Annotated in this window: 111 protein-coding genes and 1 tRNA gene (2 of these 112 only partly in view); 73 read left to right on the forward strand and 39 right to left on the reverse strand. The window is 63.4% G+C overall.

What is annotated here, in order from left to right:
- The 4 genes from MesoLj_RS08440 to MesoLj_RS08455 form a co-directional block, all read left to right on the forward strand.
- Nucleotides 1–392, forward strand: the 3' end of a protein-coding gene (locus tag MesoLj_RS08440) for an MBL fold metallo-hydrolase (protein ID WP_202327213.1). 775 nt of this gene lie to the left of the window's left edge; only the last 392 of its 1167 coding nucleotides appear in the window; its start codon lies beyond the left edge, outside the window; the stop codon is at nucleotides 390–392.
- Nucleotides 389–1132, forward strand: coding sequence for a 5'/3'-nucleotidase SurE (locus tag MesoLj_RS08445; RefSeq protein WP_202325709.1), 744 nt, complete (start codon nucleotides 389–391; stop codon nucleotides 1130–1132). Before MesoLj_RS08440 ends, MesoLj_RS08445 begins: the two co-directional genes overlap by 4 nt.
- A gap of 105 nt (nucleotides 1133–1237) precedes the next feature.
- Nucleotides 1238–2419, forward strand: a complete 1182-nt coding sequence (locus MesoLj_RS08450; protein WP_202327214.1) for a DUF930 domain-containing protein — start codon at nucleotides 1238–1240, stop codon at nucleotides 2417–2419.
- A gap of 267 nt (nucleotides 2420–2686) precedes the next feature.
- Nucleotides 2687–3691, forward strand: coding sequence for a DUF930 domain-containing protein (locus tag MesoLj_RS08455; RefSeq protein WP_202325710.1), 1005 nt, complete (start codon nucleotides 2687–2689; stop codon nucleotides 3689–3691).
- A gap of 11 nt (nucleotides 3692–3702) precedes the next feature.
- Here the strand turns inward: MesoLj_RS08455 and MesoLj_RS08460 are convergent, their stop codons facing one another.
- Both MesoLj_RS08460 and MesoLj_RS08465 read right to left on the reverse strand, forming a co-directional pair.
- Nucleotides 3703–4377 (reverse strand): HAD family hydrolase, encoded by a 675-nt coding sequence (locus tag MesoLj_RS08460; protein WP_202325711.1) that lies wholly within the window; start codon nucleotides 4375–4377, stop codon nucleotides 3703–3705.
- Nucleotides 4378–4482: 105 nt separating this feature from the next.
- The gene (locus MesoLj_RS08465; protein ID WP_140772549.1) at nucleotides 4483–5124 is read right to left on the reverse strand and encodes a hypothetical protein; all 642 of its coding nucleotides are present in this window, start codon (nucleotides 5122–5124) and stop codon (nucleotides 4483–4485) included.
- Between the two features lie 192 nt (nucleotides 5125–5316).
- Here MesoLj_RS08465 and MesoLj_RS08470 point away from each other — a divergent pair, with 192 nt between their 5' ends.
- The 5 genes from MesoLj_RS08470 to ptsP all read left to right on the forward strand — a co-directional run bounded on the left by MesoLj_RS08470 (nucleotide 5317) and on the right by ptsP (nucleotide 10255).
- Nucleotides 5317–5754, forward strand: coding sequence for a transcriptional regulator GutM (locus tag MesoLj_RS08470; RefSeq protein ID WP_115140659.1), 438 nt, complete (start codon nucleotides 5317–5319; stop codon nucleotides 5752–5754).
- Nucleotides 5755–5918: 164 nt separating this feature from the next.
- Nucleotides 5919–6680, forward strand: a complete 762-nt coding sequence (srlA, locus tag MesoLj_RS08475; protein WP_027054143.1) for a PTS glucitol/sorbitol transporter subunit IIC — start codon at nucleotides 5919–5921, stop codon at nucleotides 6678–6680.
- A gap of 17 nt (nucleotides 6681–6697) precedes the next feature.
- Nucleotides 6698–7702, forward strand: a complete 1005-nt coding sequence (srlE, locus tag MesoLj_RS08480) for a PTS glucitol/sorbitol transporter subunit IIB (RefSeq protein WP_202325712.1) — start codon at nucleotides 6698–6700, stop codon at nucleotides 7700–7702.
- A 27-nt stretch (nucleotides 7703–7729) separates the two neighbouring features.
- Nucleotides 7730–8110 (forward strand): PTS glucitol/sorbitol transporter subunit IIA, encoded by a 381-nt coding sequence (locus MesoLj_RS08485; RefSeq protein WP_202325713.1) that lies wholly within the window; start codon nucleotides 7730–7732, stop codon nucleotides 8108–8110.
- Between the two features lie 159 nt (nucleotides 8111–8269).
- Entirely contained in the window at nucleotides 8270–10255 is a 1986-nt protein-coding gene (ptsP, locus tag MesoLj_RS08490; RefSeq protein ID WP_202325714.1) for a phosphoenolpyruvate--protein phosphotransferase, read from the forward strand.
- 23 nt (nucleotides 10256–10278) lie between these two features.
- Here the strand turns inward: ptsP and MesoLj_RS08495 are convergent, their stop codons facing one another.
- Nucleotides 10279–11073 carry a hypothetical protein gene (locus tag MesoLj_RS08495; RefSeq protein ID WP_202325715.1) on the reverse strand — a complete coding sequence of 265 codons (795 nt, stop codon included), beginning with the start codon at nucleotides 11071–11073 and terminating at the stop codon, nucleotides 10279–10281.
- A gap of 156 nt (nucleotides 11074–11229) precedes the next feature.
- Here MesoLj_RS08495 and MesoLj_RS08500 point away from each other — a divergent pair, with 156 nt between their 5' ends.
- Nucleotides 11230–12240 carry a sugar-binding transcriptional regulator gene (locus tag MesoLj_RS08500; protein ID WP_140772536.1) on the forward strand — a complete coding sequence of 337 codons (1011 nt, stop codon included), beginning with the start codon at nucleotides 11230–11232 and terminating at the stop codon, nucleotides 12238–12240.
- On the opposite strand, the gene MesoLj_RS08505 is transcribed toward MesoLj_RS08500, so the two are convergent.
- From MesoLj_RS08505 to MesoLj_RS08515, 3 genes are read right to left on the reverse strand one after another with little or no spacing between them, the layout of a single operon-like run.
- Complete coding sequence (locus MesoLj_RS08505; protein ID WP_202325716.1) at nucleotides 12227–13078, reverse strand: TIGR01459 family HAD-type hydrolase; 852 nt, start codon at nucleotides 13076–13078, stop codon at nucleotides 12227–12229. The two genes, MesoLj_RS08500 and MesoLj_RS08505, sit on opposite strands and share 14 nt — an antisense overlap.
- Nucleotides 13075–14349 carry an FGGY-family carbohydrate kinase gene (locus MesoLj_RS08510; protein WP_202325717.1) on the reverse strand — a complete coding sequence of 425 codons (1275 nt, stop codon included), beginning with the start codon at nucleotides 14347–14349 and terminating at the stop codon, nucleotides 13075–13077. The genes MesoLj_RS08505 and MesoLj_RS08510 overlap by 4 nt, the downstream gene beginning before the upstream one ends.
- Before the next feature lie 15 nt (nucleotides 14350–14364).
- Nucleotides 14365–15405 carry a class II aldolase/adducin family protein gene (locus MesoLj_RS08515; protein WP_202325718.1) on the reverse strand — a complete coding sequence of 347 codons (1041 nt, stop codon included), beginning with the start codon at nucleotides 15403–15405 and terminating at the stop codon, nucleotides 14365–14367.
- Between the two features lie 181 nt (nucleotides 15406–15586).
- Between MesoLj_RS08515 and MesoLj_RS08520 the strand changes: the two genes are divergently transcribed.
- The 12 genes from MesoLj_RS08520 (at nucleotide 15587) to ssuD (ending at nucleotide 28391) form a co-directional block, all read left to right on the forward strand.
- Complete coding sequence (locus MesoLj_RS08520; protein WP_202325719.1) at nucleotides 15587–16369, forward strand: DeoR/GlpR family DNA-binding transcription regulator; 783 nt, start codon at nucleotides 15587–15589, stop codon at nucleotides 16367–16369.
- A complete protein-coding gene (locus MesoLj_RS08525; protein ID WP_202325720.1) occupies nucleotides 16366–17745 on the forward strand; it encodes an FGGY-family carbohydrate kinase in 1380 nt (459 codons plus the stop codon). The genes MesoLj_RS08520 and MesoLj_RS08525 overlap by 4 nt, the downstream gene beginning before the upstream one ends.
- Complete coding sequence (locus MesoLj_RS08530) at nucleotides 17742–19286, forward strand: sugar ABC transporter ATP-binding protein (RefSeq protein WP_202325721.1); 1545 nt, start codon at nucleotides 17742–17744, stop codon at nucleotides 19284–19286. Before MesoLj_RS08525 ends, MesoLj_RS08530 begins: the two co-directional genes overlap by 4 nt.
- Complete coding sequence (locus MesoLj_RS08535) at nucleotides 19283–20275, forward strand: ABC transporter permease subunit (protein ID WP_140772523.1); 993 nt, start codon at nucleotides 19283–19285, stop codon at nucleotides 20273–20275. The genes MesoLj_RS08530 and MesoLj_RS08535 overlap by 4 nt, the downstream gene beginning before the upstream one ends.
- Nucleotides 20276–20355: 80 nt before the next feature.
- Nucleotides 20356–21294 carry an ABC transporter substrate-binding protein gene (locus tag MesoLj_RS08540; RefSeq protein WP_140772521.1) on the forward strand — a complete coding sequence of 313 codons (939 nt, stop codon included), beginning with the start codon at nucleotides 20356–20358 and terminating at the stop codon, nucleotides 21292–21294.
- 172 nt (nucleotides 21295–21466) lie between these two features.
- Entirely contained in the window at nucleotides 21467–22360 is an 894-nt protein-coding gene (locus tag MesoLj_RS08545) for a sugar phosphate isomerase/epimerase family protein (protein WP_202325722.1), read from the forward strand.
- Nucleotides 22361–22499: 139 nt separating this feature from the next.
- A complete protein-coding gene (locus MesoLj_RS08550) occupies nucleotides 22500–22853 on the forward strand; it encodes a cupin domain-containing protein (protein ID WP_027041788.1) in 354 nt (117 codons plus the stop codon).
- Nucleotides 22854–23218: 365 nt separating this feature from the next.
- Complete coding sequence (locus MesoLj_RS08555; protein WP_202325723.1) at nucleotides 23219–24106, forward strand: MBL fold metallo-hydrolase; 888 nt, start codon at nucleotides 23219–23221, stop codon at nucleotides 24104–24106.
- 372 nt (nucleotides 24107–24478) lie between these two features.
- Nucleotides 24479–25486 (forward strand): taurine ABC transporter substrate-binding protein, encoded by a 1008-nt coding sequence (gene tauA, locus MesoLj_RS08560; protein ID WP_202325724.1) that lies wholly within the window; start codon nucleotides 24479–24481, stop codon nucleotides 25484–25486.
- Between the two features lie 67 nt (nucleotides 25487–25553).
- Entirely contained in the window at nucleotides 25554–26348 is a 795-nt protein-coding gene (locus MesoLj_RS08565) for a taurine ABC transporter ATP-binding protein (RefSeq protein ID WP_140772513.1), read from the forward strand.
- Entirely contained in the window at nucleotides 26345–27193 is an 849-nt protein-coding gene (locus tag MesoLj_RS08570; RefSeq protein ID WP_140772511.1) for an ABC transporter permease subunit, read from the forward strand. The genes MesoLj_RS08565 and MesoLj_RS08570 overlap by 4 nt, the downstream gene beginning before the upstream one ends.
- A gap of 40 nt (nucleotides 27194–27233) precedes the next feature.
- A complete protein-coding gene (ssuD, locus tag MesoLj_RS08575) occupies nucleotides 27234–28391 on the forward strand; it encodes an FMNH2-dependent alkanesulfonate monooxygenase (protein ID WP_202325725.1) in 1158 nt (385 codons plus the stop codon).
- Between the two features lie 160 nt (nucleotides 28392–28551).
- On the opposite strand, the gene MesoLj_RS08580 is transcribed toward ssuD, so the two are convergent.
- The gene (locus MesoLj_RS08580) at nucleotides 28552–29781 is read right to left on the reverse strand and encodes an acetyl-CoA C-acetyltransferase (protein WP_274609149.1); all 1230 of its coding nucleotides are present in this window, start codon (nucleotides 29779–29781) and stop codon (nucleotides 28552–28554) included.
- Nucleotides 29782–29862: 81 nt separating this feature from the next.
- Here MesoLj_RS08580 and MesoLj_RS08585 point away from each other — a divergent pair, with 81 nt between their 5' ends.
- From MesoLj_RS08585 to MesoLj_RS08650, 14 genes are all read left to right on the forward strand, one after another.
- Nucleotides 29863–31809, forward strand: a complete 1947-nt coding sequence (locus tag MesoLj_RS08585; RefSeq protein WP_202325726.1) for an acetoacetate--CoA ligase — start codon at nucleotides 29863–29865, stop codon at nucleotides 31807–31809.
- Nucleotides 31806–32957 carry a thiolase family protein gene (locus MesoLj_RS08590; RefSeq protein ID WP_202325727.1) on the forward strand — a complete coding sequence of 384 codons (1152 nt, stop codon included), beginning with the start codon at nucleotides 31806–31808 and terminating at the stop codon, nucleotides 32955–32957. Before MesoLj_RS08585 ends, MesoLj_RS08590 begins: the two co-directional genes overlap by 4 nt.
- Complete coding sequence (locus tag MesoLj_RS08595; RefSeq protein WP_202325728.1) at nucleotides 32957–33397, forward strand: Zn-ribbon domain-containing OB-fold protein; 441 nt, start codon at nucleotides 32957–32959, stop codon at nucleotides 33395–33397. The genes MesoLj_RS08590 and MesoLj_RS08595 overlap by 1 nt, the downstream gene beginning before the upstream one ends.
- Complete coding sequence (locus MesoLj_RS08600) at nucleotides 33394–33846, forward strand: MaoC family dehydratase (protein WP_056577114.1); 453 nt, start codon at nucleotides 33394–33396, stop codon at nucleotides 33844–33846. The genes MesoLj_RS08595 and MesoLj_RS08600 overlap by 4 nt, the downstream gene beginning before the upstream one ends.
- Nucleotides 33843–35087, forward strand: coding sequence for an MFS transporter (locus tag MesoLj_RS08605; protein ID WP_202325729.1), 1245 nt, complete (start codon nucleotides 33843–33845; stop codon nucleotides 35085–35087). Before MesoLj_RS08600 ends, MesoLj_RS08605 begins: the two co-directional genes overlap by 4 nt.
- 71 nt (nucleotides 35088–35158) lie before the next feature.
- On the forward strand, nucleotides 35159–35995 hold the full coding sequence (locus MesoLj_RS08610; RefSeq protein ID WP_056577120.1) for a GntR family transcriptional regulator: 837 nt from the start codon (nucleotides 35159–35161) through the stop codon (nucleotides 35993–35995).
- A 199-nt stretch (nucleotides 35996–36194) separates the two neighbouring features.
- A complete protein-coding gene (locus tag MesoLj_RS08615) occupies nucleotides 36195–36971 on the forward strand; it encodes an SDR family NAD(P)-dependent oxidoreductase (RefSeq protein ID WP_140772497.1) in 777 nt (258 codons plus the stop codon).
- A 27-nt stretch (nucleotides 36972–36998) separates the two neighbouring features.
- Nucleotides 36999–37658, forward strand: coding sequence for an L-fuculose-phosphate aldolase (locus MesoLj_RS08620; protein WP_202325730.1), 660 nt, complete (start codon nucleotides 36999–37001; stop codon nucleotides 37656–37658).
- A 63-nt stretch (nucleotides 37659–37721) separates the two neighbouring features.
- Nucleotides 37722–38723, forward strand: a complete 1002-nt coding sequence (locus MesoLj_RS08625; protein WP_202325731.1) for a sugar ABC transporter substrate-binding protein — start codon at nucleotides 37722–37724, stop codon at nucleotides 38721–38723.
- Between the two features lie 71 nt (nucleotides 38724–38794).
- Nucleotides 38795–40321 carry a sugar ABC transporter ATP-binding protein gene (locus tag MesoLj_RS08630; RefSeq protein ID WP_244735324.1) on the forward strand — a complete coding sequence of 509 codons (1527 nt, stop codon included), beginning with the start codon at nucleotides 38795–38797 and terminating at the stop codon, nucleotides 40319–40321.
- The gene (locus tag MesoLj_RS08635) at nucleotides 40318–41349 is read left to right on the forward strand and encodes an ABC transporter permease (protein ID WP_202325732.1); all 1032 of its coding nucleotides are present in this window, start codon (nucleotides 40318–40320) and stop codon (nucleotides 41347–41349) included. The genes MesoLj_RS08630 and MesoLj_RS08635 overlap by 4 nt, the downstream gene beginning before the upstream one ends.
- Nucleotides 41346–42329 (forward strand): ABC transporter permease, encoded by a 984-nt coding sequence (locus MesoLj_RS08640; protein ID WP_202325733.1) that lies wholly within the window; start codon nucleotides 41346–41348, stop codon nucleotides 42327–42329. Before MesoLj_RS08635 ends, MesoLj_RS08640 begins: the two co-directional genes overlap by 4 nt.
- A gap of 37 nt (nucleotides 42330–42366) precedes the next feature.
- Nucleotides 42367–43332 (forward strand): carbohydrate kinase family protein, encoded by a 966-nt coding sequence (locus MesoLj_RS08645; protein ID WP_202325734.1) that lies wholly within the window; start codon nucleotides 42367–42369, stop codon nucleotides 43330–43332.
- Nucleotides 43329–44096: an SDR family NAD(P)-dependent oxidoreductase gene (locus tag MesoLj_RS08650; protein ID WP_202325735.1), complete on the forward strand. Its 768-nt coding sequence runs from the start codon at nucleotides 43329–43331 to the stop codon at nucleotides 44094–44096. The genes MesoLj_RS08645 and MesoLj_RS08650 overlap by 4 nt, the downstream gene beginning before the upstream one ends.
- A gap of 320 nt (nucleotides 44097–44416) precedes the next feature.
- Here MesoLj_RS08650 and MesoLj_RS08655 read toward each other — a convergent pair whose 3' ends face one another.
- The 3 genes from MesoLj_RS08655 to MesoLj_RS08665 are packed head-to-tail and all read right to left on the reverse strand — an operon-like array spanning nucleotide 44417 to nucleotide 46924.
- Nucleotides 44417–45106 carry an N-acyl homoserine lactonase family protein gene (locus MesoLj_RS08655; RefSeq protein WP_140772486.1) on the reverse strand — a complete coding sequence of 230 codons (690 nt, stop codon included), beginning with the start codon at nucleotides 45104–45106 and terminating at the stop codon, nucleotides 44417–44419.
- Nucleotides 45103–45804, reverse strand: coding sequence for a GntR family transcriptional regulator (locus tag MesoLj_RS08660; RefSeq protein WP_202325736.1), 702 nt, complete (start codon nucleotides 45802–45804; stop codon nucleotides 45103–45105). The genes MesoLj_RS08655 and MesoLj_RS08660 overlap by 4 nt, the downstream gene beginning before the upstream one ends.
- 4 nt (nucleotides 45805–45808) lie before the next feature.
- Complete coding sequence (locus MesoLj_RS08665) at nucleotides 45809–46924, reverse strand: NAD(P)/FAD-dependent oxidoreductase (RefSeq protein ID WP_202325737.1); 1116 nt, start codon at nucleotides 46922–46924, stop codon at nucleotides 45809–45811.
- Between the two features lie 96 nt (nucleotides 46925–47020).
- Between MesoLj_RS08665 and pcaD the strand changes: the two genes are divergently transcribed.
- The 7 genes from pcaD to MesoLj_RS08700 all read left to right on the forward strand — a co-directional run bounded on the left by pcaD (nucleotide 47021) and on the right by MesoLj_RS08700 (nucleotide 53026).
- Nucleotides 47021–47896, forward strand: coding sequence for a 3-oxoadipate enol-lactonase (pcaD, locus tag MesoLj_RS08670; RefSeq protein ID WP_202325738.1), 876 nt, complete (start codon nucleotides 47021–47023; stop codon nucleotides 47894–47896).
- A gap of 18 nt (nucleotides 47897–47914) precedes the next feature.
- Nucleotides 47915–48973: a sugar ABC transporter substrate-binding protein gene (locus MesoLj_RS08675; RefSeq protein ID WP_172348338.1), complete on the forward strand. Its 1059-nt coding sequence runs from the start codon at nucleotides 47915–47917 to the stop codon at nucleotides 48971–48973.
- Nucleotides 48974–49046: 73 nt separating this feature from the next.
- Nucleotides 49047–49265: a 2-hydroxymuconate tautomerase gene (locus MesoLj_RS08680; RefSeq protein WP_172348339.1), complete on the forward strand. Its 219-nt coding sequence runs from the start codon at nucleotides 49047–49049 to the stop codon at nucleotides 49263–49265.
- Nucleotides 49262–50017, forward strand: coding sequence for an SDR family NAD(P)-dependent oxidoreductase (locus MesoLj_RS08685; protein ID WP_202325739.1), 756 nt, complete (start codon nucleotides 49262–49264; stop codon nucleotides 50015–50017). The genes MesoLj_RS08680 and MesoLj_RS08685 overlap by 4 nt, the downstream gene beginning before the upstream one ends.
- Before the next feature lie 44 nt (nucleotides 50018–50061).
- Entirely contained in the window at nucleotides 50062–51087 is a 1026-nt protein-coding gene (locus MesoLj_RS08690) for an ABC transporter permease (RefSeq protein WP_244735325.1), read from the forward strand.
- 16 nt (nucleotides 51088–51103) lie between these two features.
- Nucleotides 51104–52603, forward strand: a complete 1500-nt coding sequence (locus tag MesoLj_RS08695) for a sugar ABC transporter ATP-binding protein (RefSeq protein WP_202325740.1) — start codon at nucleotides 51104–51106, stop codon at nucleotides 52601–52603.
- Nucleotides 52604–52621: 18 nt separating this feature from the next.
- A complete protein-coding gene (locus tag MesoLj_RS08700) occupies nucleotides 52622–53026 on the forward strand; it encodes a GlcG/HbpS family heme-binding protein (protein WP_202325741.1) in 405 nt (134 codons plus the stop codon).
- Nucleotides 53027–53109: 83 nt separating this feature from the next.
- On the opposite strand, the gene MesoLj_RS08705 is transcribed toward MesoLj_RS08700, so the two are convergent.
- From MesoLj_RS08705 to MesoLj_RS08730, 6 genes are read right to left on the reverse strand one after another with little or no spacing between them, the layout of a single operon-like run.
- On the reverse strand, nucleotides 53110–53550 hold the full coding sequence (locus MesoLj_RS08705; RefSeq protein WP_202325742.1) for a DMT family transporter: 441 nt from the start codon (nucleotides 53548–53550) through the stop codon (nucleotides 53110–53112).
- A complete protein-coding gene (locus MesoLj_RS08710) occupies nucleotides 53544–54446 on the reverse strand; it encodes an amidohydrolase family protein (protein WP_202325743.1) in 903 nt (300 codons plus the stop codon). The genes MesoLj_RS08705 and MesoLj_RS08710 overlap by 7 nt, the downstream gene beginning before the upstream one ends.
- A 21-nt stretch (nucleotides 54447–54467) precedes the next feature.
- The gene (locus MesoLj_RS08715) at nucleotides 54468–54902 is read right to left on the reverse strand and encodes a hypothetical protein (protein ID WP_202325744.1); all 435 of its coding nucleotides are present in this window, start codon (nucleotides 54900–54902) and stop codon (nucleotides 54468–54470) included.
- The gene (locus tag MesoLj_RS08720) at nucleotides 54902–56569 is read right to left on the reverse strand and encodes a GMC family oxidoreductase (protein ID WP_202325745.1); all 1668 of its coding nucleotides are present in this window, start codon (nucleotides 56567–56569) and stop codon (nucleotides 54902–54904) included. Before MesoLj_RS08720 ends, MesoLj_RS08715 begins: the two co-directional genes overlap by 1 nt.
- 25 nt (nucleotides 56570–56594) lie before the next feature.
- Nucleotides 56595–57020 carry a gluconate 2-dehydrogenase subunit 3 family protein gene (locus tag MesoLj_RS08725; RefSeq protein ID WP_140772466.1) on the reverse strand — a complete coding sequence of 142 codons (426 nt, stop codon included), beginning with the start codon at nucleotides 57018–57020 and terminating at the stop codon, nucleotides 56595–56597.
- Complete coding sequence (locus MesoLj_RS08730) at nucleotides 57017–58648, reverse strand: GMC family oxidoreductase (protein WP_202325746.1); 1632 nt, start codon at nucleotides 58646–58648, stop codon at nucleotides 57017–57019. Before MesoLj_RS08730 ends, MesoLj_RS08725 begins: the two co-directional genes overlap by 4 nt.
- 222 nt (nucleotides 58649–58870) lie before the next feature.
- Between MesoLj_RS08730 and MesoLj_RS08735 the strand changes: the two genes are divergently transcribed.
- The 14 genes from MesoLj_RS08735 (at nucleotide 58871) to MesoLj_RS08800 (ending at nucleotide 76078) form a co-directional block, all read left to right on the forward strand.
- A complete protein-coding gene (locus MesoLj_RS08735; protein WP_181179837.1) occupies nucleotides 58871–59638 on the forward strand; it encodes an electron transfer flavoprotein subunit beta/FixA family protein in 768 nt (255 codons plus the stop codon).
- A 3-nt stretch (nucleotides 59639–59641) separates the two neighbouring features.
- Nucleotides 59642–60583, forward strand: coding sequence for an electron transfer flavoprotein subunit alpha/FixB family protein (locus MesoLj_RS08740; protein ID WP_202325747.1), 942 nt, complete (start codon nucleotides 59642–59644; stop codon nucleotides 60581–60583).
- A 1-nt stretch (nucleotide 60584) separates the two neighbouring features.
- A complete protein-coding gene (locus tag MesoLj_RS08745) occupies nucleotides 60585–62522 on the forward strand; it encodes a (Fe-S)-binding protein (RefSeq protein WP_202325748.1) in 1938 nt (645 codons plus the stop codon).
- A 590-nt stretch (nucleotides 62523–63112) separates the two neighbouring features.
- Complete coding sequence (locus MesoLj_RS08750; RefSeq protein WP_244735327.1) at nucleotides 63113–64180, forward strand: ABC transporter ATP-binding protein; 1068 nt, start codon at nucleotides 63113–63115, stop codon at nucleotides 64178–64180.
- Nucleotides 64181–64209: 29 nt separating this feature from the next.
- The gene (locus MesoLj_RS08755; protein ID WP_202325750.1) at nucleotides 64210–65259 is read left to right on the forward strand and encodes an ABC transporter substrate-binding protein; all 1050 of its coding nucleotides are present in this window, start codon (nucleotides 64210–64212) and stop codon (nucleotides 65257–65259) included.
- A gap of 19 nt (nucleotides 65260–65278) precedes the next feature.
- Nucleotides 65279–66583: an ABC transporter permease gene (locus MesoLj_RS08760; protein ID WP_202325751.1), complete on the forward strand. Its 1305-nt coding sequence runs from the start codon at nucleotides 65279–65281 to the stop codon at nucleotides 66581–66583.
- A gap of 2 nt (nucleotides 66584–66585) precedes the next feature.
- Nucleotides 66586–67386: an ABC transporter permease gene (locus MesoLj_RS08765; RefSeq protein WP_202325752.1), complete on the forward strand. Its 801-nt coding sequence runs from the start codon at nucleotides 66586–66588 to the stop codon at nucleotides 67384–67386.
- Between the two features lie 4 nt (nucleotides 67387–67390).
- Complete coding sequence (locus tag MesoLj_RS08770; protein WP_202327219.1) at nucleotides 67391–68746, forward strand: NAD(P)/FAD-dependent oxidoreductase; 1356 nt, start codon at nucleotides 67391–67393, stop codon at nucleotides 68744–68746.
- Between the two features lie 12 nt (nucleotides 68747–68758).
- Nucleotides 68759–69565 carry an IclR family transcriptional regulator gene (locus MesoLj_RS08775; RefSeq protein WP_202325753.1) on the forward strand — a complete coding sequence of 269 codons (807 nt, stop codon included), beginning with the start codon at nucleotides 68759–68761 and terminating at the stop codon, nucleotides 69563–69565.
- Between the two features lie 258 nt (nucleotides 69566–69823).
- A complete protein-coding gene (locus MesoLj_RS08780) occupies nucleotides 69824–71314 on the forward strand; it encodes an aldehyde dehydrogenase (protein ID WP_202325754.1) in 1491 nt (496 codons plus the stop codon).
- A 70-nt stretch (nucleotides 71315–71384) separates the two neighbouring features.
- Nucleotides 71385–73430 carry an oxidoreductase gene (locus MesoLj_RS08785; protein ID WP_202325755.1) on the forward strand — a complete coding sequence of 682 codons (2046 nt, stop codon included), beginning with the start codon at nucleotides 71385–71387 and terminating at the stop codon, nucleotides 73428–73430.
- Between the two features lie 21 nt (nucleotides 73431–73451).
- Nucleotides 73452–74762, forward strand: coding sequence for an aspartate aminotransferase family protein (locus MesoLj_RS08790; RefSeq protein WP_202325756.1), 1311 nt, complete (start codon nucleotides 73452–73454; stop codon nucleotides 74760–74762).
- Nucleotides 74763–74805: 43 nt separating this feature from the next.
- The gene (locus MesoLj_RS08795) at nucleotides 74806–75192 is read left to right on the forward strand and encodes a RidA family protein (RefSeq protein WP_202325757.1); all 387 of its coding nucleotides are present in this window, start codon (nucleotides 74806–74808) and stop codon (nucleotides 75190–75192) included.
- Nucleotides 75193–75202: 10 nt separating this feature from the next.
- Nucleotides 75203–76078: a 3-keto-5-aminohexanoate cleavage protein gene (locus tag MesoLj_RS08800; protein WP_202325758.1), complete on the forward strand. Its 876-nt coding sequence runs from the start codon at nucleotides 75203–75205 to the stop codon at nucleotides 76076–76078.
- A gap of 175 nt (nucleotides 76079–76253) precedes the next feature.
- Here MesoLj_RS08800 and MesoLj_RS08805 read toward each other — a convergent pair whose 3' ends face one another.
- The 11 genes from MesoLj_RS08805 to MesoLj_RS08855 all read right to left on the reverse strand — a co-directional run bounded on the left by MesoLj_RS08805 (nucleotide 76254) and on the right by MesoLj_RS08855 (nucleotide 87630).
- Nucleotides 76254–77162 (reverse strand): SMP-30/gluconolactonase/LRE family protein, encoded by a 909-nt coding sequence (locus MesoLj_RS08805; protein WP_140772437.1) that lies wholly within the window; start codon nucleotides 77160–77162, stop codon nucleotides 76254–76256.
- 237 nt (nucleotides 77163–77399) lie between these two features.
- A complete protein-coding gene (locus tag MesoLj_RS08810; RefSeq protein ID WP_244735329.1) occupies nucleotides 77400–78329 on the reverse strand; it encodes an ABC transporter permease in 930 nt (309 codons plus the stop codon).
- A gap of 65 nt (nucleotides 78330–78394) precedes the next feature.
- A complete protein-coding gene (locus MesoLj_RS08815; protein ID WP_140772433.1) occupies nucleotides 78395–79357 on the reverse strand; it encodes an ABC transporter permease in 963 nt (320 codons plus the stop codon).
- A complete protein-coding gene (locus MesoLj_RS08820) occupies nucleotides 79354–80877 on the reverse strand; it encodes a sugar ABC transporter ATP-binding protein (protein ID WP_140772432.1) in 1524 nt (507 codons plus the stop codon). The genes MesoLj_RS08815 and MesoLj_RS08820 overlap by 4 nt, the downstream gene beginning before the upstream one ends.
- Nucleotides 80878–80937: 60 nt before the next feature.
- On the reverse strand, nucleotides 80938–82053 hold the full coding sequence (locus tag MesoLj_RS08825) for a sugar ABC transporter substrate-binding protein (protein WP_202325759.1): 1116 nt from the start codon (nucleotides 82051–82053) through the stop codon (nucleotides 80938–80940).
- A gap of 146 nt (nucleotides 82054–82199) precedes the next feature.
- Nucleotides 82200–82658 (reverse strand): aldehyde dehydrogenase family protein, encoded by a 459-nt coding sequence (locus MesoLj_RS08830; protein WP_244735330.1) that lies wholly within the window; start codon nucleotides 82656–82658, stop codon nucleotides 82200–82202.
- Between the two features lie 41 nt (nucleotides 82659–82699).
- Complete coding sequence (gene pdxA, locus MesoLj_RS08835; RefSeq protein WP_202325760.1) at nucleotides 82700–83731, reverse strand: 4-hydroxythreonine-4-phosphate dehydrogenase PdxA; 1032 nt, start codon at nucleotides 83729–83731, stop codon at nucleotides 82700–82702.
- A gap of 226 nt (nucleotides 83732–83957) precedes the next feature.
- Complete coding sequence (locus MesoLj_RS08840) at nucleotides 83958–85007, reverse strand: four-carbon acid sugar kinase family protein (protein WP_202325761.1); 1050 nt, start codon at nucleotides 85005–85007, stop codon at nucleotides 83958–83960.
- Nucleotides 85008–85053: 46 nt separating this feature from the next.
- Nucleotides 85054–85980, reverse strand: a complete 927-nt coding sequence (locus MesoLj_RS08845) for a DeoR/GlpR family DNA-binding transcription regulator (RefSeq protein WP_244735331.1) — start codon at nucleotides 85978–85980, stop codon at nucleotides 85054–85056.
- Between the two features lie 324 nt (nucleotides 85981–86304).
- Nucleotides 86305–86381, reverse strand: a tRNA-Arg gene (locus MesoLj_RS08850).
- Between the two features lie 85 nt (nucleotides 86382–86466).
- On the reverse strand, nucleotides 86467–87630 hold the full coding sequence (locus MesoLj_RS08855; RefSeq protein ID WP_140772426.1) for a M20 aminoacylase family protein: 1164 nt from the start codon (nucleotides 87628–87630) through the stop codon (nucleotides 86467–86469).
- A gap of 272 nt (nucleotides 87631–87902) precedes the next feature.
- On the opposite strand from MesoLj_RS08855, the gene MesoLj_RS08860 reads away from it, so the two are divergent.
- Together MesoLj_RS08860 and MesoLj_RS08865 are read left to right on the forward strand one after the other, a co-directional pair.
- Entirely contained in the window at nucleotides 87903–89069 is a 1167-nt protein-coding gene (locus tag MesoLj_RS08860) for a D-alanyl-D-alanine carboxypeptidase family protein (RefSeq protein WP_202325762.1), read from the forward strand.
- Between the two features lie 4 nt (nucleotides 89070–89073).
- The gene (locus tag MesoLj_RS08865; RefSeq protein WP_202325763.1) at nucleotides 89074–90177 is read left to right on the forward strand and encodes a CobW family GTP-binding protein; all 1104 of its coding nucleotides are present in this window, start codon (nucleotides 89074–89076) and stop codon (nucleotides 90175–90177) included.
- Nucleotides 90178–90193: 16 nt separating this feature from the next.
- Here MesoLj_RS08865 and MesoLj_RS08870 read toward each other — a convergent pair whose 3' ends face one another.
- From MesoLj_RS08870 to MesoLj_RS08895, 6 genes are all read right to left on the reverse strand, one after another.
- On the reverse strand, nucleotides 90194–90433 hold the full coding sequence (locus tag MesoLj_RS08870) for a sulfurtransferase TusA family protein (RefSeq protein WP_202325764.1): 240 nt from the start codon (nucleotides 90431–90433) through the stop codon (nucleotides 90194–90196).
- Between the two features lie 2 nt (nucleotides 90434–90435).
- Entirely contained in the window at nucleotides 90436–91767 is a 1332-nt protein-coding gene (locus MesoLj_RS08875; protein WP_202325765.1) for a L,D-transpeptidase family protein, read from the reverse strand.
- A 257-nt stretch (nucleotides 91768–92024) separates the two neighbouring features.
- Nucleotides 92025–92162 (reverse strand): hypothetical protein, encoded by a 138-nt coding sequence (locus MesoLj_RS08880; RefSeq protein WP_202325766.1) that lies wholly within the window; start codon nucleotides 92160–92162, stop codon nucleotides 92025–92027.
- A 173-nt stretch (nucleotides 92163–92335) separates the two neighbouring features.
- Complete coding sequence (locus tag MesoLj_RS08885) at nucleotides 92336–93286, reverse strand: acetyl-CoA carboxylase carboxyltransferase subunit alpha (RefSeq protein WP_202325767.1); 951 nt, start codon at nucleotides 93284–93286, stop codon at nucleotides 92336–92338.
- Nucleotides 93287–93384: 98 nt separating this feature from the next.
- A complete protein-coding gene (locus MesoLj_RS08890; protein WP_202325768.1) occupies nucleotides 93385–94302 on the reverse strand; it encodes a site-specific tyrosine recombinase XerD in 918 nt (305 codons plus the stop codon).
- Between the two features lie 22 nt (nucleotides 94303–94324).
- A complete protein-coding gene (locus tag MesoLj_RS08895) occupies nucleotides 94325–94477 on the reverse strand; it encodes a histidine kinase (protein ID WP_202327223.1) in 153 nt (50 codons plus the stop codon).
- A 211-nt stretch (nucleotides 94478–94688) separates the two neighbouring features.
- On the opposite strand from MesoLj_RS08895, the gene MesoLj_RS08900 reads away from it, so the two are divergent.
- From MesoLj_RS08900 to MesoLj_RS08920, 5 genes are all read left to right on the forward strand, one after another.
- Nucleotides 94689–95300 (forward strand): shikimate kinase, encoded by a 612-nt coding sequence (locus MesoLj_RS08900; RefSeq protein ID WP_140772415.1) that lies wholly within the window; start codon nucleotides 94689–94691, stop codon nucleotides 95298–95300.
- Entirely contained in the window at nucleotides 95297–96433 is a 1137-nt protein-coding gene (gene aroB, locus MesoLj_RS08905) for a 3-dehydroquinate synthase (protein ID WP_202325769.1), read from the forward strand. The genes MesoLj_RS08900 and aroB overlap by 4 nt, the downstream gene beginning before the upstream one ends.
- Before the next feature lies 1 nt (nucleotide 96434).
- A complete protein-coding gene (locus MesoLj_RS08910) occupies nucleotides 96435–97325 on the forward strand; it encodes an HlyC/CorC family transporter (RefSeq protein ID WP_140772411.1) in 891 nt (296 codons plus the stop codon).
- 85 nt (nucleotides 97326–97410) lie between these two features.
- Nucleotides 97411–98211, forward strand: a complete 801-nt coding sequence (locus tag MesoLj_RS08915) for an alpha/beta hydrolase (protein WP_202325770.1) — start codon at nucleotides 97411–97413, stop codon at nucleotides 98209–98211.
- A 181-nt stretch (nucleotides 98212–98392) separates the two neighbouring features.
- Nucleotides 98393–99946, forward strand: a complete 1554-nt coding sequence (locus MesoLj_RS08920) for an acetolactate synthase large subunit (protein ID WP_202325771.1) — start codon at nucleotides 98393–98395, stop codon at nucleotides 99944–99946.
- Nucleotides 99947–99976: 30 nt separating this feature from the next.
- Here MesoLj_RS08920 and MesoLj_RS08925 read toward each other — a convergent pair whose 3' ends face one another.
- Nucleotides 99977–100279: a BolA family protein gene (locus tag MesoLj_RS08925; protein ID WP_202325772.1), complete on the reverse strand. Its 303-nt coding sequence runs from the start codon at nucleotides 100277–100279 to the stop codon at nucleotides 99977–99979.
- A 159-nt stretch (nucleotides 100280–100438) separates the two neighbouring features.
- Between MesoLj_RS08925 and MesoLj_RS08930 the strand changes: the two genes are divergently transcribed.
- The 6 genes from MesoLj_RS08930 to MesoLj_RS08955 all read left to right on the forward strand — a co-directional run bounded on the left by MesoLj_RS08930 (nucleotide 100439) and on the right by MesoLj_RS08955 (nucleotide 106128).
- Nucleotides 100439–101068: a J domain-containing protein gene (locus MesoLj_RS08930; RefSeq protein ID WP_115140634.1), complete on the forward strand. Its 630-nt coding sequence runs from the start codon at nucleotides 100439–100441 to the stop codon at nucleotides 101066–101068.
- Nucleotides 101069–101191: 123 nt separating this feature from the next.
- On the forward strand, nucleotides 101192–102178 hold the full coding sequence (cobS, locus tag MesoLj_RS08935) for a cobaltochelatase subunit CobS (protein ID WP_056576002.1): 987 nt from the start codon (nucleotides 101192–101194) through the stop codon (nucleotides 102176–102178).
- Between the two features lie 11 nt (nucleotides 102179–102189).
- The gene (cobT, locus tag MesoLj_RS08940) at nucleotides 102190–104088 is read left to right on the forward strand and encodes a cobaltochelatase subunit CobT (protein ID WP_202325773.1); all 1899 of its coding nucleotides are present in this window, start codon (nucleotides 102190–102192) and stop codon (nucleotides 104086–104088) included.
- Complete coding sequence (locus tag MesoLj_RS08945) at nucleotides 104085–105110, forward strand: esterase-like activity of phytase family protein (protein WP_202325774.1); 1026 nt, start codon at nucleotides 104085–104087, stop codon at nucleotides 105108–105110. The genes cobT and MesoLj_RS08945 overlap by 4 nt, the downstream gene beginning before the upstream one ends.
- Nucleotides 105111–105268: 158 nt before the next feature.
- Entirely contained in the window at nucleotides 105269–105646 is a 378-nt protein-coding gene (locus tag MesoLj_RS08950; protein WP_202327225.1) for an ArsR/SmtB family transcription factor, read from the forward strand.
- The gene (locus MesoLj_RS08955) at nucleotides 105643–106128 is read left to right on the forward strand and encodes an SRPBCC family protein (RefSeq protein WP_202325775.1); all 486 of its coding nucleotides are present in this window, start codon (nucleotides 105643–105645) and stop codon (nucleotides 106126–106128) included. Before MesoLj_RS08950 ends, MesoLj_RS08955 begins: the two co-directional genes overlap by 4 nt.
- Nucleotides 106129–106154: 26 nt before the next feature.
- Here the strand turns inward: MesoLj_RS08955 and MesoLj_RS08960 are convergent, their stop codons facing one another.
- From MesoLj_RS08960 to rpmB, 3 genes are all read right to left on the reverse strand, one after another.
- Nucleotides 106155–106865 carry a spermidine synthase gene (locus tag MesoLj_RS08960; protein ID WP_202325776.1) on the reverse strand — a complete coding sequence of 237 codons (711 nt, stop codon included), beginning with the start codon at nucleotides 106863–106865 and terminating at the stop codon, nucleotides 106155–106157.
- Between the two features lie 59 nt (nucleotides 106866–106924).
- Nucleotides 106925–107605, reverse strand: a complete 681-nt coding sequence (locus MesoLj_RS08965) for a queuosine precursor transporter (RefSeq protein WP_056576011.1) — start codon at nucleotides 107603–107605, stop codon at nucleotides 106925–106927.
- A gap of 154 nt (nucleotides 107606–107759) precedes the next feature.
- A complete protein-coding gene (gene rpmB, locus MesoLj_RS08970) occupies nucleotides 107760–108056 on the reverse strand; it encodes a 50S ribosomal protein L28 (protein ID WP_010911765.1) in 297 nt (98 codons plus the stop codon).
- 259 nt (nucleotides 108057–108315) lie between these two features.
- Between rpmB and MesoLj_RS08975 the strand changes: the two genes are divergently transcribed.
- From MesoLj_RS08975 to MesoLj_RS08985, 3 genes are read left to right on the forward strand one after another with little or no spacing between them, the layout of a single operon-like run.
- Nucleotides 108316–109104 carry a DUF3108 domain-containing protein gene (locus tag MesoLj_RS08975; RefSeq protein ID WP_202325777.1) on the forward strand — a complete coding sequence of 263 codons (789 nt, stop codon included), beginning with the start codon at nucleotides 108316–108318 and terminating at the stop codon, nucleotides 109102–109104.
- A gap of 43 nt (nucleotides 109105–109147) precedes the next feature.
- A complete protein-coding gene (gene yddG, locus MesoLj_RS08980; protein ID WP_202325778.1) occupies nucleotides 109148–110062 on the forward strand; it encodes an aromatic amino acid exporter YddG in 915 nt (304 codons plus the stop codon).
- Nucleotides 110059–110733 carry a lysoplasmalogenase gene (locus tag MesoLj_RS08985; RefSeq protein ID WP_202325779.1) on the forward strand — a complete coding sequence of 225 codons (675 nt, stop codon included), beginning with the start codon at nucleotides 110059–110061 and terminating at the stop codon, nucleotides 110731–110733. The genes yddG and MesoLj_RS08985 overlap by 4 nt, the downstream gene beginning before the upstream one ends.
- Here MesoLj_RS08985 and MesoLj_RS08990 read toward each other — a convergent pair.
- Together MesoLj_RS08990 and gloB are read right to left on the reverse strand one after the other, a co-directional pair.
- Nucleotides 110708–111148 (reverse strand): cupin domain-containing protein, encoded by a 441-nt coding sequence (locus tag MesoLj_RS08990; protein ID WP_202325780.1) that lies wholly within the window; start codon nucleotides 111146–111148, stop codon nucleotides 110708–110710. The two genes, MesoLj_RS08985 and MesoLj_RS08990, sit on opposite strands and share 26 nt — an antisense overlap.
- A 22-nt stretch (nucleotides 111149–111170) precedes the next feature.
- Nucleotides 111171–111514, reverse strand: partial view of a hydroxyacylglutathione hydrolase gene (gene gloB, locus MesoLj_RS08995; RefSeq protein ID WP_202325781.1) — the end only. Its footprint extends 424 nt past the window's final position; only the last 344 of its 768 coding nucleotides appear in the window; the start codon falls outside the window, past its right edge; its stop codon occupies nucleotides 111171–111173.

Consider the following 111514-nt stretch of genomic DNA (forward strand, 5'->3'; position numbering starts at 1 on the left):
GCTTGGCGAGCGCGGCCGACTGGACCGATGCCGATCCGTTGCCGCCACTGCCGTTGCTGGCCGATGACGGCATGGGCGAGGCCGGGCCGTCGTCACGCCTGTTGCCGCGCGCCGATCAGGCCGGGTTCCCTGTGCTGCTCACCGGGCATCTGCCGGCCGGTTCTCCAGGCGATCTCCTGCACAGGGCTGGCAGGGCGGACTGGGTGCGCATGCCGACCCATCCGACGCTGTCGGGCAATGTCGCGATCTGGGAGAAGGCAGGACGGCCTGAAGCGCTCGGTCATTCCTGCGCCACCGATCTTCTCTCTGATCTGAAGAGCCACATCCCGTCACTGCGCGCGCAATGCCGCACAGGCCAGCGCATCATGGTGCCGCAAGGAAGCAAACAATGAGAATCCTGATCTGCAACGACGACGGCATCGAGGCGCCGGGCCTTGCCCGCCTCGCCAACGCCGCCGGCGGGTTGAGCGACGATGTGTGGGTGGTCGCGCCCGACGGCAAGCGCACCGCCGCCGGTTCGTCGCTGACGATCGCGAGGCCGTTGACGATGCGGCACGTCAAGCCGAACTGGTACTCCTGCTCCGGCACGCCGGCAGACTGCGTGGTGAGCGCGATGACGTGGCTGTTCGCGGACGCCAGGAAGCCGGATCTGGTGCTGTCGGGCGTCAATGACGGCCGCAACGTCGCCGAGGACCTCGCCTATTCCGGCACGCTTGGCATTGCCCGGGAGGCAACCTTCTGGGGTGTGCCGGCGATCGGCTTCTCGCGGGTGAAAAATCCCGATTTCATTGACGGCGACGACCGGTGGCTTGGCGCGCTGATCGCCTCATTGTGGCGGTCGCGTGCCGATTGGGCGACAGAGGGCCATTGGCTCAGCGTCAACCTGCCGACCGCCTTGCCGGCTGAAATCCGCCAGCCGCGCATTGGTCGCGACAAGATCGGCCGCACCGCCGAGATCGTGGAAAGCGACGGCGACCGCACGGTCATCACGGTTCCGCGCGGGCGTGCCTATGCCAGTGAGCCGGGCGACGAGAACGAGGCGATCGATGCCGGCTTCGTCAGCATCAACCGGCTGAACTGGTTTGGCGAAACGCGGCTGGACGAGGGGTTTCTGGATGGGATTCCGGGCTGATCTTCTGCGTGTGATCATCCAGATCACCAAGCTGTCAGCGGCCAAATTGCGCTAATCCGATGCTAACGCTTGAAGCCGCCGCTATTTCATTCCAAATCGATCAGCGTGAAGGATGAGGCAAGAGAACGGCGTCGGAATCTGTTGTGGGGCATCCCCGCATCGCTGATCCTGCATGCGCTTTTCGTGGTGGCCCTGGTATACGGCGTACGCACGCCCTCCCAACAGCCACAGGAGGAGCGGCCGATCAATGTCGCGCTGGTGCCTCCGCCGCCCGAGCAGCCAAAGCCGAAACCTGTTCCGCCGCCGCCAAAGGAAGCCAAAGCGGAACCCAAAGTCGAAAAGCCGCCGGAACCCAAGGTTGAAAAACCGCCCGAGCAGCCGCCCAAGCCGGTGGACATTCCGGTTCTGAAGCGCGTTTTTCAATATGGCAAAAAGGATACCGGGCCTGAGAAATCCCTGGACGGAGGCAGCGCTCAAGCCCATACGCCGTCGCCAGCCAAGGATGAGGCCGCGAAGCCGCCAGTCGAACCGAATCCCGCGCCGACCCAGGCCGCTCCGGCTGCAACGCAACAGCAGCAGACAGAGCCCGTCAAAACTGACGAAAAGCCGGCAACCGCCGCACAGGACGAAAAACCCGCGCAAAGTGAGGAAAAGCGGGTGACTGAGGATGCTGACAAACAGCAGCCTGACAAACAGGAGGCGACGCCGCAAATCACTGAGAAACCAGCGGTCGCGGAGCCAAAGCCATTGGCTGCCGAGGCTGGCGGCAAGCCTGCGCCGCCACCCTCTGCCGAAAAGGCAAAGACTAAACCCGCAAAGCCGATGAGGTTCAAACCCGCAACAGCCTTCAAAGCTCCAAGCGGAAAGCCGGGAAGGTCAAATCCTGCCAATACCGAGGCTGCGGGATCGCCTATCTATTCCGGCCTTCCGGGCGTCCGAAAGCTTTACTCGCAGGGCGCAACCGGCGATGCGTTGGCCACAAGCTCCATGGACAACGTTCCGCGCGATCAGCGCGTTGCCAACCTTTGCGGCAACGTTCTGGACCAGGAATTGCAGAGCGCCGATTATACGCCCAAATGGGTGCCTACCATTCCGCTGAAAACAGGCAATGTCCTTAATCCTCCGCAGGCCGCCTTCAGCACGAGAAACACGTGGTACAATCTGAGCTTCCGGTGCGAAGTCGACGCCGATGCGACGAGGGTCCTGTCCTTCAACTTCCGTGTCGGGTCATTGATCCCGCCCGGCGAATGGGCCAGTCGCGGATTCACGAAGTATCCGCTGAATTAGATTTGGCATGCCGAGCCGGACAATTGCTGGCTATTTTCTTGCCAGTCGGCGCAGACGAATCGGCACCAGTCTCCGTCATTTGGGCGGCATGGCGGCAGCGAACTGGCCGGTCCCTTGTCTTGATGGGTCGGATCGTGTGGCAGCCGCTCGTTGAGCCGCCGCTGCGCCTTGGCCGGGCTGGCCCGGGTGTGGTGAATCGACAAGCTACACGCGCAAATCCAATGCCTATGCTTGAAGCCGCCGCCGTTTCATTCCACATCGGTCAGGATGAAGGACGAGGCACTGGAACGGCGTCGGTATCTGTTGTGGGGCATCCCCGCATCGCTGATCCTGCACGTGCTCGTCGCGGCGCTCCTGATATATGGCCTGCCAATTCCTCCCCAAAAGCCGCAGGAGGAGCAGCCGGTCAGTGTCGCGCTCGTGCCTCCGCCCGATCAGCCGAAACCGAAACCTGCTCCCGTGCCGCCGCCCAAGCCACCGGAACCGAAAGTAGAAAAACCGCCTGAGCAGAAGGTTGAAAAGCCACCTCCGCCGGAAAAGCAGCCTAATAAGCCACCGCCAGTCGATGTCCTGAAGCCCGTTTTTCAGTTCGGCGACAAGGATACCGGTCCGAGGAAATCCCTGGATGGGGCCAGTGCTCAGGACAGTTCGCCGGTGCCGGCCAAGGATGATGCTTCGAAGCCGCCGGTCGAGCCGAAGCCCGCAGACAGCCAACCTGTCACGCCGACAGACTCCGAGGCAGCCAAACAGGAGGCAGACAAGCAGGCGGCGCTCGACCCCGCCAAGCAAGAGGGCCCGGCACCAGCGCCTTTGGCTGCCGACGGCGAGATCGAGCTTCCCGCATCAGCCGAAGCGCCGAAGCCCAAACCCGCGAATGCGAAGCCCAGCCCCTCAAAGGCCTCGAAATCCGCATCTCGGAACGATTCTGGCCTTCCGGGTGTTCGTAAGCTCTACTCGCAAGGCGCTACCAGAGATGCACTTGCCACGACCGCGATGGACGGGGTGCGTCGCGGTCAGCGTGCTGCCATACTTTGCGCCAACGCGTTACAGCAGCAGTTGCTGGATGCCTCTTATTTTCCTAAATGGGTGCCATCTGTTCCGCTGAAAGCGGGCAATATTGTTGACGGCTCGGATGTCGCTTTCAGCACCACAACCACATGGTACCATCTGAGCTTCCGGTGCGAGGTTGATACCGATGCGACGAGGGTCTTGTCGTTCGACTTCCGTGTCGGCGCTGAGATTCCACGCAACGAATGGCCGCGGCCTCTCTAGTCTCTGGCAACCTAGGCCGGCACTCCGAACTTGGACAATTGCCGGCTAACTTCATGCCAGTCGGCACAGACGAAATCGGCACCAGCCGCCGTCAGCCGCGCGGCATGCTCGGCATAGGTGTGGCCGCCGCCAGTGTAGCCGATCGCCGTCATGCCGGCGGCGACCGCGCCCTGGATGCCGAAGGGCGAATCCTCGATGACGATGCAGTCGGCCGGATTGGCGCCCAACCTGGCGGCGGCGAACAGGAAGATGTCCGGCGCCGGCTTGCCGTTCTTGACCATCGAGGAGCTGTAGATCGCATCGCCGAAGAAATGCGCCAGCCCGGTGACGGCAAGGCTGTGGTTTATCCGCTCGACCGAGGATGACGAGGCAACGCAGCGGTCGCCCTCGAGCGTTTCCAGAAACGCGGCTATGCCAGGGGTCGGCTTCAATTCCTCGGTGAACAGGACCTTGGTCTCGGCCCAGATGTCGCCGTCGGCCGAAGCCGGAAACTGGTGGCCGGTCAATTCCCTGATCCGCACGATGATGTCGGACTGCTTCATGCCGACGCACTGGGCGATGATGCCGCCATGGACGCCTGGCATGCCGTGCTTTTCATAGACGCGTTCATAGGCCCTGGCTGCCAGCGGCTCGCTGTCGACGAGCACGCCGTCGCAATCGAAAATGATAGGCCTTGGTCGCGCCACGCACTTGTCTCCTGAAGTCAATTTCCGCACATCGCTATCGGCAAAAAGTCAAATGTTCAATAGCGCGATGGATTGAAGACGCTTGGGCTCGAAACCGGGTAGCAGTCAAAGCTGGCGCAGCGCGTCGCTTGCGCGGGAGGATCCGAGCGCCCGCTGCATGGCTTGCCGCGACTGTGCGCGGTCGGGCGTGATCCAGTTCGGCTCGGCACCGAGGAAGCGGTCGAGGAAAGCCACCGCGTAGGCCGGCATCTCGGTGACATTCTCGCGATAGGACCACCAGGTGCGCAGGTCGTCGGCGCATTTGTCGATACTGGGCGCCTTGCCGAACTCCTGTTCGTAGATGGCCGAGATTACCGAGACGCAGTAGTTGGTATAGAGGAAGCCTTCCGGCCAGAAGCGGATGATTTCAAGCGTGCCGGCATTCTGATCCGTCTCGATGAGTTGCGCGAGGCCGGAGATCTCCCTGGCCGGCGCCTGTTTGATCAGTTCGCGCAGCACGAGGCCCGCGGCAAAGACGATGAAGTCGGCGCGGTCTATCGCGGCAAAGCGCTTCTGCGCCTCCATGATCTCGACCCAGTCGAGAAAAGCTCGGGTGAGCTTCGCCTCGTCGATCTCGTAGCGCACGCCGAACGTGTCCGAAACCACCTTGGCGCTGCCGCGGAAGGTGGCGCGGAACCAGCGCAGCTGCCGCAACCGGTGGCGCAGGTCGGGCATAAGGGCCAGTTCATCCCTGAAGGGCAGTTCCATTGCATGCATCCCGTTTGGTGGCAGGTTAGCACAGCCGTGCCGCCGCCGAAATCGGCCGACGGTCCTGTGGATGACCGAGACCAAGGCTAATATCATACATATTGACATTCACGGAAACAAATGTTCTCACTTTGCTGTTGTCGCGCGCCGGTCCAAGGTGCGGTTCAACTGAGGCTTCGGGAGGAGAACCGAATGGCGATTTGGCAGTGGGGACTGCTTCTGCTGGTTATTGTCTGGGCGCTGCAGTCGCTCGGCGTCTGGCTGCAGATGCGGCACTATTCGGATGTCTTCCGGGGCGTCACCGACCAGTACAAGGATGGCTTCGTCGGAGCCGGCAATTTTCGCGGCCGGTTGGCCAAGGGCACCATCGCGCTTGTCGTGGTGACGCCCGACCTGATCGTGCGCCGCATGATGGTGATGAGCGGCCGTTCCGTTTTCACCAAGTTCAAAAGACATGAAGAATTCGAGGGTGTTCCCCTCGATCGACTCCGGTCCAACCCTGCGATCATGGGGGAGGGGGAACCCGGTGTGGCCGAGGCCGTGAAGCGGGCGATCGAACAGATCGACAAAGCACGGTCGGAGCCGGGGAAGAAGCCGGGCCTGGCCGGCTTGAATGTAGCAAGGGCCTAGAGTCGGATGATTCCAGGTCTGTTCGACCTGAAATCTGAATCCGCCTCTAAATCAAAGGGATAGAGCATGATGTCGTCCGAAAACCGTTTCACGCTTTTCGGCATCATGTTCTGAGGACGCCGCGCACCGACTGGGATAACCGGCGGGCGGCATAAGGAGGAGAAATGTCTGTATTTTCGTTGTTGGCGCAGCATGCCGACATGGCCGTGCACAATCTGCATGTCGCAGGTGCGATGGTCTCGGATGCTGCATTGCATGGCAAGCTCGCCGTCGAGCATGCTTCCGATCATCTCGTTGTCCTTGCGCAAGCAGACAGCGGGCCGATTACCGTCGACCAGTTCAAGGAGAAGCTGAAGGACGTCCAGCAGGAAGAGCAGCTCGGCTGGCTGACCGCTATCGGCAAGTACTTCATCGGCATCTTCCAGAAGGGCGGCGAAGTGTTCGCCGGCTTCGTCACCGGTATCATCCCGACGCTGGTGGTGCTGATGACTGCTTTCTACGCCGTCACCGAACTGGTCGGCGAGGAGCGCGTGCATGGCCTGGCGCGCGGCGCCGGCAGGATTGCCTTGACCCGCTATACGCTGCTGCCGCTGCTGGCGGTGTTCTTCCTCACCAATCCGATGGCCTATACGTTCGGATCGTTCCTGGAAGAAAAGCACAAGCCGGCCTTCTATGACGCGGCCGTGTCCTACGTGCATCCGCCGCTTGGCCTGTTCCCGCACATCAATCCCGGCGAATATTTCGTCTGGGGCGGTATTCTCGTGGCTCTGCTCGAGCTTGAGAAGAAGGGCGTCGTCGTCGCCGGTTACCACGTCAAGGTGGCGATCTGGTACGCCATTGTCGGCCTCGTCGTCATCCTGCTCAAGGGCATGCTGACCGAGCGCATCACCACCATCATGGCACGCCGCCAGGGCGTCGAGCTGTAAGGGCGGGGAGGACAATCATGGTCAAGACATACAAAGCCGTAAAGATCTCCCGGGGCAACACCGGCTGGGGCGGCCCGCTCGTCATCGAGCCGACCGCACAGCGCGACAAGGTCGTCTCCGTCACCGGCGGCGGCATCCATCCCGTGGCCCAGCTTATCGCCGACATGACCGGTGCCACGGCCGTCGACGGCTTCAAGGCGCCGCCGGTTGAAGGCGAGATGGCGGTTGTCGTCGTCGATTGCGGCGGCACCGCACGCTGCGGCGTCTATCCGCGCAAGCGCATCCCGACCGTCAATCTGACGCCGGTCGGCCAGGCTGGGCCGCTCGCCCAGTTCATCACGGAGGACATCTACGTTTCGGGCGTGAAGCCGGCCAACGTCACAATGGCGGACGGGTCCGAGGCGGTCACCACTGCGGGGGGAGCAGCATCGATGAGTTCAGGCAACAACACTGCAGCCGCGGCTCCACAGCCGCTGCCGAGCGAAGGCGGGCTGATCGGCCTGATCAGCTCGATCGGCCGCGTCATGGGCCGAGTGGTCGGCATTTTCTTTAATGCCGGCCGCCGTACCATCGACCAGGTGGTGCGCAACGTGCTGCCGTTCATGGCCTTCGTGACCATGCTTATCGGCCTGATCCTCTACACCGGCATAGGCGATGTGCTCGCCCAGCCGATGGGTCCGCTGGCCAACAACATCGTCGGCCTGCTGATCATCTCGGCCATTTGCGGCCTGCCGTTCCTGTCGCCCATCCTGGGGCCAGGCGCTGTTATCGCGCAGGTCATCGGCGTCGCCATCATCGGCCCGCAGATCGCCAACGGCACGATTTCGCCGGCGATGGCCCTGCCGGCGTTGTTTGCCTACAACACCCAGGTTGGCTGCGACTTCGTGCCTGTCGGCCTGGCGCTTGGTGAAGCCAAGCCGAAAACCATCGAAATCGGCGTGCCGGCGGTGCTCATCAGCCGCCAGATCATGGGTCCGGTCTCGGTGTTGATCGCCTGGGTCGTCTCACTGATCGTGTTTTAAAGAGAGTAAGGAAATGAGGTTCGCCATATGACGGTTCTGTTGAGAACACGGGTCACTGCCATCGGACCCGAAGTGGCGGATCTTGCCGAAGGGGGCGTGCTCATCCTGTTCGCGGATGGCTCGCCGCCGGAGCTTGCCGAAGTCTCCGTCCTGCACAAGACGGAGCAGGGACCAAGTGACGGAGCGCCCGCCAAGGGCGCTTCGATCACCGTCGGTTCGGTTTCAGCCGTCATAACGGCGGTTGGCTCCAGCGCATGGAGCAAGGTGCTCGAGATGGGCCATGTCGTCATCTCGTTCAACGGCGCCACCGAGGCCGAGAGGCCGGGCGAGATCTGCGCATCGCAGGTCGATACCCAGGCGCTCGTGGCCGCCCTGGAGACAGGCGCGATCATCACCATCGCCGCCTGAACACACTCGCGCCGGGACCGTCCGGTCTTGGCGCCAAGAGCAATTCCAGGAAAAATGTGAAACGGTTTCCGTCCGGAATTGCGTAAAAACAAGGAGTTAGAGCGACTTCGCCGTTTCGATGAAATGGCGAAATAGCTCTAGGAAAGCAGAGTATTTGCCATGGAACGCTCGACCATCGTCAGAGTGCACGAAGGTTTGCACGCCCGTCCCGCCACGCGGTTCGTCAAACTCGCCAAGGGTTTCGAATCCGATGTCGAACTGGTCAAGGACGGCAAGGCGGTCAGCGCCAAGAGCTCGGTCAAACTGATGCTGCTGGCGGTCAAGGAAAACCAGGAAGTCACCGTTCGGGCGAACGGCGCGGATGCCATCGAGGCCATCGAAGCGCTGATCGGCTATCTCGAAAACCCCAAGGCTGGTCTCGACGATGAAGCGGGGCCGCAGAGCCCGGCCAATGATGCCGGGCCGGAAGCGGCAGTCGCACCAGCGGCCGAATCTGCGCCCGCTGCATCCGGCGAAGCGAATGGATTGCGCGGTGTCGCGGCAAGCGAGGGTGTCGCGATCGGGCCGGCTTTCGCGCATTTCCCGCCTGATATCACCGGGCAGGGCCGCACGCTGCAGGCTGAAGAGATCGCCGGCGAGATCGACAGGTTCCGCGCTGCTGTCGCCGCCGTCCAGGCGCGCATGGACCGGGCCTTGGCGCAGGACAGCCTGTCGGCCGGAGACCGAGGCATCGTCGCGGCACTCAGGGATATCGCCGCCGATGACAGCCTGACCGGGGAGGCCGAGAAGGCGATCAAGGGCGGCAACGACGCGGTCTCGGCCGTCATCACCGCCGCGTCCGCCATCGCCGCCGATTTCAGTGCAGTCGACGATCACTATCTGAATGCGCGCGCTGACGACGTCCATGCCGTAGGGCGGCAGATCTGCCTCGTCCTGCTTGGGCAGGATGACGTCAGCCTCGAAAACATTCCCCAAGGCGCCATCCTGATCGCCGACGACATCGGCGCCTGGGACCTGGCGCGCGCGCCGCTGAAACGCATAGGCGGGGTGATTTGCGGCCATGGCGGCGCCACCTCGCACATCGCCATCATTGCCCGCTCGCACGGCATTCCGGCGGTGCTGGGTCTCGGCGACCAGATCAATGCCTTGCGCACGGCGCACGACGTGGCGCTCGACGGCAACACCGGCCATGTGATCATCGACCCCGACGAGGCGACGCGTGCCGATTTCGCCGGCCGTGTCGAAGCGGCGGCGAACGAGCGTGCCGGCCTGACCGCCTTCAAGACGGTGACGCCGAAGCGCGCCGACGGCAGGGTCATCGAGGTCGCGGCCAATATCGGTTCGCTCGAGGAAATCGAAGCAGCGCAGGAGGCCGGAGCCATGGGCGTCGGCCTGTTCCGCACCGAGCTTCTGTTCATGCGCCACATGCACCTGCCCTCCGAGGACATGCAGGCCGAGACCTATACGGCGCTGGCCAAGGCCTTCGAGCCCTATCCGGTCATCGTGCGCACGCTCGACATCGGCGGCGACAAGCCGATCGCCGGCATCGAGTTTCCCGACGAGGAAAATCCCTTTCTCGGCTGGCGCGGCATCCGCATGTGCCTCGACCGGCCCGACATCTTCAAGCGTCAGCTCAGGGCGCTGCTCAGAGCGGCCGTGCATGGCAACATCAAGGTGATGTTGCCGATGGTGTCCGATATTTCCGAAGTCACTCGCACCCGCGCACTGGTCGATGAATGCGCCGCCGAACTCAAGGCCGAAGGCGTGCCGCATGCGACGTTCGATCTCGGCGTGATGATCGAGACCCCGGCCGCCGTGCTGATCGCCCCGGCTCTGGCCAAGGAAGTGGCCTTCTTCTCGATCGGCACCAACGACCTGACCCAGTACATCATGGCCGCCGACCGGCTGAACCCGACCGTGGCCAAGCTCAACGACGTCACCAATCCGGCGGTCATGTCGGCGATCGAGCTGACGGCAAAAGCCGGCGTCGCCGCCGGCATCATGGTCGGCATGTGCGGCGAGGCGGCCGGGCGACCGGACCTGATCCCGGCCTTCGTGAAGATGGGGCTGACCGAGCTTTCGATGAGCCCGGCCTCGATCCAGCGCGCCAAGAAAACGATCACGGCGATGATAGCCGGGGAATAGGTTTCCTAAAGCGCTGCTGGGGCCTACGGCAAATGCGCAAGCAAGGTGGCGAAGACAGGCGTCAGCTCATCGACCGGGCTTGCCTTGGCGCAGGCCTGCAGGATGCGGTCATGACGGATATCGACCGCCAGGATCGCTATCTCCAGCATGTCCGGCTCCGGCGCGCCGTCGCGGCCGGTGGTCGCCAGGCCGCAGGCCAGAACGACCGGCGCCAGGCAGCTTATGTCGAGGGCCCGCTCCCCCGCCATTTCCGGTGCGGCGTCGCCAAAGCGGACCGGACGCTGGCCGAGCAACTCGACCAGCAACGCCGCGCAGGTGGCCGCGATTGCGGGCAGCCCGGCACCCGGCGCGGCCAAGGCCGCCAACAGATCAGCGTGGCGCTTGCGCATGGCGGCGTGGGCGGCTGCGAAATCGGCTTCGTGGATGCGGGCGTTTTCGACCTTGAGCCCGGCAAGCACCGCCTTGGCCAGATAGTACATGTCGCGCCGGAACAGGCGCTCGGCACTCAACTGCCGCTCTTCGTTTCCGGCCGGGAAATAGGTGCCGAGGCCCTTTACGGTCGTGCCGTCCACCTTGATCGGACGCTCATGCGGGACAAAGGATTCGGCGATCGACAGCGCTTCGTCGACGGCGCTGGCGGCGTGGCTGAGCAGGCCTTCGATGCCCTTGCCCGGAAATGGCGGCAGATGACTGGTCGCCTCGCGCAGGACGCTGGCGTCGCCGCTGCCATCATGGCGGCTCTGCCTGATGATGTCTCGGACTTCCCGCAACCGGTCCTTCAGGTTGACGCGGACGTCTTCGGAGATTTGTCGGAGCATCGCGGTTCGCCTCGAAAGTGCCGTGGATTGCCGCCAGCAAGGGGCGGCCATCAACTCTACATTGTTCCTATCGATTGGTAGATCAATAGGCGATACTAGACCAGCATGCAGAATCGGTGACGGCGCGCGCATCCGTCACCGCGGGGGAGGGATGATTTGGCCAGGCGACGACAAATCGACGAAGGTCGGGCGGGAGCCGAAGCGACCGAACAGGTCGTCAGCGAAAGCCGGACGGATCGTCTGAGGATTCGGGCCGCCTGGATGTATTTCGTCGAGCAGATGACGCAGAACGAGATCGCCGACGTGCTTGGCGTCGGCCGCGTCACCATCGTGCGCATGCTGGCGGAGGCGCGTTCGCGCAACGAGGTCAAGATCACCATCGAGAGCGAATTGTCGGAGATCGTGCGGCTGGAGCGCGCGCTGGAGCGGACGTTCGGCCTGCAGCAGGCGCTGGTGGCGCCGCTCACCGCGCCCAATGCCGACCCGATCCCCGCGATCAGCGCCAAGACCGGGATCTTCCTGTCCGATACGATGAAATCCGGCATGCGCGTCGGCGTCGGCTGGGGCCGGACGTTGTTCTCGAGCCTGCCGTTCATCAGCGCCAGGTCGCTCTCGGACTTCAAGGTGATCTCGCTGCTGGGCGGCGTTGGCGTCGCGCGTCGCTACAATCCGGCGGAGTTCGCCTGGCGGTTCGCCCAAGTCTTCCAGGGTGACGGCTATCTCATTCCGACACCGGCCGTTGTCGACAGCGTCGAGACCAAGATCGCACTGGTGGAGCGCTGCGGCCTGCAGGAAATCTTCGAGATGGCCGACACGCTTGACGCCGTGCTGCTGTCGATCGGCGGCATTGCCTCGGCGACGACCTTCTATCGGGGCGGCTTCCTCAAGGAGGCGGAGCGCGAGGCGCTGGTCTCGCGCGGCGCGGTCGGCGACCTTCTGTTCCATTTCTTCGACCGCAATGGCGATCTGGTCGACCATCCGATCAACAGCCTGGTGATGTCGGTGGATGTCGACCGCCTGCGCAAGGCGCCGATCCGCATCCTGACCTCTGGCGGCGAGGAGAAGATCGAGGCCCTGCTCGGCGCCATGAACCTGATCGCGCCGACGATCCTGATCACCGACGAGGAAAGCGCAAGGCGCATGCTCGAGGCGGTCAGCGCAGGCTGAAGGACCCGGTAATGTAATCTGGCCAGGCCTGCTGCTCGTCGAAAACGGCGGCAAGATCCGGTGTGTCCGCCAGTATCCCGCTCAGAACCAATGCCGTGGCGATGCCGGAACCGTTTCCGCCCGCAATATCATGCTCGACGCTGTCGCCAACACAGACCACGCTGGCGCGATCGGGCTCGCCGGCCAGTGCCAGGGCCGCGTCGAAAATCGCCGGATAGGGCTTGCCGATGCGGGTGACGCTGCCGCCGAGCTCTTCGTAGAGATCGGCGATCTCGCCCGCGCCGAAACGGGGTCCGACCGCCGTCAGCATGATCCTGTCGGGATTGGTGCAGAAGCACGGCACCTGACGCGCCGCCGCCGGGGCAAGCAGCCGGCGATAATGGTCGAGGTCATGGCGGTCGCCCTCGCTGGCCGAGATCAGCACCAGTTCGGCGTCTTCGCCTGCCTGCGTCAGCACAAAGGGCAGGCCTTCGACCGCAGTGCGGTCGTCGTCGCGGCTGATCAGCAGGCACTTTGTGCCCGGGCGCAACCTTCCCGATGCCGCCATGTCATTGAAGGACCGCCACGCCACCTCGCCGGAAGACACGAAATGGTCCCAGCTTCCGGCGGCGAAGCCGAGCTTCAGCAGGCGATCCTCATTGGGCCTGGCGCGCTTGCCGGAGTTGGAAATCAGCACCACCGTCTTGCCGGCACGCTTCAGCGCCGACAATGCCTCTACAGCGCCTGGATAGGGGGCCTGGCCGTCATGCAGCACGCCGAACTGGTCGAGCAGGAAAACCTGGTAGCGGCCAGCCAGCGGTCCGATGCCGTCAAGTCGTTCGATTGTTTTCGCGCTCATAGGAGTCCTGCCTTGCTTGCACCCCTCAGCGCCAGCCGCGCGGTGCCGGCGGCGGCCTCGTCGGAAAGTGCGGGCAGGAAGTCGACGCCGAGCTTGCGCCGCCGGATATCGGTCCAGGCCGGATTTGCGGCGCCGCCTCCCACGCTCCTGACCGATGTCAGCGCCGGCGCGCCAAGTTCGGCCAATCTGCGATAGCCGAGTGCTTCGATCGCGGCCATGCCTTCCAACATCGCCTTGAGATAGTCGGTGTCGTCAGCCGGCCTTGGGTCAAGGCGTGGCGGCAGGGTCGGATCGGCGATCGGGAACCGCTCGCCTGGTACGCTGAGCGGGTAATAGTCGAGGCCGGTCTCGGTTGCGGGATCGATTGCCGCGCTGAGCTCGATGATCCGCGCCAGTGGAAAATGCTGAGCCAATACCTTGCCGCCGGAATTCGATGCACCGCCGGCCAGCCAGGTATCGCCGAGGCGATGGCTGTAGATGCCGAAGCGTGGCGCCGAGATCGGCCGGTCGGACAGGATCTTGATGGTCAGCGAGGATCCCAGCGCCGTGACGCCGTCGCCGGCCGCCGTGGCGCCCGTCGCCAGGAACGAGGCGCAGCCATCGGTGGTGCCGGCGACCACGACCACATTGCGCGACAAACCGAACAGTTCCGCGGCGGCCGCGGTGAGCGAGCCGGTGATGTCGCCCGGCTCGATGACATCAGGCAGCAAGTCCATGCGCATGCCGGTGGCCGCGATCCAGTCCGGCCAGCGGCGGGCCTCGACGTCATAGCCTGTCTTCAGGGCATTGTTCTCATCGCTGACATCGAAGCGGCCAGAGAGATTTCCGGCAATCCAGTCGGCCTGGTGCAGCACGGCCGCGATACCGGGCAGATGCTGGAACCGCAACGCCTTGGCGAGGCCGGAGGTCGCGCCGTGGGCGGCGCTTGCGTCCGGCGCCTCGCGGGCGATCGCGGCCAGTATATCCCCCTCGGCGACCTTGTCGTTGTACATCAGCGGCTCGGCCAGCGGCTGCCCCGCGGCGTCGACCGGCAGCAGTGTACCCGACGTGCCATCGACGGCGATGGCACGGACCGCGGCGCGGTCGATGCCCGAAAGCAGTTCCGCCAGAGCCGCCTGGACCGCTTGCCACCATGCCGAGGGGGCGCGGGGATCCTGGCCGAATCTGTCGAGCCGGACGGCGGACTGGCCGGCAATCGAAAAGTCCGGGCACATCGCGACAGCGCGCGCGCCCGACGTGCCGATATCGATGCCGATGACAAGTGGCATCATGTCTTCAGTCCTTTGCTAGCCGGCGGCATTCAGCTTCTGGCGATACTGCTCAGCGTCCCAATTGACCAGTTCGTCATTCTCGGCGGCGGTGAGATAGCTCAATCGGGCCGCGACATCGACGCGTGCCGTCACGTCGGCCAGGCAGCGCTGCATGGCGTCCGCGCCGGCGCTGGCATCGCCGCGCATCAGCACGCCGGCATCGGGGAACAGGATCGCAACTGGTGCCGCGCCAAGCCGCGCGGTGACACCCGCGGCGTCTTCGCCGGGCCTCGCCACGACCGAGCCCTGGCCGAGGAAGATGACGTGGTCGGGATAGAGGCTGCCGGCCCCGGCCATGCGGCGGCTTTCCGGATCGAGCGCGACGGCATGGGCTTCGACATCCGCCGGCAATCGGTAGACGCCTTCGCCGGCAAGCGCCGTCAGGGCCGCGATGTCGGGTGCGATGGTCGCGCGCGCCGGGCGCGCCAGCAGCGACCGGACGCGGTGGAGCAGACGATCCGCCTCGGCGATGGTTTCTGCGGCGACGACCAGCCCGTGATTGCCGAGGATCAGTACGTCGACGCCAGGCCGCAGCTTCTCGGCAATGCCGCGGGCAAGCGGCAGGCCAGGCCGGAAATAGGGCACGTAGGCCCATTCGATGCCGCCCAGCCGCTTGGCGACCTGGGCTTCGCCATCGGCTTGCACGGCAAGCGAGATCGTGTCGACGCAGTGGACATGCAAAACCACGCGCTGCGGCATCAAAGCGTGCACCGTGGTCTCGATCGATGGGCGCAGGCCGCGCGGATTGAGCGCCGCAATGGCGAAGCCCTGCGGCTTGTCGGCGGCCGGGTTACGCTCTTCGACCGCCTTGAGCAGCGGCGCCATCGCCACCGGCACCATGATATCGTCGGTGAGTGCATCCTTCAGCCAGGTGCCGGACGCCTTGATCCAAAGCGTGTCGCCGGCCTTGAGCGAGGTGTTGCCGCCCGCCGCCTGGGTCATATGCGCGTCCAGCCCAATGCCGGCTGAAAGTGCCCGCAAGGCCGCCAGCTCCTGCGCGTCAGCTTGGGTTGCCATGGCGCCATTCCTTCCACGCTGCACGAAATCCCGTCGCCCGGGCCGCTGTTGGCGCTGATATCGCAGATGCGAGTGACTTACGTCAATAGTGATCTACTATCATCAAAACTGGCTTGCAATCTCACTAATGTTGAGTAAGTTGCGCCAATTGCCATGGGAAAATGGCATTGGGAGGAAAAAGTTGAGCGACTCCGGCCGCCAGCGTCAGATCGTCGAACTGCTGCGGGATCGCCCGTTTGCCTCGGTGCGCGAGTTGCAGGAGCGGCTTGGCGTTTCGGCTGCAACGGTCAGGCGCGACATCGACCGGATCGACGAGGCCGGTGAGGCGCGCAAGGTCTATGGCGGCATCTCGGCGCTCGATGGCGCCTCGCAGGCGGGCATTGCCTATGCCAGGCCCTATGACGAAAACCGTGACCTTGCCGTCGAGGCCAAGCGGCAGATCGCGGCCGTAGCGGCGACCATGGTGCGCGATGGCGACGCCGTCATCGTCCATGGCGGCTCCACCTGCTTCCACCTCGGGGTCAAGCTCGCCGACCGCAACATCCGCCTCTACACCAATTCGATGCCGCTGGCGGCCTATCTCAGCGACCACGGCCATTGCAGCCTGACTGTTGCAGGTGGTGACCTGCATCGCGAGCCCGGCATCATCCATTCCCTGACCCAGGCAACGCCATTCTACGCATCGAAATTCTTTCTCGGCGCGCAAGGTCTCAACCAGGAAGGGGTGCTGGAATCGCACCCGCTGCTGGTGCGCTCCATCGTCGACCTCAGCCTCTGCTCCGACCAGATCGTGGTGCTGGCCGACAGCCGCAAACTGTCGATCCATGCGCGCAATGTCGCGCTGCCCCTGTCGCGCATCGGCACGCTGGTGACCGATGACGGGCTCTCCGATGCCGATGCGCGCATGCTGGACGATGCCGGGGTCATGGTGCGGATTGCCTCCACTTCGGGGGCGATCCCATGAGGCTGGCGGTGCTCGATTTCGGCAAGACCAATTCGAAGCTGTTCGTCTTCAGCCAGGACGGACGCATTCTCGACGAGCGCCGGACCCAGCCGAAATGGACGCGCAAGGACGGATTCAGCGTGCTCGCCGAGGCCGAGCTCCATGATTGGGCACTCGGTGCCGTCGCGGACGCGGTCGAAAACCATGGCGTGGAAGGGGTGATGGTGTCCGGCCATGGCTGCACCTTTGCTCTCGTAGATGACGCGGCGCTGACGCATCCAATCCTCGACTACGAGCAGGAACCGCCGGCCGAAATCGCCGCGCGGATCGATCGCAGCATCCCGGACTTCTCCGAGACGTTCTCGCCCCGCCTGCCGCTCGGCTTCAACTATGGTCGTCACATGCTGTGGCTGCAGGAGGTCGATCCCGATGCGTTCGCGGCGGCGAAATCGATCCTCGGCTATCCGCAATACTGGAGCTGGCGCCTGGGCGGCCGGGCAGCCTGCGAAGTGTCCTATCTCGGTTGCCATTCGCATTTGTGGGCGCCGCGCAAGCGCGATTTCTCCTCATTGGTCGATGCCCAGGGGTGGCGCGGCCGGATGCCGGCCTTCGAGCGCGCCGGCACGGTCATCGGCGAGCGGCGCCTTGCGGGCGCGGCGCGGCCGATCGCCATCCACAATGGCGTTCACGACTCGAATGCGGCGCTGCATGCCTATCGCCGGCAGGACCTTGGCCCGCTGACCGTCGTGTCGACCGGCACCTGGGTCATCGTGCTCAATCCCGACTGTCCGCTGGATGCGCTCGACCGCGAGCGCGACATGCTGGTCAATGTCGATGTCGACGGCGGTCCGGTGCCGACCATCCGCTTCATGGGCGGCCGCGAATTCGCCTTCATCAGCGACGGCTGGCAAGGCGCGATCCCGCATGGCTCGATCCAACAAGCGATCGACGCCGGCATCATGGCGCTGCCGAGCTTCGCGCCGGGCGGGCCGATGCCGGGCAGTGCAGGCCGGCTGGTCGGGCGCATGCCCGATGCCGGAGAACGCGCCGCGGCGGCTCTGCTCTATGTGGCGCTGATGGTCGATCTCTGCCTTGACCTCATCCATTCGCAAAACACCGTCATCGTCGATGGCGGGCTGAACGCCGGCGGCCTGCTTGCCGGGCTCATTGCGCAATTGCGTCCCGGCCAGGCCTTCCTGCAGGGCGCCTCGCTGGAAGGCAGTGCCACGGGGGCTGCGGCGCTCGCCTTCGAGAGCGTTGGGCGCGAATTCGCCGCCGAGGCGCCAGAGCCGGTGCATGCGGTGCGCTTCGGCGGTCTCGCCGGCTATCGCGACGCCTGGCGCGATCGCATTGCCGCGCAGGGCGCCGCCGTCAAGGCTGCGGGTGGTGCACGATGAGCGTGCCGGCGCAGAAACACGCAAGCAGTCACCCAGTGCTGGAGATGCGCCACATCTCCAAGACTTTCGGTGCGATCCGCGCCCTGCACGATGTCTCGCTCACCGTCCACGCCGGCGAGCTGCACGCGCTGATGGGCGAAAACGGCGCCGGCAAGTCGACGCTGATGAAAGTGCTGTCGGGCGCCTATCGGCCGGATCCCGGCGGCGAGATCCTGATCGATGGCGCGCCAGCCGCGACCGGCGATCCGATCAAGGCGCGCGCCGCGGGTATCGCGGTGATCTATCAGGAGCTGTCGCTGGCGCCCAACCTGACGGTGGCGCAGAACATCTTCCTCGGCAACGAACCGCGGCGCTTCGGCATCGTCGACCGTGACCAGTGCAGCCGGCGCGCGAACGAAATCATCGCGCGGCTCGGCGTCTCCTTCTCGGCGCGCGCCCTGGTCTCCAGCCTGTCGCTCGGCGAGCGCCAACTGGTCGAGATTGCGCGTGCGCTATCGACCAATGCGCGCATCATCGTCATGGACGAGCCGACCACGTCGCTGACCTCGCGCGAGACCGACAGCCTGTTCGAGGTGATCGCGACGCTGAAATCGCAAGGCATCGCCATCATCTACATCAGCCACCGCATGGAAGAGGTCTACCAGCTCGCCGATCGCGTCAGCGTGCTGCGCGACAGCGGCTATGTCGGCACGCTGGAGCGCGCCGACCTCAACGCTTCGCGACTTGTGTCGATGATGGTCGGACGCGATCTCTCCGCCTTCTACAAGAAGGATCATCGCCCACCGGACGAGAAGCGCGCCGTCGCTCTCTCGGTGCACGGCATGTCCGACGGGCGGCTGTTGAAGAACTGTTCGTTCGACCTGCACAAGGGCGAGGTGCTGGCCCTGGCGGGTCTTGTCGGTTCCGGCCGCACCGAACTCGCCCGGCTGATCTTCGGCGCCGACAAACGCATATCGGGTACGGTGGAGCTCGAGGGCAAACCGATCTCCATCGGCTCGCCGCGCGAGGCGCTCGATGCCGGCATCGCCTACCTCACCGAGGACCGCAAGGAACTCGGCCTGTTCCTCGACATGTCGATTTCCGACAACATCAACATGGGCGTGCTGGCCAGGGACGCGCGGGCCGCCGGATTCCGCGATTTCAGCGCCGCCGATAGGCGTGCGGCAAAAGCGATTACCGACCTGTCGATCCGTACCCGTTCGGCGCAGGCCAATGCGGGCTCGCTGTCGGGCGGCAACCAGCAGAAGGTGCTGCTCGCCCGGCTGCTGGAGACCGAGCCGAAGGTCGTCATCCTCGACGAGCCGACCCGGGGCGTCGATGTCGGCGCCAAGTCGGAAATCTACCGGCTGATCGACAATCTCGCCAACAAAGGCATCGCCATCCTGATGATCTCCAGCGAATTGCCCGAGGTGATCGGCGTCGCCGACCGCGTGCTGGTGATGCGCGACGGCACCATAGCGGGCGAGGTGACTGCATCCGGGGGCGAGCCGCTTCGTCAGGAAGCGATCATGGAACTTGCGACGGGAGCGGCCCAGGAATGACCGACAGAACGACGACGAGCGTGGATCAGGCTGCGGTCAGGAGCCGCCGGCTGCGCACCGCCTTCGCCGCACTTGGCATGCTGCCGGTGCTGGTGCTGCTGGCGGCCGGCTTCCAGTTCATCAATCCCCGCTTCCTCACCGAAACCAACCTGCTCATCGTCACGCAGCAATCGTCGATCAACATCGTGCTGGCGGCCGGAATGACCTTCGTCATCCTGACAGGCGGCATCGACCTGTCGGTCGGCTCCATCCTCGCCGCCGCGGCGATGGTGGCGGTGCTGGTGTCATTGGTGCCTGACTGGGGTCTGCTCGGCGTGCCGGCGGCCATCCTGGCCGGCCTCGGCTTTGGCCTCATCAACGGACTGCTCGTCGCCTATATCAGGCTACCCCCCTTTATCGTCACGCTGGGTTCGCTGACGGCCGTGCGCGGCATTGCCCGCCTGCTCGGGCAGGATACGACCGTGTTCAACTCCGACCTGCCGTTCGACTTCATCGGCAACGGCTCGCTGTTCGGCATTCCCTGGCTGGTCGTCATCGCATTGTCGGTCGTCGTGCTGTCCTGGCTGGTGCTCAAGCGCACGGTGCTCGGCACCTGGATCTATGCCGTCGGCGGCAATGCCGAGGCGGCGCGGCTGACCGGCATCAAGGTGCCGCTGGTGCTGCTGTTCGTCTATGGCGTTTCGGGCCTGCTCGCCGGGCTCGGCGGCGCCATGTCGGCGGCAAGGCTCTACGCCGCCAACGGCCTGCAGCTCGGCCAGTCCTACGAACTCGACGCCATCGCCGCGGTCATCCTGGGCGGCACCAGCTTCGTCGGCGGCGTCGGCTCGATCTGGGGCACGCTGATCGGCGGCCTGATCATCGCGGTGCTCTCCAACGGGCTCATCTTGGCCGGCGTTTCGGACATCTGGCAGTACATCATCAAGGGATTGGTCATCATCGTGGCGGTCGCCCTCGACCGCTACCGGCTCCAGGCAGGGGCGAGAACGTGAGTGACCTGGTCGCCGGCATCAAAGGCCGGCTTGTGTAACGCACCGTGAGAGGCGCGGGGCAATTGGAGGAAGTAAGCGTAATGAAGACCATCGCCAAACTGCTCTGCGGCGCCGCATTCGCGGCTGTCGCCATCGCGCCGGCATCGGCCAAGGACCTCAACAAGGTCGGCATCTCGGTCGGCCTGCTCGGCAACCCCTTCTTCGTCGCCACCATCAAGGGCATCGAGGACGCGGCCAAGAAGATCAACCCGAAGGTCGAGGTGACGTCGGTTTCGGCCGACTATGACCTCAACAAGCAGGTCTCGCAGGTCGATTCCTTCATCGCCGCCGGCGTCGACGTGATCATGCTCAACGCTGTCGACGCCAAGGCGATCGCACCGGCGGTGAAGAAGGCACAGGCCGCCGGCATCATCGTTGCCGCCTTCGACGTTTCGGCGCCGGGCGCCGACGTCACCGTGATGACCAACAACGTCAAGGCCGGCGAGGAAGCCTGCCAGTACCTGGTCGACCACACCGGCGGCAAGGGTGACTACGTCATCCTCAACGGCCCGGCGTCGTCGTCGATCCTGGAGCGGGTCAAGGGCTGCAAGAACGTGCTTTCGCAGCATCCCGACATCAAGATCCTCTCGGACGACCAGAACGCCGAAGGTTCGCGCGACGGCGGCCTGAAGGTGTTCCAGTCGCTGCTCACCCGTTTCGACAAGATCGACGCGGTGTTCGCCATCAACGATCCGACCGCGATCGGCGCGCAACTCGCCGCCAAGCAGCTCAACCGCTCCGAGTTCATCATCACCGCGGTCGACGGCGCGCCCGATATCGAAAAGGAGCTCTCTTCCGGCACCTCGATGATCAAGGCCTCGGCCTCGCAGGACCCCTATGTGATGGCCGGCCAGTCGCTGACGATGGCGGCGGAGCTGCTCGCCGGCAAGAAGCCGGCGGAGGCAACCGTGCTGCTCGATCCCAAGCTGATCACCGCCGAGAACCTGAAGGACTACAAGGGCTGGACCGCGGCCCGCTGATCCGTCCGACACAAGCGCGGCCGGGTTGATCCGGCCGCGCCTTCCTCATCGCCGCTAGAGCGTTTCACCGTTTCACGGAAACGGCGAACCGCTCTATCTCTTTGTTTTAACGCAATTCCTGTGGGAAAATCGCTCACACTTTTCCTGGAATTGCTCTAACCCGGAGACGATCATGTCGCGCATCGGAATCCATTCTTTCGTCTGGTCGGCAAGCTCGGCGCAGAGCGAGCTCGAGCGCACGCTGGCCAACACCAGGGAGGCGGGCTTCGACCTGATCGAATTCTCCTATCTCGATCCCGCCGATGTCGACATTGGCGGGCTTGCCAAACGTATCGCCGATCTCGGCCTCGGCGTGGCGATCAGCATCGGATTGCCCGGCGACGGCGACATATCGAGCGCCGACAAGGCGGTCGCCGCGCGTGGCGTCGAAATCCTCAACGAGACCATCGCGCTGACGCGCGACCTTGGCGGCAGCAAGGTCGCCGGCATTCTGTCAGCCAGCCACGGCTTGCAGGCTGAAGCGCCGACGCGCGACCAATGGAACCGCAGTGCGACAACGCTGGCCAAGGTCGCCGAGACGGCGAAGGCGGCCGGCGTCACGCTCAATCTCGAGATCGTCAACCGCTTCGAAAGCAATCTGCTCAACACCGCCGCGCAAGGTTTGGCCTTCATCGAGGACACCGGGTCGGACAACATCTTCCTGCATCTCGACACGTTCCACATGAACATCGAGGAGGCCGATGTCGGGCTGGCCATCCGCCACGCCGCGGGCAAGATCGGTTATGTCCATATCGGCGAAAGCCATCGCGGCTTCCTGGGCACCGGCAACATCGACTTCGCAGGGATTTTCGATGCGCTGACGGCAATCGGCTACGCCGACGATCTCAGCTTCGAATCCTTCTCCTCGGAGATCGTGGATGAGAACCTGTCGAAGAAAACCGCGATCTGGCGCAATCTGTGGACCGACAATATGGCGCTCGCAAAGCATGCGCGCGCCTTCATCGGTCTCGGGCTGGAAACGGCGCGCCGCAAGGCCGAACTCGTCTTGGCCCGGCACAAGCCGTAGCGCGGGAGCGGGCAGCGGGACGTCCCTAGCTGGGTTGCCTGATGCGGAAGCGCCGCTGGTTCTCCTGGTATTTGCATTGCTCCCGTCATGCGCATCGGCTATCCGACCTCTCGGACAGATGAAGCAAAAGGAGCCCGGCATGACGAACAAGACGATCCTCAAATTCGGCCCCGTCGAACACGCGGAAGCCGGCGACCTGCCTGGCTGGATCGTGGTCGAGGGCCACCCGACCATGCAAACCGCGGTCCAGCACACGACCGCGGACGGCAAGGTCATATCGGGAACCTGGCGGGCGTCGCCCGGCACCTATCACGCGACCTACACCGACTACGAGTTCGTGCACATGATCGCCGGCCGCATCATCATCACGCCGGACGGCGGCACGCCTGTCGAAGTGGGCCCCGGCGACGCTTTCGTCGTGGAAGCCGATTTCAAGGGAACCTGGAAGATCATCGAGCCGGTGACCAAGCATTTCGTGGTCAGGGTTGGCTGAGCCAGCCTGACCGAAGTTGCAGCATGTGAGGCCCGCCATGGCGAACCATGGCGGGCTTTTCCTTGCCGGCTTGCCGGCTCGCCTCGCTTGGAAATGCGGATGCCTCGCCGTCGCATGATCCGTACGGAAGAGGACGATGCCTACCTCGACTACGCCATCGCCAAGGGCGGCGTTGGGGAAGGCTTGTGCGCCAGCTTCGTGAACTCGTCCCAGGAAAACGGGGATCGGCCACGGACTAGCGTTGCCGGAGCATGCTTGAGACCTATATCCGCTAGCGCATTTGTGATCGAACGGAGCCCCAAACTGCCTGTCGCGGTGGAGGTAATCCGTTACGGTCGCGCCGCCCGCAGCGAGAGGATACCCATATGACAAGGTTCAATTCCACGGTCAGGCTGATGGCCGTGACGGCCTTGGTGGTTCTGCATCAGGGGTTTGCAATGGCGCAGATGCCTGCGCAGCAGCCGGACGCCAAGTCGTTCAAGCTTGGCGAGTTTGACATTATCGCCTTGCATGACGCCCAGTTCGTGAAGCCAAACGATGGCACGACCTTCGGCCTCGATCACAGCCCCGCGGAGGTCGGCGAATTGCTCAAGGCCGCGGGGGCTCCGACCGATACCATCACGCTGAGCGTCGATGCCTTGCTGGTGAAATCGAAGAACAGCTCTGTGCTGATCGACACAGGGGTCGGCGGCGCGCTGCAGGACAGCCTGTCCAGGGCCGGCGTGAAAGCAGGTGACGTCAGTGAAATATTGATCACCCATTCTCACCCCGATCATATCGGAGGGCTGGTCAAGGACGGGCAACTCGCTTTCCCCAACGCCACGATACGGATGTCGGACGTGGAGTGGAATTTTGCCAAGTCCAACAAGGCAGTGGCCGATATCGTCAAGGTGATCGCCGATCACGTGAAACCGTTCAAGGCCGGCGCCCAGGTGGCCCCAGGCATCACCTCGGTAGCGCTCAAGGGCCATACGCCAGGCCATGTCGGCTATCAGATCAAATCCGGAAAAGAACGGCTTTTCGATATCGGCGATACCGTGCACAGTTCGATCCTCTCGCTTGCCAAGCCCGACTGGGCGGTGGCGTTCGACGGCGACAAGCCGGAGGCGGAGCACAACCGGGCCAAGACTTTGGCGACACTGGCCAAGGACCACGAAATGATCTTTGCGCCACATTTCCCCTTCCCCGGTGTCGGCTATATCGAGAAAGACGGCGATCACTTCAAATGGGCGCCGAGCGACAAGCCGCAGTAGGTTTCCGGTCCCCGGTCGAAAAAGGTTGTGGCGCGGTGACTTGAAGCGACAGCTGTCCATTGGCGCGCTGAAGGAGCCAATCATCGCCTTCCGTCGAGAATGTACCATCCGCGTGGTCCCGGCTTCGGGTTCGTGACGAAATGGACGCGGATACCGGCCGACGCCAATTGTGCGGTCCAGGCACCAGATTTGGCTCGACAGTCGCCACGCGCGACAAACCCGATGTTGGGGCCTGCTTCTTTTTCAAAGGCGAGCCGCATTTCAGAATTTCATTTCTATCTAAGTCTATAAGTTAAGTGGAATTTAGTCCGACGCTCTTGGCCAGGGCGGGCAATCGAGGGGTTTGCCCTCTGTTCAAAAGGACTGAATGCCATGCGAAAGCTGATTTCCGCCACCCTTGTCGGGTTTGCCCTGGCAGCCATTTCCGCTGCAGCGCACGCCGCCGACAAGAAAGTCGTCATCGCCTACCAGACCGGTGCCAATCCCTACAATCTCGGCATCGCCAATGGTGATCTTGCCAAGAAGACCGGTTGGGACATTGAGTTCCGCCGCTTCAACTCGGGCGCCGACATCTTTGCCGCCATCGCGTCCGGCGACGTCCAGATCGGGGATGTCGGATCGAGCCCGTTCGCCGCTGCCGTCAGCAAGGGCATCGACGTGAAGGCGTTCTACATCTCGTCGGTCTCTCGTGACGGCGAAGCCCTGGTTGTCCGGCCCGAGATCAAGACCCCGGCCGACCTGCGGGGCAAGAAGCTCGCCGCCGCGCCGGTCTCCACCGACCACTACCAGCTTCTCGCCGTGCTCAAGCAGGAAGGCATTTCCGAGAAGGAAACCCAGGTCATCGCCATTCCACAGCCCGAGATTGTCGCGGCCTGGAAGCGCGGCGACATCGACGGTGCCTTCGTCTGGGATCCCGCACTCTCCGAACTCAAGAAGAACGGCAAGGTCCTGCTCACGGCCGGCCAGGTTGCCGATCGTGGCGCGCCGACCTTCAGCGCGCTGGTCGTGACTGGCGATTTCGCCAAGGCCAATCCCGACTTCCTTGGCCAGTATGTCCGGCTGATCGACGGCTACACCACGTCCTATCTCGGCAATCCGGCCGCCTGGGGACCGAACTCCGAGAACGCCAAGGCGATCGCCAAATTGCAGGGCGGCACGGCGGCCGAGAATTCCGAGCAATTGAAGACGACTGTCGTTCCGCCGCTTGACGAGCAGGTGTCGGATAAATGGCTGGGTGGTGGCGACAAGAGCGCCGTTGCGAAGATCCTCAAGGACACCGCGGGCTTCCTGAAGGACCAGAAGAAGATCACCACCATCAAGGACAGCTACGCCGCGGCCGCCGATCCGCAATATGCGGAGGCCGCCAAGGCCTCCAACTAGAAATCCCCGAACGACATTCGGTTCTGGCTGGCGGAAATCCCGCCAGCCAGACTGCCTGGAGGCCACCATGCTTCGAATTCGCGACGCCAGCGTCACCTTTCCAGCCTCGGACGGCCAGGAGGTACACGCGCTCGATCACGTCTCGCTCGACATCGCCCCGGATTCCATCGTCGTCGCGGTCGGAGCTTCCGGATGCGGCAAGTCGACATTGCTCAACGCGATCGCCGGCTTCCTGCCGCTAACCGAAGGCTCGATCACGCTGGACGGAAAGGAGATTGTCGCGCCCGGCGGCGATCGGGGCGTCGTGTTCCAGAAGGATACGTTGCTGCCCTGGGCCAGCGTGTTGGACAATGTTGCTCTCGGCCTGAAATACCGAGGCGTGCGGCGCGGCGACCGACGTGAGCAATCACGACGCCTGCTGGAACTGGTCGGGCTCGCCGATTTCGCCGAAAAGCCGCCCTACGAACTGTCCGGCGGCATGCGCCAGCGCGTCGGCATCGCGCGTGCGCTGGCCACAGATCCGAAGATACTGTTGATGGACGAGCCTTTCGGCGCCCTCGACAGCCTGACGCGCGAAACGATGCAGCAGCTTCTGGCCTCGGTCTGGGCCAAGACCGGCAAGCAGATCCTGTTCATCACCCATTCCATCGAGGAAGCCCTTACGCTCGGCACGACCATCGTTGTGATGTCGCCTCGGCCTGGCCGTATCGTTGCTCGGTTCGACGCCGATTTCGTGCGCGAGTTCGCCGAGACCGGCGACATCGGGCCAATCCAGTCCCACCCACGTTTCATCGAACTGCGTCAAGAAATCCGCTCGCTCATCCACCTGCCGGAAGGCGCCCGCAAAGGAACCTTGCAATGACGCTTGCCGCCAATTCGGGAACTTCATTTCCAGCTTCGACAACTCAGCGTGCGCGGTCCGCTCGGCCGCGCCGGTCCACATCGACAAGCACGCTCGGCATCAGCCTGGTCACGCTGGCTGCGCTGATCGCATTGTGGTTCCTCGCCGCGCATTTCGGCTGGGCCTCGCCGCTGTTCCTGCCTTCGCCCGCCGAGGTACTGACCCAGTTCAGCGCCGTCTGGGCCGACGGTTATGCCAACGGCACGCTCCTTGACCACACGTTGGCAAGCCTTGGCCGCATCGCCGCGGCGCTCGGCGTTGGTATTTTCCTTGGCATTCCGCTTGGTTTGCTGATGGGGCTCAATCGCTGGGTCAAGGGCATCTTCAGCGTTCCGATCGACCTCTATTGGGGCCTGCCGCCTTTGGCCTACCTGCCGCTGCTGATCATCTGGCTGGGCATCGGCGAGACTTCCAAGATCGTGCTTCTGTCGCTGTCGACCTTTGCTCCGATCTGCTTTGCCGCACAGGCCGGTGTCAGGTCCGTACCCATCGAACGGATCAATGCCGCGCTGTCGCTTGGCGCCAGCCGCTTGCAGCTGTTCACCAGCATCATCCTGCCGTCCGCATTGCCGGAAATCATGACCGGCCTGAAGATTGCCATTGGCGCTGGCCTGTCGACGCTGGTCGCGGCCGAGTTGATCGCGGCCCAGTCGGGCCTTGGCTACATGATCATGTCGGCGGCCAATTTCCTCGCCACCGATGTCGTATTCGTCGGCCTCATCGTCATCGCCATCCTTGCTTTCGCCTTCACCAGCGGCATGCGCTGGCTGGAGCATCGCCTCATCCCCTGGAAGGGCAAGATCTGACGCCTGCCCCACATTCCACAGCCCCTGAAGGAACAATCCGATGTCCAGCAACACCCGTCCGGTCGACCTCTACTGGTACCTGCCGACCCATGGCGATGGGCCGTATCTCGGCACGGACGAACGGCACCGTCCGGCGACGTTCGGATATCTCAGGGAGATTGCCCAGGCCGCCGACCGGCTTGGCTTCAAGGGCGTGCTCCTGCCTACCGGGACGCGGTGCGAGGATGCCTGGATCGTGGCGGCGGGGCTGATCCCGCTCACCGAACGGCTCAAGTTTCTCGTGGCGCTGCGGCCGGGCAGCGGAACACCGGCCCTGTTCGCGCGCCATGCGGCCACCCTGGACCGCATTTCCGGTGGTCGGGTCCTGCTCAATGTCGTCACCGGAGCCGACCCGGCCGACCTTGCCGGCGACGGCAACAAGCTCGGTCATGACGAGCGCTATGCGCAGACCGACGAGTTCCTCACCATCTGGCGGCGGATACTTTCGGGCGAGCCGGTTGATTTCGAGGGCAAGTATCTGTCCGCCCATGGCACGGACATTTCCTTCCCGCCAGTTCAGCAGCCCCACCCGCCACTGTGGTTCGGAGGCTCATCCGACGCCGGCATCGCGATCGCCGCCAAGCATGTCGACGCCTATCTGAGCTGGGGCGAGCCGGTGGACCAGCTTGCCGAAAAGATCGATCGCGTGAGGAAGGCCGCCGCGGCGCAAGGCCGGACGATGCGCTTCGGCCTTCGCATTCATCTGATCGTGCGCGAAACGGAAGATGAGGCCTGGGCGGCGGCCGACCGGCTGATCAGCCATGTCACCGACGACCTGATCGCCGAAGCCCAGAACGGGTTCACCAATATCTCGGAATCCGTCGGCCAAAAGCGCATGTCGGCGCTTCATCAGGGCCGGCGCGACCGGCTGGTCGTCGGTCCGAATTTATGGGCGGGACCCGGGCTGGTGCGCGGCGGTGCGGGAACGGCGCTGGTCGGCAATCCCGACAATGTCGCGGCGCGGATTCGTGAGTATCAGGACATCGGCATCGAGACGATCATCGCATCGGGCTACCCGCATCTGGAAGAGGCGTTCAACGTTGCTGAACTGCTTTTCCCCAAACTCGGACTAAGCGGTGAGGCCGCGCAGGCGGAGCGTAGCTGGGATGTCGAGTTCGGACGTGGAGTCCGCCCTCAGGCCGCCGCATCCGCTTCGTGATGTCATGGTGCCAGTGATCTAGGCGCATGTGGACCGGCCAAAGGCCGGCCCTCACATCCTCCCGGGCCGCTGGAGTCATTCGCGGTGACGAAATTCCAGAGGTGGCTTGGCCAAGGCCGTTGTGCAAAGCCTTCGGACGCCAACCGATCAAAGCCTCCGTTCACCGTTCCAGGCAGATCGCCACACCCTGGCCGCCGCCTATGCAGAGCGAGGCCAAGCCCTTGCGGGCCTTGCGCCTCGTCATCTCGTGAAGCAGCGTCACCACGATGCGGCAGCCGGATCCGGCCAACGGGTGGCCGAGCGCGATGGCGCCGCCACTCATGTTGATGATCTCCTCGTTCCAGCCCATCTCGCGGTTGACCGCGATCGCCTGCGCGGCGAAGGCTTCGTTGATCTCCATGACGTCGAGCTCGGACGGCCGCCAGCCGGCCTTCTCCAGCGCAAGGCGCGACGCCGCGACAGGGCCCAGCCCCATATCCATCGGCTCGACACCCGCCGAGGCGTAGGATGCGATGCGGGCGAGGGGCTTTAGCCCGAGTTCGTTCATCCGTGTCTCCGACATCACCAGCACGGCGGCGGCCCCATCGTTGAGGCCGGAGGAGTTGCCGGCCGTGATTGTCCCCTCTCGTTCGAAGACCGGCTTCAGCCGGCCAAGCCCTGCGAGGCTGGTCGAGGGGTTTGGGTGCTCGTCACGGTCGACAACGACATCGCCTTGCCTGGTCTTTACGCAGACAGGCACAATCTCATCGTCGAACCTTGCCGAGCGGATGGCGGCGTCGGCTTTCTCCTGCGAGCGCAGCGCGAAGCGGTCCTGCTCATCGCGCGTGATCTGGTAGCGCCGCGCCAGCGACTCGACCGTGACGCCCATATGGACCTGATGGAATGCGTCCCACAGCCCGTCGGTGATCATCGAATCCTTGACGACCTGCTCGCCCATGCGCAAGCCGCCGCGAACGCCTGGAATGAAGTGCGGCGCCGATGTCATCGAATCCTGTCCGCCGGCAATCACGCAATCGGCGTCGCCGCAGCGAATGGCCTGCGCGGCAAGATGGATCGACTTCTGGCCGGCGCCGCACACCTTGTTGACCGTCATGGCGGGGACGCTGACCGGCAGGCCGGCCTTGAGCGATGCCTGTCTTGCCGGGTTCTGCCCGGCGCCGCCGGTCAGCACCTGGCCCATGATCACTTCGCTGACGGATCCTGGCGCGAGCCCGGTTCCGGCCAGCATCGCCTGAATGAGCTGCCCGCCCAGTTCCGCCGCCGAAAGGCCGGCGAGCGCGCCATTCAGCTTGCCGATCGGCGTGCGTTTGGCCGCGACGAAATAGACCGCATCCTGCAATTTCCCGTCCTCCACCTTCGCGGCACACAGGCTGTGTTCGCCGCTTGACATTCTGGTTATAACCAATAATCTGAAAGCAACATGCAGACAAGATGACGGCTTCGTGCCGGCCTGCATTCCGGGAGGAAATTCATGTCATCCGTGCTTTGGGCGCCGGCGCCAGCCGCGTTCGAATCGTCCAATCTTGCGCGCTTTTGCCGGGCCAACGGCTTCGACCCGCGCGACTACGAAACGCTGCATCGCTGGTCGGTCAGTGACCTCGGCGCGTTCTGGCGGGCGGTGTGGGACTTTGGCCGCGTGATCGGCGATCCCGGCGCGCGATCTTTCCTGCGCGACGATCAGGCGCCGATGACGCGGAGCCGGTTCTTCCCCGACGCATCACTCAATGTCGCGGAAAACCTGCTGCGGGGCGACGACGATCGGACCGCGGTCATCGAGACCGACGAGAGTGGCCATTTCCGCACCTTCACCCTTGGCGAGTTGCGACGGCGCGTCGCCAGGACGGCACAAGGCCTGCGCGCGGCCGGTGTGGCCAGCGGCGACAGCGTCGGCGGCATCCTGCCCAACCGTGTCGAAGGTCTCGTGGCGCTGCTGGCGACGCTGTCGATCGGCGCCGTCTGGTCGTCCTGCTCTCCGGATTTCGGCGCCGCGGCGATCGTCGACCGCCTCGGCCAGATCGGGGTCAAGGTGCTGTTTGCCGCGCCGCGCTATCATTACGCGGGCAAGGAACACGACATCTCCGAGCGGTTGGCCGAGATCGCCGCCGCGATGCCGACGGTGACCACGCTCGTGTTGACCGGCGAGCCGGGCGCAAAGCCGGACTGCGCGGCGGCCTGTATCGCCTTCGACGATTTCGGCAGCGACGGCACGCTCGCCTTCGAACGCGTGCCCTTCGATCATCCGGCCTATGTGCTCTACACCTCCGGCACCACAGGCGCGCCGAAGGCGATCGTCCACCGCACCGGCGGCGTGCTGCTCCAGCATCTGAAGGAGCATCTGCTGCATGGCGACGTTCGCCCCGGCGACGTGATGAGCTGGTACACCAACACAGCCTGGATGATGTATCATTGGCTGATCTCGGGCCTCGCCTGCGGCGCGACCGTGGTGCTCTATGACGGCGCGCCGATCCTGAAGACCGCTGATGGCCTCGACCCCAGTCCGCTGTGGACAATGGCGGAGCGTGCACGCGTCACCCATTTCGGCACCAGCCCGAAATATCTGGCGACGCTGGCCGCCGAAGGTTACGCGCCGGGGCGGTTGCACGACCTGTCCTCGCTGCGCTCCCTGCTCTCGGCCGGCGCGCCGGTCTCTCCCAGCCAGTTCGACTGGGTCTACGCGCAGGTGAAGCCGGACATGATTTTCGCCTCGATCTCGGGCGGCACCGAGATCATCGGCTGTTTCCTGCTCGGGTCGCCGATCCACGCCGTTCGCCGTGGCGAACTGACCGTCAAAGGGCTGGGCCTCGCGGTGGCTGTCATGGACGAGCGCAACGCGCCGGTCATCGGCCGGCAAGGTGACCTAGTCTGCACCGAACCGTTCCCATCCATGCCGCTGACCTTCTGGGGCAAGGACGGCGACGCGCGTTACCACGCCACCTATTTCGCCGCACGCCGGGAAATCTGGACGCATGGCGATGTCGCGGAGATGACGGCGTACGGCTCGGGGATCATCCATGGTCGTTCGGACACGACACTGAAGCCCGGCGGCGTGCGCATCGGCACAGCCGAAATCTACGCGGCCTGCGAGACCTTCGCCGAGATCGAGGATTGCCTGGTCTTCGGCGCGCCGGTCGAGGGCGACGAGGAGATCGTGCTTTGCGTCAAGCTGAACGCTGGTTTTGGCCTCACATCAGAGCTTGCCGCGCGGATCCGCCGCGCCATCCGCGAGGGCGCATCGCCGCGTCACGTGCCGCATCGCATCCATGCGGTGCAGGCCGTGCCTTACACGCTCAACGGCAAACGGGTGGAAGGTGCGGCGCGAACGACACTCGAGGGCAAGCCGGTGAAAAACATGGCTTCGCTCGCCAATCCCGCATGCCTCGAGGAATACCGTGCGCTCGACAGGAGCAAGGCGGCATGAGCCGGGCCAAGGGAGCGATCGTCGGTATCGGCGAGTTGAAGCCGCAACGCCTGACCAGCGGCGTGACGACGCTAGAGATGATCGCCGAGGTCTCGCGCCTGGCGGTGCTTGATGCCGGGCTGGAGCCAGCTGATATCGACGGGCTGCTTGTCGGGCCGCAGGTCGGCGAGACGCCGCAGCATGTTCCGGCAACGATCGCCGAATATCTCGGTCTGGCGCCGACCATGGCCAATGTCGTCGACCTCGGTGGCGCCTCGGGGGCAGGGATGGTCTGGCGCGCGGCGGCGGCGATCGAGGCCGGCATGTGCGAGACAGTGCTGTGCGTGCTCGCCAACAACCGCGAGGCGGCGGCACCCCGCTCGCCCAACCGCAATCCGATCCGCGAGTTCGACGTGCCGTTCGGCGCCTCGGGCGCCAACATCTCCTACGCGCTGCTGATGCAGGCGCATATGGCACAGCATGGCTCGACCGCCAGGGATTTCGCGCTGATCGCCGCCGCGGCGCGCGCCAATGCGCAGCTCAACCCCGACGCCATCTTTTTCGGCAAGCCGGCGGATGTGGACGCTGTGCTGGCTTCGCCGATGATCGCATCGCCATTGCATCTCTACGAAATCGTCATGCCGGTCGCCGGCGGCGAGGCGGTGATCGTCACCTCGGCCGAACGTGCACGCTCGCTGCCCAGAAGACCCGTGCATCTGCTCGGCGCCGGCGAGAAGGTCACGCATCGCGCGGTCAGCCAGGCGCCCAGCCTCACCTCGGGTCCGCTGAAGAGCGCCATGGCCCGGGCCTTCGCGCAGTCCGGAACCGACGCCAAGGAGATGGATCTCCTGTCGCTCTACGACTGCTACACGATCATGGTCGCCACGACGATCGAGGATGCCGGTCTGTGCGCGCCCGGTCAGTTCGGCGCGTGGCTGCGCGACCACGATCTCTCTCACCGGGGCGACAAGCCGCTCAACACACATGGCGGCCAGCTCGGCTTCGGCCAGCCGGATCTTGCCGGCGGCATGACGCATGTCGTGGAGGCGGTGCGTCAACTCCGAGGCGAGACGGCCGAACGCCAGATCGGCAAGGCCGAGCTGGCGCTGGTCACCGGCAATGGCGCGACGATGAGCGAGGCGACCGCGCTCGTGCTGGGAGCCGCCTGATGTCCGTCGATCTCAACACATTGAAAACCCCCGCTCCGACGATCACCGCGTTGACCCAGCCATTCTGGGACGCGGCGGCGCAAGGGCGGTTGAAAATCCAGCACTGCGAGGACTGCGGGAAGGCCGTATTCTACCCGCGCCCCATGTGCCCGCATTGCTGGAGCAAGCGCCTCGTGTGGAAGGAGGCGTCGGGCAGGGGCCAGCTGAAATCCTTTTCACACGTGCACAAGCCGGGCCATCCCGGCTGGCTGCCGGCGGCACCTTACGTGGTTGGGCTGGTCGAACTGGCCGAAGGGCCGACCATGCTGAGCTTCATCTTGCCGGGCACGCGATCGCCTGGGGTAGGGGACGCGCTGTTGCTCGCGCCGACAGCCATAGGCGGCCGTGTCCTGCCGGCCTTCAAACCCGTCGAAACCGCAACAGAGGAGAGGCCGAAATGAGCACCGAGACGAAAGACGGCTGGGCAGGCGTTGTGAAGGGCCGCCCGCAGGTCGGCGCCTTTGCCGAACGCACGCGCCGCACGCGCATCAGCGACATCGAAGCCTTCACCGACATCACCGGCGACCGCAATCCGCTGCACTATGACCGCGCGCTGGCCGAGAAATCGGTGTTCGGCAAGCTGATCGTCCAGGGCGGCGTCACCTCAGGCATCCTCAATGCGCTGGTCGCCGAGGATCTGCCGGGACCCGGCACCGTCTTCCTCGAGGTCGCCTGGAAGTTCGTCAAGGCGGTTGGCGTCGACGAGGAGATCACCGGACGCGTCGAGGTCAAGGAGGTGCGCCCCGACAAGCCGATCTGCAAGATCGAGACCAGCGTGCGCAACGGCCAGGGCGAGCTTTGTCTCACCGGCACGGCGACGGTGTTCACCGTTCCGCTGCAAGGCGTATGAACACGGCGGGCGACAGCCGGCTTGGCGTGGCGGCCGACCGCGAACGCTGGCGCGTTCTGTCCCTGCTTTGCCTGGCGGTCGTCCTGTCGCTGACCACCTGGTTTTCGGCGACCGCCATCCTGCCCGAGCTGAAGCAGGAGCTTGCGCTCGGCCCTGGCGCCGAGGCCTGGCTGACCAATGGCGTTCAGGTCGGCTTCGTGATCGGCGCGCTGGCGGCGAGCCTGGTCAACCTTCCCGACCTGGTGCGGCTCAGCCGTCTCATGGCGGCGGCGGCAATGGTTGCCGCGCTCGCCAATGCCAGCCTGCTGTTCCACCCCGATCCGGCCGGCGCCATTGCCGCGCGCATCGTCACTGGCGCGGCACTCGCCGGCGTCTATCCCCCGGCCCTGAAGCTGGTCGCAACCTGGTTCACTCGCGACAGGGGGCTGGCGCTCGGCGCGGTCATTGGCGCGCTGACCATCGGCTCGGCGCTGCCGCATCTCTTCCGCGCCGCCTCCAGCGCGCTCGACTGGCGGCCGGTGGTCGCCGCCGCCAGCTTGGCGACGGCCGTCGGCGCGCTGTTGTTCCTGCTGTTTGCCAAGGAGGGCCCCTATCCCTTCGGCAAGGCGGTGTTCGAGCCGGCGCGCATCGGCCAGGTGTTTCGTGAAAAGCCGCTGCTGCTGGTCAATCTCGGCTATCTCGGCCATATGTGGGAACTCTACGCCATGTGGGCGTGGCTGCTTGCCTACACGCGCGCGGCTTTCGAAACGCAAGCGATCGGAACAGCCGCCGCCGCTTCGCTGTCGACCTTCTTCGTCGTCGCCTCCGGCATCCTCGGCTGCCTGCTCGGAGGCTATCTGTCGGACCGCATCGGCCGAACGGCGACCACAGCCGGCATGATGATCGTCTCCGGAAGCTGCGCCCTGCTGATGGGCTTTCTGTTCACCGGGCCGCTCTGGCTGTTCATGCTGGTGGCCGTCGTCTGGGGCATTTCGGTTATCGGCGATTCCGCGCAGTTCTCCGCCGCCATCACCGAGCTTGCCGACCGCCGCTTTGTCGGCACGGCGCTCTCGGTTCAACTTGGCGCCGGTTTCGCGCTGACGGTGCTCGCCATCTGGCTGACACCGCACTTTGCCGACCTCATCGGCGGCTGGCGCTGGGCCTTCCTGCTGCTGGTTCCCGGCCCGCTTCTCGGAGCCGTGGCCATGCTGTGGTTGCGAAACTTGCCGGAGAGCGTGAATATGGCTGGCGGCCTCCGTTAGGGAGGACGCTGCCGCTCCTTGAGTCGCGGCAAATGATTTTGCGGCGGGACCGAATGGAACAAACGACCAGAATGCGTGGGCGTCCTCGCTACGACCAGGAAGATGCCGGAGCCGCCGAGGCGTTCCGCTCGATCGGTTCCAAGGTCGAGCTCAACCGCGACGAGGCGGCACCGCTGTGGGTGCAATTGCGCAACCAGGTCGAGGAAGCCATCAACACCGGCCTGCTGGCGGCCAATTCGCGCATCCCTTCCGAGCAGGCGCTGTGCGACTTCTTCGGCGTCTCGCGTCCGGTCGTGCGTGCCGCCATCGGCTCGCTGTCCAGCGAAGGCCGCATCATCAAGATGCCGCGCAAGGGCATGTTCGTCGCCGCACCGCGCGAGCATGTCGACTTCATGACCGCCAATCTCGGCGTGTTCGACGACCTGACGGCGAAGGGCCACAAGGTCTCGACGCGCACGCTCGAAATCTACCGCTGCCCGCCGAACGAGAAGGAATCCAGCGTCTTCGGCATTCCCGCCAATGGCAGCGTGGTCCGCATCAGCCGCGTCTACATGACCGACGGCGCGCCGATCACCATGACGCGCATCAGCCTGCCGGGGCACCGGGTGCCCGGTCTCGAAAACATCCTGTCGGAAAACCAGTCGATTTTCGGCACCATCCGCGCGGTGTTCGGCCTGACGGTGAAGCGCGCCGACCGCTGGCTGCGCGCGGCATTGCCCACCAAGGAAGAGGCCGAGCAGATGGGCGTTGCCGCCAACACGCCGCTGATCGAGATCGAGTCGATCGCCTATGACGCGGACGGCGCGGCGCTCGAATATTACGAGGCCTTCTACAACTCCTCCGTCGCCCGCATCCACATGGCGGTCGAGCAGCCGTCGGCGACGGTGAACGGTGTCGATCGCACCTGAATCACATCCGTGAAAAAGAATCCGTTTTCTGGTTATAACCAGATTGACGGACCCGGGAAGCTTCTGTAACGTCCTTGTCATGGGGTCGGGAGGAGCCTGACCCCGGAGGCATTATCAGGATCGATCGGCTTGCGACGCCGCCTTGGCGGCGAGGGAAAGATTTTGCCCGCGTGCAAGCCTGGTCCGATGGAGGATCTGCGTGGATTACCGGTCGCAATTCGACCTGACGGGCGAGGTTGCCGTCGTCACCGGCGGCGCCAGCGGCATCGGCTTGGAGGCCGCCAAGGCGCTTGGCACTTGCGGCGCGCGCATCGTCCTTCTCGACATGAATGCGCAAGGGCTGAAAGCCGCCGCCGACGAGCTCACCGCGGCCGGTGTCGCAAGCGTCGACGGCCGCGTGTTGGACGTCACCGATCCGCAAGCCGTCGAAGCGATGGCCGCCCGGATCGTCAGCGATTTCGGCCAGGTCGACATACTGGTCAACAGCGCCGGCATCGCCCGCCTCAACACCGCGCTCGACACATCGGACGAGGAATGGCGCCTGGTGATGGATGTCAACGTCAACGGCGTCTACTGGGCCTCGCGCGCTTTCGGCCGCTCGATGGTCGCCCGCAACAAGGGCTCGATCGTCAATCTCGGTTCGATGTCGGGCCTTGTCATCAATCGTCCGCAGACCGCGCCCTCCTACATGGTGAGCAAGGGCGCCGTGCACATGATGACCAAGGCGCTCGCCGTCGAGTGGGCGAAATCGGGCGTTCGCGTCAACGCCCTGGCGCCGGGCTATGTCGGCACTGAGATGACGCTGAAAATGCGCGAGCGTCCGGAACTCTTCAACACCTGGATCGACATGACGCCGATGGGCCGGCTCGGCGAGCCGCACGAGATCGCTTCGGCGATCCTGTTTCTCGCCTCGCCGGCGTCGAGCTACGTCACCGGCGCGATCCTGTCGATCGATGGCGGCTACACGGCCTGGTGACGGGCCGAGCAAGGATTGGAATATCGCATGACCGTTTCGGACCTAGAGGCACGCCAGGCAATCATCGATGCCTGCCTCAAGATGAACGCGCTGGGCATCAACCAGGGCACCTCGGGCAATGTCAGCCGGCGCCATGGCGAGGGCATGCTGATCTCACCGACCAGCACGCCTTACGACACGCTGGTGCCCGAGGACATCGTCTTCATGGCCTGGGACGGCGAGGTCGACGGGCGCCTGCCGCCGTCGAGCGAATGGCGTTTCCATCTCGACATCATGAAGGCGCGGCCCGAGGTCAACGCGGTCGTCCACGCGCATCCGACCTATTGCACGACCATCGCCATCATGGGCAGGAAGATACCGGCGATCCACTACATGGTGGCGGTCGCCGGCGGCAGCGACATTCGCTGCGCCCCTTACGCCACCTTCGGCACGGCGGAGCTTTCGGCGCATGCGGTGGAGGCGCTGCGCGACCGCAAGGCCTGCCTGCTCGCACAGCACGGCATGATCGCGGTCGGTTCCAGCCTCAGCCAGGCGATGTGGCTGGCGGTCGAGGTTGAAACGCTGGCGCGGCAGTATCACGGCGCCCTGCAGATCGGCGAGCCGCCGATCCTGTCCGAGGAGGAGATCGAGAACGTCATCAAGCGCATGGCCAGCTACGGCCTGCGCGACAAGGAGGCTGCTGCCTGAGCGGCGGCCATCTGGCACAATCCTCCGGGAAGGCCCGGAGCGATCAACAAGGGAGGAAATGAAATGACCGGATCAATGAAAGGCCTCGTCAAGGCGCTCGCTTTGGGGTTGGCGGCGGCTTGCAGCCTGGCCGCCATCTCGGGCGCGAGTGCCGAGGAACTGTCGCTCAAGGGCAAGCGCATCGGCGTCTCCGCCATCGGCACGGATCACTATTGGGACCTGATGGCGTTCCGCGGCATCCAGGATCGTGTGAAGGAGCTCGGCGGCGAAGTGATCGCACTCGACGCCGGCCGCAAGGACCAGCAGCAGATCGCGCAGCTGCAGACGCTGATCGCGCAGAAGCCCGACGCCATCATCGAGCAGCTCGGCAATCTCGAAGTGCTGAACCCGTGGCTGCAGAAGATCCGCGATGCCGGCATCCCGCTGTTCACGGTCGACACCGCGACGCCGCACGCCATCAACAACACCACGTCCAACAACTACAATATCGGCGCCGAGATCGCGCTGCAGATGGTCGCCGACATGGGCGGCAAGGGCAATGTGCTGGTCTTCAACGGCTTCTACAGCGTGCCGGTCTGCAAGATCCGCTACGACCAGCTGAAATATGTGCTGACCTCGTTCCCGGATGTGAAGATCGTCGAGCCGGAATTGCGCGACGTCATCCCGAACACCGTGCAGAGCGCCTATTCCAACGTCACCGACATGCTGACCAAGTCGCCCGAGAAGGGCTCGATCGGCGCGGTGTGGGCCTGCTGGGACGTGCCGCAGATCGGCGCCACGCAGGCGGTCGAGGCCGCCGGCCGCAACGAGGTCAAGACCTACGGCATCGACGGCAGCCCGGAAGTCATCAAGATGGTGATGGATCCGAAGTCGTCGGCAGGCGCGGTGGCCGCGCAGCAGCCCTATGAGATCGGCAAGACATCGGTTGACAATGCCGCCAGATATCTTGCCGGCCAGAAGGTTGCGCCCTTCACCTTCGTACCGGCGGTGCTGATCAACAAGGAAAATGCCGCCGAAAAAGGAAAGCCGTTCCTCGACGCCGCCGAGAAGGCAGGCGTTAAATAGGCGGAACGAAACGGCGGGCAGCCATCCCCAGGGAAATGGCCGCCCGCCACCATCAACCAGGATTGACGGCCATGCAGACAGCAAAGCGTGAAATTGCTGTATCGATGACGGACATATCGAAGCGGTTCGGTCCGGTGCGGGCGCTGGAGAACGCGAACCTCCAGATCGCGCGCGGCTCGATCCTCGGCCTCGTCGGCCAGAACGGCGCCGGCAAGTCGACGATCATCAAGGTGCTGGCCGGCATCATCCGACCGGATAGCGGCACTATCGTCATCAATGGCGAGACCGTGACCTCGCTGTCGCCGGCATCGGTGGAAAAGCTCGGCGTGCATTTTATCCATCAGGACAGGCTGCTGGTGCCGACCGCGACGGTCGGCGAGGCGGTGTTCCTCGGCCATGAAATCGGCCTCGGTCCGTTCGTCAGCCGCCGCGCCATGGAGCGCAAGGCGGCCGATCTGTTGAAGCGGTTCTTCGGCATGGAATTGCCGGCGGGAACCCTGGTCAAGGACCTGACCACGGCGCAGCAGAAGGTGGTGCAGATCACGCGGGCGCTGGCGCAGAAGGCGTCCGTGCTGGTGCTCGACGAGCCGACGGCGGCGCTGGTCAAACGCGAGGTGGACAGCCTGTTCGACGTGCTGCGCCGGCTGCGCGACGACGGCATCGCCGTGGTCTTCATTTCCCATTACATGCAGGAAATCGAAAAGCTCTGCGACCGCGTCACCGTGATGCGCAACGGCACCGATGTCGGCACGGTCGACCCGCGTGAGACATCGATCGACGAAATCATATCGATGATGATCGCCCGCGATGTCGGCGAGATGTTTCCCAAGCGTTCGGTCACGCTTGGCGCGCCGGTGCTCGAAGTCGCCAATCTGCGGCTCGGCGGCAGCTTCGAAAACATCGGCTTCAACGTTCGCGCCGGCGAGATCGTCGGCCTCACCGGCCTGCTCGGCTCCGGCGCCAAGGAAATCGTGCAGTGTCTGTTCGGCCTCAAGACCGCCGATGGCGGCCAGATCAAGCTCGAGGGCAAGCAGCTGTCGCTGTCGACGCCGGTCAAGGCAGTGCGTGACGGCATCGCCATGCTGCCGGAGGATCGTCGCGCGCACGGCGTGGCGCTCGGCCTGTCGGTGCGCGAAAATATTTCGCTGGCCAGCCTGCGCCGCTATTCCAGAAGCGGGCTGGTCAGCCGCAACAGCGAGAACCAGGCGGTCGACGGACTGATCAAGGAATTGTCGATCAAGACGCCGCATCGCGACGCGCTGGTGCGCGAACTCTCCGGCGGCAACCAGCAGAAGGTGGCGATCGCCAAATGGCTGAGCTGCCAGTCGCGCGTCTACGTGCTGGACGAGCCCACGGTGGCGGTCGATGTCGGCGCCAAGGTCGAAATCTACAATCTGTTGAACCGGCTGGCGGGCGAGGGCGCGGCGATCCTGCTTCTGTCGTCAGACCTGCTCGAACTGGTCGGCGTGTGCGATCGGGTGCTGGTCGTCTATCGCGGCCGGCTGGCCGGTACCTTCTCCGGTGCGACGATGAACAGCGATGCGTTGCTCGCGGCGTCATCAGGCGCGCGCTCCAACGCTGACGGAGTGGCGGCATGAGCGCGACAACTGTCCACGCCCAAGCCGGCGTGTCCGACCAAACCAGCGCCACAGGCAAAAGTGCTGGCCGGCGCTTCGCCACCCTCGTCGTGCGGCTCGGCGCGATTGCCGCCTTCGCCGCGATCATGGCCTATTTCGTCGTCTTCGCGCCGGGCTTCACCTCGACCTTCAACCTGATCAACGTCGTCGAGCAGTCGGCGATCCTGGGCGTGCTCGCCTATGGCATGACTTCCGTCATCATCGGCGGCGGCTCCGATGTCACCGAAGGCGGCATCGACCTGTCGATCGCCGCCAATATGGGGCTGTGCGCCGCCGTCTACGCCACGCTGCTGTCCATGGGCCATGGCGACTTCGTTTCGGTGCTGGCGGCCATCGCCGTCGGCATGGCGGTCGGCGCGCTGAACGCCCTTGCCGTGGTCGGCCTCGGCATCCTGCCGCTGCTGGCGACGCTTGCCGTGCTCAACGTCGCCGCCGGCATGGAACTCACGCTTACCCAGAACACGGTCGTCGGCGCATCCTCCCCGCTGCTCGGCTTCCTGGTTTCCGGGGCCTTTCTTGGCATCTCGGCGCTGGCCTGGGCGCTGATCCTGTTCTCCGCCCTCGTCATCGCCATCTTTCACTACACCTCGTTTGGGCTCAGGCTCTACGCGGTCGGCGGCCATCCGGAAGCAGCGCGCGCGGCCGGTCTCAGCGTGCCCTTTTACGTGTCGTTCACCTATGTGCTGAGCGGCTTCTGCGCGGCGGTGGCAAGCGTCCTCACCGTTTCGCGGCTCTCGGCCAGCACGCCCGGTTCCGGCGAACTGCTTTTGTCGGTGCTGGCGGCGGCGCTCCTCGGCACCGTCTTTTCCCGCCGCTTCGTGCCGACCATGGGCGGCACGCTGCTCAGCGTGCTGTTCATCGGCCTGCTCGCCAACGGCTTCCAGTTGCTCAACGTCTCGAGTTACTGGGTCAACGGCGTGCAGGGCGCGCTGATCCTGCTGGTGGTGGCCATCACATCCTTTGCCCGCGGCTCGGAGGGTTCACGATGAGCGTCTCGGCCAATGGCAGTCCCAAGATGGGCCTGCGCGCTTTCCTCGCCAAATACAGCGTGCTCATCGCCTTCGCGGCGATCGTCATCTTCTTCGCGGTGGCGAGCCCGACCTTCTTGACGCCGGCCAACCTCTTCAACGTGCTGGTCAACAATGTCGTCATGCTGGCGATCGTGGCGCTCGGGCTCACCATCGTCATCTCGTCCGGCGGCATCGATCTTTCCGTCGGCGTGTCCGTCGACATGGCCAGCATGGTCTTCGTCATGCTGCTCGCCGCCGGCTATAGTGGCGTGGTCGGCGTCGGTGGCGGCCTGGGTGCCGCCCTGGTCGTCGGCATCCTCAACGCCATCCTCATCACTAGGCTCAACATCAGCCCGTTCCTGGCAACGCTCGGCGTGCTGTTCATCGGCCAGAGCACACAGCAGCTCGCCACCAGCGGCGGCCAGCCGATCTACCTCACCAGCGGCTATGCCGGCGACCAGTTCAACGCCATTGCCCGCACCGCTCTGTTCGGCGTGCCGACACCGGTGATCGTGCTGATCGTCTCGGCCATCGCGGTCCACGTCCTGCTGCACCGTTCTGTCTTCGGCCGCTATGTGCAGGCGATGGGCGCGCAGCCCGGCGTCGCCTGGTATTCCGGCATCCGCGTGCCGCGCGAATTGTCGATGGTGCATGTGCTGTGCGCGCTGCTGGCAGGGGTCACCGGCATCCTTCTGTCGGCAACGGTCAAGTCCTACGTACCGCTGTCCGGCAACGCCTTCCTGCTCGATGCGATCGGTGCCACCTTCATCGGCACGACGCTCAGCCGCGAGCGCAAGCCTTCGGTGATCGGCACGCTGCTCGGTGTCCTGCTGCTTGCCATCGTCAAGAACGGGCTGCTGCTCGTTGGCTGGAATTTCTACTGGCAGCAGGTCGGCATCGGCGTGCTGGTCTTCCTGGTGCTGGCCGTGAGCTTCGGCCTGCGCCGCGCCACCCATTGAGTTCGACCACCCATTGAGTTCGAAAGGTCAGCCAACCATGCCACAATTCGACGTCAGCTCGATCGGCTTCTACGTCCTTGATATCCTGGGGCGGCCGGTGTCGCGCATCCCCGAAGGCGGCCGGGCCGACTATATCGAGGAGATCCGCATGACGGTCGCCGGCACGGCCGGCGCGACCGGCATGGACTGCGCCATCCTCGGGTTGAAGACGCGGGCCGTCACCACGCTTGGGACCGACGACATGGGCGACTGGTTCCTGGCCAAGCTGAAGAAATATGGCCTGGAGTGCGGCCTGGTGCGCCGCGACGGCAGCGTCCAGACCTCTTCCACCATTCTGCCGGTGCGGCCAAATGGCGAGCGTCCGGCATTGCATGTGCCGGGGACGGCCGCCGTGTTCGAGGTCGCGGATGCCGATCTCGACGCCGCGCTCGACGCCACGGTCGTCCATGTCGGCGGTACAGGGCTGTTGAAGCGTTTTGATGGCGCGCCGACGGTCAAGCTGTTGAAGCGCGCCAAGGAACTTGGCCGCGTCACAACCTTCGATCTGATCCAGGCGACGCCGGAAACCTGGAAGCTGGTTGAGCCGTGCCTGCCCTATATCGACTATTTCGTGCCGAGCATCGACGAGGCGGGCGAGATGGCGCACGACCGGGATCCGGCCCGCGTTGCCGCCTTCTTCAAGGCGAGGGGCGTGAAGAACTGCATCCTGACCCTCGGCGCCGATGGCGTGCATGTCTCGCCGCAGCATGGCGAGGATTTCCACCTGCCGGCCTTCGACGTCGAGGTCTTCGACACCACCGGCTGCGGCGATTCCTTCACCGCCGGCATCATCGTCGGTATCGTCAAGGGCTGGGACCTCAAACAGTCGGCGCGCTTTGCAACCGCCGTCGCCGCCAAGGTGGCGATGGGTCTCGGCTCCGACGGCAAACTCGTTTCATTCGACGACACGGTCGCGGCGATGAATTCGCTCCCGGTCAAGACATCAAAGGTGCAAGCAGCATGACCATTCTTCCTGAGGCCAAGGGCAAGACGGCTCTCGTCACCGGCGCCAGCCGCGGTATCGGCAGGGCGCTCGCCAAGGGGCTCGCCGAGGCGGGCTTCGACGTCGCCGTCACCGACCTGCCGTCGCAGGCCGCGGAGCTTGCCGTAACCAAGGCCGAGATCGAGGCGGCCGGCCGCAAGGCCTATGTCTACACGATGGATGTCAGCAAGAAACACGAGATCGAGGCGACCGCGCAGGCGCTGCTTGAGGCGGCTGGCAGCATCGACGTGCTGGTCAACAATGCCGGCATCCTGAAGCCCAGCCTGCTCCAGGACCTCGACGAGGCCAGCTGGGACGCGCATTTCGACGTCAATGCCAAGGGCGTGCTGATGATGTGCCAGGCCGTGCTGCCGCATATGCGCGCCAGGAGATCGGGCAGGGTGATCAACATCGCATCGATCGCCGGCCGCCAGGGCGTGCCGACGCAAGGTCACTACGCGGCGACCAAATCGGTGGTGATCACGCTCACCCGCGTGCTGGCGCAGGAAGTCGGCATGGACGGCGTCACTGTCAATGCCATCTGCCCCGGCATCATCCTGACCGAGATGGGCAAGAACAACCTCGGCAGCGAGGCGGCGATCCGCCATTGGGAAGATGTCGCGGCGCTGAAGCGCCTCGGCGCACCTGAGGACGTCGTCGGGCCGGTGCTGTTCTTCGCCTCGGATTTGTCGGCCTTCGTGACCGGCCAGTCGCTCAACGTCGACGGCGGCATCTACTACCACTGACGGTCCGACGCGGTTTGCGCAATCGCCACGTCCACGTCTGGCGTTGAAGATACAGCGCGAGAGGATCCGTCCACGCGACGGAAGCGGCGATCCTGAGACTGGATGTTGCCTCGGCAACTGACGCGCGTCGCCGGGTGGCAGCCGGGAGAGGGTTCTGTCGCTTTCAGCAAGTGGACCGTGGCATGGAACGCTCCTCGGCATTGGAGGTGCGCGCAATGTTCAAGGGCCGCGCCAGGCGGTCAGGGGATTCGTGCCAAGTCCCAGTTTCCTGCTCGGGGAGCATCGCCTCGCGGAGGGCGTCCGGCTGAGCGCGTGATTGACTATCTCACAAGAAGGTTGAAGGGCGCGTCGCTCTCCCATGAAAAGGAACCTTCGGGCTGCCTGATGAGCTCGGGAAAATGGCCGGGCACGATGCGGTCGGCCGTTGCAAGAATGTGCTTTATGGTGGCTGTGCCTGCTTCCAGCGTGTCGAAGGCCATGTCGCATCGCGCCAGGATCGCCTCCTTGATGTATTTGATGGCGTCGCCGGCGATGATGACGCGGCCCTTTTCCGCACTCTCGAAGCGCAGCGCATAGCTGCCAGGAGTGTGGCCGGGCGCGGGGAAATAGGAGATGCCGGGTTCCAGTTCGCCCTCGCCGTCGATCAGGTCGACCTGGCCGCGCGACAACTGGTCGAGAATGCCCCAGGGAACCAGCAGATCATCGGGATGCGGGTTGGCTGCGTAGTTCCACTCGGTCCGGCTGACGACGATCCGCGCGTTGCGAAACAGATCGATGTTGTGCGCGTGATCGAAATGCAGATGCGACAGGAAGACGGTCTTTATATCGGACGGCTCGAGGCCACGTTCGCGCAACTTCTTCAACAGGCCGAGCCGGGAAATGTAGCCGCCTGTATCGAAGAGGATCGGACCGCGCCCGCCATGGATCAGCGTGACATTCGACATCCCCAGGAAATCGTCCTTCAGGCGCAGATTGTTCCCGGCAACGACGATCTCGTAGGACGGGTTCAAGAGGCTTGCCTTTCCTCTACCCAGCGCAATGTCTCGGGCAAGGTGTTCCAGCCGCCATGCGCCCGCTTGTAGGCTTCGAGCGCGGGCTGCATGTGATCGACCGACAGGCTGATGAAGCCCTCCCGGTCACCGGTGCGCAACATGTCGATCATGCGGCCATGCTCTTCGCGCGCAAGCTTCAGGAGAACCGGGTCGCCGATGCCATAGCAACGGATGCCGAGGGTTTCCACCCAGACGCGGTCGATCAGGCCGGCCAGACACACATTGCCGCATGCCGCCCAGATGCGGCGATGGAACTTGTTGTTGAGCGTGCAGACCTTCTGAAGTTCGCCACTCTCATGCGCGGCGCAATAGTCGCGATGGATGGCCTCGAGGTCGGCGATCAACTCCCGGCTGGCGGGCAGGGGAATGCGCCGTGCGGCTTCGGTCTGCAGCAGCGCCCGGGTCTCGTAGATCTGCTCGACCTCTTCGACGGAAAAATCGCGTACCGTCACGCCCTTGTTGGGGCGGCGCGAGACAAGCCCCATCTGCTCAAGATCAGCCATGGCGGCACGCACGATGTGCCGGGAGACATCGAACTGGGCGGTGATGTCTTCCTCGATCAGGCGTTCACGTGGCCTGAGGCGGCCGAAGATGATCTTCTGCTTGATGAAATCGACGATCTGAGCCACATGCTGGCTGTTCTTGTTCTGGGCCAAAATCTCAACTCCGTTCCAATAGTTTTCCGACAGCATATTCGGCAAGCGCGAGCGCGGATGTCAGACCGGGTGATTCTATCCCGAAAAAATTCACTAGACCCGGGATTCCATGGTCAAGTGGTCCTTCGACCAGAAAATCCGCGCTCGGCGCGCCAGGGCCGCTGATCTTGGGCCTGACACCGCAGTGCGTGCAATTGAGTTCCCTGTTCATGACCCCAGGCCAGTAAGATCGCACGAGGGTGTAGAACTCCTCTGCAACCCGTGCATCAGGTGTATAGTCGATTTCATCAATCCAATGAAGATCGGGACCGAGGCGCATCCGGCCGGAGAGATCCAGAGTCAGATGAATGCCGAGACCGCCCTCCACCGGCACGGGGTAGATGAGGCGAGAAAAGGGTGTCGCTCCCGAAACCGAAACGTAATTTCCTCTCGCCAGGAAGCGGCGAGGGATTCGATCCGGTGGATGGTTCTCGATGCTGCTAGCGACCGCCTGGGCTCCAAGCCCCGCGCAATTGATCAGATTCCGACAGCTTATCGATATGGCATTGGCACCGTTTTCGCCAGTTGCCTGAACGTCGAATCCATCGGCTCGCTGTCTCGCGGCATTCACCCGCGTGCGCAGGACACATTGGGCGCCATGGGCCTCGGCGTCGCCTTGCAAGGCGAGCATGAATGCATGGCTGTCGATGATACCGGTCGAGGGCGAGTGAAGCGCGGCCATACATTCGAGTTCCGGCTCCATGCGCCGGGCTTCAACACCATCTATAGCGATGAGATCAAGGACGCCGTTTTCGGCTGCCCGCTTCGCCAGGGCTTCGAGTGTTTTTATCTGCGCGGGGGTGGTGGCGACGATCAGCTTGCCGAGCCGGCTCGCCGGAACACCGCGGCGCTCGCAAAAGTCGTAGAGCATCCGCCGTCCGGCGACGCATAGCCGCGCCTTCAGGCTTCCGGGCGGATAGTAGATCCCGGCGTGGACAACCTCCGAATTGCGCGACGAGGTGTGTGTGCCGATGGCATTTTCCTCTTCGAGCACAAGGACTTCCTGGCCATGCAGCGCCAGTTGCCGCGCGACCGCGAGGCCGATGACGCCAGCTCCGACGACGATCGTTTCGATATCCAATCCAACACCTCTTTTCCGCAATTGGCCATATGTCGGCAAAATCTGCAACAAGATTGTTGACAAAATTGTCGCCGTGCAATCTCATGATGGCGAGGAATGCGTTTGCGCAAGAGTGGGGAGGGCGTTTTGGAGCGGCTGCTCGTCAACGGGATTTCCGTTCACGTCGAGGAAATCGGACCTGCCGGTGCGCCGGCGGTGCTGATGAGCAATAGCCTTGCGGCGGACACCTCGATGTGGGCCGCGCAAGCTCAGCAGTTGGCGCAGAACTACCGTGTCATCCGCTTCGACGCCCGGGGCCACGGGCGGACGGAGGCGACGGCGGACGACTATTCTCTCGACCTTCTGGTCGATGACGTCCTCTCGCTTCTGGATGCGATGGACATCGAGAAAGTGCATTTCGTCGGACTTTCGCTGGGCGGAATGATCGGACAGCTTCTCGCCGTGCGCGCGCCCCATCGGCTGTCCAGTCTGGTCCTGTGTGCGACGTTTGCCTCGGCCTCGATCGAGATGTGGGACGAGCGCGTCAGGCTTGCGCGCAAAGAGGGCGTCGAACCCCTGATCGAACCGACCCTCACGCGCTGGCTGACGCCTGGATTTCGGGCGGCGCGTCCCGATGTCGTGGACGCGGTGCGCGACATGATCGGCAAGACTTCGGCGGAAGGATATGCCGGATGTGCCGCCGCAATCCGCGACATGGATATTTCCGGTGCCGCCCAGCATATCTCGCTGCCGACGCTTTTGGTCGCCGCGGCCGACGATCCTTCGGCGCCGCCTGAGACGATGGCGCGGCTTCACGAACGTATCGAAGGCGCCCGTTTCATCGTTCTGGAGGACGCGGCCCACCTGTTCACGATCGAGCAGCCCGATCGCGTGACCCGCGTCATTGCCGAGTTCCTTGCCGAAGTTACGGCCGAACTCGACCCGCAGACAGGCGGATCGGATGCGTCCGCCACACAGACCCGCTTGGGGTGACAAACCGGAGGAGAACAAATGACCGAGGAGATCAAATCACCTGCCGTGCCCGGCCTGAGCCGCCGCACATTCCTGACAGCAGCCGGCGGCACGATGGCCGCCGCGGGCCTTTTGAGCGCTGGACTGGCCACGCCGGCCATTGCCCAGGCCAAGAAGGTAAGGGTAGGCCTGGGGTTGAATTACGGGCCTTTCAATCAGCCTTGGCGGCGCGGCTGCTACACGCTGCTGAAGAAGGTCGTGGAGCTGGGCGGCGAGGCCGTAACCGTGCGCGGCACACCCAGCAAGCAGAGTGAACAGGATTCGGCGCGTTCGCTGTTGGATCGCGACATCGATGTCCTGGTGCTTGGCATCTATTCGCTGGAATCGGAAACCGCCTACCTCGTGGACGAGGCGAAGAAGCGCAACATCAAGACAGTTGGCTTCGCGGTGCCGGTCAAGGATTCGCCATTTGTCACGGAAGACACCTACGGCACAGGGGCCACGCTGTCCTATCACGTGCTGAACGTAACCGGCCGGCAGGGTACATTCGTCCAGACCGCTGAAAGCAAAGGGTTCTATACGCCGTTCGATCAGGAGGCAGACCAGTTCAGCCTCATGGCCAGCTACGAACCACGCATGAAGGTGCTGCCATTCGTCTCCGGTTCGGTCTCGACCCAGGACCAGATATCAAAGGGCCGCGAGAACGCTTTGGCGCTGCTCCAGGCCAATCCGGAACCTGGCTCGTTGACCGGTATCATCTCCTGGTGGTGGCCGCTGACGATCGGCGCCGCGCAAGCGATGCAGCAGATGGGCCGCACCGATGTCCGCATCTTCAACCACTACTTCTCGAACCAGTTGCTGGAAGAGATGGTCAAGCCGAACTCGCCGGTCGAATTCTCGACCGATGTGCCCTGGCATCTGATGGGTGAGCAGGTCGCCGAGATCGCTATCAAGCTCGGACAGGGCGAGACGGTGCCGCCCTATCAGAGCCGGGTTCCGGTGACGGCGATCACCAAGGACCAGGCGGGTCAGGCGCTGGCCGAGGTGCAGAAGATGGACGAGGAAGCGATCGCCTTCCTGAAGGATTACGGCGGCTGAACCAAGCCGAAATGGGGCCGGGCTGGACCCGGCCCCTCATGATCGTGTTGGCCAGGTCTTTGTGGAGTAGGCGATGCCTGTCGTTCAGGTGAATATCAAGGATGGGCGGACGCTCGACCAGAAGCGCGAACTGGTTTCGCGCATCACGGATGCGCTGGTCGACGTCTGCGGCGCGGCCAGGGACCGTGTCCACGTCATCATCAACGAAGTTGCGGAAGAGAGCTGGGGTCGCGGGGGGCAACTGCTGTCCGACATCGCCGCAATAGCCGTTCAGGAAAAGGAACGAAAATGAGTGGACGTCTGAGCGGAAAGCGCATCATCATCACGGGCGCCGTCGATAACATCGGCAAGGAAGCCGTTCGTGGCTTCGTGGCCGAGGGTGCAAGAGTCGTCATCGGCGACAGGGATGAAAGAGGTGCGGCCACCGCGCATGAGTTTGGCGGCGCGGTGCATTTCATAAAGGTCGATGTCACTGAGGAAGGCAGCGTGCGGTCGCTGATCGAAGAGGGTGCCGCATGGCTCGGAGGGCTCGATGTCCTCTGCCAGAACGCCGGTCTCCAGCATTCAGGCGCCGTGACCGACTTCGATGCCGCGAAATGGGATGCGCTCTTCGCGGTCAATGCGCGAGCCCATTTCTTTGGCGCGAAGTACGCGGTTCCGATGCTGCGCAAGAACGGGAAGGGGTCGATCATCAACACCTCCTCGCTGGCCGGCAAGCGCGGCGGGCCGGGGATGACCGCCTATTCGGCCTCGAAAGGCGCGGTGATAGCCTTCACCACAGCGCTCGCGATGGAGTTGGCGGCCGACAATATCCGTGTCAACGCGATTTGTCCGGGTTGGGTCGATACCACCTTCAACCAGCCGGCGATCAATTTCATGGGTGGCCTCGACGCCCAGGCGAAAGCCGTGTCCTCGGTGGTGCCCATGGGCCGGCAGGCCCTGAGCAGCGAGATCGCGCCGATGTTCGTCTATCTCGCCTCGGACGAGTCCTCTTACATGACCGCACAGGCGATCACGATCGATGGCGGCGTCTACAATTCCTGAGTCCTCTCGCTGAGAAGCTCGGATCGGCCTGGGAGGAGAATGAGATGGCACAGTCAACAGCTGAAATCGGTTCGGGGACAGTCGCGATGCAAGGCAAACCGAAGCAGGATCGAGGATCGCCTCTGGTCAATTTTCTGCGCCGCTGGGGTACGATCGTCGTCATCGTCGCTACCGGCATCGGCTTCGCGCTTGCCTCGCCCTGGTTCCTGACGCTGTCGAACTTCAACAACATCCTGTTCTCGATGATCGTCAGCTGCCTGGTTTCCGTCGGGCTCACCTTCGTGGTGGTCGGTGGCAGTTTCGACCTCTCCGTCGGTCTGACGGTAACCACGACGTCGATCGTAACCGCCTTTCTTATCCCGATCGTCGGGCCGTGGCTGGCAATCGTCGGCGCCTTGTTCGTCGGCGCCTTCATCGGTCTGCTCAACGGCTTCCTGGTCACCTACGGGCGGCTGTCCGGCATCGTCGTCACGCTCGGCATGATGTTCGTGCTCGGCGGCATCAACATCTTCCTTACCGATGGCTACCAGATCGCCGTCGACTACAAGGAAACGGCGTTCGCCTTCATCGGCCAGGGCAAGATCGGCTTCGTCGCCTTTCCGGTCCTGATCCTGCTGGCAGTGGTGGCGCTGATGCATGTCGTCTCGACACGCACCAAGCCCGGGCACTACATCGCCGCCGTCGGCGACAATCCCATGGCTGCCTACTATTCGGGCGTGAAAGTTTATCACTGGTTGATCCTGGCCTTCATACTGGCTGGCGTCATGTCATCGATCGGCGGGATCATCCTGACCTCCGTCTCCTCCTCGGCGCAGCCGGTGGGTGGCGAAGGATATCTGCTGGAGGCGTTCGCCGCGGTGTTCCTGGGCGCGACCGTGCTCGGCAAGGGCAAGCCGCATGTGTTCGGCACGCTGCTCGGCGTCTTCTTCATCTACATGGTCAATTCCGGAATGAGCATGGTCGGCTTCCCGTTCGCCGCGCGTCAGCTGTTCTCGGGCCTTATCCTGATCCTCGCCGTCGGCGCCAATGCGATGCTGAACCGCGAGGAAATCCACCTCAAATTCATCTGAGCCGGAGGACACCATCATGTCGCAATGGCTTCTCGAGGTTCGCAACCTCACCAAGGATTTTAGCGGGACCAAGGTGCTGAAAGGCATCGACCTCGGCTTCCGGCGCGGCGAGGTCCACGGGCTGCTCGGTGAAAATGGAGCCGGCAAGAGCACGTTGATCAAGATCCTGACCGGGGTCTATGGCGCCAGCGGCGGTGAAATCTTGCTGGAGGACAGGCCGGTGCGGATCGGCAGCCCGCTCGACGCCCATAGGCTCGGGCTTGGCGCCGTCTATCAGGATGCCGAACTGATCGGGGGATTCACCGTCGGGCAGAATCTGCTGCTCGGCAACGAGCCGGGAAAAGCGCTGATCAGCAACAGGAATATCCATACTCAGGCGCAGGCAATCCTCGACCGCATCGGCATCGAGATCGACGTCACGCGCCTGGCCAGGACGCTTTCCGCAGCCGAAATGCAGCTCGTCACCTTGGGCACGCTGTTTCACCGCAATTACAAGGTGATCGTTCTCGACGAGCCGACGGCGCGACTGTCGGCGAGCGAGGTGGAGCTGTTGTTCCGGATCATCCAGAACTTCCTGTCGCAAGGCATCACCATCATCTACATCTCGCACCGGCTGGAGGAGATCAAACGCATCTGCGACCGCGTGACTGTCCTGCGCGGCGGCACGGTTTCGGCAACGCTCGACCGTGACGAGATCACCGAGGATCGGGTGACGGAGCTGATGGTCGATCGCAGCCGCAGCGATCTGGAAACCTACAACACCGGCCATTCGACGGCGCAGGTGGTGCTCGAGCTGGAAGCCGTCGGAACGGCCAAGCTCGAACCGCTGTCGCTCAAGGTTCATGCCGGCGAAGTTCTCGGCATCACCGGTCCGGTCGGCGGCGGCATGGAGCAGCTGGAGCTTGCACTCGGCGGGATAGCCGCGGCCTCGGGCACGGTGCGCGTCGATGGGACGGCGCGGCAGATTCCGGATCCGCCCGCCTCCCGGCGGGCGGGCATCGCAGTCATCCCCGAGGACCGGCGCAAGCAGGCGCTGTTCCCCAATCTGACGATGGCCGAAAATATCTGCCTGCCCGTGCTGTCAAAACTGTCCCGATTGGGCCTGGTCAACGGACGCCTCAAGGATGGCTATGCGCAGGCGGTAATGGGCCAACTCAATGTCATGCCACGGCAGCCAGACACCATCGTCAAGTTCTTCTCCGGCGGCAACCAGCAGAAGGCCGTGATCGGCAAATGGCTGAAGGCCGAGGCACGTGTCTACGTATTCGTCGAGCCGACCTCCGGCGTCGACGTCGGCGCGATCAAGGAGATCTACGACATCATTCTGCGGCTGGCCGAAAGCGGTGCGGCGGTGATCATCATCTCCTCGTCGATCAAGGAGATCCTTTCGCTGGCTGAGACGGTGGTGGTGGTCCGCAAGGGCGCGATCGTCCACGAGGCCAGGAAGACGGACTGCAACTACGACCAGCTTCTCGCTCTTTCCATGGGCGGCAGCACAACAGAAATCGCAGCGTAACATCAAGGAGAAGAGGACGTGACGATCACTGCCGAAAAGATACAGGCCGGACTGCAGGCGGGTCTGAAGAAGGCGCGCGAACTGAACTCGCCGTCCAGCATCGCCATCGTGGACGACGGGCGAAACCTGCTGGGTTTCGTGCGCATGGAAGGCGCACTGCTCGCCAGTGTCGAGATCTCGCAAGCCAAGGCCTACACCTCGCGCTCGCTCAACATGAAGACTGGCGACGTGATGCCGTTGGTGCAGCCCGGTGGGCCGCTCTACGGAATGGAGAATTCACACCGCTTGCCGCTGGTGGTGTTTGCCGGCGGCGTTCCGGTTTCACGCGGTGATCAGGTCATCGGCGCCGTCGGCGTGGCCGGTGGCATGCCGCCGGATGACGAGGCGATCGCTTCCGCCGCCGCCGCCGCGATGGCAGGCTGAGCTATCCAAAGACACGATGCGGCTTACCGCGTCCCTCACTTCAGCAATGAGGTGGGGGACGTTGTCGTTGGCCAGACAGGAAGTTAGCCCCTCACGGCGATGATGGCGCCCGCCAGAACGAGGCCGGCGCCGAACAACCTCGACAGGCCAAGCGGATGGCCTGAGGCGCCGAGGACTCCGAAGCGATCCACGAGCAGCGCGGCCCCTATCTGTCCGGCGATGACAAGGCAGATCGCGGTCGTCGTGCCGAGCGCACCGACACTGACGATCGCCCCGGTGACATAGATTGCGCCGAGCAATCCACCAAGCCAGACCCAGCCCGGTATGGATGCGGCCTGTTCCATCGGGGGGAGTGGTGTTCTCAGAAGCAGCTGCGCGGCCATGAGCGCAAGCGTCGCGACAAGGAAGGAGATGCCGGCTGCTGTCAATGGACTACCAAGACCTGCCGCCAGCCGTCCGTTGACGAGCGCCTGGATCGGCAGGACGGAGCCGGCAACCAGGGCGATCAGAACAGCCTTCAGCATGCATCCTCCTCAGCGCGGGATATTGCCGTGTCAAAGCCGTAGAGCCGCTCCGCGTTGGTTACGAACAGCTTGCGGCGAAGGCCGGGATCCGTGGTCCAGTCCAGTGCCATATCGACCAGGTCGCCGTCATTCGGCATTGGCACCGATATGGCCGGGTGTGGCCAGTCCGTCGCCCACAAGACCCTTTCTGGGTTGGCCGCCAGCAGTGCCTCCGCGAAAGGCCTGACGTCGTCATAGGGCGGACGCGGTATGCCGGTGATGCGATAGGCGCCGGAGAGCTTGACCCAGGCACTGCCTTCGCGAACCAGATCCAAAAGCGCCTGGAAGCCGGGGTCTGCCAGGCCCCTTGCCGTCGGCACGTGGCCGAAATGATCGAAAACCGCCGGCACGCGCAACGCCCGTACCCAATCCGCCAGATCGGCTATCGTCGACACGTCGACGAGGAACTGCAGGTGCCAGCCGAGCTCGCGGATGCGACTGGCCAAGGCGCGGGCCGTCGCAAGGCCGTTGCCGGCCTTGAAGACGAGATTGATCCTGACGCCGCGCACGCCGAGTTTATGCAAGGCGAGCCATTCGCGCTCCGGCAGGGTCTCATCGGCAACGATGACGGCCCGCATGGGAATGCGCGCCTCGCGCAACACGTCGAGTGTACGCCTGTTGTCGGTACCGTAGACGCTGGGTTGCACCACCACGGCCCGGGAAAAACCGATCTTGCGCGCCAGATGCTCGTAGTCAGCAAGGCTGGCGTCAGGGGCGGTGTAGCTTCGGCCGGATGCGAAGGGATAGTCCGGCCGGGGGCCGAAGACATGGAAATGCGTATCGATGGCATTGGCCGGGAGACCGCTCCGAGGCGCTCGCGGCGCAAGATCTGCTGGCTCGCAGATTGGGATGTCCAAGTCCGGCACCTGAGTGGCCGGTCAGGACTGTGGTGTCGGGCGATAGATCGGGCCGCGGCGCATGGTGCGTTCAAGCATATGGTTCGTCAGATAATCGGCCACCTCATGGGGGTTGTAGGATACGGACTCCTGCCCGGGATAGCCAAGCACCGTGTGCACTTCGGGCGCCATGTAGTAGCCGCCGGAAGCGGCCAGTGTCAGCGCATTGAAGGCCTCCGGATCGTCGCGCGAAAGATCGTTGATGCTCTTTGACAAGGCATCCGCGTCGATACCAGCCAGGCCGCGCCGAAAGCTCTCCACGATGTCGGGCCTGAACGCCAGCACATCGTCAAGCAACTTTTCATGCACGCCGACCGCGGTGGCCGAGGGGAATTGTTTGTAGGCGGGGATCAGCATGTCGGCGATCCGGCCGAAAAGCTTGCGCATGTCGGCAGTGATCTGGTTGGCGCTGGACATCACGCGGCCTCCAGGTTGCGGCGTTCGGAAATCATGCGACGGGTCTGCCGCAAGGCGACAGACATGATGGTGGCCGTGGGGTTGAGGCCGGCCGAGGTCGGGAATGTGCTGCCGTCGAAGATGAAGAGATTGGGGACGTCGTGGGTCTGGCCCCATTCGTTGACGACCGAGGTTTCGCGGTCGGTTCCCATGACGCAGGTGCCCAGCAGATGCCATCCTGTATCCGGCATCTGATGAACGACCGAGATCTCCACGGCGCCACCGGCCTGACAGGCCTCCGTGCAGCGCTCTTCGTGGAATTTGAGCATGCGTTCGGAGTTCTCGGAGACCTTGTAGATCAACTTGGGAGCGGGGATGCCATCGGTATCGGTCAGTTCGGGATCAAGAAGGACCTGATTGGATTCCTCCGGGAGATCCTCGCCAATGATTCCCCAGACCATGGTGCGGCCGAAGCGACGGGAAACGAGGTCATGGAGGTTCGTTCCCCACATGTCCTCGACCCTGGCGTTGGGGTCGGCAAAGACCTTGGAACCGACGAAGCTTGTCGCGCCAAGCGGTCCGCCACCCGGCATGGCGCCCCATTTGGCGCCGCGCAAGAAACCACGCTTCTCGTCCGTCTCGTAGAATTCGTAAGAGGAGACATTCTGGCCAAATGGCCCGCGCCACGATTCGAGATCCTCCTCGAACGTGGCCTGCACGGCCGAGAAGGGATGCATCATCAGGCGCTTGCCGACCAGTCCGCTCGAATTGGCGAGACCGTCGCGAAAGCGTGCCGACTTCGACAGCAGGAGCAGTCTCGGCGTGCCGATACCGTTTGCGCACAGGATCACCGTGGCCGCCCGCTGACGCCGCTCGCGGCCATTTTCGTCCATGTAGATGGCACCCGTGGCGAGGCCGCGTTCGTCGACGGTGATTTCCCGCACCCGGGCACCGGTGACGAGGCGGGCGCCAGCCTTGATCGCGTGTGGCCAATGGGTGAGATCGGTGGTCGATTTGGCGCCTTCGGGACAGCCGCTCATGCAGGTGCCGCGCCGCACGCAGGCATTCAGGCCATTATAGGGCACAGACGGTATCGCGTTGGTCCCCGGCCACCAATGCCAGCCCATTCTGTCCAGGCATTCCGCAGCCTTATGGCCGACCTTGCCGATCGGCAGAGCAGGCGTCGGATAGGCCATTTTGGGCGGATAGGCGGGATTGCCGCCCAATCCGGAAACGCCGACTTCGCGTTCGATGACCTCAAGGTGCGGCGCCAGTTCCTCGTAGGTGAAAGGCCAATCGTCGGCGATACCGTCAAGCGTACGCACCTTGAAGTCCGACGGCATGAACGGCGTCCAGTGGCCGGCATAGAGCGTGGCGCTGCCGCCGACACCACAGAACATCAGTGGATTGACGTCCGATTCCGTAGTGTTGATGGGATAATCGCGAGGCATGTCGCGAAAATTGGGGTTGGGATGCCACTGCTTCTGGGTGACCAACTCCCATTCGGGGCGCCGGCCGGGATAGCGACCGGCATCCGGCATGTGGCCTTGCTCCAGCGCGACCACCTTGAAGCCGGCCTGCGCCAGATGTTTTGCCGCAACGGAACCGGACGGCCCCGCGCCAATGATCAAAACGTCGGCAATATCCTCCCGCCCGGCGCGAGAGCCGGACGCTGCGATCGCAGCCATGATCTCCTCCTTGAGACAAGCACTATTATTTCGGTGTCGACCGGAAGATCGGACCCCGGTCGATCACCTGCTGCAGCATGCCGTTGGCGACATATTCCGGAACGGCATCCGGGTTTGCTTCCGGGCGACTCTGCTGTCCGGGATAGCCGATCAGGTCCCGCACATGCGGGGTCATATAGTAGCCGGCGGAAGCCACCAGGCCGATCGCGGAGAGCGCATCGGCATCGGTGCGGTTCAGCTCGTTGGCGAGTTCCGATGCGTCGCGTCCGCCAGCCTTCGAAAGGCCGCGCAGGAAATTCTCGCGCAGGTCGGGCCGCAGCTCCAGAATGCGGTCAAGCATGTCGCCTTGCACGTTCATCTCGCTGGCCGCGGGCATGCCTTCGGCATTGGGAATGAGTACATCGGCAATGGCCGCGAATGTCTCGCGAATGGTGTCGTCCAACCGGCTCATGCCGCCACCTGCTGATCACGACGGTTGGCGATGAGGTGCTTGACCGAACGCAGCGCCACGGCCGCGATCGTGCCTGTCGGATTGAAGCCGGAGGAGGTGACAAAGACGCTGCCGTCATAGACGAACAGGTTCGGCACGTCGTGCGAGCGGCCGTGCTGGTCGACGACCGAGCGCTCGGGATCGTTGCCCATGCGGCAGGTGCCCATGAGGTGCCAGCCGCAGTCACGCATCAGAGGCGTGGTGGAAATGTCCACCGCGCCAGCGGCGAGCATGGCTTCCTTGGCCCGTTCGAGATGGAAGTCGATCATCTTCTTGGTGTTGTCGGAGTTCTTGTAGATGATTTTCGGCGCGGCAATGCCGTCGCTGTCCTTCAACACCGGATCGAGCACAACCGCGTTCGTCTCGTCAGGCAGATCCTCGGCGATGATGCCCCATTCGAAGGCGCGGCCAAAGACCTTGCGGGTGTTGCGGTGCAGATTGGCGCCCCAGGCCTCGTCCAGCGGCTTGCCACCATAGGCGGCTCGCATGCCGAGCGGGCCACCCGAGGGCATGACCTGCCATTTGGCGCCACGCACGAAGCCGCGCGACTTGTCGGTTTCGTAAAACTGCATCGACTGGATCGTCTGGCCGGCCGGTCCGAGCCAGCTCTCCAGCGGTTCGTCGAAATAGCCCGTTACGGCGGCATAGGGGTGCATCATCAGGTTCTTGCCGACCAGTCCGGAGGAGTTGGCGAGCCCGTTGGGGAAACTGCCGGAGGTCGACAATTGCAGCAGGCGCGGTGTGCCGACACCGTTGGCGCAGACAATGACGGTCTGCGCCTTTTGGTGCCGCTCACGGCCCTGGCGATCGATATAGGTGGCACCACTGGCACGGTTCTGGGCATCGAGCGTGATTTCGCGAACACGCGCGCCGGTGATGAGAACGGCCCCGTCGCGAAGCGCGTCGGGCCAATGGGTATGATCGAAGGAGGCTTTCGCGCGTTCGGGGCAGCCGGTCAGGCATGTGCCCCAGCGGACACATTGGTTGCGTCCGCCATAAGGCTTGGAGGGAATGGAATTGGGTGCCGGCCACCAATGCCAACCGAGCCTGTTCATGCCCTCGGCGGCCTTCATGCCGATCTTGCCGATCGGCAGTGGCGGCAACGGCGATGCTTTCCCCGGCGGATAGGCTGGATCGCCGTTCAGCGCCGACACGCCCATCTCAATGTCCATCTGATCGTAGAACGGCTCGAGATCCTCGTAGGTGAAAGGCCAGTCGTCGGCGACGCCATCCAGCGTCTTGACGCGGAAATCCGACGGCATGAAGCGCTGCCAATGCGCCGCATAGAGAATCGTGCTGCCGCCGACGGCGCTGTACATCAATGGGTTCACGTCTGATTCAGACGTGTCCACGGGATAGTCCTGCTCGAGATCGCGAACGTTGGGGTTGGGATGCCAGCGCTTCTGCGACATCAACTCCCATTCCGGCTTGTTGCCCCAGAATTCGGCATTGTCGACACGCCCGCCCTGCTCGAGGCAGACGACGCTGAAGCCGTTGGCGGCGAGGTGCTTCGCCGCAACCGAACCGGATGCGCCGGCGCCAATGATCAAAACATCCGCGACCTGGGGTGGTCTACCCTGGGGTGCCATGCGGTTCCTCCTCCCAAACATCATGACGGGCGGCCCAGAGAGGACTGCCATATCATCACCTTTGCACACCAAAAACGTTCTGACAACATTGTCGACATTATAGTTGACATTTTTGGTGGCGCGCGCTGTATGGTCGCCAGACGGCTGCGGGAGGCGGCATCAATCCGGGGCTCACGGCACCATCGGAGGCGCGCTGACGGCGCGGCTTTAAGGGGAGGATCAATGCATATTGCGGTTGTTCTGCGCATCGTGCCAGACGTGACGGAAGAGATCGAGATTGCCGGCAACGGCATCGAGATCGATCGCGAATGGATCGGGCTCAAGCTCAACGAGTTCGACGATCATGCGCTGGAAGAAGCGGTGCTCCTCAAGGAGTCGACCGGCGCGCGCGTGACGGCGGTTGCGCTTGCCGGTGACGGCGCGGAACGTCAGTTGCAGACCGCGATCGCGCGTGGCGCAGATGACGCCGTGGTGGTCAATCATGACCAGGAAAGCGCGGTAGGCGCACGCGCCGCCGCGCATCTGCTGGGTTCGGTCCTGAAAAATCTTGGTGCCGATCTGGTGCTGACCGGCGTGCAGACGCCCGAGGATGTCTTCGGGCAGTTGGCGCCGTTCCTGGCGGCGGACCTGCAATGGCCGGTGCTGAACGCGATCAACGGCGTGTCCGCTGCGGAGGGCGGGCTCGAGGTGACGCAGGAATACAGCGGCGGCTATTCCTCCCGCTTCGCCGTGAAACTGCCGGCGGTCCTTGGAATCCAGGCGGCGTCGAAGCCGCCGCGTTACGTCTCGGGCAGCAAGCTGCGCCAGGCAAGCACAGCCACGATCGCCTCGGTGGTGTCGACAGTCCCGGACGGCTTCCGAGCTCAGGTCTCGACGCGCCTTGGCGCGTCTCAATCCGGCACCAAGGCCGACATGATCACCGGAAGCGCCGAGCAGATTGCCGCCAAGCTCGTGGATATGCTCGCCGAACGCGGACTGGTGGGAGCCTGAACGATGAAGATACTCGTCTATATCGATCTTCAGGACGGCGTTCCCACCGCGCTGTCGCGTGAACTTGTGGCCGGCGCGCGCCGGCTCGCCGGGCAGGGCGGCAGCATCGAGTTGGCGCTGATCGGCGGCGACGCCGACGCGGCCAGGAAGCTGGGTGCCTCCCGCGTCTTCACATCGACCCCTTCGCCCTATGATCCCGTGGCGCATGGCGCCTATCTCCAGGGCATCGTGGCCGACAACGGGTTCGACCTCATCGTCTTCGGTTGCACCACCTCGGGTCTCGACCTTGCGCCTGTCCTTGCGTTCCGCAACGACCTGCCGCTTCTCAGCTACTGCACGGCGGTGCGGATTTCCGGCGGCACGGTGGAGGCGGACAGCCAGATCTATGGGGGCAAGCTTGTCTCCACCGCCGAGGCTTCCATGCCTGCCGTGCTCCTCGTGAATGCCGGCACCTTCAGCGAGGACAACGGCAACCAGGCCGGAAATGCCGAGATCATTCAGCTTCCCGACAGGGCTCAGTCCTCGGTGCGGCTGGTGTCCGCCAATCGGCCGGATCCGAATGCGGTCGATATCACCAAGGCCAGCCGGCTGCTCTGCGTGGGCCGCGGGATTGGCGAGCAGGACGCTATCGAGGAGGCGCGCGAAGTCGCCGATTTGATGGGGGGCGAAATCGTCGGCAGCAGGCCGATCATCGACGCCGGCTGGCTGCCGAAGGAGCGCCAGGTCGGCAAATCGGGCCGCAAAGTCAAGCCGCAGCTGTACCTCGCACTGGGCGTTTCGGGGGCGCCTGAACATATCGAAGGCATGGGGGGTGCGGGCACGATCGTGGCGATCAACACCGACGCCAGCGCGCCGATCTTCGATCATGCGCATTTCGGTGCGGCTGTCGACGTCGCCGATTTCCTGCCTGCCTTCAAGGAGGCTCTGGCCAGGAAGGCCGGCTGACGTGCTTCAGACGCAGCTAGTTCTGACCGCCCTGGTCGCCGCCACCGTCGCCATATCCGGATATCGGTTCTACAGGATCCTGGCGCCCGTGTTCCGGGGGGCGCCCGTATACAGGCTCGACCATCCCGAGCAGCGTGCCGCTGGAGCCGCGGCCGATGTTGGCCTGCACAGACGGCTGTTCCGGAAACGCTATTCCGGGCTGCTCCATGCGATGCTGTTTTCCGGCTTCATCGTGCTCTTCACCGCGATCATCCAGAGCTTCGGTTCCGGATTCTTCCCTGGTTTCTCGCTGGCAGCGATCGGCGGCAACACCTGGATCGCGCTGGCGCAGGACATCTTCGCCGTGCTGATCATCGCGGCGCTGGCGCTGGCGGCGTTCCAGCGCGGCTTTCTGCGGCCGGCTCGCTTCAAGGGCTCGAATGCCATCGATGCCTGGGTGATCTACGGGCTGGTCGGCTGCGTGGTCGGCACGATGCTGCTGGAGAACGCGTTCCATATCGTGGACGCCGCAACGGCGACATCCTGGCGCCCGGTCTCCGGCGCCATAGCTTCGTTTCTTGTCGTCCTGGGCACAAGCCCGACCGTTGCGGTTGGAGGGGCCGAGCTCTTCTATTGGGCGCATATATGCGCCGTGCTTGCCTTCCTGATCTACATTCCAGGTTCCAAGCATCGCCATATGTTCCTGGCCATTCCCAACATCTATTTCCGCAACATCGGGCCAAAGGGCCTGCTCACGCCCGCCGGCTCCGAGGCTGCGGGTATTACCGACATCGATCAGTTTCACTGGAAGCACAAGCTCGACCTGGTTTCGTGCACCGAATGCGGCCGGTGCCAGGAGGCGTGCCCGGCCAGCGCCGCTGGCCTTCCGCTCAGCCCGAAGAAGCTGATCATGGATCTGCGCGATCATATGATGGACCGCGAGCGTGGCAATTGCCGGGACGTGCCGCTGATCGGCGGGGTGATCAAGGAAGAGACGCTTTGGGCGTGCACCACCTGTCGCGCCTGCATGGACGTTTGTCCCGTCCATATCGAGCCGATGACCAAGATCATCGAAATGCGTCGCAGCCTGATTGAGGAAGGCGATGTCGAGCCGATGCTGCAGGATTCGCTGGCGAGCCTGCAGCGCAACGGCAACTCCCTGGGCAAGCCGGCGCGCCAGCGCGCCAAATGGACCCGGGACCTGGACTTCAAGATCAAGGACGCGCGCGAGGAGCCTGTCGACATCCTCTGGTTCGTTGGCGATTACGCGTCCTTCGATGCCCGGGTCCAGCGCATCACGCTGAAGGTGGCGCGCGTGCTGCACGAGGCCGGAGTGGACTTCGGTATCCTCTATGACGCCGAACAGAACAGCGGCAACGATGTCCGCCGCGCCGGTGAGGAAGGCGTCTTCGAAGTGCTGGCCCGCCAGAACATCGAAGTGCTCGACGCTTGCCAATTCAACCGGATCATGACGACCGATCCGCACAGCCTGAACGCGCTTCGGCAGGAATACCGCTTCTTCGACCGCAACTACGAGGTGATCCACTATACGCAGTTGCTGCTGGAGCTTCTGGAGGCGGGCCGGCTAAAGCCTTTGGCCAACGAGGGAGGGGTCGTCACCTATCACGATCCCTGCTACCTCGGCCGCTACAATGGCGGCTTCGACGCTCCGCGCGAAATCATCCGCAAAGCGGGCTACGACCTGCATGAAATGGGCCGCTGCCGGGAGAACAGTTTCTGCTGTGGCGCCGGCGGCGGGCGTATCTGGATGGACGACAGCAAATCGGTTGAACGGCCGAGCGAGAGCCGCATCAAGGAGGCGCTGGCTCTGGGCGATGCCAGACAGTTTGTCGTGGCCTGCCCGAAGGACACGGTCATGTACACGGCGGCGGTTCAGGCGCTTGGCGTCGGCGACCGCATCACCGTGCGCGACATGATCGATCTCGTCTACCCGTCCTGATCCCGCTGGCGCCCTACCAGGACCCAGCAGGCGGCACCTTTGCCATCGAGGATAGCTCAGCAGGCGGAGAGTTCGAGCGTTAGAGCGGTTCAGCGTTTCACGGAATCGCAGAACCGCTCTAACTATTTGTTTTTACGCAATTCCGGACGGAAAACCGTTTCACACTTTTCCTGGAATTGCTCTAGATGTTTGATCCCGGGCTGGGGCATCGCCTCCGCGTACGCGCCCGTCTCGCATTCCCATCGCGCTGAAATGGCGGCTGTGGCCGGCGACAGTGCTTTCTAGCCGTGCCGGCCGGTGAAGTCGGCGGGATCAGTTTAGCCGACTTCCCAATCGCGGCGCTCGCCCCAAACCCTTTTTGCCGACTATTGGAAGCGGAGCATGAACGCGCCCGCCTCGTTCCTGTCACTGGCTTTCTGCTCGGCGTGCTCGGTTATGGGCTTCTTCCATAGGGCAACACTCCCGATTCAAAATCTGCGCCCTGGGGATTGACGCGGGTCAGTCTGAATGCTCTTATTCTCGATATTCAATAATAAGTCTCGATAAACGAGAAAAATGGGATAAGCGCTTTTACGATGGTTCAGCCTCCGATGCATGTCGGCATGACCGGCATATCCAAGACCTACGACGGCCACAGTTTCGTCGTGCGCGATCTCGACCTCGACATCGCGAAAGGTGAGTTTCTGACGCTTCTTGGACCTTCGGGCTCGGGCAAGACGACGACACTCATGATGCTCGCCGGTTTCGAATACCCGTCAGGCGGGCAAATCACGCTCGACGGGCGGCCGATCCAGGACATGCCGCCGGAAAGGCGGAACATCGGCATGGTGTTTCAGAACTACGCCCTCTTCCCGCATATGACGGTCGCTGAGAACGTTGGTTATTCATTGAGGGTGCGGGGCTTTTCCAAGGAGCAGATCGCCGCGCGCGTCGGCGGAGCGTTGGCGATGGTCCAACTTTCGAACCTTGCACAACGCAAGCCCACGGCCTTGTCGGGTGGCCAGCAACAACGGGTCGCGCTTGCTCGAGCGCTTGTCTTCGAACCCAGCCTGGTGCTGATGGATGAGCCGCTCGGCGCCCTGGACAAGAAGCTGCGCGAGGACCTGCAGCTCGAAATCCGTCGGATCGCCGACCGGCTTGACCTGACAGTCGTCTATGTGACGCACGATCAGCACGAAGCGCTGACGATGTCCGACAGGATCGCCATTTTCAACGACGGCCGCATCCAGCAAATCGGTTCAGCGCAGGATATCTATGGCCGTCCCGCCAACCGCTTCGTAGCCGAGTTCGTTGGCGACAATAACTGCCTCGATGCGAAAATCGTCTCGATCGAAGGCGATTTGGCACGCGCAAGGCTGGCCGGCGGTCAAGAAATCTGGGCACGCAGCAGCGCGCACGCAAAGGTTGATCAAGGGGCAACGATCGCCATCAGGCCCGAGAGCGTCCGCATCTCCGGGCAGGACCGCGGCGGAACGCTCAGCGGGCAGGTCAGCGACATCATCTATTGCGGCGACCAGTTCCGGATCCACGTCGAACTGCCGGGCGGGGAACGGTTGATTGCGAAGAGCTCATCATCGGCCGGAATCCAGATGGAGATGGGCAGCCCTGTCCGTCTCGACTGGGAGCCGCACGATGCCTGGGCGCTTGACGGCAGATAACACAACTGAAAATCCAGAGAGGACATCACATGTTGGGAGTGCGTTCGTTCAAACAGTCATGCCTTGTCGGGCTTGTCCTGACCGCGGCGAGTTTTCCAGCCCTGGCAGACGGCCTGACCGTCGTTTCCTGGGGTGGGGCCCTGCAGGAGGCACAGACAAAGGCTTTCCTCGATCCCTACGCGAAGGCCAAGAACATCACCGTGACCCAGGATACCTGGAGCGGCGAACTGGCCAAGCTGCGTGCCATGGTCGATAGCGGCAATGTCGCCTGGGACGTCATCGACGTCGATCCGCAAACGGGGGCGACCGCTTGCGACCAGGGACTGCTTGAGAAGATTGGTGACGACGCGGCCTTCAAGTCCGCGGGCCTCGTGGAGGGCGCCCTCACCGACTGCGCGGTGGGAACGAGCGTCTACGCCACGATCCTGGCGTTCCAGAAACAGGCATTCCCGAATGCGCCCACCAAATTGACCGACATTTTCGACACGACGACTTTCCCGGGCAAACGCGGCTTCCGCAAGAGCCCGGTGGACACGCTCGAACTCGCCTTGCTCGCGGATGGTGTGGCGGAGTCTGACATCTATGCGACCCTGGCGACGCCCGCCGGCGTTGATCGAGCCTTCAAGAAGCTCGACACAATCAAGAAGGACATCGTCTGGTGGGAGGCCGGCGCGCAGCCGCCGCAACTTCTCAAATCCGGCGAAGTGAAGATGGCGCTGGCCTGGAACGGCCGCATTGCCGATGCCAACGCCAAGGAAAACGCCGATCTTGGGGTCGCCTGGACCAATCAGATCCGCGGCTTCGACATGTGGGTCATCCCCTCCGGTTCGAAGAATCTCGCAGCCGCCAAGGAGTTCGTGGCCTTCAGCGTCAAGCCGGACGTCAACGCCGCACTGAGCAACTACATCGCCTACGGACCAACGGTAAAGGCAGCCAGCGATCTCATAGCAAAGGACGTGCTGCCGAACCTGCCGTCCGCCCCTCAGAACAGCGAGGGCGCACTGGCCCAGGACGGAGCATTCTGGGCCAAGAACGGGGACGCGCTGAACGCGCGCTTCTCCAGTTGGATTTCCCAGTAGACCGGGCGGGAGTTGTTGGATGACACTGCCATACGGCGACGTGGGCTTGGTAATGACGCAGCATGATGCCCCGACGGGAAACATCGCGTCATCGACGGCTGGTGTCGTCGTTCGGTCCTCGATCAGGAGCGACAACAACAGGAGGGCGGCTCGGGCTGCCCTTCCGGCGGCGCCGCTCCTGATCTTCCTGCTTCTGTTCCTGGTGATCCCCATAGGGTCGGTCGTTCATACGGCGATATCGGACGGAGAAATCGCCAAGGCACTGCCACTGACAACGCAGACACTTCAGTCCTGGGAAGGAGATGAGCTTCCAGCCGCTGCCATCTTCATGACGCTCGGACAGGAACTGGAAGCCGCGGGACATGTCGGATCCGTGCGCCCGCTAGCCCGTCGGCTGGGGTACGAATTGACTGGTGGGACGAGTGCCATCCTCAGTGCTCAGCGGGCGCTTTCCGAGGATTTCGATCGCGCCGATCCGAAGGCCTGGAAAGCCCAATTGATCAGGGCAGACGCGGCGTGGGGACAAAGTGGCCTCTGGAGCATCATCAAGCAACATGACAGTCACTACAGCGCTTTCTATTTACGCTGGGCGACCGGCTTTGCCGTGAAGATCGAAGCCGATGGCAGCCTGTCTCAGGAAACGAGCTATGACTTCCGGTCGATCTATCTGAGGACGATCCTGATCAGCCTTGTCGTCACGGGCCTCACGATCGTGATCGGATACCCGGTTGCGTATGTCATCGCCAATGCCAGCGGGCGAACCGCGGCGATCCTCCTGTTCTTCATTCTCCTCCCGTTCTGGACCTCGCTCCTCGTGCGGACAATGTCGTGGATAGTCTTCCTCCAGACCAATGGCGTTCTCAACAATGCGCTGGCCGGAACGGGACTGACATCCGAGCCGCTGCCCCTTCTTTATACGCGCATGGCGACAATCATCGCGATGATCCAGATCCAGTTGCCGTTTACGGTCCTGCCCATGATCAGCGTGATGCGCGCGATTCCAGCGAACCATGTAAAGGCCGCCCGCAGCCTCGGTGCAGGTCCTCTTCTGGCACATGCGACGATTTTTCTGCCGCAGGCGGTTCCGGGTATTGCCGCCGGCGGACTTCTCACCTTCGTGCTGTGCCTCGGCTTCTATCTGACACCGGCATTGGTGGGGGGACCGTCAGATCAGATGGTGAGCTTCTTCATTGCAAGGTTTACCAATGAGGATCTGAATTGGGGGCTCGCTTCGGCACTTAGTGTCGTACTCATCCTTGGAGCGGGCATTGTGGCGCTCCCCCTCGCGCGCCAGATCGCACGTCACTCATCGGATCGGATCTGACCATGGGCCGCCGCGTCTACACCGAGTTTCCCGCCTACATTCGCATACCGCTTTACGGATTTGTTGGGATCGCTCTTCTCCTGCTGGTGCTGCCGCTGGCAGTCGCCCTCCCGATTTCGTTCAATGCCGATCCGTGGTTCACCTACCCATTCCGTGCGGTGTCTCTTCGCTGGTTCGAACAGCTGTTTTCCTCGCCCCTGTGGACCGGGGCAATGATCAACAGCCTGGTGATTGCGATTTCGACCACCGTCGTTGCCACGACGCTGGGCACGCTCGCTGCAATCGGCCTCGTCAATCCACGGTTTCCTTTCCGGACGGCCGTGATGGCGCTTGCCATCTCGCCCATGATCGTTCCCGTCGTCGTGCTGGGTCTCGGCCTGTTCATTTTCTTTTCGCCGCTCGGCCTCAACTATTCCTACGCTGGCGTCGTCATTGCCCACACCATTCTTGCATCGCCCTTCGTCGTCATCACGGTCACGGCGACACTGACGCGCTTCGACTTCAACCTGATGCGGGCCGCGGCGGGTCTGGGCGCCGGCCGCGTGACGGCATTTCGAACGGTGATGCTTCCAATCATCGCGCCAGGCGTGGCCGCGGGGGCGGTCTTCGCCTTTGCCTCGTCATTCGACGAAGTGGTGATGGTCCTGTTCATTGCCGGACCTCAGCAGCGCACGCTTCCAAAGCAGATGTTCACGGGACTGCGTGAGCAACTCGATCCCACGATCCTCGCCGCGGCCGCGGTGATGATCATACTGACGAGTTGCCTGATGGCCGTAACCTACAACGCCAACAAGAATAGGTAACGTGATGCTGCACATCATGTCGCAAGAGACCGGGACGATCGGGTCGCAAGCCGGATTGTTCGCCGACGATTATCTTGAGGAGCCTTATTGGTGGTCGGCGGCGCCGCTGCCCTCCGTCAGCGAGAACATGGAACCGGCCAGGCTTGACGGCAGGGCGGACGTCGTCGTTGTTGGCGGCGGCATCACGGGCCTGGTCGCCGCGCTGCATCTGGCGCGCGAGGGTCGTGACGTTGCCGTTCTCGATGCGCAGAGGATCGGCGAGGGCGCCGCACGCCGCAATGCCGGTTTCGTTGGCCGCACGCTCAAGCGGTCCGTTGAATGGCTGACGGCAAAGTCCGGGCGCGACCACGCGGTGCGGGTCTATCGCGAGCTTGATGCCGCTCTCCGTGGCGTCCAGGCCTTCGTCGACCGCGAACGGATCGAATGCCACTACCAAACCTGCGGCCGCTTCATTGCCGCCAATTCGAACGCCCATTTTCGAGCGTTGGTCGCAGATCTCGAACAGACCCGACAGGCCGTCGGCTTTGACTATTCCGTGGTCGAGAAACATGAAGTTCGAACGGAGATCGCCTCCGACGGCTACCATGGCGGCGCGGTCATTCCAGATCTCGGTTCGATTCATCCCGGGCTTTATCACGCCGGCCTTGTCCGCAAGGCGCTCGATGCCGGCGTCAGGCTGTACCCCCTCACGAATGTCGTGGGCATCGATCATGATGCGCGTGGCAAGACCGTTCGAACGTCGAGAGGCGACATCGCCGCCCGCCATGTCATTATCGCCACCAATGGCTATACCAGCCGCGACCTCAAATGGCTTGCAAGGCGGGTCATTCCGTTCCGCGGCTTTCTGATTGCAACCGAGCTGCTGCCGCCGGAAACGATCGACAGGGTCATACCGCATCGCCGTACCTATCTCGATACCAAGATGAACATCGATTTCCTGCGCCCGGCACCCGATTCGAGCCGCCTTCTCTTCGGCGGCATGACCGGTACGGCGAGCCCGACGGCGACGCCTCTCGCCGGAGCGCTCCGCGATCGCCTGGTGAGAATTCTGCCTGATCTCAAGGGTGTCCGGCTCAGTCGGGCCTGGACCGGGCACTGCGCTGGAACTTTCGACTTCATGCCCCATATCGGCGTGAACAACGGTGTCCATTTCGCGCTCGGTTACAACTTCGCCGGCATCCCCCTGGGAACACATTTCGGGGAGAAACTTGCAACCAGAATTCTTGAACGAGGAGACCCGTCGTCCGTCTTCGACGTCGAAAAATTCCCCACGGCCCCGTTCTATGGCGGCTCTCCGTGGTTCGTGCCCTTGGCTATGCGCTATTTCGACTGGCATGATGATCGAATCGCAAAGGGCTAGAGCGCGGACATCATGGACAAGAGCACATCGAGCAAGACGGCGACGGAAAAGCCGTTGGAACGCTATGTCCGTATTCTCGAGATCGTAGCCGGCTTTCCAGACGGCATTTCGGGAACGACCGTCGGCGAAATGCTCGATTTGCCGAAAGCCTCGGCCTACAGGCTGATGAAGAGTCTGGCCGATGTTGAGTTGATCGAGCAAAGCGGCCCAAAGACGGCCACCTTCAAGCTCGGACGACGGCTGGAAAGGCTGCTCTTTTCTGGCGTCAGCGACGAATGGCTCAAGGTCGTCGCGCGGCCCACCCTCCAGGACCTGTCCGAGCAGACGGGGCAAGCCTGTTTCATCGCGCGACTTTCCGGCAATACCGTCCGCAGCGTGGACATGGTCTCGCCTGGAAATCTGGTCAGGGCCTACATCGTTCCAGGGCTTGAGATCCCGGCCCATGCCGGCGCCTCCGCCAAAGCGATCCTCGCCTTTCAGGATCCCGACTTTATCGCTTCCGTGCTTGACAGGCCATTGAAGCGGTTCACCGCAGCCACAAAAATCGACTTCGCCCAGCTTCTGGACGAGTTGGAAACCGTTCGCAAAACCGGCGTGGCATATTGCATCGGGGAGGATGTGGATGGATTTGCCGGGATCGCCGCCCCGATCAGGATCGAGGGCCAGCGTACGCTGCACAGCCTCTGCGTGACGGGAACGATCCATGGAATCCTGGAAGCCAATCGAGACCTTAACGTCTCGCTCATCAAGCGACTCGCGGAGAAACTTTCCAAGATACTTGAAAAGCAATTCCAGCTTACCGTGAAATCCAGCACTTGAACGGAAAGTAATATCTCCATTTCGAAAGCGCATGGAAATACCCATGGCGTTCGACTCAGTATTTATATTACCGATAGACGCTCGTTGATTCGAGGCTTTCGGTTCCGCCCTGGTATTTTTCTAAACAGGACTGTTCTAGCGTAATCTTTTCAGCGCGAAATCGGCGTCTATGTCGATTTTATATTGACACGAAACGCGCGCTCGGCTTACTTTCTCGTAAATTGATTTATTGTATCGATTATCGAGAAAGGCAATTCAATGACTGCGATCGACTGGCGGCTGGCCGCCTCCAACCTCGCCCTGCGCGGACAATCATTCATAGACGGCAGGTTCGTCGACGCTGTGTCCGGTGGCGTGTTCGGCGCCATCAACCCCGCCAACGGGACAACGCTGACCCAGGTCGCGTCCTGCGACGCGGCGGATGTCGACTTGGCGGTACGTTCCGCGCGGAGGGCTTTCGACTCTGGTTCCTGGTCGCGGCGTTCGCCGAGCGAGCGCAAGAAAGTGCTGCAGCGGTTCGCCGAGCTGATGCATCAACACGGTGATGAACTGGCCTTGCTTGAGACCCTGAACATGGGCAAGCCGATCTCCGATGCACGGTCCATCGACGTCCCGGGATCGGCCAATACCATCGCTTGGTACGCCGAGGCGATCGACAAGATCTACGACGAGATCGCGCCGACCGGCAGCGGCGCACTGGGCATGATCACGCGCGAGCCCGTAGGCGTTGTGGCAGCGGTCGTTCCATGGAATTTTCCATTGCTGATGGCATGCTGGAAACTTGGACCGGCACTTGCGGCGGGCAATTCAGTCATCCTCAAGCCAGCCGAGCAGTCGCCGCTTTCCGCCATTCGGCTCGCGGAGCTCGCGGCGGAAGCCGGCATTCCGGATGGCGTTTTCAACGTGGTTACCGGCCTTGGCGAGACCGCGGGCAAGGCGCTTGGCTTGCACATGGATGTCGATGCGGTGACGTTCACCGGCTCGACTGAAGTCGGCAAGCTCTTCATGAGCTATTCTGCCCAGTCGAACATGAAGCGCATCGCGCTCGAATGCGGCGGCAAGACCCCGCATATCGTCATGGCCGATTGTGGCAACCTCGATGAAGCCGCGACGGCGGCGGCCTATGGCATCTTTTTCAACCAGGGTGAAGTCTGCAACGCCGGCTCGCGCCTGCTGGTCGACGCCAAGATCAAGGATGTGTTCCTGGAGAAGGTTATCGCCGTCGGGAAAACGCTTACCGTTGGCGATCCGCTTGATGCCGCCACGAAGCTTGGCGCCATGGTCAGCCAGGACCAGATGGACCGTGTGCTCGACTACATCGACATCGGTGCCAGGGAAGGCGCCGAGCTCAAGTCCGGCGGCAAGCGTGTCCTCGGCGAGACCGGTGGCTACTACATCGAACCGACCGTCTTCGACAATGTCAGCAACAAGATGAGGATTGCGCAGGAGGAGATCTTCGGTCCCGTCCTTGCCACAATCTCCTTCTCCGGAGCTGAAGAAGCAGTCGCGCTCGCCAACGACACGATCTACGGCCTTGCCGCCGCGGTGTGGACCGACAACATCGACGTCGCGCTGTCCACCGCCCGCCGGCTAAGAGCGGGTTCGGTCTGGGTCAACAATTTCGACGAGAGCAACATCACGATGCCCTTCGGCGGCTACAAGCAGTCGGGCTTCGGACGGGACAAATCGCTGCATGCGATCGACAAATACACCGAGCTCAAGGCAACCTGGATCAAGATCCGCGCCTAGAGCCGGATCATCCCCCCCTGACCAAGCACGTCTCCTCGCCCTATGATGCGAGGTACAGAAAGAGCCACGCATGCGGGATCCACGCTTCGATATCCTGTTCGAGCCGGTACAGATCGGACCTGTTGTCGCCCGCAACCGATTCTACCAGACACCTCACTGCAACGGCATGGGCAATTTGCGACCGCAAGCCCATGCCGCGATGCGCGGCATCAAGGCGGAAGGCGGATGGGCGGTGGTCAACACCGAGCATTGCTCGGTTCATCCCTCTGGCGACCTAATGCCGGAGGTTCTGCAGATGCTGTGGGATGATGGCGACATTCCACCGCTCGCCTTGATGGTCGAAGCGGTCCACGAGCACGGCTCGCTCGCCGGCGTCCAACTTGCCTATCCCGCCTACTACAACGCCAATCGCATGACCCGCGAGGTGCCGCTCGGCCCGATGGACCGACCCGTCAGCGGACACCATCCGGTCCAGGTTCGCGCCATGGACAAGTCCGACATCAAGGCGCTGCTGGGTTGGTGGAAGGCCGCGGCGCAGCGTGCGCGCAAGGCCGGCTTCGACATCCTCAATGTCGACGGCAATTTTTCCACCATCGCCTTCCAATTCATCTCGCCCCGCAATCAACGAACCGACGAATATGGCGGCTCGCTGAAGAACCGGGTCCGCCTGCTGAAGGAGTTGATCGAGGCGACGCGAGAGGGCGGCGGCGATGCCTGCGCTGTCAGCGTACGCCTGATCATTGATGAGCTGTTTGGCCCCGAGGGACTTCGTGTCGCGGAGGAAGGGATCGAGGCGATCAGCCTGCTCGCCGAACTGCCGGACCTGTGGGATCTCGTGGTGGGAACCTGGGCGGACGATTCACCGACCTCGCGCTTCGCATCGGAGAACGACCATGAGCCGTTCATGGCCGGGATCAAGGGCGTCACCACCAGGCCGGTCGTGGGTGTAGGGCGCTTCACTTCGCCTGACACGATGGCGAGCCTGATCCGTCGCGGCGTGCTTGACATGATTGGCGCCGCGCGCCCGTCGATCGCGGATCCCTTCCTGCCGAAGAAGATCGAGGAGGGTCGCTACGAGGACATCCGCGAGTGCATCGGCTGCAATATCTGCGTGTCGAGCCACTTTGCCATGACGAACCTGCGCTGCACGCAGAATCCGACGATGGGCGAGGAATGGCGGCGCGGCTGGCACCCCGAACGAATTTCCGCCAAATCAAGCGATGCGACCGTGCTCGTGGTCGGCGGCGGACCGGCGGGCCTCGAATGCGCCCGGGCCCTCGGGCAGCGCGGCTACCAGGTAACCCTGGCCGAGAGGCGGAGCCGTCTCGGTGGCCGCGTGACCCTTGAAGGCGAACTGCCGGGCCTGCGTGAATGGCTGAGGGTTCGAGACTGGCGCATCACGCAGATCGACAAGCTCCCGAATGTCGGGGTCTATCTCGAAAGCGATCTCGGATTGGCCGAAATTCTCGAATTCGATGCCGACGAGGTCGTGCTGGCGACGGGGTCGCAATGGCGTGCCGATGGCGTCGGACGCGCGGCCTTCAAGCCGATTGCGCTGTCGGCCAGCCTGCCCGTGTTCACACCCGACGACATCATGCGCGGCGATCTCCCGTCGGGCCGCGTCATCGTCTATGACGACGACCACTACTACATGGGCGCCGTGATCGCCGAAAAGCTGGCGCTTGCCGGCAACGACGTTACATTGCTCACGCCGGCGGCCGACATCTCCTCCTTCACCATCAACACGCTTGAAAACATCCGCACGGCCAAGCGGCTCCATGAGCGCGGCGTCGGGATGGTTACGCATATGGCGCTGGCCGGCACCCGAGACAACCTGGCCCTCTTCGTCGATGCGCGAACCGGGGCCACGGCGCACAAGGAGGCCGACGCCCTTGTCCTCGTCACGGCTCGGCTGCCGCGCAACGAGCTGTTTGAAGCACTGACCGCGCGTCTTGATCAGGGCAATGCAGGCCGCCTGCGCCGCGTCTCGCGCATCGGGGATTGCGAAGCGCCCGCCGCGATTTATGCCGCCGTATACTCAGGCCACCGTTTTGCTCGAGAATTCGAGAGCGGCAACCCGACGTTGCGTCGCGAGCGGATCAACCTTGCCACCTAGAACCAAGCGATGAGTGTTCTCATGTCAGCACCAGCGACACCGAATTCCGAAAAGCTCTATGCCCGCGCCCGCGAGGTCATGCCTGGCGGAAACACCCGTACGACTGTCTATCGAAAACCACATCAGATCTATGCCTGGCGCGGCGATGGGTGCCGGATCACCGATGTCGATTGCCATGTCCGGATCGACGCCTTGGGAAACTTCACCTCTCTGATCCATGGCTATGGCAACCGCCAGATACTCGAGGCGGCCACACGGCAGCTTGAAGCCGGCACGTGTTTCGGCATGCCCACCGAGAGCGAGATCCGGCTGTCGGAAATACTGTGCGACCGTCTGTCGTCCGTCGAGCGGCTTCGCTACACAAATTCCGGCACGGAAGCGGTGATGAATGCGATCAAGGCCGCGCGCGCCTATACCGGCAGGCCGAAGATTGCAAAATGCGAGGGCGCCTACCACGGGACCTATGACCCGGCCGAGACAAGTCAGGACGCCAGTCCCGCTACCTGGGGCGATATCGACAGGCCGGGATCCGTGCCGACCGCCAAAGGGACACCCCAGGGGGTGCTCGACGATGTCATCGTCATTCCCTTCAACAACACCCCGGTCGCCGAGGCCATTCTGCGCGCCAGCGGCAACAGCCTTGCCGCCGTGCTCGTTGATGTCATGCCCAACCGCGCCGGTCTTGTCCCGGCAAAGCCCGAATACCTGGCGATGCTGCGCCGCGTCACGCGCGAACTCGGAGCCTTGCTGATCCTCGACGAGGTCATCACGTTTCGCCTTGGCTACAATGGCGCACAAGGCCGTTTCGACATCGACCCGGACCTTACCACGCTCGGCAAGATTATCGGCGGCGGCTTTGCGATCGGCGCCATCGGCGGCCGTGCGGAGGTGATGTCGGTGTTCGATCCGAGCAAGGGCCAGCCCGCGGTGCCGCATGGCGGCACCTTCAGTGCCAATCCCATGTCGATGTCGGCCGGGATAGCCGCTCTTGAAGAATTGACGCCCCCTGTGTTCGAGAAGCTCGAGGCGCTCGGCGATCGCTTCGATCAGGGTGTTCGCGCCTGTTTCACCCGGCACGGGATCAGGGGACAGGTGACAGGACTGGGCTCGCTGCGCCGTGTCCACCTGACGGACGCGCCGTTGAGCGACTATCGCTCCACGTTCGCCGCGGCCGATGGCGGCGCGCGGGTTGCGGCTCTCGCCAAGGCATTGTTCGACCAGGGCGTGATCATTGCAGGCAATGGGCTGATGGCGTTCTCCACCGTCATGGAAGACGCGGATATCGACGAAATAGTGCGGGCCTTCGACCGAGCGTTGCCGGCATTCGCATGACGATCAGCGGCAAGGAAACCTCCGGACAGCCAAGGAGCAGCGTATGAAAAGACAAAGGGTCGACGTGACCAACAACTGGGGAGCGGCTATCGGCTATTCCCGGGCCGTCCGCGCCGGAAACACCATTGTCGTATCGGGCACCTCTGCCTCTGGACCCAACGGCATACTTCACCCCGGTGATGCGGAAAGGCAAACCATCGAGGTGCTGGACCGCATCGGCGCGGCGCTACGCCAACTCGACGCCTCGATCGAGGATGTCGTCGAGACGCGTATCTTCCTGCGCGATATGAAGGATTGGGAAGCCGTCGGCAGGGCCCATGGCGCCGTGTTTGGTGACATTCGACCGGCAACGACGATGGTTCAGGCGGGGGCGCTCATCGACGACGGCCTGCTCGTCGAGATCGCCGCCACGGCTATCCTTGCAAGCTGAAAGAAATCATATGTCCAGGGACACCATCATTACCTGCGCCGTGACCGGCAGCCTCACGCGACTGGAAGACAATGAAAATTTGCCGGTCACGCCGGAACAGATCGCGGACTCGGCACTCGAGGCGGTCGATGCGGGCGCGGCAATCCTGCATCTTCATGTCCGCCATCCCGACGGTCGACCGTCGATGGAGCTTGATCACTATCGCGAACTCGTTCGCCTGATCCGCGCCAAGAACACGGAGGTGATCCTGAACATCACCACTGGACCTGGCGGCCGGTTCCAGCCCGGCGAGGAAGATCCCAAGATCGCCGGACCCCGGACGAATTTCGTCACAGCCGAACGCCGCGTCGAGCACATACGCGATCTGCGGCCCGACATCTGCACCCTGGACCTCAACACGATGACGTTCGGCAGCGAGGTCGTCATTAACACCCCGCCCAACGTCAAGAAGATGGCTGAGATCATCTACGACTGTGGGGTCCGGCCGGAGTTCGAGCTTTTCGACAGCGGAGATATCAATCTCCTCAACGACTTTCTCGCAAGCGGCGTGTTTCGCGGCCCGCCGCTCGTAAGCCTTGTGCTTGGTGTGAAATACGGCTTCGCGACGACGCCGGAGACAATGATGTTCGCCCGCAACATGTTGCCACGGGATGCCATCTGGACAGGCTTCGGCATTGGCCGCGCCGCTTACCCGATGCTCATGCAATCCCACCTGCTCGGCGGGCATGTGCGGATAGGCATGGAGGACACGATCCGGATGTCGCGGACTGAACTGGTGAAGAGCAATGCCGAGCTCGTCGAGAAAGCGAAATGGCTCCTGGAAGGGCTCGGCGCCACGATTGCCAGCCCGGCGTCAGCACGATCGCAGCTTGCTTTGAAGGCCTAGAAGTTCTGCAGGATGTCATCTATCGGCAGGCGATGGTGGACCGGATAGCCAATTGCACAATCCACCGTTTCCTTGCCGGCCGTTGTGGCCGACGGAGAAACATCATGGGACTTTCACACTACGATCTTGGTCACGTCATCGGCGATGCATTCGGGCAGCATGCAGATTTCCTTGCTCAGCAGAAATGCAACCCGGCCGTATTGAGATAAACGGCATAAAGCGAGCTGTCGGCAGTGATGAACAGGCGATTTCGATGAGGTCCGCCAAAGCACACGTTGGCGACAGTCTCCGGGACAAGAATCTTGCCAAGAAGCGTACCGTCCGACGCAAAGCAATGAACGCCATCGCCAGCCGACACCCATAAATTGCCGTCAACATCGATACGAAACCCGTCAGGGATGCCGGGATCGATCTCGGCAAAGACGCTGCCACCTGAAAGGCGGCCGTTTTCGTTCACATCGAAGCGGCGGATATGGTGCGGCTTGTCCCAGCCATGGGAACGGCCGCTGTCGGCGACGTAGAGATGTGTCTCGTCCGGGGAAAAGGCAAGGCCGTTCGGCTTGTCGAAGTCGCCGGCAACCACCGATAGCGCACCTGACTTGGGGTCAAGGCGGTAGACGTTCCAGGCTCCGATCTCGCTGGGTGCCTTGTAGCCCTCATAATTGCTCAGGATGCCGTAGGGCGGATCGGTAAACCAGACAGTATCGTCAGATCTGACCACCACATCGTTGGGCGAATTGAGACGCTTTCCCTCGAACCGATCGGCCAGGACGGTGATGCTGCCATCATATTCGGTACGCGTGACGCGCCGTTCCCCATGTTCGCAGCTGACGAGGCGTCCCTGCCGATCGCGCGTATTGCCGTTGGAAAAATTCGACGGATAGCGGAAAGTGGAAACATCACCCGTTACTTCATCCCACTTCAGCATCCTGTTGTTGGGAATGTCGCTGAAGAGCAGAAAGCGCCCATCGGCGAAATACACGGGCCCTTCGGCCCAGCGCGTTCCGGCGTGAAGTTTTTCGAGTTTGCACAACGGGATGATGAAATCGTGGAAGCGACGATCAAGAACCTCGTAGTATGTCATCTTCAGGTGCCTTGCTTGCTGGGTTGCCTTGCCGATCAGCCGGTTCCTTCGGGCTTGCACATGGCCCGACAGAGCGTTTCAACGTCGCGCAAACGCCTGCGCAGCTCGCGCTCGGCCCCGTCGGCATTATGGGCAATGAAGGCCTGATAGCCGCGACCGGCGCATCCCCTCGCAGCGCTGAGCGCCTCGGGGTGCTGGAGAGATGCATGACGCCTCATTGACAGGTCCGCCAACAGCTCAGATGTCCTTGTTCTTGCCAGTGAGACCGTGAATCAGCAGCATGACCAGGATGATCGCGCCGAAGATCATCTCGCGCGCGGCAGCGGGCATCTGCATCACCGAAAGGATCGACGACAGAAGCGTGATGAAGATCGCGCCGGCGAAGGTGCCGACATAGTTCCCCCGACCGCCTTGAATGGAGGTTCCCCCGACCACCACAGCCGAGATGACCGGCATGAGATAGGGGTCTCCCATGCCCTGATAGGCCTGGTTGGTGTAGCCCAGCAGCAGGATAGCGCCGAAACTGGAAAACGCTCCGGCAAGAACAAAGGTTGCTACTGTCACCAGGCGGACCCGCGCCCCGGCAAGGAACACCGCACGTCGCGAATTGCCCAGTGCATAGAGGTAGTTGCCATAGACGGTACGCCGGAGCACCCAGACCGTGATCACGGCCACTCCCAGCCATACGAGAAAGGCGTTGGGGATGCCGAAGGTCCGTCCGATCGCCGCCTGTGTCGCCAGCCAGGGGACCTCACCGTTGGGACGGCTGTTGCCGGTATAGAAAACCGTGGCGCCAAGCAGCATGGCGTTCACCGCCAGCGTCCAGACCATCGCGGGTACGCGAAAGATCGCGACACCGATGGCGTTCAAGAGCCCAATAACCATGCCAAAGCAGAGGCCTAGTGGAATTGCCAGGCTGGCGATCACGGGATTGGAACTGCCAGTGGCCGAGATGACAACAATCGCCGTGCCTGTGATCGTCCAGGGCACCGAAAGGTCGATCTCGCCAAGCAGGATCACCAGCATGGCACCGGTGGCGATGATACCAAGAAAGGCGGCGATCTGAAGCTGTTGCAGAATGTAGCTGGGCTTCAGGAAGCCGGGATACAATAGCGAACCACCCAAGAGCAGGGCGACGCAGCCCAGCCCAATCAGCAGGACGGACACATGGTCCCGGCTTAACCAGCGGCGAGATTTGTGGGGCGCAGCGCGTCGTGCGGTTGCATCAGTCATCAGCGGTACAACTCAAGCCGGCTGCGCACCCGGAAGACGCCGAGCGCGCCCAGTGCAATTGCAGTTGCGAGGATCAATCCCTCGAAGAAGGGCTGCGCCAATGGTGGCAGCCCGGAGAAGAACATCAACGACGAGATTGTCTTGAGGATCAAAGCGCCGATAACGGCGCCGATGGGGTTGCCGACGCCACCGCTCAGCGCCACTCCGCCCAGCACGATGGCGCCGATCGAATTCAGCGTGTAGGACGGCGCGATATTGGGATCGCCAGTAAGCGTGACCATGCTGACATAGATGCCGGCAAGAGCCGCGATGAAGCCGCTGCTCCCGTAGGCGATGAGCTTGAGCCGGTTTACGCGAAGGCCGGTCATGTAAGCCGACTGTTCAGACGATCCGACAGCATAGAGGCCGAGGCCGAGGGCCGACCGGCGCAGAAAGACCATCAGTGCGACAAGAACGACGACAAGAATCATCGCCGAGACCGGAACGTCCGCCACTGCATAGGTGAGCGCGTCCGACATCGTCTCATCGATGCTGCCTCCGGGCGTAGGCCGCAAAAGCAGAGCGATGCCGCCGAAGATGCCACCCGTCGCAAGGGTGGCGACGATTGGCTGCACCCGGCCATAGACAACCGCGATCCCGTTCACCAACCCGCAGGCCACCCCGACGGCCAACACTGCAACCATCCCAAGGGCGATCGAGGTCGGAGATCCGTTTAGAAGGAACGACGCCACCACGTTGGTCAGTGCGATAATAGATCCTACCGACAGGTCGATTCCCTTGACCAGAACCACAAAGAACTGAGCGATCGCGGCAAGACCAAGCAGTGCCCCCTGGTTCGACCAGATTGTAACAACATAGGTTGAAAAGCCGCGCGGATGGACGGCCATGTAGCCGGCGAAAAGCACGACCAGCGCGAGCGCGGCAATCGCTTCCTTGGCATTTTGGCGAAGCCAGGACATCATGCTCGGGCCTCAGCGTGAAGGTGCACGTTCATCGAGGCGGCGATGAGTGCATCGGCGGACAGGGTATCGCCCTTTAGTTCCCTGGCCACACTGCCCCGGTAGAAGACATAGACCCGATCGCACAAGTGGATAAGTTCCTCATAGTCGGTCGATTGCAGGATCACGGCCATTCCCTCGGCCGCCAGGTCAGTGAGCAGCCTGTAGATCTGCGCCTTGGTCGGCAGGTCGATGCCGCGCGTCGGGTCCATCAGCAGCAGACATTTGGGCGACAGAACCAGCCATTTGGCCAGCACCACCTTCTGCTGGTTGCCGCCTGAAAGCGTCGAGACGGGATCATCGAGCGAACCGTAGGTCAATGCCAGCCGTTCGATCAGGCCTTGAAGCCGGGCCTCGTTGCCGCCGTTCAGGTCGAGCAGGCCGAAGGGCGCGCGCCCAAGAACTGCCAAGCGCAGGTTTTGCGCTACCGACATGCCGGGGATCAGCCCCTCGGTCTTGCGATCCTCGGGCACGAGCGCCAGACCGACATCGGATTGTTTCACCCTCGGCGGCTGCAAACCGTTCAGTCGCTTGCCATTCAGCGTGATGCGGCCCGTCACTCCGCGCAGCACGCCGAAGACCGCATGCATGATCTGCTGCTGGCCCTGGGCATCCAAACCGCCGAGCCCGACGATCTCGCCGGCGCGAGCGGCGATCGATACGTCGACAAGCTGGTTTTGCCAACTGACGTTGGACACATCCAGAACGGTCGGCGCCGCGTCGGGCACGGGCGGGCGGCGCGGCGGAAACAGCTCCTCCAGCGAGCGGCCGATCATCAGGCCCACGATCTCATCGGTCGTGCGCGCGCCAACGTCGAATGTCTCGATATGCTTGCCGTTGCGGAAGACGGATATGCGGTCGGCGATGGCGTCGACCTCGTGCATGCGATGCGAGATGAAAAGGATAGCGACGCCCTGCTCCTTCAGCATTCTGAGGACACCGAACACCGTCTCGACGAGCTCGCTGGTCAACGCCGAGGTCGCCTCGTCAAGGATAAGAAGCTTGGGCTTGCGGAACACGGCCTTGGCGATTTCCACAAGCTGGCGTTCGGACAGCGACAGGCCAGAGACCCGGGCGCCGAGCGGGATCGACTTGGCCCCTACCAGATCCAGCGCCGCGCGCGCCTCACGATAAACACCGCGCTGCATCAATCCCATCCGGGTGCGGGGCGCGGCGAGCACGATATTGTCGCCGACCGAAAGGTGCGGCATCAGCGACAGTTCCTGGAACATGCAGACCGTGCCCTGTTCTGCCGCCTCGCGCGGCGAGGAAAAGTGCACCGTCTGCCCGCCAATGGAGATCGTTCCCGTATCCGGCTGGATGACACCGGCCAACAATTTCATCAGCGTTGATTTGCCGGCGCCATTTTCGCCGAGAATGGCGTGCACGCGTCCTGGCTCGCAGCGGAAATCCACCATGGTCAACGCTGGAACGCCACCATAGGATTTCGACACCGATTTCAGTTCAACATAGCGGTCGGCCATGCGCGCTCCCTGCCGTCGACCTGGCCGGCGCAGACGCCGGCCAGGGTCATGTGTCATTGGCTAGTTGGAGTTATCGGCCGTCTGGCCGTTCAGCTCATCGGGCGTGAACACGGGGAAGCACTGGGGAAAACCGGTGGCCGTGTAGAAGGTCTTGGGCAGGTCGGGAAAGAAATCCTTGCCCTCTGTCAGGTTCGCGTTGTCCTTGTGCGGGATTGGCAGGAAAACCTTCTGCGGCAGCGCATTACCCTCCAGCAGCACGACCGAGGCCTCCAGCGCCATGGCGGCCAGCGCCGGCGCCTGAGCGGCGGTAATCCCCGGATACTTGCCCTTGCTGACCAGCATCCGCGTGCCGTTGCCGGCATCGAAGCCGACCGGGACCACGGGGTGCTTGGCCGCGGCCATCGCCTCAAGCGCGCCAACGGAGCCCTCCTGGACAACGATGCCGTCAAAATTGCCGTTGGTGGCGATGGCGTCGGACGTTACCTTCGACGCCTTGCCCACGTCCCAGTCGCCTTCGACCTTGACCGTCTTTAGATCGGGGTACTTGGAGAAGACCTCGCTGAAGCCCGCCTGGTTGTCGCGGTCGACGCTGTTGCCGGGGACGCCATCGATTTCCAGAACCTGACCCGAAACATTGCCCTTCTTGGCCTTGATGCCATCGACCACGGCCTGCGCCTTGATCCGGCCCAGCTCGACCTGATCTTCATTGATCTGCACGACCTGGTTGGAGTCGAGGACGTTGTCATAGGTAACCAGCACCACGCCGGCTTGCTTGGCACGCCTCACGACCGCGTCGAAGGCGGTGGGATTGACGGCATTGATGATCACGGCGTCGTAGCCGGCGGCGATGAAGTTGTCGATCGCGGAGATCTGCGCCGTGGAATCATTGCCCACCGATATGATCTTCAGGTCGGACAGCTTGGACTTATTCTCGGGACGCGCGCCCCAGGCCTTCGCGGTCTGGATGGAGTTGGCACGCCAGTCATTGCCGACATAGCCGTTGACCAGGGCAATCTTATAAGGCCCGGCCTTCTTCGGATAGGAGATCACCGAAGCACTGTCCGGTGCAGAAGCGTAGCAGTCGGGCTTGTAGGTGTCCTGCGCCCGGGCGCCTGGGAGCGTTGCGGCAGATGCCGCAAGGGCGCCCATCATCAGAAGCGTCATACGTCTTTTCATTTCACTTTCCTCCCGTTGTCCGGCGACCACCGCCGGTTTTCAAATTGATGTGAGCTTTCCTCCGCCGCACTTGCCGCTGTGGAGGCCGAATTCCCGAGATGGAGGCATATGGTCGGATCATGGGTCCTGCTGCCATCAACGCCGGTTCAACGAGACGGCAATGATGATGATGGCCCCCTTGATGCATCGGCCAGGACGATGAATGGCGCCTTGCCGCCAAGCTCCAGCGAAACAGGAGCCAGATTGCGCGACGCATTGGCCATGATGCGCTTGCCGGTCGGTACGCTCCCGGTCATGGTGATGAGGTCGACGCCGGGTTCCGTGCAGAGCACTTCGCCTACGATTTCGCCTCGTCCCGTTATGATGTTCACCACGCCGCCCGGCACGCCCGCTTCGACAAAGATGCGAGCCATTTCGAGTGCCGAAAGTGGCGTGTCTTCATGCGGTTTGAGGACGATGGTGTCGCCGGCGATCATGGCGGGCGCCACCTTGCGGCTGACCAGGGCGCCATTGGCTGGATTGATCACCGGGCGCATACCGGCTTCGCCAGTGACAAACTTCCCGTCGATCAACATGGGATAGGATTTCTTGTCTTCTGCTGCCATGGTTCGATCCGCTTTTGCGTGCGTTGCAGGCGTGCCGACGCCTAAGGGTTGGATTTCGCCGCAGCCATCTGGACCGCGAATTCGATCGCCTCGATCAGACTGTCCTCATTGGCGATGCCCTTGCCGGCAATGTCGAAGGCCGTGCCGTGGTCGACGGAGGTGCGGATGATCGGAAGGCCGAGCGTGACATTGACCCCGGAGAGCGCTTTCCACTCACCGGTCACGGGATCGACGTTGAAGCCGAGCAGCTTCACCGGGACATGGCCCTGATCGTGATACATCGCGACCACCGCGTCATACTGGCGGGCGCGCAGCTTGACGAAAACCGTGTCGCCCGGGACGGGCCCGACCACCGTAAAATCGGCGGACGTGTAGGAGGCGACGATCGGGGTCGTGATGTCGATATCCTCACGGCCGAAAATGCCGCCCTCACCGGCGTGCGGGTTGAGCGCGGCAATCGCAATGCGGGGATGGGCAATGCCGAGGCCGCGCAACGCCTCGACCGTCAACTGGATGACCCGCCGCAACCGAGGTTCGGTCAGTTTCGACGGAACCTGAGCCAGCGCTACGTGGGTCGAGACATGGCTGACGCGAAAATCGCCATGGGCAAGCATCATCACGGAATCGCGGGCGCCTGTCAGTTCCGCCAGCATGTCGGTGTGACCGGCATAATGATAGCCGGCCAGGTTGAGCGCTTCCTTGTTGAGAGGAGCCGTGACGATACCCGCGATTGAACCGGCCTGCGCCAGGCGCACGGCTTTTTCGATCGCCAGATAGGCGAGGCGCCCGCCTTCAGCCGACATGACGCCTGTCTCAATGGGGGTCCGCTCCGGTCCAGCCTCAAGAATGGCCACGGGCGGAACGGTCCCCCCCGCCGAAGCTGACGGTTCTTCCAGCTCGATGCGTCCTGAGATGGGCTCCATTGCGCGCATCGCGGTGACGCTGCCGATAATGAGAAGCGACAAAGATCCATCGGCAAGCCGCGGTTTCAGCCTTGCGCATGCTTTTGCAATGATCTCAGGGCCGATGCCCGCGGGATCACCCATTGTGATGCCGAGTCTTGGACCAGACATAAACGCCCCTAATTGGTCAATTGTGGTCATCTTGTAATCCTTTCAACCATCGACGTGCAATAGTTTTCTTTTTCGGTCATCCGTAATCATACGAACGTGAGAATCGCCTCTTCGCCTGCCTCTCCGTGGCGTGCGATCCGAGGTGTCAGGCTGTTGAAATATCGTTTGACGCCATTTGACCGGCGGAGACGGACCCGCCGGTGCTTTTGGCCGGAGATCGTCTTGATCAGCGGTGCGCGAGGGCCGCGAGCCTGCAGAGCAGGGCACTGTCGCCGAATGCGCCGGATTTCGAAATGGTGGCCAGCCCCTCGAAAACACCACCCTTGACCCTGGAAACCGGAAGCCCTGGCTCGATCTCGCATTCGACGGTGAGTTCGATGACGCCCAGGCTGTCGCACACCGATCGCAATGTTTCACCGCCGGTGACGAGCAACGTGCCGGGCTTTGGCAAGCCTGCGAGAAGCGAGGCAAACACCTTGCCGATATGGGCTGCCACGGCGTGGCGATCGCCCGATGCAGCGACACTGACGACCGACGGCTCCCCGCGCATCATCCTTTCCGCCAAACGCCTTCTCGCTTTGTCGATGTCGTGCTCCACGACCACATGCGCATCCGCATGCCTGGCTGCAAAGAGGGCTACCTGTCCCGCCGTGACCTCATGATTTGTGCCGACAAGGGCCAGAAATGGATCGGAAAACGCAGGAACAGGCTTGTGCGGCACATTCATGTGCCGTGCGAGTGCGGCCGCCAAGCCGCCAGTGCCGACCCACAACGTCGCTTGTTTCGGTACGGTCGCGACGATCCTGTCCAGGTCGGCATCCGTTTCGGCGTCGTAGAGTGTGATGAAATCAACTGGTTGTGACCCTGGTGAAGAACGCCCAGCCGTAAAGCGCTGGCCTAGACCGGCGACCAGGTCGGGACCTACCATTTCGGTTTGATCGAGCCGCCATTGCCGCCCAAGGCGCGTGGCGCGTCGCTGAAATGGGAACGCAGGTGCGATAACAGCACGCTGGTACGTTCCGTTGACGATGCAGGCCTCAATTTCAGCGATGACGTGGCCGCGCAAAAGGCTGTCGATCTTCTTGAAACTCAACTGTCCGCCGGCGAGCCATGGCGCAAGCGCCCGGTGTCTCTCGACCGCCGTCGCCACAGGCCCCTCCCGGGTGGCGGCGTCGATAGCCATACGTCCCGCAAAAATACGGTCCAGTTGCCAGCTTACCCCAATGCCATTCCCGGGCGATGCAAAGGAAACCGCGCTATCCAGGGCGCCGGTCAAGTCGTCTGCGACGACCCGGATATCCTTAACCTCAGGAGTGCTCAACTCAACAACCCGAACGGCTGACGCGCACGACCTTGACGTCTACATCGAGCGTCCGAAGATTGGTGAGATGAGCCGGATCGATGCCCTCGTCGGTAATGATCTGGTGGATCTCGGTCAGGCGGCAGATCGTGCAAAAATTGGGGACGGTGAACTTCGAATGGTCGGCAAGCACGACCACACGACGCGCCGCGGCAATCATCGCCTGCTTCATTGCCGCAACCTCCAGCGAGGTCTCCGTGAGCATGTCTCCGGTGATGGCATGGGTGCCCAGAATGGCCACATCGGCGTGAATGGTTCGCAGGAAATTCTCGCCAGGCTGGCCGATCAGTGTAAGCGAACCAGGCTTGCAGGTGCCTCCCGGCATCACGAGACGCACTCCCGGCACAGGTGCAAGTATCTGAGCGATCGCAAGGCTGTTGGTGACGGCCGTAAGCGGGATCGGCGCCGCGGCTATGGCGCGGGCGACTTCCAGAACGGTCGTGCTTGCGTCGAAAATGACGCTTTGCCCGGCTCGAAGTTCCGACATCATGGCGGCGCCTATGGCCTCTTTCTCGGCTCTGGCGAATTGCGCTGCAGTGGCGAGATCCGGCTCGAACGTGGCCAGTTCCGTGCGTTGAAGCATTGCGCCGCCATGCGTCCGCTCCAATGCTCCTTGCCGTTCGAGCGTCTCGAGATCGCGCCGAATCGTCGAAGGCGACGCGCCGATGAGATCAATGAGTTCCTGAACGCCGACGGCTCCTTCTCGTTTAAGGCATTCGAGGATGAAGGCGTGGCGCTTGGCCGGAATCAGATCGACCCGCCCGCGCCCGCCATCATCTTCCCATGCCCCGGCGGACACGACAGGCGCCATGTCCTCGGCTGTTGATTTTCGGACATTCCTTGCCACGTTCGTATCTCCGCATGGTCGCGACGCGCTCACCTGATTCACAGCGCGCTCTGTGTCGCGAATATCACGAATCCCTCGGGCTAGCCCAATGATTTGTCACCCTGATGGGCGAATTCCTATCATTATTGGCTGATTTTGACTGAATCTGGGAAGTCGGCATCGTCATTTGGCGGTTACAAGCGAGCAATTTTGGTCAAGCTGTCTAACAAGCGGCCTAAAATGAATCGGCAAATGAACAGGCCTTTTGAGCTCCGTAGCGAACCGGGGGAGGAACCATTTTTTCTATCGAGGCTGAAATCGGCCATAGCCGGGGTCCGGCTGCGGCCTCTTGAGTGGCACGCCGACCTTCCAACTATTTGATTTAATTGGTGATCCCGACAGGAATCGAACCTGTGACCTACAGATTAGGAATCTGCCGCTCTATCCTACTGAGCTACGGGACCACGCGGCCAGACACATAGCCGCTTCGGATCGTTTCGCCAAGGGGCCGGCCGCATGCAATTCGGCCGGCTCCTTGCGCGGCGGGCCTCAAGCGGCCAGAGCGGTTTCCGCCAGTTTCACCCAGTAGCTCATGCCGTGCGGGATGGCTTCGTCGTTGAAATCGTAGGCTGGGTTGTGGAGACCGGCGGTGTCGCCATTGCCGATGAAGATGAAGGCGCCGGGGCGGGCTTCCAGCATGTAGGAGAAATCCTCGCCGCCCATCACCGGCTGGATGCCGCGGTGGACATGGCTGTCGCCCGCGACATCGGCCGCCACGTCGCTGGCAAACACCGTCTCTTCGGCATGGTTGAAGGTGACTGGATAATTTGCCTGGTAATCCACTTCGATCCTGGCGCCGAACGCGGTCGCCAGTCCGTCGCAGATCGCGCGGATGCGCTCTTCGGATTTCTTGGCGATCTCCTTGCGCAAGGTGCGCACGGTGCCGGCGATCTCGGCCGATTCGGGAATGATGTTGTAGGCGTCGCCGGCATGGAATTTGGTCACCGACACCACCACGGCCTCGACCGGATCGGTGCTGCGCGAGGCGATCGTCTGCAGCGCGCCGACCAGCTGGCTGGCGATGACGATCGGGTCGATCGTGCCGTGCGGCATAGCGGCGTGGCCGCCGCGGCCTTTCACGGTGATGGTGAATTCGGCCGTCGCCGCCATGATCGGGCCCGGCCGGATGGCGAACTGGCCGACAGGCAGGCCCGGCATGTTGTGCATGCCGAACACTTTTGCGATGCCGAAGCGCTCCATCATGCCGTCCTTGACCATCTCGTTGCCGCCGCCGCCGCCTTCCTCCGCCGGCTGGAAGATCACCGCCACGGAGCCGGCGAAATTGCGGGTCTCCGCGAGATATTTGGCGGCGCCCAGCAGCATCGCCGTGTGGCCGTCATGGCCGCAGGCGTGCATCTTGCCGGGAACGGTGGACGCATAGGCCTTGCCGGTGATCTCATTGAGCGGCAGCGCGTCCATGTCGGCGCGCAGGCCGATGGTGGCGCCTTCGCCCTGGCGGCCGCGGATGATGCCGACGACGCCGGTCTTGCCGAGGCCGGTGACCACATCGTCGCAACCGAACTCCTTCAGCTTTTCAGTGACGAAGGCGGCCGTCTTGAAGACGTCGAAGTTGAGCTCCGGCGTCTGGTGCAGATGCCGACGCCAGCCGGCAACTTCGTCCTGCATTTCAGCGGCGCGGTTCAGGATTGGCATGATGGTTCCATTTCGTGGTTGGAGCAGCCGGCTTCAGCCTGGTGTTTCGCAACTGAGCCCAGTGTTCTGCAATTGTGCCCGTTTTGCAATTGTGCCGGGTGTTTTGCAATTGTGATTGTCAGGTGCTTTGCCATGTTGGCGTCACATAGGGTAAATAGCACCGCAACGATGCGGTCCGTTTTTGAGGGACGGACCCATTATGCTGGCGGTCACGTAACGAAATCTTACGGAGCCAGGGGCGATCAGGGCAAGAGGCGATTTCGGATTCGATCATGCGGCACAGGCATTTCCTCAAACTATTCTCGGCCGGCGCAATCGTGCTGTCGGTCCTGGCCGGGCCGGCGCTGGCCAATCCGGTGGTTGTCTTCGACCTGAAGAACGGCCAGATCCTGCAGCATCAGGATGCGTTCAAGCGCTGGTATCCGGCCTCGCTCAGCAAGCTGATGACCGCCTATGTGACCTTCCGGGCGATCGCGGCCGGCGAAGTCCAGCTTGATTCGCCGATCAAGGTGACCAAGCACTCCGCCGGCGAGCCGCCGAGCAAGATGGGCTTCAAGCCGGGCTCGGTGATGCGGCTCGACAACGCGCTGAAGATGATGCTGGTCAAATCGGCCAACGACATCGCCATGGCGGTCGGCGAGAATGTCGGCGGCTCGCAGGCCGCCTTCGCCGAGAGGATGAATGCCGAGGCGACCCGGCTCGGCATGAACGGCACCCATTTCGTCAATCCGAACGGCCTCTACTCGCCCGACCAGTACACCACGGCGCGCGACCTTTCGGTGCTGGTGATGGCGATCCGCCGCGAGTTTCCGCAATATGCGCCGTGGTTCTCCATCGAAGGGCTTGCGGTCGGCAAGAAGGCGATCCCGAACTACAACCTCCTGATCGGCCGCTATCCCGGCGCCGATGGCATGAAGACGGGCTTTGTCTGCCCTTCCGGCTTCAACATGATCGGCTCGGCGACGCGCAATGGCCGTACGCTGGTCGCGGTTGTGCTTGGCGAGAAATCGGCGGTCAGCCGCGCCGAGACCGCGGCGAGGCTGCTCGACCAGGGATTTGACACGCAAGCCGCCGGTTCGGCCACTGTCGCCACCCTGGCGCCCTACGGTGACACGGTCTCGCCCAACGACATGCATGACGAGGTCTGCAAGAAAAAGACGCCGGAGGAGCAGTCCGAGGCGCCGCCGGCCGCCGCCGCCAAGGACGTGCCGAAATCGCCCTACCAGGAAAAGCTCGACCATGTGCCGACGCTGGTCGCCGTAGGCCTCGGCGGCGCCACGGGTCCGGCGCCGAAGGCGATGCTCGACCAGGGCGGCCAGGAATATGCCGACGTGCCGATCCCGAGTTGGCGGCCGGATCGGCCGGCGCCGACCGGCGCCGGTCCGGCCGTTGCCGGTTCCGCCGCGCAAGGCGATCAGCCGGCCAAGGTCGCGAACTAACCTGATGAGCGGATTCCCGATCCCTGTCTCGGTGCTGACCGGCTTCCTTGGAGCGGGCAAGACGACGCTGCTCAACCGGCTCCTGAAGGACCCGGCGCTGGCCGACACGGCGGTCATCATCAACGAGTATGGCGAGGTGGCGATCGACCATCTGCTGGTCGAGCAGGCTTCCGACGGCATCATCCAGCTTTCGGACGGCTGCTTGTGCTGCACCGTGCGTGGCGAACTGGTCGACACGCTGGCCGACCTCGTCGACCGGCTGCAGACCGGCCGTATCGCCCGGCTTGCCCGCGTCATCGTCGAGACCACGGGGCTTGCCGACCCGGCGCCGGTGCTGCAGTCGATCATGGCGCATCCGGCGCTCGTCCAGGCTTTTCGGCTCGACGGCGTCATCACGCTGGTCGATGCGGTCAACGGCAATGCCACGCTCGATACCCACGTCGAGGCGGTCAAGCAGGTCGCCGTCGCCGACCGCATCGTGCTCAGCAAGGTCGATCTGGCGACCGATGCCGGCGACCTCGACACGCTGCGGACGCGCCTGCGGCAAATCAATCTGGGTGCCGAGCTGCTTGATGCCGGCAATTCAGCAACAGGTGTGGCGGCGCTGTTTGATTGCGGCCTCTATAATCCCGCCACCAAATCCGCCGACGTGCGGCGCTGGCTCGGCGAGGAAGCGGCGCATGAGCACCATCATCACGGTCATGACCACGATCACAGTCATGATCATGGCCATCGCCACGATCAGCGCGTGCGCTCCTATTCGCTGGTCCATGACGGTCCGGTGCCGTTTTCGGCGATAGAAATGTTCCTCGACCTGTTGCGTTCGACGCATGGCGAAAAGCTGCTGCGCATGAAGGGCGTGATCGAGCTCAGGGAAGATCCGTCACGCCCGCTGGTCATCCACGGCGTGCAGAAGATCCTGCATCCGCCCGCGCGGCTGCCGGCCTGGCCCGACGGCCAGCGCGGCACACGGCTGGTGCTGATCACGCTCGATATGCCGGAAGACTATGTGCGCCGGCTGTTCGCCGCCTTCACCAACCGGCCGTCGATCGACACGCCCGACCGGGCGGCGCTGGAAAACAATCCGCTGGCGATCGCCGGAAGATAGCGTTCCACGCCGAAATTCAGACGGTCTCGCCGCGCACGACCAGGAATCGATGGCCGCCTGACATCGCCGCTGTTTCAATCAGCTGGTGGCCGGCGTCCGAGCAAAAGGCGGGAATATCGATGACGGCGAGCGGGTCGGTGGTCTCGAGCCAGAGCCGGCTGCCCGGCTGCATTCCGGCCAGGCGCTTCTTTGCCTTCAGTACCGGCAAAGGGCAGTTCAGCCCTTTCAGGTCGTAGATAGCGGTATCCCCGGCCAAGCTCAGCCGCCGAACATGCCGAGTAGCTTGTTTTTCAGCTTTGTCACTCGGCTTTCATCAGCGCTTGCGGCCTGCGTTTCGGCGACCGGCGCGACATCCGTGGGAGCAGCGATGGTGGCGGTGGCGACAGGGGCTTCCTTCGCGGCCTTGGCCGCTTCCTTTGCAGCAACGGCTTGCGCCTTGGCCGCTTCCTTTTCGGCCAACGCCTGCGCCTTGGCAGCTTCCTTGGCCTGCTTGGCGGCCTCTATGGCGGCCAGCCGCTGCTCCTCGGCCTTCTGCTTGGCTGCTTTTTCGGCGTCGAGTGCCGCCATCTTGCGGCCGGCGGGCGAATCGATGCGGCCCATGCGCGCCGTCTCGGTCACCGTGCCGTCGTTGTTGAGCGACGGCGGATCGATCGGCACGCGCTCGCCGCGCGCCCGGCGCTTCGACCAATCCGAAACGATACTGGCTTCCTTGATGCCGGCAATGGTCGGCTTGGGCGGCGGCACGCTTGCCTTGAGCGCGCCGTTGAAGGCAGCGTCGTAGGTGCTCTGGTAGGCGTTGTAGGCGCTCTTCAGCGAATCTGGCTGGGTGGTGGCCGGGCACTGTCCGGTCGGATCGAATGTCTGGCCGTCGGCGGCGACCTGGTTGAAGACGTAGCGCTTTTCGCAGACGTCGACCTTCGGCGGCACCTTGGTGATCTCGAAATTGTCGTAGCCGACCTTCAGCATCTTCCAGAATTCATAGTTCGGGTCGTTGCGATAACGCGCCATGTTGGCGGCGGTCATGCGGAACGGGAAGGCCTGGATCTGGAATTCGGTCTGGCCGCCCTGGAAGGCGTCGCGGCCGAAGGCATAGATCTGCTCGATCTGCGCGTCGGTCATCGAGTAGCAGCCCGACGACGAGCAGGCGCCGTGCACCATCAGGTTCTGACCCGTGCGACCGTTGGCACGGTCATAGGCGTTGGGAAAGCCTATGTTGAAGGACAGGTGATAGTTCGACCTGGGATTCATCTGCGACGGACGCACCGTGTAGAAGCCCTCCGGCGCCTGGCGGTCGCCCTCGGTGTATTTGGGCCCGAGCTTGCCCGACCATTTGCAGATGTCATAGGAGGCGACGAGACCGTAGCGGCCGTCGGTCTTGGCCTTCCAGATCTCCAGCTTGCCCTCTTCCTTGAAGATGCGCGCCATCACCGAGGAGGTACGCACCATGCCCTTGGCCCTCATGTCGGCCAGGATCTTGTCCGGCAGCGGCTTGTTGGCTTCCGGGGCAAAGTCCTTCATCGACGAATCATTGCAGCCGGCGACGGCTATCGAGGTGATGAGGACTCCGGTGCGGGCGAGCTTGGCAAACATGGATACGGCTATGTCTTTTCCCTCGGGCCAATGGCTTCAAAATGCCGGCCCGCATGCTGAACACCCACGGACCGTAAGCCCGTTAACCTTGAAAATTCCTTACCGCAAGCCTCGGCCAACGCCTCGCGGCAATTTCATTGAACCGAATGCGACGGCATTTTTGTGGCGGAATCGTGCCTTCCCGCCACTTTGCCGTGTGGTGGCCGGGGCAATCCCAAGGCGATCACACGTTTTGACAGATCCGGATTTGCCGGGGACTAGCTAATGGTGCCAGCTTCGTTATTGCCGCCTTCGTTATTGCCATTGTCCACTGGCGGCTGGGAACTCGCCTGTTGGGCAGTCAGTGCTTGCAGGCGGGCCGCTTTGACCAGCGCAGGTCTCTCGTATTCTTTCATCTCGGATCCCCCGTAAAACGACAAGCTTAATTAGCAGCCGTTAAAGCAGGGTGTCCATCGTGACCCAGTCCCTAGAGCGGTTCAGCGTTTGACGGAATCGCAGAACCGCTCTAACTATTTGTTTTTACGCAATTCCGGACGGAAAACCGTTACACACTTTTCCTGGAATTGCTCTACAGGCTTCTGCCCATCGCCAGGTATTTCTCGCGGCGCTGCTCGCGAAAATCGGTGTTGGCGCCGGCGAATTCCTTCATCGTCCTGGCGATGAGGTCGCCCGTCGCGGCAATCACCGTTTCGGGCGCGCGCTGGGCGCCGCCCATCGGCTCGGGGATGATGGCGTCGATAACCTTCATTTGCAGAAGGTCCTGCGCGGTGATCTTCATATTGGTCGCCGCATCCTTCAAGCGGGTGGTGTCGCGCCACAGGATCGAGGCCGCCCCCTCCGGCGAAATCACCGAATAGATGGCATGTTCGAGCATGTAGACGCGGTTGGCGGTGGCGATCGCTATGGCGCCGCCCGAACCGCCTTCGCCGATGACCACCGAGATCGACGGCACTTTCAGGCCAAGGCAGGCCGAGGTCGAGCGCGCGATGGCTTCGGCCTGGCCACGTTCCTCCGCGCTAACGCCAGGATAGGCGCCAGCGGTGTCGACCAAGGTCAGAAGCGGGATCTTGAAACGGTCGGCAAGCTCCATCAAACGCACGGCCTTGCGATAGCCCTCGGGACGCACCGAGCCGAAATTGTGCTTCAGGCGGCTTGTCGTGTCGGAACCCTTTTCCTGGCCGATGATCGCGACAGGCTCGCCGCGAAAGCGGGCAAAGCCGCCGACGATCGCCTGGTCCTCGCCGAAATTGCGGTCGCCGGCGAGCGGCGTGAAATCGCTGAACAGGCCCTTGATGTAGTCGACGCAGTGCGGCCTGTCGGAATGGCGCGCCACCTGCACCTTCTGCCACGGCGTCAGCGCCTTGTAGAGTTCGCGCAGCGCGTCGTGGGAACGCTTCTCGAGCCTGGCGATCTCATCGGCGACATCGACCGCCTCGCCGTTCTCGGCAAGCTTCTTGAGCTCGAGGATCTTGAGTTCAAGATCCTGCACCGGCTTTTCGAAATCGAGGTAATTGTACATGCTTGAGCGGACCGATACGTCGGAAGGCAAGGACCGCGGAACCCTTGAAACCAAGGTTCCGGGCGGTGAAATGTCGTCCTCACATAGCGATATGAGGCCTAGTCGGCAAGCGGATGATGATCGTTGACCAGCCGCACCAGCCGCTCCTCCAGCACATGGGTGTAAATCTGTGTCGTCGATATGTCGGCATGACCGAGCAGCTGCTGCACGGCCCTGAGATCGGCGCCATTCTGCAGGAGATGGCTGGCGAAAGCATGGCGCAGCACATGCGGCGATATCTTGCCCGAAGCGATGCCGGCCCGCGCTGCCAGTCCTTTCAGGTCGCGGGCAAAGACCTGGCGCGAGAGGTAGCCGCTGTCCGATGCGGCCGGAAACAGGAACGGGCTGTCGGCGAAGACAGGCACCCCGGCCCGGGCAGCCAGCCAGGTCCGCATCGCCGCGCGCGCCTTGGCCGACAGCGGCACCATGCGCTCCTTGTCGCCCTTGCCGCGCACCATGAAGAAACGGTCGTCGCGCCGCGCCACCGTAACCGGCAGGCCGACCAGCTCGGAAACGCGCAAGCCCGTGGCATAGAGCACCTCGACCAGCGCATGCAGGCGGAGCGCCGCCAGCCTGTCGCTATAGCCCAGCCCGGCATCGCCGGCTTCGGTCGCGGCGCGGTCGATCAGCCGGCCGGTCTCGGCCTCGCTCATCGTCTTGGGCAGCGGCCGACCCTTTTTCGGGCTGTCCAGCGTGCCGGTCGGGTCGTCGCCGCGCAGACCCTCGGCATAGAGGAATTTGAAGAATTGGCGGATCGCCGACAGTTTGCGCGCTTGCGAGGTCGGCGCGAAGCCGCGCGCGGCGATGTCGTCGAGATAGGCGCGGATATCGGCGGCGGCCGCACCGGCAAGCCCGCCATCGATCTGGCCCGAAGCGTCTTCGAGGTCGCGCCGGTAGGAGGAAAGCGTGTTTTCTGCAGCGCCCCGCTCGGCGCTCATCATTTCCAGGAAGGCCTCGATGCGGGCGGCGCTGTTCATCCTAGCGATCAGTTTCTTCGGGTCAATTTCTCTTGGGATTCAGCTTGTCCGGGGGGATGCGCACGCTCATCTCCGCTTTTTTCGGCTCGACGAACATCACCAGTGCGAACATCGTACCATAGGCAATGCCGGCCAGAATCGCGAGGGTCACGACAAAGCGAAACAGTGTCGGCATCAATTTTCGCTCGTCTTCTTGTTCTGCGTTTCCAAACCCTGTGCCCTTATGGGACGCCAATCCGGCCAATTCAAGGAAGAAGCGGAGGCCTGTTGGCAACTTCTGATGCAGGCGCCCATCCGCCCATATCGGGCTCCGGGCGCTCGGCACGCTTGACGCAAACCGGCTTTTCATGTCGATACGCCGGCAAAGAGGGCCCAAGAAACAGCTGATGAACGCGCACCAGGCAAATCCTCCAGGCGAGACCCACGCCGCGCTGCTTGGCCGGCTGGGCGGCAGGTCCATTGTCTTTGTCGGCCTGATGGGCGCCGGCAAGACGGCGATCGGCCGCAAGGTGTCGACCATGCTTTCGCTGCCCTTCATCGATAGCGACCAGGAAATTGAAAGCGTTTCGCGCATGACGGTGCCGGAGCTGTTCGAGCGCTATGGCGAGACCGAGTTCAGGGCGCTGGAGCAGCGTGTCATCCTGCGCGTGCTGGAAAATGGCCCGCAGGTTCTGTCGACCGGCGGTGGCGCCTTCATGAACGCGCAGACGCGCGAGGCCATCGCGGCCCATGGCGTGTCGGTGTGGCTGAAGGCCGAACTCGACCTTCTGATGGAACGGGTCTCCAAGAAGCAGAACCGGCCGCTGCTGAAGAGCGCCGACCCCCGCGCCGTGCTGGAGCGGCTGATGGGGGAGCGCTATCCGGTCTATGCGACCGCCGATGTCACCGTGCCGACCCGCGACGACCGCAAGGAGATCATCGCCGCCGAGGTGCTGGACGCACTGTGCCGGCATTTCGGCATCGATGAGATCGCAGCGACGGGCGAGGTCGAATCGTGAGCGCGGATCAGCCCGTCACCGTCGAAGTCGGGCTTGGTGACCGGGCCTACGACATATTGATCGGTTCCGGCCTTCTGTCGCGCGCCGGTGAGGAGGTCTCCCGCCGGCTGCCGGGCACGCGCGCGGCTGTCGTCACCGACGAGAATGTCGCCGCCGCGCATCTCGATACGCTGAAGGCCGGGCTTGAGAAGGGCGGCATCCAGCCCACCGTCATCACAATGCCACCCGGCGAGAAAACCAAGAGCTTTGCCCATCTCGAAGAGGTGGTCGATGGCGTTCTGGCAGCCCGGCTGGAGCGCGGCGACGTCGTCATCGCGCTTGGCGGCGGTGTGATCGGCGATCTCACCGGTTTTGCCGCCGGCATCGTGCGGCGCGGCATGAATTTCGTGCAGATCCCGACCTCGCTGCTGGCGCAGGTCGATTCCTCCGTCGGCGGCAAGACCGGCATCAACAGCCCGCGCGGCAAGAACCTTGTCGGCGTCTTCCTGCAGCCCAAGCTGGTGCTGGCCGACACCGAAGTGCTCGACACGCTGCCGATCCGCGAATTCCGCGCCGGCTATGCCGAGCTCGCCAAATACGGGCTGATCGATCGGCCGGAATTCTTCGCCTGGCTGGAAGCGAACTGGAGACAGGTTTTCGCCGGCGGGCCGCAGAGAGCACAGGCGATCGCCGAGGCCTGCCGGGCCAAGGCCGATGTCGTCGCGCGCGACGAGTTCGAGACCGGCGACCGCGCGCTGCTCAATCTCGGGCACACGTTCGGCCACGCGCTCGAAGCCGCCACGCAGTATGACGGAGCCCGCCTCGTCCATGGCGAGGGGGTCGCCATCGGCATGGCGCTGGCGCATCGGTTCTCCTCGCGGCTCAATCTGGCGAGCCCCGACGACGCGGCGCGCGTCGAGACGCATCTGCGCGCCGTCGGTCTGCCGTGGCGGATGTCCGATATTCCAGGTGACTTGCCCGATGCCGAGGCGCTGCTTTCCTTCATCGGCCAGGACAAGAAGGTATCGCGCGGCGCGCTGACCTTCATCCTGACGCGCGGCGTCGGCCAGGCCTTCATTGCCAAGGATGTGCCCGCTTCGGAAGTGCTGTCCTTCCTGAGGGAAAACCATCCCACCAGCCGGAAAGCCGGCTGAGATGGACAACGAGACGGGCTGGATCGTCGTCGCCGTCCTTGCCATCGTCATCCTGCTGGTCGTTGCCGTGCGCACGCGTCTTCTCGCCATGTTCGGCTATGAGCTGTCGCGAATCGAGCCGCAGCGGTCGAGCCAGGACGAATTGCGTGGCGCGGTCGACGATTTCCGCCGCGACGGCCAGGTGGTGCGCGAGGACCGCGACCGCGTCGGCGGCCTGTTCGATCTCGAAGAGCTCGAAGTCTCCGATATCATGGTGCACCGCACCAACATGCGATCGGTAAACGCCGACAATGCGCCGGAAGCGGTGGTGCGCGAGATCCTGCAGAGCCCGCACACGCGCATGCCGTTGTGGAAGGGCTCGCTCGACAATATCGTCGGCGTGCTGCACGCCAAGGACCTGCTGCGTGCGCTGAACGAAGTCGGCAATGATTTTTCCAGGATCGACGTGATGAAGATCGCCTCGAAACCCTGGTTCGTGCCCGACACCACGACCTTGCAGGAACAGCTCAACGCCTTCCTGCGCCGCAAGGCGCATTTCGCCATCGTCGTCGACGAATATGGCGAGGTCGAGGGGCTGGTGACGCTGGAGGACATCATCGAGGAGATTGTCGGTGAAATCGCCGACGAACACGATGTCGACATACAGGGCGTCAAGCAGGAGGCGGACGGCTCCGTTGTCGTCGACGGCACGGTGCCGATCCGCGACCTGAACCGGGCGCTCGACTGGAACCTGCCGGACGAGGAGGCGACCACCATCGCCGGCCTTGTCATCCATGAGACACAGTCGATACCAGAGGAGAAGCAGGCCTTCACCTTCCACGGCAAGCGCTTCATCGTCATGAAGCGCGACAAGAACCGGATCGCCAGGATCAGGATCAGGCCGGTCGCTTAGCTTGGCGGCAGGCCACGTCACCGATCCTTCATTGGAACTTCGCGTCGCCCCGGTGCATTTTGCGCCGGGCGGTCAGGAGAAGATGATGATCGATCGGCGAACCCTGCTTTTAGTTTCGATGGCGGCTTTTCTGCCGGCCACGACTTTCGCGCGGCAATCCTCGCCCTCTCCCAAAACCTTCGATTACGGGCCGGCCAAGCTCGACATCTACGCGCCCGACGGCGCGAACGGACTGCCTGTCGTCTTTTTCGTCCATGGCGGCGCCTGGGAGTTCGGCAAACGCAGCCAGGTGGGCGCCAAGCCGGCATTCCTGCTCGCCAACGGCTTCTGCTTCGTTTCGATCGACTACCGCATGCTGCCTGAGGCCGATGTCGCCACCCAGGCCGCCGATGTGGAAAAGGCCTATGCCTTTGTCAGGGCCAACATCGCCGGGCATGGCGGCGATCCCAAGCGCATTGTTGGCATGGGCCATTCGGCAGGTTGCCATCTGATTGCCTTGACCGGCATGCGCGGCGGGCTGCCCGGCGTCGCCGGGCTGCTCCTCGACGACACCAGGGCCTATGACCTTGCGGCGCTCGAGAAAAATGGCGGCATGGTGCGGGCCTATGCGCGGGTCTTTTCCGATCGCTCGCAATGGGCGGCACTGTCGCCGGCCAGCCATGTCGACGGCCGCAAGCATCCGCCGACCTTCATCGCCTATTCGCGCGCCGAGGGCCGTGGCGAGGAGTCCAAGGCCTTTGCCGAGCGCCTGCGCGCCACGGGTACCGAGGTGACACTGTTCGACGGCAGTGCCTATACGCACATGTCTATCGACCGCGATTTCGGCAGGGATGGTGACGCGCTGACCGCTGCCGCCCTGGCATTCCTGAAATCCGCGGCCGGCTGATCGCCGAAGACTTTCCGCTCGTCCATTCCTGCGACTGGATCATGCCAAAAGCAGCGGCGGGATATTGCCGCGCGGACATCCGCGGGTGCAATTGCTCCATCTGCTTGACGCAAATCCGTAAGGGAAGGCGCTACGCGCCTGTCCCGGATTTGCTGCTGACCGCGAATGGGGAGAAAATTGCATGAATGGTGCCGATGTGCTGTGCGACGTGCTGCTGGCCAATGATGTGACGGTCTGCTTCGCCAATCCCGGCACCTCCGAGATGCATTTCGTTGCCGCGCTCGACCGCAAGCCGGAGATGCGTTGCGTGCTTGGCCTGTTCGAGGGCGTCGTGACGGGGGCGGCCGACGGCTATGCGCGCATGACCGACCGTCCGGCCGCGACTTTGCTGCACACAGGTCCGGGCCTGACCAATGGGCTGGCCAACATGCACAATGCGCGCCGTGCCAGGACGCCAATGATCAACATCGTCGGCGACCATGCTTCCTATCACCTGGCCCTCGACGCGCCGCTCACCAGTGACATCGAAGGCCTTGCGGCGCCGATGTCCAACTGGGTGCGCCGGATCGAAGGACCCGCAGATGTACAGCCGGCCACCGAAGCCGCCTTCCGCGCCTCGCTGACGCCGCCGGGCGTCACCACGCTGATCCTGCCGGCCGATGCCGCCTGGGGCGACGCCAACCCTGCCTCGCCGGGCAAGGTCGTGCTTTCTCCGCCGCCGGCGGTCGACATGGATGCCGTGCGCGAGGCTGCCGCCGCGATCCGTGACGCGCCAGGGCGCGTCGGCATGATAGTCCGCGGGCGGGCGGCGCGTGCCGATGCGCTCGAGATCGCCGGCCAGATCTCGACAGCCTGCGATGTCCGTCTGTTCAGTGAGGTCCTGATCGCGCGCATGCAGCGCGGACGCGGGCGCGTGGCGCCGACCCGCATTCCCTATCCGATCGATGCGGCGACGGCGTTGCTGGGGGATATCGATGTCCTGGTGCTGGTCGGCGGCAGCGAGCCGGTCGCCTTCTTCGCCTATCCGGGAAAACCGGGGCGGCTTGTGCGCGACGACTGCCAGGTGCTGACGTTGGCCGCCCATGGAGATGATCTGCGGGCGGCGCTCGGAGCGCTTCGTGATGAGCTCGGCGTCAAGCCGTCGCAGCAGACGGTGTTCGCGACCACCTTTCCCGACGAGGCAGCGCCGCGCGGCCAGCTCACGGAAGACGCCATCGCGCTGTCTGTAGCGCGCAAGCTGCCGGCCAATGCGATCGTCTGCGACGAGGCGGTCACTTCGGCCAGGCGTTTCTTCGCGCTGTCGGCCTTCGCCGCGCCGCATGACTACATGATGGGCACCGGCGGATCGATCGGCGGCGGTATTCCGATGGCGACGGGGGCGGCGATCGCCTGTCCCGACCGCAAAGTGATCAATCTGGAGGCCGATGGCAGCGGCATGTACACGGTGCAGGGCCTGTGGACGCAGGCGCGGGAAAATCTCGACGTGGTGACGATCGTCTTTTCCAACCGCACCTACGCGATCCTGCATGGCGAGATGAAGAATGTCGGCGTCAATGCGATCGGCGAGAACGCCAGGCGCATGCTCGACCTCGACCATCCCGCGCTGGACTGGGTGTCGCTGGCCAAGGGCATGGGGGTGGAGGCGGCGCGCGCCGACACCTGCGAGCGATTCGACGCGCTTCTGGACAGCGCCCTGTCGCGGCGCGGCCCATTCCTGATCGAAGCGCTGATCTGACCGTCCAACTGACAGGCGGGCGGGTCCGACCTACCAGCGCGTCTTCTCACCGGGCGCCGCCGGTTCGATCGCCAGCGCGTGCACGCCGGCCTTCAGTTCGTCGGCCAGCAGTTCGTTGACGGCGCGGTGGCGGTCGATGCGGCTCATGCCGGCAAAAGCGGACGCGACGACGCGGACGCGAAAATGCGTCTCGCCGGTGCCGTCATAGGCGCCGTGATGGTCGGAGCCGTGGTGGTGATGGCCGGCGTGGAGATGACTTTCGTTGATGATGACCAGCCGATCCGGCGAAAATGCCCTGTTGAGCTTGTCTTCCATGGTCGCCTGTATGGACATTGCCTTCTCCCTTCACCACATATGGCTGGCGTAACAGCCCTGGGGGCCGCTGTTTCGCAACTAAATCCGCCATTCGCCTGCTTTAAGCCGCGATTCAGCGGTTAGGGCGATGATCGCGAAAATGTCAATTCTTGTTTCGCATCTGCGAACGCCCCATAAATGGGTGAGATGAAGCCGTATCCCAAATATTTCGAGAAGATTCGCGTCCGCCCTGACAAGGACGCGGAGCTGAAGTCGCACTCGCCGATTTGCCAGTGGGACGGCTGCAAGGAGGCCGGCACCCATCGCGCGCCGGTCGGGCGGATGAAGGAGGGCGAGTATTTCCGCTTCTGCTTCGACCATGTGCGCGAGTACAACAAGGGCTTCAACTATTTCTCCGGCGTGCCGGATACCGAGGTGGCGCGCTTCCAGAAGGAAGCGATGACCGGCCACCGGCCGACCTGGAAGATGGGCGTCAACGGCGCCTCGACGCGTTCATCGCCTGATATGGCGCAGATGCGCTCCGGCCGCGCCGGCTACTACAACCGCATGCGCGACCCGTTCGACCTGTTCAAGGGACCGAAGGATCCGCGCGAGGCGCGCGAGCGCAAGGCCAAGCCGCTTGAGGCCAAGGCGCTGGAAACGCTTGGCCTTGATACAAAGGCGACTGGCAAGGATATCAAGGCGCGCTATAAGGAACTGGTGAAGCGTCACCATCCGGATGCGAATGGTGGCGACAGAGGTTCGGAAGACCGGTTCCGCGATGTGCTGCAGGCCTATCGCGTGCTCAAACAGGCGGGCCTGTGCTGAGCGACCCTATGGTTTGTGTCGTTTTCCAACTTTCATAAGGTTGGAAAAGGCTTTAAGACCGCCCCCGAACAAAATCGATTGCCGGCGAAACGGGACGTTTCGCCCGTGGAGACGTTGAGAGATATGAACAAGGTCGATCGCGACATCGCCAACCTGCCCGACACGACGGTGTCGGTTAAGGAGAAATTCGGCTTCGACTCCAAGATGGTGGTGCCGGCCTACTCGGTGACATCAGAACATGTGCCTGATGTCGATCCGGATTATCTGTTCGACAAGGCGACGACGCTGGCGATCCTCGCCGGCTTTGCCTACAACCGCCGCGTCATGGTCTCGGGCTATCACGGCACCGGCAAGTCGACCCATATCGAACAGGTCGCGGCCCGCCTCAACTGGCCCTGCGTGCGCGTCAACCTCGACAGCCATGTCAGCCGTATCGATCTCGTCGGCAAGGACGCGATCGTCGTCAAGGACGGGCTGCAGGTCACCGAATTCCGCGACGGCATCCTGCCCTGGGCCTACCAGCACAATGTCGCGCTCTGCTTCGACGAATATGACGCCGGCCGCCCGGACGTGATGTTCGTCATCCAGCGCGTGCTGGAATCCTCGGGCCGGCTGACGCTGCTCGACCAGAGCCGGGTCATCCGCCCGCATCCGGCGTTCCGCCTGTTCTCGACCGCCAACACGGTCGGCCTCGGCGACACCACCGGCCTCTATCACGGCACGCAGCAGATCAACCAGGCGCAGATGGACCGCTGGTCGATCGTCACCACGCTGAACTACCTGCCGCACGACAATGAAGTGAACATCGTGCTGGCCAAGGCCAAGCACTATCGCGATGGGAAGGGCAAGGACATCGTCAACAAGATGGTGCGCGTCGCCGACATGACGCGCTCGGCCTTCATCAATGGCGATCTGTCGACCGTGATGAGCCCGCGTACGGTCATCACCTGGGCCGAGAACGCCGAGATCTTCGGCAATATCGGCATGGCGTTCCGGCTGACCTTCCTCAACAAGTGCGATGAGCTCGAGCGCTCGGTGGTGGCCGAGTTCTACCAGCGCGCTTTCGGCGAGGATCTGCCCGAGAGCGCCGCCAACGTGGTGCTGGGCTAAGCAGAGCCTCGATGGCGGGTCCGGGCGACAACACGCGCAACAAGTCCAAGACGGGGTCTGAAGCCGACAGCTTCAAGCGCGCCGTCACCGTCTGCATGCGCGCCATTGCCGGCGACAAGGACATGGAAGTCGGCTTCGCCAAGGATCGGCCGGCGCTCGCCGGCAGCCGTGCGCGCTTGCCCGAACTGCCGAAAAAGGCCTCGAAGACCGACATCGCGATCACCCGTGGGCTCGGCGATTCCATGGCGCTGAAGCGCGCCTGCCACGATGCGCGCATCCACACCAAGCTGGCACCGGAAGGCAAGGCGGCCCGCGCCATCTATGACGCGGTCGAGCAGGCCCGCGTCGAGGCGATCGGCAGCCGCGCCATGCAAGGCGTCGCCGACAATATCGGCTCGATGCTGGAGGATAAATACACCAAGGCCAACCTTGTCGACGTCAAGGACAAGGCCGACGCGCCGATCGAGGAAGCGCTGGCGCTGATGGTGCGCGAGAAGCTGACCGGCCGGCCGGTCCCGAAGAGCGGCGAGCGGCTGGTCGAACTCTGGCGGCCCTGGGTCGAGGAGAAGGCCAAGGCCGACCTCGACGGGCTGTCGGCCAAGCTCGACGACCAGCAGGCCTTTGCCCGCGTCGTGCGCGAGATGCTCGCCTCCATGGAAATGGCCGAGGAACTCGGCGACGACCAGGAGACGGAAGACTCCGAGGACAATGACGACAACCAGCCGCAAGGCGAGGAGCAGAGCGAGGAGGGCGGTGAAGAGGATTCCGGCTCCGAGCAGTCGCAGTCCGAGGATGCCGAGGCTTCGGCCGATGACGAGCAGTCGTCCGAGACGGAGGCGTCCGACGCCACCGCCGACGACCTGTCCGACGATGACGATGCCGATGCCGAGACGCCCGGCGAGGCGCGCCGCAACGACAATCCCTTCACCAATCTGCCGAAGGAAATCGACTACAAGGTCTTCACCACCGCTTTCGACGAGACGGTCGGCGCCGAGGAGCTTTGCGAAGAGGAAGAGCTCGACCGGCTGCGCGCCTTTCTCGACAAGCAGCTTGCCAATCTGTCGGGCGTGGTCGGGCGGTTGGCCAACCGTCTGCAGCGCCGGCTGATGGCACAGCAGAACCGGTCCTGGGATTTCGACCTCGAAGAGGGCTATCTCGATCCGGCGCGGCTGGTGCGCGTCGTCATCGACCCGATGCAGCCGCTGTCCTTCAAGCAGGAACGCGACACAAAATTCCGCGACACGGTGGTGACGCTGGTGCTCGACAATTCGGGTTCGATGCGCGGACGGCCGATCACGGTCGCCGCCACCTGCGCCGACATATTGGCGCGCACGCTGGAACGCTGCGGTGTCTCGGTCGAGATCCTCGGCTTCACCACCCGGGCCTGGAAAGGTGGGCAAGCGCGTGAAAAATGGCTGAAGGACGGCAAGCCGCCGAACCCCGGCCGCCTCAACGATCTGCGCCACATCATCTACAAATCCGCCGACCATCCGTGGCGTCGGGCACGGCGCAATCTCGGCCTGATGATGCGCGAAGGCCTGCTCAAGGAAAATATCGACGGCGAGGCGCTGCTGTGGGCGCACAACCGGCTGATCGCCCGGCCCGAACAGCGCAAGATCCTGATGATGATCTCGGACGGCGCGCCGGTCGACGATTCGACGCTGTCGGTCAATCCGGGCAATTACCTTGAGCGGCATTTGCGCGCCGTCATCGAGCTGATCGAGACGCGCTCGCCGGTGGAATTGCTCGCCATCGGCATCGGCCATGACGTCACGCGCTATTACCGCCGCGCCGTCACCATCGTCGATGCGGAGGAACTGGCCGGTGCCATGACCGAGCAACTGGCCTCGCTGTTTGCCGAAGAAAGCGTACGCGACACGCGGCGCGGCGGCATGCGGCGCGCCGGATGATCCTTTCGCGGGGCGGGTTTCGGCAGACGGTTCTTGCCGCTTGCGCATTCGCCGGCATGGTCCTTTCACCGGCGATTGCGGCCGGGCCGGCTTCAGTCGAGCCGGTCGAGGTTTCGGCGAGAGCGATAAGCCAATTCAAGATCGGACATGACGAGAAACAGTTCGGTCCGCTCGAATTCGTCGGCGGCCTGGAAATGACCTCGAAATCGCGCGATTTCGGCGCGCTGTCGGCCTTCCGCTTTCTGAAAGCGGGCAGCGATTTCATCGGCGTGGCCGACACCGGCTACTGGTTCTTCGGCACGGTGGCCCGTGATGCCGACAGGCGACCCGTAGCCATCCAGAACTTCCGCATGCAGCAGATGGTCGACCAGAGCGGGCAGCCGATCGACGAGAAATGGGAAGTCGACGCCGAGGGCCTTGCGGTCAAGGATGGCATCGCCACGGTCGGTTTCGAGCGCAACCACCGCGTCTCCCAGTTCAGGATCGACCCGGCCAATATGAAGGCGCCATACCGGCAGCTGGATTTCCTGGTGCCGGCGCGGGAGCTGCGCCAGAACCGCGGCTTCGAGACGGTCACCCACGCCAATGTCAATGGCCAGCACGAGGGCGGTCTGGTCGTGGTCTCGGAAAAGAGCCTCGACAAGGCCGGCAACATCTATGCCGCCATCATCGAAGGGCCGCACAAGGGCGTCTTCACCGTCAAGCGCAATGACGATTTCGACATCACCGATGGCGCCTTCCTGCCGGATGGCGATCTTTTGCTGCTGGAGCGCAGTTTCACCATGGCGGGCGGGCTCAAGATGCGGCTGCGGCGCATCCATGGCGAGAGCGTCGAGAAGGGCGCCGTCGCCGACGGGCCGGTGCTGCTGGAAGCCGACATGGGCTACCAGATCGACAATATGGAAGGTCTTGACGTCTGGACCCGCGATGACGGCGCGCTGATGGTGTCGCTGATCTCCGATGACAACCACTCGATCCTGCAACGCAACCTCTATCTGGAATTCATTCTCCACCAGGATTGAGAAGCCGCTCCAACCGCGAAGCTGAAGTTGAGGGTTTTCAACGGCGGATTCGATTTGGGGCGGGTTCGATCTGGTTGGGGTCGACTGCCCGTCACTCGATTTACAAATACTTTAGTCAAGACTTGACAATTGGCGCTCCTGCCGCAATACTCAAGTCCATGCTTAACTATTCCGAGATCGACTGCATCCTTCGCGCTCTTGTCGAGCCAACCCGTCGCCAGATCCTGGAAAGGCTAAGCCGCGGACCGGCCACCGTCAGTCAGCTGGCGGAGCCGTTCGGCATGACGTTTGCCGCCGTGCTGCAGCATCTGCAGGCGCTGGAGGCCTGCGGGCTGATCCGCAGCGAAAAGATCGGGCGGGTGCGCACCTGCCGGATCGAACCGGGCGGGCTTGCCCCGCTCGCAGACTGGATTGCCGAACGCCGCATACCGGCGGAACGCCATCTCGACCGGCTCGGTGAAATCCTGGCCGAGTCAAATCCATCCCCAGAAGGCCAATCCCCCAGGAAGAAACAGGAAAAGGACGAAAAGCAATGAACCAGATCGCCCCCGTGAAGGACGAGCATTCCGTCATCCACTCCACATTCACCATCGAGCGGACCTACCCGCAATCGCCGGCCAAAGTCTTCCGTGCTTTTGCCGACAAGGCGACGGTGCGGCGCTGGCGGGTCGGAGGCGACGGTTTTACCATCGCCGAATTCAGCTTCGACTTCCGTGTCGGCGGTGGCGAGGTGTCGCGCTTCAGTTATGGCGGCGGCCCGGAGGTCAGGCTCGACGCCCAGTTCCAGGACATCGTTCCGGACCAGCGCATCGTGTTTTCCTACCGGATGGCGATCGGGCCGCACCCTATGTCGGTGTCGCTGACCACCGTCGAACTGACGCCCGTAGGCGATGGCACAAGGCTGACCTATACCGAGCAAGGCGCTTTCTTCGATGGCGTCGATTCCGCCAAGGGACGGGAGGAGGGGACGCGCGGGCTGCTGGAGAGCCTCGCCGCGGAACTTCAGAGGTCAAGGTAAGCCCGACGCCGCCAGCGACGGCTTGGTCAGGACCGTGGGCTGTTGGTGGCGATCCAGATGACATGGCGCGCGCCGCGCTTGCCGTTGGCGCGCGTGTTGACCTCCTCGACAGCGAAACCCGCCTGCTTGAGCCGCCGCGTGAAGCCTGTATCCGGCCCCTGCGACCACACTGCCAACACGCCGCCGGGTTTGAGGGCACTGCGCGCGGCGCCAAGGCCCGCCAGGCTGTAGAGGGCGTCATTGCCCTTGTGGACGATACCCTCGGGGCCATTGTCGACATCGAGCAGGATCGCGTCCCAGGCCGCAGGCCCCGACCGTATCGATTGCCCGACATCGGTCTCCTGGATGGTGACGCGGGGATCGTCGAGACAACCGCCAAACACTTCCGCCATCGGGCCGCGCGCCCAGGCGACCACGGCCGGCACCAGTTCGGCGACAGTGACGCTGGCATCCTTGCCGAGTTCGGCAAGAGCAGCGCGCAGCGTGAAACCCATGCCAAGGCCGCCGATGAGGATCCTCGGCTGCCGATGGCCCGAAATCCTCTGGCCCGAAACCCTCTGGCCCGAAATCCTCTGGCATGACAGTCTCGCCAGCGCTTCCTCGGAGCCGCTGAGGCGGCTGTTCATCAGCTCGTTGGTGCCGAGCATGATCGAGAATTCGCTGCCGCGCCGCTTGAGACGAAGCTCTTGGGCACCATCCCCGGTCTTTGCCGAATCGAGCTGGACCCAGGGGATCATGGGCTTTGTCTGACCATGATCTTTTCCGAAAACCGGGAGCCACTTTTCGGGATCATGGTCTAGGCGGCCACTGCCGGCTGGCTCCAGCGGGTGGCGAGCAGCCGGTAGGGGATAAGCGCGACCACGGCAATGATCAATTTCACCGAGAGATCGCCCAACGCCCAGGAAACCCAGCGCATGGCCTCGATATGGAAGACGCCCATCAGCGGCGCCGTTTCGAGCGCAAAGCTATCATTCGGGCCGGCAAAGGCGAAAGCGGCCGAGAAAGCGACGGTGAAGAAGACCATGGTGTCGAACACCGATCCGACCAGCGTGCCGACGATTGGCGCCCGCCACCAGCTCTGCCGGCGCAGCCGGTTGAACACGGTCACGTCAAGCAATTGCGCGGAGAGGAACGCCGCGCCTGAAGCGGCGGCGATGCGCGCCAGCCGGTCAGCGGCGGTCTCGAATTCGATCAGGCCATGGCGGAACAGGAAGGGCGGGACGAGGATCGAGCAAACCACCGCCGTCATGAAGCCGACAAAGACGATCCGGCGCGCCACGGCAGGCCCGTAGCGGCGGTTGGCGAGGTCGGTGACGAGGAACGAGAAGGGATAGGTGAAAGCGCCCCAGGTAAGCAGGTCCGCCAGCGACAGGCCGCCGATCTGGCCCTGCATCGGGAACTGCACGAGGATGTTCGACGCCACGACGACAAGCGCCATGGCGGCCACGAAGGGCAAATATCGCGAGAAGGAAGTCATTTTTTTATCCTGGGTAATGGAACCAGCGGAGCATCTGCCCATCGGGCGGTGCTCGCTTCGTAGTCGAGCATCGGATTGTCGAACCTTGCGGATCCATCCGATGCTCCAAGCCAACAAGAGGTTGGCCCGGGCGGTCCCCCGCCTTTATCCGATGTTAGGCAGCGACCTGTTCGGCCAGCTTCTTGGCGATCTGCTTCTTCAGCAGGCGCGCGCGCTGCGACAGTTCCTTGACGTCGGCCTTGGCCAGGAAGGCGTCGAGGCCGCCGCGATGCTCGACCGAACGCAGCGCGTTGGCCGAGATGCGCAGGCGCACATTCTGGTTCAGCGCTTCCGAAATCAGCGTCACATTGACGAGGTTCGGCAGGAAGCGACGCTTGGTCTTGTTGTTGGCGTGGCTCACATTGTTGCCGGTCTGGACTGCCTTGGCAGTGAGTTCGCAGGTGCGGGACATAATTCTAACCTTCAGTTCTCTCGGGACCTGCCAAACCCTTGTGCCCACGCCGGGTGGCGCGCGGTTCTGGTCAGGCGGCCTTATGGAAAAAGTTGGCGTTCCATAGTTGCATTTCACAGGGGCGTCAAGCTCCGGCTTCCCCACGGAAGCGCCCGGCATTTCATATTAAGGCCGGATTTCACCCTATAAGCGGTCTTATAGGGACATGCCAGACCGGAGTTGCCCGCCTCCGGCCGAAAATCAAGGATCCGATCCCGCCATGCCTCGTTTGTCTCACGCACTTGTTGCCGTGCTTGCCATCGCCTTGCCGTCGGCCGCCTCCGCTGCCTCGCCGCAGTCCTTCAAAGGAGAATACACGGTCTCGTTTCTTGGCCTCTCGATCGCAAGATCGACCTTCTCAAGCCACTATGAGAACGGCGCCTACGCGATCGACGGCACCGTGACGGCGGCCGGTCTCGCCAAGCTGTTCGACGACACGCGGGGTACGATCTCGTCCAAGGGCACGATTTCGGGCCAGAAGATGGTGCCGCAGGCATTTCGTGCCGATTACACCTCCGGCAAGAAGGCGTCCGCGATCGACATCCGCTTTGCCAATGGCAACGTGACCTCGACGCAGGTCATCCCGGCGCCCGGCAAGCGTGACCCCAATGCCTGGGTGCCGATCGGTGCCGGCGACCTCGCCGCGGTGCTCGATCCAATGGCGGCGACCGTCATCCATGCCGACAGTCTCGATCAGGTCTGCGGCCGCAAGGTCAAGTTCTATGACGGCGAGATGCGCGCCGATCTGACGCTGACCTACGCCTCGAAAGGCACGATCTCGGTGCCGGGCTACAAGGGCGATACCATAACCTGCCGGATGGGTTTCGAGCCGGTGGCCGGCTATCGCAAGGGCCGCAAGGCACTCAACTATCTCAAGAACAAAAGCCGCATGATGGTGACGTTTGCGCCGCTCGGCCAAACCGGAGTATATGCGCCGATCCACGCCACGGTCGGAACGCAGATCGGCACCTTGACCATCAGCGCCGGGCGTTTCGAAGCGGTACAATAGGCACGCCACCGGAAACAGAAGAGGGCGCGCCACGGGAGAAAAAATGGGGCGCGCAACACTGATCGGCTTTTCGGCGGTCGCCATGTGGGCGCTTTTGGCGCTGCTCACCGACGCATCCGGCAAAGTGCCGCCGTTCCTTTTGTCGGCAATCACCTTCTCGATCGGCACTGGCGTCGGGCTGGTCGCACGGCTGTTCATGCCGGCGGCCGACAGGAGCCAGAAAATACCACCCCAGGTCTGGGTGATTGGCATTGCCGGCCTGTTCGGCTACCACTTTTTCTATTTCACCGCCTTGCGCAACGCGCCAGCGGTGGAGGCGAGCCTGATCGCCTATCTGTGGCCGCTGCTGATCGTGCTGGGCTCCGCGCTGATGCCGGATGAAAAACTGGCGTGGAACCATGTCGTCGGCGCGCTGCTCGGCCTGGCCGGCACGGTTCTGATCGTGACCAAGGGTGGCGGGCTGGCCTTCGATGCACGCTACACCTTCGGCTATGCGATGGCCGCCATCTGCGCCCTGTTGTGGTCGTCCTATTCGCTGTTGTCGCGGCGCTTTCCGTCGGTACCGACCAGCATCGTCACCTGGTTCTGCGCGGCGACCGCCGTGTTGTCGCTCGTTTGCCATCTGGCGCTGGAGCAAACGGTCCTGCCGGACGGCGCCGGCCAGTGGCTGGCGGTGCTTGGCCTTGGCCTGATGCCGGTGGGGGCTGCCTTCTATGCCTGGGACATCGGCGTCAAGCGCGGCAACATCCAGGTGCTGGGGGCGGCGAGCTATGCGGCGCCGCTGCTGTCGACACTGGTGCTGATTGCGGCCGGCGTCGCCGAGCCGTCACTGCGCATCCTGACCGCCTGCGTGCTGATCACCGGCGGCGCGGCCCTGGCGGCCAAATCCCTGTTCCTGCGCAAGCCGGTCGCGGCTGGGGGCGAGGCCGGGGCATCCGAAAGCGGAGCCGGGGCATGACGATGCCGTTTGCCGGCGGCATCGATGCCAACGCCAATGCAACGCTGATCTTTTCGTTGGTGGCGGCGGTGATCTACGCCTTCTCCTCAGGCATGGCGCCGACGCTCGCCCGCTCGGCGGCAAAGACGCTCGCGGTCGCGATGCTTGCCGTGCTGGCGGCGCTGCAAGGTGGCCCGCTGCTGCTGGTCGCCGCTCTTGCGCTCAGCGCCATTGGCGACGCGTTCCTGTCGCGCGACGGCGAAAAGGCGTTTCTCGGCGGCTTGGCCAGCTTTCTCGTCGCCCATATCGTCTATATCGCGCTGTTCCTGCGCAGCGGTGGCGGGTTGGCACTGCTTGGCGCGGAAGCCTGGCGCGGGGCGATTGCCTTGGCATTGGCGGTGTTCGTGATCGTCATGCTGGCTGCGCTCTGGCGCCGCGTCGGCCCCAGCCTGCGTGTTCCGATCGCCTGTTATGTCCTGGCGATCCTGGCGATGGGCATGGCGGCACTGACGACGAGCAATGCCTGGGTCATCGGCGGCGCAGTGCTGTTCATGGCATCGGACGGGCTGCTGGCCACGGAGAAATTCCTGGTCGCGGCCATCTCGCCACATCGCGGCTGGATGCGTTTGGCCGTCTGGGTCTTGTACTATGCCGCCCAGCTCTCGATTACGCTGGGTTTCCTGCTGGGTTAGGCTGCCAGCCCGGCGCGGCCAGTTCGAAGGCGGCGAAATCAAACCCCGGCGCGACGGTGCAGCCGACCAGCGTCCAGTCGCCCAGGCTGCGCGCCGATTGCCACCAGCCTGCCGGTACGACGATCTGCGGTCGTTCGCCCGCCGCGAGTTCGATGCCCAGCACCTGCTCGATCACGGCTGCGCCTTCTTCCCACATCGACAGCGCCAGCGGCGCGCCGGCGTGGAAGTGCCAGACCTCGGCGGCGTCCCTGACCCGGTGCCATGCCGAAAGCTGATGCTGTTCCAGCAGGAAGTAGATCGCGGTCGAATGGCCGCGCGCACCGCCGGCTTCGTCGCGAAATGTCTCCGCGTACCAGCCGCCTTCCGGATGCGGTTTCAGACCAAGCAAAGCGATGATTTCCGCGGAACTCGTCATGGGGTCGACGATACCACCAGGCTCAGAAATTGTCCTTGCGTTTGCGGATTTCGGCGAACACCTCGGCATTCCCGGCCTTTTCCATGCCGAGATGCTTGCGGATCGCCGGATCGTGCCAGCGCAGGAAGGGATTGGTCGACAGTTCCTCGCCGATCGTCGTCGGCAGTGTCGGCTTGTTGTCGACCCGCAGTGCCTCGATCCTGGCGGCGCGCTCCCTCAATGCCGAATTGGTCGGGTCGACGGTCAGCGCGAAACGGGCGTTGGCGAGCGTATATTCGTGGCCGCAATAGATTGTCGTCGCGGCGGGAAGCGCGGCCAGTTTCTTCAGAGAATCATACATCACCGGCGGTTTGCATTCGAACAGCC

Source organism: Mesorhizobium sp. 113-3-9, from assembly GCF_016756515.1.
In the GTDB taxonomy this organism is placed as follows: domain Bacteria; phylum Pseudomonadota; class Alphaproteobacteria; order Rhizobiales; family Rhizobiaceae; genus Mesorhizobium.

What these genes read in the sequence shown, in the direction of transcription:
- MesoLj_RS08445 (WP_202325709.1), top strand. Translation starts at nt 389, where the DNA reads ATGAGAATCCTGATCTGCAACGACGACGGCATCGAGGCGCCGGGCCTT.
- MesoLj_RS08455 (WP_202325710.1), top strand. Translation starts at nt 2,687, where the DNA reads ATGAAGGACGAGGCACTGGAACGGCGTCGGTATCTGTTGTGGGGCATC.
- MesoLj_RS08465 (WP_140772549.1), bottom strand. Translation starts at nt 5,124, where the DNA reads ATGGAACTGCCCTTCAGGGATGAACTGGCCCTTATGCCCGACCTGCGC.
- MesoLj_RS08470 (WP_115140659.1), top strand. Translation starts at nt 5,317, where the DNA reads ATGGCGATTTGGCAGTGGGGACTGCTTCTGCTGGTTATTGTCTGGGCG.
- srlA (WP_027054143.1), top strand. Translation starts at nt 5,919, where the DNA reads ATGTCTGTATTTTCGTTGTTGGCGCAGCATGCCGACATGGCCGTGCAC.
- srlE (WP_202325712.1), top strand. Translation starts at nt 6,698, where the DNA reads ATGGTCAAGACATACAAAGCCGTAAAGATCTCCCGGGGCAACACCGGC.
- MesoLj_RS08485 (WP_202325713.1), top strand. Translation starts at nt 7,730, where the DNA reads ATGACGGTTCTGTTGAGAACACGGGTCACTGCCATCGGACCCGAAGTG.
- ptsP (WP_202325714.1), top strand. Translation starts at nt 8,270, where the DNA reads ATGGAACGCTCGACCATCGTCAGAGTGCACGAAGGTTTGCACGCCCGT.
- MesoLj_RS08495 (WP_202325715.1), bottom strand. Translation starts at nt 11,073, where the DNA reads ATGCTCCGACAAATCTCCGAAGACGTCCGCGTCAACCTGAAGGACCGG.
- MesoLj_RS08505 (WP_202325716.1), bottom strand. Translation starts at nt 13,078, where the DNA reads ATGAGCGCGAAAACAATCGAACGACTTGACGGCATCGGACCGCTGGCT.
- MesoLj_RS08510 (WP_202325717.1), bottom strand. Translation starts at nt 14,349, where the DNA reads ATGATGCCACTTGTCATCGGCATCGATATCGGCACGTCGGGCGCGCGC.
- MesoLj_RS08515 (WP_202325718.1), bottom strand. Translation starts at nt 15,405, where the DNA reads ATGGCAACCCAAGCTGACGCGCAGGAGCTGGCGGCCTTGCGGGCACTT.
- MesoLj_RS08525 (WP_202325720.1), top strand. Translation starts at nt 16,366, where the DNA reads ATGAGGCTGGCGGTGCTCGATTTCGGCAAGACCAATTCGAAGCTGTTC.
- MesoLj_RS08530 (WP_202325721.1), top strand. Translation starts at nt 17,742, where the DNA reads ATGAGCGTGCCGGCGCAGAAACACGCAAGCAGTCACCCAGTGCTGGAG.
- MesoLj_RS08535 (WP_140772523.1), top strand. Translation starts at nt 19,283, where the DNA reads ATGACCGACAGAACGACGACGAGCGTGGATCAGGCTGCGGTCAGGAGC.
- MesoLj_RS08540 (WP_140772521.1), top strand. Translation starts at nt 20,356, where the DNA reads ATGAAGACCATCGCCAAACTGCTCTGCGGCGCCGCATTCGCGGCTGTC.
- MesoLj_RS08545 (WP_202325722.1), top strand. Translation starts at nt 21,467, where the DNA reads ATGTCGCGCATCGGAATCCATTCTTTCGTCTGGTCGGCAAGCTCGGCG.
- MesoLj_RS08550 (WP_027041788.1), top strand. Translation starts at nt 22,500, where the DNA reads ATGACGAACAAGACGATCCTCAAATTCGGCCCCGTCGAACACGCGGAA.
- MesoLj_RS08555 (WP_202325723.1), top strand. Translation starts at nt 23,219, where the DNA reads ATGACAAGGTTCAATTCCACGGTCAGGCTGATGGCCGTGACGGCCTTG.
- tauA (WP_202325724.1), top strand. Translation starts at nt 24,479, where the DNA reads ATGCGAAAGCTGATTTCCGCCACCCTTGTCGGGTTTGCCCTGGCAGCC.
- MesoLj_RS08565 (WP_140772513.1), top strand. Translation starts at nt 25,554, where the DNA reads ATGCTTCGAATTCGCGACGCCAGCGTCACCTTTCCAGCCTCGGACGGC.
- MesoLj_RS08570 (WP_140772511.1), top strand. Translation starts at nt 26,345, where the DNA reads ATGACGCTTGCCGCCAATTCGGGAACTTCATTTCCAGCTTCGACAACT.
- ssuD (WP_202325725.1), top strand. Translation starts at nt 27,234, where the DNA reads ATGTCCAGCAACACCCGTCCGGTCGACCTCTACTGGTACCTGCCGACC.
- MesoLj_RS08580 (WP_274609149.1), bottom strand. Translation starts at nt 29,781, where the DNA reads ATGTCAAGCGGCGAACACAGCCTGTGTGCCGCGAAGGTGGAGGACGGG.
- MesoLj_RS08585 (WP_202325726.1), top strand. Translation starts at nt 29,863, where the DNA reads ATGTCATCCGTGCTTTGGGCGCCGGCGCCAGCCGCGTTCGAATCGTCC.
- MesoLj_RS08590 (WP_202325727.1), top strand. Translation starts at nt 31,806, where the DNA reads ATGAGCCGGGCCAAGGGAGCGATCGTCGGTATCGGCGAGTTGAAGCCG.
- MesoLj_RS08595 (WP_202325728.1), top strand. Translation starts at nt 32,957, where the DNA reads ATGTCCGTCGATCTCAACACATTGAAAACCCCCGCTCCGACGATCACC.
- MesoLj_RS08600 (WP_056577114.1), top strand. Translation starts at nt 33,394, where the DNA reads ATGAGCACCGAGACGAAAGACGGCTGGGCAGGCGTTGTGAAGGGCCGC.
- MesoLj_RS08605 (WP_202325729.1), top strand. Translation starts at nt 33,843, where the DNA reads ATGAACACGGCGGGCGACAGCCGGCTTGGCGTGGCGGCCGACCGCGAA.
- MesoLj_RS08610 (WP_056577120.1), top strand. Translation starts at nt 35,159, where the DNA reads ATGCGTGGGCGTCCTCGCTACGACCAGGAAGATGCCGGAGCCGCCGAG.
- MesoLj_RS08620 (WP_202325730.1), top strand. Translation starts at nt 36,999, where the DNA reads ATGACCGTTTCGGACCTAGAGGCACGCCAGGCAATCATCGATGCCTGC.
- MesoLj_RS08625 (WP_202325731.1), top strand. Translation starts at nt 37,722, where the DNA reads ATGACCGGATCAATGAAAGGCCTCGTCAAGGCGCTCGCTTTGGGGTTG.
- MesoLj_RS08630 (WP_244735324.1), top strand. Translation starts at nt 38,795, where the DNA reads ATGCAGACAGCAAAGCGTGAAATTGCTGTATCGATGACGGACATATCG.
- MesoLj_RS08635 (WP_202325732.1), top strand. Translation starts at nt 40,318, where the DNA reads ATGAGCGCGACAACTGTCCACGCCCAAGCCGGCGTGTCCGACCAAACC.
- MesoLj_RS08640 (WP_202325733.1), top strand. Translation starts at nt 41,346, where the DNA reads ATGAGCGTCTCGGCCAATGGCAGTCCCAAGATGGGCCTGCGCGCTTTC.
- MesoLj_RS08645 (WP_202325734.1), top strand. Translation starts at nt 42,367, where the DNA reads ATGCCACAATTCGACGTCAGCTCGATCGGCTTCTACGTCCTTGATATC.
- MesoLj_RS08650 (WP_202325735.1), top strand. Translation starts at nt 43,329, where the DNA reads ATGACCATTCTTCCTGAGGCCAAGGGCAAGACGGCTCTCGTCACCGGC.
- pcaD (WP_202325738.1), top strand. Translation starts at nt 47,021, where the DNA reads ATGCGTTTGCGCAAGAGTGGGGAGGGCGTTTTGGAGCGGCTGCTCGTC.
- MesoLj_RS08675 (WP_172348338.1), top strand. Translation starts at nt 47,915, where the DNA reads ATGACCGAGGAGATCAAATCACCTGCCGTGCCCGGCCTGAGCCGCCGC.
- MesoLj_RS08680 (WP_172348339.1), top strand. Translation starts at nt 49,047, where the DNA reads ATGCCTGTCGTTCAGGTGAATATCAAGGATGGGCGGACGCTCGACCAG.
- MesoLj_RS08685 (WP_202325739.1), top strand. Translation starts at nt 49,262, where the DNA reads ATGAGTGGACGTCTGAGCGGAAAGCGCATCATCATCACGGGCGCCGTC.
- MesoLj_RS08690 (WP_244735325.1), top strand. Translation starts at nt 50,062, where the DNA reads ATGGCACAGTCAACAGCTGAAATCGGTTCGGGGACAGTCGCGATGCAA.
- MesoLj_RS08695 (WP_202325740.1), top strand. Translation starts at nt 51,104, where the DNA reads ATGTCGCAATGGCTTCTCGAGGTTCGCAACCTCACCAAGGATTTTAGC.
- MesoLj_RS08705 (WP_202325742.1), bottom strand. Translation starts at nt 53,550, where the DNA reads ATGCTGAAGGCTGTTCTGATCGCCCTGGTTGCCGGCTCCGTCCTGCCG.
- MesoLj_RS08715 (WP_202325744.1), bottom strand. Translation starts at nt 54,902, where the DNA reads ATGTCCAGCGCCAACCAGATCACTGCCGACATGCGCAAGCTTTTCGGC.
- MesoLj_RS08720 (WP_202325745.1), bottom strand. Translation starts at nt 56,569, where the DNA reads ATGGCTGCGATCGCAGCGTCCGGCTCTCGCGCCGGGCGGGAGGATATT.
- MesoLj_RS08725 (WP_140772466.1), bottom strand. Translation starts at nt 57,020, where the DNA reads ATGAGCCGGTTGGACGACACCATTCGCGAGACATTCGCGGCCATTGCC.
- MesoLj_RS08730 (WP_202325746.1), bottom strand. Translation starts at nt 58,648, where the DNA reads ATGGCACCCCAGGGTAGACCACCCCAGGTCGCGGATGTTTTGATCATT.
- MesoLj_RS08735 (WP_181179837.1), top strand. Translation starts at nt 58,871, where the DNA reads ATGCATATTGCGGTTGTTCTGCGCATCGTGCCAGACGTGACGGAAGAG.
- MesoLj_RS08740 (WP_202325747.1), top strand. Translation starts at nt 59,642, where the DNA reads ATGAAGATACTCGTCTATATCGATCTTCAGGACGGCGTTCCCACCGCG.
- MesoLj_RS08750 (WP_244735327.1), top strand. Translation starts at nt 63,113, where the DNA reads ATGCATGTCGGCATGACCGGCATATCCAAGACCTACGACGGCCACAGT.
- MesoLj_RS08755 (WP_202325750.1), top strand. Translation starts at nt 64,210, where the DNA reads ATGTTGGGAGTGCGTTCGTTCAAACAGTCATGCCTTGTCGGGCTTGTC.
- MesoLj_RS08760 (WP_202325751.1), top strand. Translation starts at nt 65,279, where the DNA reads ATGACACTGCCATACGGCGACGTGGGCTTGGTAATGACGCAGCATGAT.
- MesoLj_RS08765 (WP_202325752.1), top strand. Translation starts at nt 66,586, where the DNA reads ATGGGCCGCCGCGTCTACACCGAGTTTCCCGCCTACATTCGCATACCG.
- MesoLj_RS08770 (WP_202327219.1), top strand. Translation starts at nt 67,391, where the DNA reads ATGCTGCACATCATGTCGCAAGAGACCGGGACGATCGGGTCGCAAGCC.
- MesoLj_RS08775 (WP_202325753.1), top strand. Translation starts at nt 68,759, where the DNA reads ATGGACAAGAGCACATCGAGCAAGACGGCGACGGAAAAGCCGTTGGAA.
- MesoLj_RS08780 (WP_202325754.1), top strand. Translation starts at nt 69,824, where the DNA reads ATGACTGCGATCGACTGGCGGCTGGCCGCCTCCAACCTCGCCCTGCGC.
- MesoLj_RS08785 (WP_202325755.1), top strand. Translation starts at nt 71,385, where the DNA reads ATGCGGGATCCACGCTTCGATATCCTGTTCGAGCCGGTACAGATCGGA.
- MesoLj_RS08790 (WP_202325756.1), top strand. Translation starts at nt 73,452, where the DNA reads ATGTCAGCACCAGCGACACCGAATTCCGAAAAGCTCTATGCCCGCGCC.
- MesoLj_RS08795 (WP_202325757.1), top strand. Translation starts at nt 74,806, where the DNA reads ATGAAAAGACAAAGGGTCGACGTGACCAACAACTGGGGAGCGGCTATC.
- MesoLj_RS08800 (WP_202325758.1), top strand. Translation starts at nt 75,203, where the DNA reads ATGTCCAGGGACACCATCATTACCTGCGCCGTGACCGGCAGCCTCACG.
- MesoLj_RS08805 (WP_140772437.1), bottom strand. Translation starts at nt 77,162, where the DNA reads ATGACATACTACGAGGTTCTTGATCGTCGCTTCCACGATTTCATCATC.
- MesoLj_RS08815 (WP_140772433.1), bottom strand. Translation starts at nt 79,357, where the DNA reads ATGATGTCCTGGCTTCGCCAAAATGCCAAGGAAGCGATTGCCGCGCTC.
- MesoLj_RS08820 (WP_140772432.1), bottom strand. Translation starts at nt 80,877, where the DNA reads ATGGCCGACCGCTATGTTGAACTGAAATCGGTGTCGAAATCCTATGGT.
- MesoLj_RS08825 (WP_202325759.1), bottom strand. Translation starts at nt 82,053, where the DNA reads ATGAAAAGACGTATGACGCTTCTGATGATGGGCGCCCTTGCGGCATCT.
- MesoLj_RS08830 (WP_244735330.1), bottom strand. Translation starts at nt 82,658, where the DNA reads ATGGCAGCAGAAGACAAGAAATCCTATCCCATGTTGATCGACGGGAAG.
- pdxA (WP_202325760.1), bottom strand. Translation starts at nt 83,731, where the DNA reads ATGTCTGGTCCAAGACTCGGCATCACAATGGGTGATCCCGCGGGCATC.
- MesoLj_RS08855 (WP_140772426.1), bottom strand. Translation starts at nt 87,630, where the DNA reads ATGCCAATCCTGAACCGCGCCGCTGAAATGCAGGACGAAGTTGCCGGC.
- MesoLj_RS08860 (WP_202325762.1), top strand. Translation starts at nt 87,903, where the DNA reads ATGCGGCACAGGCATTTCCTCAAACTATTCTCGGCCGGCGCAATCGTG.
- MesoLj_RS08865 (WP_202325763.1), top strand. Translation starts at nt 89,074, where the DNA reads ATGAGCGGATTCCCGATCCCTGTCTCGGTGCTGACCGGCTTCCTTGGA.
- MesoLj_RS08875 (WP_202325765.1), bottom strand. Translation starts at nt 91,767, where the DNA reads ATGTTTGCCAAGCTCGCCCGCACCGGAGTCCTCATCACCTCGATAGCC.
- MesoLj_RS08880 (WP_202325766.1), bottom strand. Translation starts at nt 92,162, where the DNA reads ATGAAAGAATACGAGAGACCTGCGCTGGTCAAAGCGGCCCGCCTGCAA.
- MesoLj_RS08885 (WP_202325767.1), bottom strand. Translation starts at nt 93,286, where the DNA reads ATGTACAATTACCTCGATTTCGAAAAGCCGGTGCAGGATCTTGAACTC.
- MesoLj_RS08890 (WP_202325768.1), bottom strand. Translation starts at nt 94,302, where the DNA reads ATGAACAGCGCCGCCCGCATCGAGGCCTTCCTGGAAATGATGAGCGCC.
- MesoLj_RS08895 (WP_202327223.1), bottom strand. Translation starts at nt 94,477, where the DNA reads ATGCCGACACTGTTTCGCTTTGTCGTGACCCTCGCGATTCTGGCCGGC.
- MesoLj_RS08900 (WP_140772415.1), top strand. Translation starts at nt 94,689, where the DNA reads ATGAACGCGCACCAGGCAAATCCTCCAGGCGAGACCCACGCCGCGCTG.
- MesoLj_RS08910 (WP_140772411.1), top strand. Translation starts at nt 96,435, where the DNA reads ATGGACAACGAGACGGGCTGGATCGTCGTCGCCGTCCTTGCCATCGTC.
- MesoLj_RS08915 (WP_202325770.1), top strand. Translation starts at nt 97,411, where the DNA reads ATGATCGATCGGCGAACCCTGCTTTTAGTTTCGATGGCGGCTTTTCTG.
- MesoLj_RS08920 (WP_202325771.1), top strand. Translation starts at nt 98,393, where the DNA reads ATGAATGGTGCCGATGTGCTGTGCGACGTGCTGCTGGCCAATGATGTG.
- MesoLj_RS08925 (WP_202325772.1), bottom strand. Translation starts at nt 100,279, where the DNA reads ATGTCCATACAGGCGACCATGGAAGACAAGCTCAACAGGGCATTTTCG.
- MesoLj_RS08930 (WP_115140634.1), top strand. Translation starts at nt 100,439, where the DNA reads ATGGGTGAGATGAAGCCGTATCCCAAATATTTCGAGAAGATTCGCGTC.
- cobS (WP_056576002.1), top strand. Translation starts at nt 101,192, where the DNA reads ATGAACAAGGTCGATCGCGACATCGCCAACCTGCCCGACACGACGGTG.
- cobT (WP_202325773.1), top strand. Translation starts at nt 102,190, where the DNA reads ATGGCGGGTCCGGGCGACAACACGCGCAACAAGTCCAAGACGGGGTCT.
- MesoLj_RS08945 (WP_202325774.1), top strand. Translation starts at nt 104,085, where the DNA reads ATGATCCTTTCGCGGGGCGGGTTTCGGCAGACGGTTCTTGCCGCTTGC.
- MesoLj_RS08950 (WP_202327225.1), top strand. Translation starts at nt 105,269, where the DNA reads ATGCTTAACTATTCCGAGATCGACTGCATCCTTCGCGCTCTTGTCGAG.
- MesoLj_RS08955 (WP_202325775.1), top strand. Translation starts at nt 105,643, where the DNA reads ATGAACCAGATCGCCCCCGTGAAGGACGAGCATTCCGTCATCCACTCC.
- MesoLj_RS08960 (WP_202325776.1), bottom strand. Translation starts at nt 106,865, where the DNA reads ATGATCCCCTGGGTCCAGCTCGATTCGGCAAAGACCGGGGATGGTGCC.
- MesoLj_RS08965 (WP_056576011.1), bottom strand. Translation starts at nt 107,605, where the DNA reads ATGACTTCCTTCTCGCGATATTTGCCCTTCGTGGCCGCCATGGCGCTT.
- rpmB (WP_010911765.1), bottom strand. Translation starts at nt 108,056, where the DNA reads ATGTCCCGCACCTGCGAACTCACTGCCAAGGCAGTCCAGACCGGCAAC.
- MesoLj_RS08975 (WP_202325777.1), top strand. Translation starts at nt 108,316, where the DNA reads ATGCCTCGTTTGTCTCACGCACTTGTTGCCGTGCTTGCCATCGCCTTG.
- yddG (WP_202325778.1), top strand. Translation starts at nt 109,148, where the DNA reads ATGGGGCGCGCAACACTGATCGGCTTTTCGGCGGTCGCCATGTGGGCG.
- MesoLj_RS08985 (WP_202325779.1), top strand. Translation starts at nt 110,059, where the DNA reads ATGACGATGCCGTTTGCCGGCGGCATCGATGCCAACGCCAATGCAACG.
- MesoLj_RS08990 (WP_202325780.1), bottom strand. Translation starts at nt 111,148, where the DNA reads ATGACGAGTTCCGCGGAAATCATCGCTTTGCTTGGTCTGAAACCGCAT.